General features: G+C 41.8%; 87 protein-coding genes, 2 pseudogenes and 1 CRISPR repeat array (1 of these 90 cut by a window edge). Of the genes and pseudogenes, 49 read left to right on the forward strand and 40 right to left on the reverse strand.

Translation table 11 applies throughout. The annotated features are described in order from the left end of the window. Together V7K97_RS12655 and V7K97_RS12660 are read right to left on the reverse strand one after the other, a co-directional pair. Positions 1–3473, reverse strand: the 5' portion of a protein-coding gene (locus V7K97_RS12655; protein WP_334801335.1) for a trifunctional serine/threonine-protein kinase/ATP-binding protein/sensor histidine kinase. The gene continues 1300 nt to the left of window position 1, outside the view; only the first 3473 of its 4773 coding nucleotides appear in the window; the start codon lies at positions 3471–3473; its stop codon lies off the left edge, out of view. Between the two features lie 20 nt (positions 3474–3493). Then, the gene (locus V7K97_RS12660; RefSeq protein WP_334801336.1) at positions 3494–4474 is read right to left on the reverse strand and encodes an RNA-guided endonuclease InsQ/TnpB family protein; all 981 of its coding nucleotides are present in this window, start codon (positions 4472–4474) and stop codon (positions 3494–3496) included. 21 nt (positions 4475–4495) lie between these two features. On the opposite strand from V7K97_RS12660, the gene V7K97_RS12665 reads away from it, so the two are divergent. From V7K97_RS12665 to V7K97_RS12690, 5 genes are all read left to right on the forward strand, one after another. Further along, on the forward strand, positions 4496–4705 hold the full coding sequence (locus tag V7K97_RS12665) for a hypothetical protein (protein WP_334801337.1): 210 nt from the start codon (positions 4496–4498) through the stop codon (positions 4703–4705). A gap of 1 nt (position 4706) precedes the next feature. Beyond that, positions 4707–5075, forward strand: a complete 369-nt coding sequence (locus V7K97_RS12670; RefSeq protein WP_334801338.1) for a molybdopterin-dependent oxidoreductase — start codon at positions 4707–4709, stop codon at positions 5073–5075. Positions 5076–5311: 236 nt separating this feature from the next. Then, on the forward strand, positions 5312–5887 hold the full coding sequence (locus V7K97_RS12675) for a hypothetical protein (protein WP_334801339.1): 576 nt from the start codon (positions 5312–5314) through the stop codon (positions 5885–5887). A 253-nt stretch (positions 5888–6140) separates the two neighbouring features. Next, the gene (locus V7K97_RS12685; RefSeq protein ID WP_334801340.1) at positions 6141–7319 is read left to right on the forward strand and encodes an RNA-guided endonuclease InsQ/TnpB family protein; all 1179 of its coding nucleotides are present in this window, start codon (positions 6141–6143) and stop codon (positions 7317–7319) included. Positions 7320–7427: 108 nt separating this feature from the next. Then, entirely contained in the window at positions 7428–8129 is a 702-nt protein-coding gene (locus V7K97_RS12690; protein WP_334801458.1) for a molybdopterin-dependent oxidoreductase, read from the forward strand. Positions 8130–8145: 16 nt separating this feature from the next. On the opposite strand, the gene V7K97_RS12695 is transcribed toward V7K97_RS12690, so the two are convergent. Both V7K97_RS12695 and V7K97_RS12700 read right to left on the reverse strand, forming a co-directional pair. Next, on the reverse strand, positions 8146–8622 hold the full coding sequence (locus tag V7K97_RS12695; RefSeq protein WP_334801341.1) for a hypothetical protein: 477 nt from the start codon (positions 8620–8622) through the stop codon (positions 8146–8148). Positions 8623–8743: 121 nt separating this feature from the next. Next, on the reverse strand, positions 8744–9106 hold the full coding sequence (locus V7K97_RS12700) for a hypothetical protein (protein ID WP_334801342.1): 363 nt from the start codon (positions 9104–9106) through the stop codon (positions 8744–8746). Between the two features lie 256 nt (positions 9107–9362). On the opposite strand from V7K97_RS12700, the gene V7K97_RS12705 reads away from it, so the two are divergent. Then, positions 9363–10439, forward strand: a complete 1077-nt coding sequence (locus V7K97_RS12705) for a DMT family transporter (RefSeq protein ID WP_334801343.1) — start codon at positions 9363–9365, stop codon at positions 10437–10439. A 24-nt stretch (positions 10440–10463) separates the two neighbouring features. On the opposite strand, the gene V7K97_RS12710 is transcribed toward V7K97_RS12705, so the two are convergent. Together V7K97_RS12710 and V7K97_RS12715 are read right to left on the reverse strand one after the other, a co-directional pair. Beyond that, the gene (locus V7K97_RS12710; protein WP_334801344.1) at positions 10464–11309 is read right to left on the reverse strand and encodes an alpha/beta hydrolase; all 846 of its coding nucleotides are present in this window, start codon (positions 11307–11309) and stop codon (positions 10464–10466) included. Positions 11310–11317: 8 nt separating this feature from the next. Continuing rightward, a pseudogene (locus V7K97_RS12715) lies at positions 11318–11563 on the reverse strand (IS701 family transposase); the annotation flags it as partial. A gap of 755 nt (positions 11564–12318) precedes the next feature. Here V7K97_RS12715 and V7K97_RS12720 point away from each other — a divergent pair. Together V7K97_RS12720 and acsF are read left to right on the forward strand one after the other, a co-directional pair. After that, on the forward strand, positions 12319–12846 hold the full coding sequence (locus V7K97_RS12720; protein WP_334801346.1) for a DUF2996 domain-containing protein: 528 nt from the start codon (positions 12319–12321) through the stop codon (positions 12844–12846). A 679-nt stretch (positions 12847–13525) separates the two neighbouring features. Then, positions 13526–14602, forward strand: a complete 1077-nt coding sequence (acsF, locus tag V7K97_RS12725) for a magnesium-protoporphyrin IX monomethyl ester (oxidative) cyclase (RefSeq protein WP_334801348.1) — start codon at positions 13526–13528, stop codon at positions 14600–14602. 200 nt (positions 14603–14802) lie between these two features. Here the strand turns inward: acsF and V7K97_RS12730 are convergent, their stop codons facing one another. Further along, positions 14803–16014 carry a type I restriction endonuclease gene (locus V7K97_RS12730; RefSeq protein ID WP_334801350.1) on the reverse strand — a complete coding sequence of 404 codons (1212 nt, stop codon included), beginning with the start codon at positions 16012–16014 and terminating at the stop codon, positions 14803–14805. A gap of 487 nt (positions 16015–16501) precedes the next feature. Between V7K97_RS12730 and V7K97_RS12735 the strand changes: the two genes are divergently transcribed. Further along, the gene (locus V7K97_RS12735) at positions 16502–16771 is read left to right on the forward strand and encodes a hypothetical protein (protein ID WP_334801351.1); all 270 of its coding nucleotides are present in this window, start codon (positions 16502–16504) and stop codon (positions 16769–16771) included. Positions 16772–17811: 1040 nt separating this feature from the next. Continuing rightward, positions 17812–18108, forward strand: coding sequence for a hypothetical protein (locus V7K97_RS12740; protein ID WP_334801353.1), 297 nt, complete (start codon positions 17812–17814; stop codon positions 18106–18108). 191 nt (positions 18109–18299) lie between these two features. Here V7K97_RS12740 and V7K97_RS12745 read toward each other — a convergent pair whose 3' ends face one another. Both V7K97_RS12745 and V7K97_RS12750 read right to left on the reverse strand, forming a co-directional pair. Next, positions 18300–18509, reverse strand: coding sequence for a hypothetical protein (locus V7K97_RS12745; protein WP_334801354.1), 210 nt, complete (start codon positions 18507–18509; stop codon positions 18300–18302). Beyond that, entirely contained in the window at positions 18506–18835 is a 330-nt protein-coding gene (locus tag V7K97_RS12750) for a putative quinol monooxygenase (RefSeq protein ID WP_334801355.1), read from the reverse strand. The genes V7K97_RS12745 and V7K97_RS12750 overlap by 4 nt, the downstream gene beginning before the upstream one ends. A 185-nt stretch (positions 18836–19020) precedes the next feature. Here V7K97_RS12750 and V7K97_RS12755 point away from each other — a divergent pair, with 185 nt between their 5' ends. The 3 genes from V7K97_RS12755 to V7K97_RS12765 all read left to right on the forward strand — a co-directional run bounded on the left by V7K97_RS12755 (position 19021) and on the right by V7K97_RS12765 (position 22847). Then, a complete protein-coding gene (locus V7K97_RS12755) occupies positions 19021–20343 on the forward strand; it encodes a D-alanyl-D-alanine carboxypeptidase (protein ID WP_334801356.1) in 1323 nt (440 codons plus the stop codon). Positions 20344–20420: 77 nt separating this feature from the next. Continuing rightward, positions 20421–21632: an HhoA/HhoB/HtrA family serine endopeptidase gene (locus tag V7K97_RS12760; RefSeq protein ID WP_334801357.1), complete on the forward strand. Its 1212-nt coding sequence runs from the start codon at positions 20421–20423 to the stop codon at positions 21630–21632. Positions 21633–21851: 219 nt separating this feature from the next. Next, entirely contained in the window at positions 21852–22847 is a 996-nt protein-coding gene (locus V7K97_RS12765) for a WD40 repeat domain-containing protein (protein WP_334801359.1), read from the forward strand. Between the two features lie 95 nt (positions 22848–22942). Here V7K97_RS12765 and V7K97_RS12770 read toward each other — a convergent pair whose 3' ends face one another. From V7K97_RS12770 to V7K97_RS12790, 5 genes are all read right to left on the reverse strand, one after another. Next, positions 22943–23914 (reverse strand): MBL fold metallo-hydrolase, encoded by a 972-nt coding sequence (locus V7K97_RS12770; protein WP_334801360.1) that lies wholly within the window; start codon positions 23912–23914, stop codon positions 22943–22945. 11 nt (positions 23915–23925) lie between these two features. After that, positions 23926–24309, reverse strand: coding sequence for an aspartate 1-decarboxylase (gene panD / locus V7K97_RS12775; protein WP_334801361.1), 384 nt, complete (start codon positions 24307–24309; stop codon positions 23926–23928). Positions 24310–24465: 156 nt separating this feature from the next. Next, positions 24466–24978: an inorganic diphosphatase gene (locus V7K97_RS12780; RefSeq protein WP_334801362.1), complete on the reverse strand. Its 513-nt coding sequence runs from the start codon at positions 24976–24978 to the stop codon at positions 24466–24468. Between the two features lie 709 nt (positions 24979–25687). Next, entirely contained in the window at positions 25688–25876 is a 189-nt protein-coding gene (locus V7K97_RS12785) for a hypothetical protein (protein WP_334801363.1), read from the reverse strand. 919 nt (positions 25877–26795) lie between these two features. Further along, the gene (locus V7K97_RS12790) at positions 26796–27986 is read right to left on the reverse strand and encodes a pyridoxal phosphate-dependent aminotransferase (protein ID WP_334801364.1); all 1191 of its coding nucleotides are present in this window, start codon (positions 27984–27986) and stop codon (positions 26796–26798) included. Between the two features lie 278 nt (positions 27987–28264). On the opposite strand from V7K97_RS12790, the gene V7K97_RS12795 reads away from it, so the two are divergent. Beyond that, the gene (locus V7K97_RS12795; protein ID WP_334801365.1) at positions 28265–28864 is read left to right on the forward strand and encodes an MBL fold metallo-hydrolase; all 600 of its coding nucleotides are present in this window, start codon (positions 28265–28267) and stop codon (positions 28862–28864) included. Positions 28865–29239: 375 nt separating this feature from the next. Here the strand turns inward: V7K97_RS12795 and msrB are convergent, their stop codons facing one another. Next, positions 29240–29734, reverse strand: coding sequence for a peptide-methionine (R)-S-oxide reductase MsrB (msrB, locus tag V7K97_RS12800; protein ID WP_334801366.1), 495 nt, complete (start codon positions 29732–29734; stop codon positions 29240–29242). A 515-nt stretch (positions 29735–30249) separates the two neighbouring features. On the opposite strand from msrB, the gene ssuD reads away from it, so the two are divergent. The 3 genes from ssuD to ssuE are packed head-to-tail and all read left to right on the forward strand — an operon-like array spanning position 30250 to position 32639. Beyond that, positions 30250–31410: an FMNH2-dependent alkanesulfonate monooxygenase gene (gene ssuD, locus V7K97_RS12805; protein ID WP_334801367.1), complete on the forward strand. Its 1161-nt coding sequence runs from the start codon at positions 30250–30252 to the stop codon at positions 31408–31410. Positions 31411–31437: 27 nt separating this feature from the next. Then, positions 31438–32076 (forward strand): beta-class carbonic anhydrase, encoded by a 639-nt coding sequence (locus V7K97_RS12810; RefSeq protein WP_334801368.1) that lies wholly within the window; start codon positions 31438–31440, stop codon positions 32074–32076. Continuing rightward, a complete protein-coding gene (gene ssuE, locus V7K97_RS12815; protein ID WP_334801369.1) occupies positions 32073–32639 on the forward strand; it encodes an NADPH-dependent FMN reductase in 567 nt (188 codons plus the stop codon). Before V7K97_RS12810 ends, ssuE begins: the two co-directional genes overlap by 4 nt. A gap of 226 nt (positions 32640–32865) precedes the next feature. Here ssuE and V7K97_RS12820 read toward each other — a convergent pair whose 3' ends face one another. Beyond that, the gene (locus V7K97_RS12820; RefSeq protein WP_334801371.1) at positions 32866–33057 is read right to left on the reverse strand and encodes a hypothetical protein; all 192 of its coding nucleotides are present in this window, start codon (positions 33055–33057) and stop codon (positions 32866–32868) included. Between the two features lie 512 nt (positions 33058–33569). Between V7K97_RS12820 and V7K97_RS12825 the strand changes: the two genes are divergently transcribed. From V7K97_RS12825 to V7K97_RS12860, 8 genes are all read left to right on the forward strand, one after another. Then, the gene (locus V7K97_RS12825; protein WP_334801372.1) at positions 33570–34883 is read left to right on the forward strand and encodes an FAD-binding oxidoreductase; all 1314 of its coding nucleotides are present in this window, start codon (positions 33570–33572) and stop codon (positions 34881–34883) included. A 63-nt stretch (positions 34884–34946) separates the two neighbouring features. Further along, positions 34947–36302 carry a (Fe-S)-binding protein gene (locus V7K97_RS12830; RefSeq protein WP_334801373.1) on the forward strand — a complete coding sequence of 452 codons (1356 nt, stop codon included), beginning with the start codon at positions 34947–34949 and terminating at the stop codon, positions 36300–36302. 249 nt (positions 36303–36551) lie between these two features. Further along, entirely contained in the window at positions 36552–37850 is a 1299-nt protein-coding gene (locus tag V7K97_RS12835) for a P-loop NTPase fold protein (RefSeq protein WP_334801374.1), read from the forward strand. Further along, positions 37847–42754, forward strand: a complete 4908-nt coding sequence (locus tag V7K97_RS12840) for an nSTAND1 domain-containing NTPase (RefSeq protein ID WP_334801376.1) — start codon at positions 37847–37849, stop codon at positions 42752–42754. The genes V7K97_RS12835 and V7K97_RS12840 overlap by 4 nt, the downstream gene beginning before the upstream one ends. 141 nt (positions 42755–42895) lie before the next feature. Continuing rightward, entirely contained in the window at positions 42896–43114 is a 219-nt protein-coding gene (locus tag V7K97_RS12845; RefSeq protein WP_334801377.1) for a ribbon-helix-helix domain-containing protein, read from the forward strand. Between the two features lie 112 nt (positions 43115–43226). Continuing rightward, a complete protein-coding gene (locus tag V7K97_RS12850; protein ID WP_334801378.1) occupies positions 43227–43490 on the forward strand; it encodes a type II toxin-antitoxin system PemK/MazF family toxin in 264 nt (87 codons plus the stop codon). A gap of 172 nt (positions 43491–43662) precedes the next feature. Continuing rightward, positions 43663–44325 carry an HAD family hydrolase gene (locus tag V7K97_RS12855; RefSeq protein ID WP_334801460.1) on the forward strand — a complete coding sequence of 221 codons (663 nt, stop codon included), beginning with the start codon at positions 43663–43665 and terminating at the stop codon, positions 44323–44325. 117 nt (positions 44326–44442) lie between these two features. After that, on the forward strand, positions 44443–44616 hold the full coding sequence (locus V7K97_RS12860; RefSeq protein WP_334801380.1) for a hypothetical protein: 174 nt from the start codon (positions 44443–44445) through the stop codon (positions 44614–44616). A gap of 81 nt (positions 44617–44697) precedes the next feature. Here V7K97_RS12860 and V7K97_RS12865 read toward each other — a convergent pair whose 3' ends face one another. The 3 genes from V7K97_RS12865 to V7K97_RS12875 all read right to left on the reverse strand — a co-directional run bounded on the left by V7K97_RS12865 (position 44698) and on the right by V7K97_RS12875 (position 50940). Continuing rightward, positions 44698–45135, reverse strand: a complete 438-nt coding sequence (locus V7K97_RS12865) for a DUF6918 family protein (protein WP_334801382.1) — start codon at positions 45133–45135, stop codon at positions 44698–44700. 321 nt (positions 45136–45456) lie between these two features. Further along, on the reverse strand, positions 45457–48801 hold the full coding sequence (locus V7K97_RS12870; RefSeq protein WP_334801384.1) for an efflux RND transporter permease subunit: 3345 nt from the start codon (positions 48799–48801) through the stop codon (positions 45457–45459). A 471-nt stretch (positions 48802–49272) separates the two neighbouring features. Then, on the reverse strand, positions 49273–50940 hold the full coding sequence (locus V7K97_RS12875; protein ID WP_334801385.1) for a mechanosensitive ion channel family protein: 1668 nt from the start codon (positions 50938–50940) through the stop codon (positions 49273–49275). A gap of 392 nt (positions 50941–51332) precedes the next feature. Here V7K97_RS12875 and ahcY point away from each other — a divergent pair, with 392 nt between their 5' ends. Then, positions 51333–52610: an adenosylhomocysteinase gene (gene ahcY / locus V7K97_RS12880; RefSeq protein ID WP_334801386.1), complete on the forward strand. Its 1278-nt coding sequence runs from the start codon at positions 51333–51335 to the stop codon at positions 52608–52610. Positions 52611–52680: 70 nt separating this feature from the next. Here ahcY and V7K97_RS12885 read toward each other — a convergent pair whose 3' ends face one another. The 4 genes from V7K97_RS12885 to aroF all read right to left on the reverse strand — a co-directional run bounded on the left by V7K97_RS12885 (position 52681) and on the right by aroF (position 58419). Beyond that, entirely contained in the window at positions 52681–53490 is an 810-nt protein-coding gene (locus V7K97_RS12885) for a hypothetical protein (RefSeq protein WP_334801388.1), read from the reverse strand. Between the two features lie 454 nt (positions 53491–53944). Continuing rightward, the gene (locus V7K97_RS12890) at positions 53945–55441 is read right to left on the reverse strand and encodes a DNA methyltransferase (RefSeq protein WP_334801389.1); all 1497 of its coding nucleotides are present in this window, start codon (positions 55439–55441) and stop codon (positions 53945–53947) included. 411 nt (positions 55442–55852) lie between these two features. Continuing rightward, positions 55853–57121 (reverse strand): bifunctional sterol desaturase/short chain dehydrogenase, encoded by a 1269-nt coding sequence (locus V7K97_RS12895; RefSeq protein ID WP_334801391.1) that lies wholly within the window; start codon positions 57119–57121, stop codon positions 55853–55855. A gap of 428 nt (positions 57122–57549) precedes the next feature. Beyond that, the gene (aroF, locus tag V7K97_RS12900) at positions 57550–58419 is read right to left on the reverse strand and encodes a 3-deoxy-7-phosphoheptulonate synthase (protein WP_334801392.1); all 870 of its coding nucleotides are present in this window, start codon (positions 58417–58419) and stop codon (positions 57550–57552) included. Between the two features lie 628 nt (positions 58420–59047). On the opposite strand from aroF, the gene V7K97_RS12905 reads away from it, so the two are divergent. Both V7K97_RS12905 and V7K97_RS12910 read left to right on the forward strand, forming a co-directional pair. Then, on the forward strand, positions 59048–59542 hold the full coding sequence (locus tag V7K97_RS12905; RefSeq protein WP_334801393.1) for a hypothetical protein: 495 nt from the start codon (positions 59048–59050) through the stop codon (positions 59540–59542). A 158-nt stretch (positions 59543–59700) separates the two neighbouring features. Further along, positions 59701–60348 (forward strand): pentapeptide repeat-containing protein, encoded by a 648-nt coding sequence (locus tag V7K97_RS12910; protein ID WP_334801394.1) that lies wholly within the window; start codon positions 59701–59703, stop codon positions 60346–60348. A gap of 362 nt (positions 60349–60710) precedes the next feature. On the opposite strand, the gene V7K97_RS12915 is transcribed toward V7K97_RS12910, so the two are convergent. The 4 genes from V7K97_RS12915 to V7K97_RS12930 form a co-directional block, all read right to left on the reverse strand. Further along, positions 60711–61016, reverse strand: a complete 306-nt coding sequence (locus V7K97_RS12915; RefSeq protein WP_334801395.1) for a small RNA NsiR4-regulated ssr1528 family protein — start codon at positions 61014–61016, stop codon at positions 60711–60713. A 368-nt stretch (positions 61017–61384) separates the two neighbouring features. Continuing rightward, positions 61385–61639, reverse strand: a complete 255-nt coding sequence (locus V7K97_RS12920; RefSeq protein ID WP_334801397.1) for a hypothetical protein — start codon at positions 61637–61639, stop codon at positions 61385–61387. Positions 61640–61683: 44 nt separating this feature from the next. Then, positions 61684–64773, reverse strand: coding sequence for a phosphoenolpyruvate carboxylase (ppc, locus tag V7K97_RS12925; protein WP_334801399.1), 3090 nt, complete (start codon positions 64771–64773; stop codon positions 61684–61686). A gap of 84 nt (positions 64774–64857) precedes the next feature. Then, positions 64858–65112, reverse strand: a complete 255-nt coding sequence (locus V7K97_RS12930) for a hypothetical protein (protein ID WP_334801400.1) — start codon at positions 65110–65112, stop codon at positions 64858–64860. A gap of 428 nt (positions 65113–65540) precedes the next feature. On the opposite strand from V7K97_RS12930, the gene V7K97_RS12935 reads away from it, so the two are divergent. Both V7K97_RS12935 and V7K97_RS12940 read left to right on the forward strand, forming a co-directional pair. After that, positions 65541–68555 carry a DUF1574 family protein gene (locus tag V7K97_RS12935; RefSeq protein ID WP_334801402.1) on the forward strand — a complete coding sequence of 1005 codons (3015 nt, stop codon included), beginning with the start codon at positions 65541–65543 and terminating at the stop codon, positions 68553–68555. Between the two features lie 120 nt (positions 68556–68675). Then, entirely contained in the window at positions 68676–70175 is a 1500-nt protein-coding gene (locus V7K97_RS12940; RefSeq protein ID WP_334801403.1) for an MBOAT family O-acyltransferase, read from the forward strand. 66 nt (positions 70176–70241) lie between these two features. Here the strand turns inward: V7K97_RS12940 and V7K97_RS12945 are convergent, their stop codons facing one another. Further along, complete coding sequence (locus tag V7K97_RS12945) at positions 70242–71351, reverse strand: HoxN/HupN/NixA family nickel/cobalt transporter (protein ID WP_334801404.1); 1110 nt, start codon at positions 71349–71351, stop codon at positions 70242–70244. Positions 71352–72174: 823 nt separating this feature from the next. Further along, positions 72175–72330 carry a hypothetical protein gene (locus V7K97_RS12950; protein WP_334801405.1) on the reverse strand — a complete coding sequence of 52 codons (156 nt, stop codon included), beginning with the start codon at positions 72328–72330 and terminating at the stop codon, positions 72175–72177. Positions 72331–72794: 464 nt separating this feature from the next. Here V7K97_RS12950 and psbA point away from each other — a divergent pair, with 464 nt between their 5' ends. The 3 genes from psbA (at position 72795) to V7K97_RS12965 (ending at position 76416) form a co-directional block, all read left to right on the forward strand. Next, positions 72795–73877, forward strand: a complete 1083-nt coding sequence (psbA, locus tag V7K97_RS12955) for a photosystem II q(b) protein (protein ID WP_334801406.1) — start codon at positions 72795–72797, stop codon at positions 73875–73877. A 134-nt stretch (positions 73878–74011) separates the two neighbouring features. Further along, on the forward strand, positions 74012–74701 hold the full coding sequence (locus V7K97_RS12960) for a Uma2 family endonuclease (RefSeq protein WP_334801462.1): 690 nt from the start codon (positions 74012–74014) through the stop codon (positions 74699–74701). A 323-nt stretch (positions 74702–75024) separates the two neighbouring features. After that, on the forward strand, positions 75025–76416 hold the full coding sequence (locus V7K97_RS12965) for a malic enzyme-like NAD(P)-binding protein (protein ID WP_334801408.1): 1392 nt from the start codon (positions 75025–75027) through the stop codon (positions 76414–76416). A 305-nt stretch (positions 76417–76721) separates the two neighbouring features. Here the strand turns inward: V7K97_RS12965 and V7K97_RS12970 are convergent, their stop codons facing one another. From V7K97_RS12970 to V7K97_RS12995, 6 genes are read right to left on the reverse strand one after another with little or no spacing between them, the layout of a single operon-like run. Further along, the gene (locus V7K97_RS12970) at positions 76722–78350 is read right to left on the reverse strand and encodes a hypothetical protein (protein WP_334801409.1); all 1629 of its coding nucleotides are present in this window, start codon (positions 78348–78350) and stop codon (positions 76722–76724) included. A 2-nt stretch (positions 78351–78352) separates the two neighbouring features. Beyond that, complete coding sequence (locus V7K97_RS12975; RefSeq protein WP_334801410.1) at positions 78353–79972, reverse strand: hypothetical protein; 1620 nt, start codon at positions 79970–79972, stop codon at positions 78353–78355. Beyond that, positions 79962–80387: a hypothetical protein gene (locus V7K97_RS12980; protein WP_334801411.1), complete on the reverse strand. Its 426-nt coding sequence runs from the start codon at positions 80385–80387 to the stop codon at positions 79962–79964. Before V7K97_RS12980 ends, V7K97_RS12975 begins: the two co-directional genes overlap by 11 nt. Positions 80388–80392: 5 nt before the next feature. Continuing rightward, positions 80393–81244 (reverse strand): type III-B CRISPR module RAMP protein Cmr4, encoded by an 852-nt coding sequence (gene cmr4, locus V7K97_RS12985; RefSeq protein ID WP_334801413.1) that lies wholly within the window; start codon positions 81242–81244, stop codon positions 80393–80395. Between the two features lies 1 nt (position 81245). Beyond that, the gene (locus tag V7K97_RS12990) at positions 81246–82229 is read right to left on the reverse strand and encodes a type III-B CRISPR module-associated Cmr3 family protein (RefSeq protein ID WP_334801414.1); all 984 of its coding nucleotides are present in this window, start codon (positions 82227–82229) and stop codon (positions 81246–81248) included. Beyond that, positions 82214–83812, reverse strand: coding sequence for a Cas10/Cmr2 second palm domain-containing protein (locus V7K97_RS12995; RefSeq protein ID WP_334801415.1), 1599 nt, complete (start codon positions 83810–83812; stop codon positions 82214–82216). Before V7K97_RS12995 ends, V7K97_RS12990 begins: the two co-directional genes overlap by 16 nt. A 941-nt stretch (positions 83813–84753) precedes the next feature. Between V7K97_RS12995 and V7K97_RS13000 the strand changes: the two genes are divergently transcribed. From V7K97_RS13000 to V7K97_RS13040, 9 genes are all read left to right on the forward strand, one after another. After that, a complete protein-coding gene (locus V7K97_RS13000) occupies positions 84754–86808 on the forward strand; it encodes a WYL domain-containing protein (RefSeq protein ID WP_334801416.1) in 2055 nt (684 codons plus the stop codon). Positions 86809–86875: 67 nt separating this feature from the next. Beyond that, a CRISPR array of direct repeats spans positions 86876–87742; the repeat unit is 36 nt; unit sequence GTTTCCATTAATTCCACTTCTCCGAAGAGAAGTGAC. A 285-nt stretch (positions 87743–88027) separates the two neighbouring features. Then, positions 88028–88285: a CRISPR-associated protein Csx18 gene (csx18, locus tag V7K97_RS13005; RefSeq protein WP_334801417.1), complete on the forward strand. Its 258-nt coding sequence runs from the start codon at positions 88028–88030 to the stop codon at positions 88283–88285. Positions 88286–88293: 8 nt separating this feature from the next. Continuing rightward, positions 88294–89286 carry a CRISPR-associated endonuclease Cas1 gene (gene cas1, locus V7K97_RS13010; protein WP_334801418.1) on the forward strand — a complete coding sequence of 331 codons (993 nt, stop codon included), beginning with the start codon at positions 88294–88296 and terminating at the stop codon, positions 89284–89286. After that, entirely contained in the window at positions 89287–89565 is a 279-nt protein-coding gene (gene cas2 / locus V7K97_RS13015) for a CRISPR-associated endonuclease Cas2 (RefSeq protein ID WP_334801419.1), read from the forward strand. It abuts the gene before it with no gap. A gap of 1123 nt (positions 89566–90688) precedes the next feature. Further along, positions 90689–91351, forward strand: a complete 663-nt coding sequence (gene cas6, locus V7K97_RS13020; protein WP_334801421.1) for a type I-MYXAN CRISPR-associated protein Cas6/Cmx6 — start codon at positions 90689–90691, stop codon at positions 91349–91351. Continuing rightward, the gene (gene cas8a1 / locus V7K97_RS13025) at positions 91351–92931 is read left to right on the forward strand and encodes a type I-MYXAN CRISPR-associated Cas8a1/Cmx1 (protein ID WP_334801422.1); all 1581 of its coding nucleotides are present in this window, start codon (positions 91351–91353) and stop codon (positions 92929–92931) included. The genes cas6 and cas8a1 overlap by 1 nt, the downstream gene beginning before the upstream one ends. After that, complete coding sequence (locus tag V7K97_RS13030) at positions 92909–93877, forward strand: CRISPR-associated protein (RefSeq protein WP_334801423.1); 969 nt, start codon at positions 92909–92911, stop codon at positions 93875–93877. The genes cas8a1 and V7K97_RS13030 overlap by 23 nt, the downstream gene beginning before the upstream one ends. Continuing rightward, positions 93874–94512 carry a type I-MYXAN CRISPR-associated protein Cas5/Cmx5/DevS gene (gene cas5 / locus V7K97_RS13035; RefSeq protein WP_334801425.1) on the forward strand — a complete coding sequence of 213 codons (639 nt, stop codon included), beginning with the start codon at positions 93874–93876 and terminating at the stop codon, positions 94510–94512. Before V7K97_RS13030 ends, cas5 begins: the two co-directional genes overlap by 4 nt. A 460-nt stretch (positions 94513–94972) precedes the next feature. Beyond that, a complete protein-coding gene (locus V7K97_RS13040; RefSeq protein WP_442938908.1) occupies positions 94973–95212 on the forward strand; it encodes a hypothetical protein in 240 nt (79 codons plus the stop codon). Between the two features lie 12 nt (positions 95213–95224). On the opposite strand, the gene V7K97_RS13045 is transcribed toward V7K97_RS13040, so the two are convergent. Further along, positions 95225–98437: a type I restriction endonuclease subunit R gene (locus V7K97_RS13045; protein WP_334801428.1), complete on the reverse strand. Its 3213-nt coding sequence runs from the start codon at positions 98435–98437 to the stop codon at positions 95225–95227. A gap of 372 nt (positions 98438–98809) precedes the next feature. Between V7K97_RS13045 and V7K97_RS13050 the strand changes: the two genes are divergently transcribed. The 3 genes from V7K97_RS13050 to V7K97_RS13060 all read left to right on the forward strand — a co-directional run bounded on the left by V7K97_RS13050 (position 98810) and on the right by V7K97_RS13060 (position 100993). Continuing rightward, positions 98810–99595, forward strand: coding sequence for a TIGR04255 family protein (locus tag V7K97_RS13050; protein WP_334801430.1), 786 nt, complete (start codon positions 98810–98812; stop codon positions 99593–99595). Next, the gene (locus tag V7K97_RS13055; RefSeq protein WP_334801432.1) at positions 99585–100271 is read left to right on the forward strand and encodes a hypothetical protein; all 687 of its coding nucleotides are present in this window, start codon (positions 99585–99587) and stop codon (positions 100269–100271) included. The genes V7K97_RS13050 and V7K97_RS13055 overlap by 11 nt, the downstream gene beginning before the upstream one ends. Positions 100272–100429: 158 nt before the next feature. Then, positions 100430–100993 (forward strand): hypothetical protein, encoded by a 564-nt coding sequence (locus tag V7K97_RS13060; protein ID WP_334801434.1) that lies wholly within the window; start codon positions 100430–100432, stop codon positions 100991–100993. A 43-nt stretch (positions 100994–101036) separates the two neighbouring features. On the opposite strand, the gene V7K97_RS13065 is transcribed toward V7K97_RS13060, so the two are convergent. The 3 genes from V7K97_RS13065 to V7K97_RS13075 all read right to left on the reverse strand — a co-directional run bounded on the left by V7K97_RS13065 (position 101037) and on the right by V7K97_RS13075 (position 104875). Beyond that, positions 101037–102251 (reverse strand): restriction endonuclease subunit S, encoded by a 1215-nt coding sequence (locus V7K97_RS13065; protein WP_334801436.1) that lies wholly within the window; start codon positions 102249–102251, stop codon positions 101037–101039. Then, positions 102251–104410, reverse strand: coding sequence for a type I restriction-modification system subunit M (locus V7K97_RS13070; protein ID WP_334801438.1), 2160 nt, complete (start codon positions 104408–104410; stop codon positions 102251–102253). Before V7K97_RS13070 ends, V7K97_RS13065 begins: the two co-directional genes overlap by 1 nt. A gap of 294 nt (positions 104411–104704) precedes the next feature. After that, positions 104705–104875: a ribbon-helix-helix domain-containing protein gene (locus V7K97_RS13075; RefSeq protein WP_094348682.1), complete on the reverse strand. Its 171-nt coding sequence runs from the start codon at positions 104873–104875 to the stop codon at positions 104705–104707. A 172-nt stretch (positions 104876–105047) separates the two neighbouring features. Here V7K97_RS13075 and V7K97_RS13080 point away from each other — a divergent pair, with 172 nt between their 5' ends. The 3 genes from V7K97_RS13080 (at position 105048) to V7K97_RS13090 (ending at position 106208) form a co-directional block, all read left to right on the forward strand. Further along, complete coding sequence (locus V7K97_RS13080; RefSeq protein ID WP_334801441.1) at positions 105048–105605, forward strand: hypothetical protein; 558 nt, start codon at positions 105048–105050, stop codon at positions 105603–105605. Further along, positions 105602–105904, forward strand: coding sequence for a helix-turn-helix domain-containing protein (locus tag V7K97_RS13085; protein WP_334801443.1), 303 nt, complete (start codon positions 105602–105604; stop codon positions 105902–105904). The genes V7K97_RS13080 and V7K97_RS13085 overlap by 4 nt, the downstream gene beginning before the upstream one ends. 103 nt (positions 105905–106007) lie before the next feature. Then, positions 106008–106208: a hypothetical protein gene (locus V7K97_RS13090; protein ID WP_334801445.1), complete on the forward strand. Its 201-nt coding sequence runs from the start codon at positions 106008–106010 to the stop codon at positions 106206–106208. A gap of 93 nt (positions 106209–106301) precedes the next feature. On the opposite strand, the gene V7K97_RS13095 is transcribed toward V7K97_RS13090, so the two are convergent. After that, entirely contained in the window at positions 106302–106460 is a 159-nt protein-coding gene (locus V7K97_RS13095) for a hypothetical protein (protein ID WP_334801447.1), read from the reverse strand. A 197-nt stretch (positions 106461–106657) separates the two neighbouring features. Between V7K97_RS13095 and V7K97_RS13100 the strand changes: the two are divergent. Then, positions 106658–110213, forward strand: a pseudogene (locus tag V7K97_RS13100) (hypothetical protein); the annotation flags it as partial.

The following is a 110213-nucleotide window of genomic DNA, read 5'->3' on the forward strand; positions in this document are numbered from 1 at the left end:
AGTTTTTCACCCGTAGGGGTAGCCCGTCCTAGATATCGGGGATTTGCGTCCCTTACCGCAGTAGGCATCGCCTTTTCGACAGTCGCGTTGCTAGTTCTTTGAGCCGCAATCACCCAGTTATCCTCTTGAAGCAGCAGGAGGACGGATTTTTCAGCCCCGGCATTTTCGATCACGACTTGCATCAGGGTTGTCAACAGCTTTTCTAACTCGATTTCTCCAGCCAGTGCGTGAGAGGCTTTCATCACAGTTGCTAAATCTAAAGCTTCAAACCCACCAGAATTACTATGTCCCGATGCAGTTGTAGTGGCTCGGGTGAGGGTTGAAGAACCAGTTTCTGGCGGCTGTTCGCTCGTAGCCAAGAATTGAGGATATTGATGTTCTAACTGGTTGACTTTGGCGATCGCCCCCCAGTTGAGGTAATTATAATAGGCATTTGCCAGGTAAATTTGAGCGATCGCATCTTTGTTCCATTCTAGGTAAAATCGGGCAGTCAGTTCATTGGCGAGGGCTTCTTCCTGAATGTATCCATTGATTTTTGCCCCAGCGATCGCGCGATCGTAGAAATCCACTGCCTGGGCCATTTGTCCCAAGACTCGGCATTGTTCGGCTTTTACCAATTCAAATTTGTGTAAATAATTCATGGGTGCGTGGTGCGCCCAAGTCTGCATTTTTCCCTGGTTTTCTCTGACTCGTTCCAGCAATCTTTCTCGCTCAGAAGTTGTAGCCGGAGAATACTCTGCTAGAGCCGTCAGGGAATCATAGAAATAAAACATCGGCACACTAGCATAGCCCGTACCTGCAACTAGATATTCTCTGGCTTGAGCAGCTGTTTCCACTGCTTGAGAGAGGTTTTCAAACAGATAGCAGAGAATCAATTTGTGGAGCCAGAAGTAGTGAAGCCCGATCAACTCATTGGCATTCAGCATTTGAGTCACAAATTTTGCTTCATTAAGTACCTCACCTGTTAAAACACAGGGATTTTCAGCCTTGCCGAGCAAGTTCAAAACTGTTTGCCAGAAGACACGGGAGTAGTTGAGCATCGTGTCTTGCCGAAAATTTTCCAAAACATGACAGTAAGCCCGGATGTCTACCTCTAAGGATTTCAATTCTTGGCCCAGGAAATAAGAATACTGACAAATGTCTTTGGTATTGAAGCCCACGTAGTATACATTTCCGGTTTCCAGAGCAATCTTGTAGCCCTCCAGTATCAACTGTAAGGATTTTTGCAGTGGAGACTTCAAATAGGTGATGAAAGCACCCACAACATAAAATACAGTCGGTTTGATGTCGCTAATATTAAATTTATCAGTTAGTGCCAAAGCTAGGTTGCCAACTTGATCGGCTGTTTCAATATCCTGGAGAATTCCGTTTAAAAGAATGCCATAACAGGCATAACAGAAGGCAGAAAATGGAGCATTGCCATACTGAATCGATGCTTTGACTTGGGACAAGATCAGTAGCGGAAACAGATTTGGATCGGCGACGTAAACGGCTGGAGCAACGTTTGCCGCAATTCGGGTAACAGCCAGCTTGTCTTTTGCCCTCATCAGGGGTAAGTCAACCAAGGAAGCAATATCACGTCCGTTAATTAAGGCAGCAGTTTCCTGAAGTGCTTGTTGAGTATCTTGGGGGGTGGGTGTTTCTGGAAAGATCACACCGAACAGACTCATTCCCTGGCGGGCGATCGCGATCGCACCCAGCACATTATTGTTAGCTGTATAGGACTGGATTTTGGTTTCGTAAATGCTGACTTGATCTAGTGGAGTTTTCGTTTGCTCCATCACAGTTTGGGACAATTGCTCCATCTGTTCATAGGCACCACAAAGGTAAGCAGCGTCAGTGGCTAATTCGTGCAGTGCCAGAGCCAAATCATACTGACTTTGCCAACAGTCAGCTCTCAATAAACCAATGCCAGTGGTTAAATACTCAATTGCTACCTGATAAGCCGTGGAAGACTTGGCTTTCCGTCCTGCCAGCAGGTTGAGTTGTGCTAGTTGATCGCGATCGGGCTGGGCTGCGATCAGTTCTATGCCAATATTCAGTTGGTTGGCAATTTCAAAAATCATCTCTTCTCGCTCAGTTTCCGGGGTATTGCTCAACAGCAATTGACCAATCTTTAGGTGAGTTGCTGCTTTCTGATTCGCCGGAATTAGTGAATAAGCGGCTTGTTGAATGCGATCGTGGAGAAATTTATAGGCAATAGTTATTGATTCGTTGCCATTTGTCATTGGCGGATTCTTCTCAACAAATGACAAATCACAGGTGACGGCAGACTCATCCTGAAATAATTTATACTCTTCCCCGCTAGGCAAGATTAATCCATCCTTGAGAACTGGCCACAGATCCCCTGCAATCTCTGCTGGAGATTTTTCACAGACAACCGACAAGGTTTCTAAATCAAACTCATTACCGACACAAGCAGCCAGTTTGAGAACATCCTGAGTCTGCGGTGGTAATTTTTGGAGTTGCAGCGCCACAAACTCCACAATATCTTCTGTAAAAGAAAGTGCCTGGATTTGAGCAATATTACATTGCCAACTGCCTGTTCTGTGACAAAAGGCGATCGCCCCATCTTCATGGAGCGATTTGAGAAACTGGTTAGTGAAAAATGGATTGCCTTTGGTCTTTTGATACACCAGATTAGCGATCGCCAGTGCTTGTTCTGGTGAATATTTCAGGGTATCTGCAATCAGTTGATTGAGGTCGGTCTGAGTCAACACAGAAAGGACAATACTACTAACTGTAATCGCCTCTTGACGCATCTCCTCAATGGTCAACATTAGGGGATGTGCAGAGGAAACCTCATTATCCCGATATGCGCCAATCACTAGCAAATAAGAGTTGCTAGCTTCATTCATCAACAGATGCATCAGCTTTAATGAAGCGGAGTCTGCCCACTGTAAGTCATCGAGGAAAATGACGAGGGGATGCTCTAGGGTTGTGAATACTTGAATGAATTTCTGAAACAGCAAATTGAAGCGGCTTTGGACAGCGCTACCTGATAATTCCGGGACAGAGGGCTGTTTACCAATGATCCGTTCCACTTCTGGAATCACCTCAATAATCACCTGACTACTCTCACCCAATGTAGATAAAATTTGGGTCTTCCACTGCTGAATTTGAGCATCACTCTCTGTCAGCAGTTGTGCCATTAGGTCTCGAAACGCTTGCACCAAGGCAAAAAAGGGAATATTCCGATTAAATTGATCGAATTTGCCCTTGATAAAGTATCCCCGTTGACGGGTGATTGGTTTATGAACTTCGTTGACAATTGCTGTTTTACCAATGCCAGAGGAACCTGCTACAAGCATCAATTCCGAAGTTCCTTGGCGTACCCGCTCAAAGGTTGCTAGCAGCGTTGCGACTTCTACTTCACGTCCATAGAGTTTTTCAGGAATGACAAAGCGATCGCAAACGTCCCTCTGTCCTAGCCCAAACCACATAATATTCCCACTTTCCTGTAATTGATTCAAACAAATTTCCAGATCGTGCTTTAGTGTACATGGTGACACCGCGAACAAGTCTGACTGGTATAGGCAGGTGGGACAAAGACGACTGGCACACCAGCGATATTTGCCTTGTAATCAACAAACATCCGCAATTGGTAGAATGCCCAATTATTAGTTCTCCGGCGTTCAGTTTTGCCAAGGCGTTGTTGATTGAGCGATTGTCTGATATTGGTCAAGTCTTCAAATGCCAAAGCAGAATTACTTTGTTTGGCATCTTGAAGCAACTGCTTCGAGATATTGTGATTCAGCCACTTTTGAAACCTTTGTTCTTTCCCAGAGAGCCTTCTCAACAGTTTTCTAGAACTGCGAGTGCGTTTGGATTGAACATTAGCCCTGACTTGACTGTATCGGTCACGAGTGTTTTGAATCTGTTTACCACTCCAAGAGTCACCATTGGAAGTGGTGGCTATGTCGCGCCGTCCCAAATCGACCCCAATCACCTTGGGTGTTTTACCTGTGGGGCTGGTGGGCAAGTCAACACAGATATTGATGTAGTAGTCGCCGTGTTTCGTTTTGTTGAGAGTAGCAGCCGTTGGGGATTGCCCTTTAAGCAATGCCAACTGGTAGTTACCAATCAACAACTTAAACTTTTTGCGACCACACATCAAAGTAACGCCCACAGTTTGCAATTCCTCCAAGTACTGAAAAGTCCGAGCATCCAAACTCAAAGATGTTGGTCTGAACTTGTGGACTTGTTTAACTGCTTTGGCGTTACTAATCACGCGGCGAATAGCTTGGCAGACATGATTTGCCTTAATGCCCGTAGATGCGCGTACTGGCTTATAAACCAAGTGGTGAAGCTTGGTAGTATTCCAGCATTTTTCACGCAATGCGACCTCCAATATCTGATTGCAAGCATCAGCAAACCCCTGCAAAGTGCGGTCTATTTCAGAGTGCAACTCTACAGGGACTTGAATCTTGCATTTTACCGATATTGTTTGCATTACATTCGTACTAAAACTCATCCAATTATATCAGAAAACGCAATGCACAAACTAGTGGTTAGCTTTGGATTTGCTAATTGCTCAACTGTCCCCATCATTGTTTGTGCTGACGCGCAAATGAGCCAGTGCGGTGGACGGGAACGCCTGCATAAAGCAACTGGCGTTCACTCAGGGGACGTTTTGCAATTAGCCCTCCATTCCTCTCACCACCAAACTGAGTACAGTTTTGGTGGGAGTCTCCTGGAGGCTTGAGATGAATGAGTTTGATAAGACTTTAGAAGACAACAGCATGAGCTACGTGGGAATGATTGCAAAATTCCCACTAGGTGTTCATGATCTCAAGTCTTTTATTACTTCTGAGAAGCATCTGTTCGTTCTCAGCCACATGGGAATCCCAGCTATTGACATCGCTCAATGGAAGTTGAAAATTTCGGGATTAGTAGAGCAGAATTTTGAGTTGTCATATCAGAATTTGCTGAGTCTGGAGTATCGAGAGTTAACAGTTTTCCACCAATGTTCAGGGAATCCGCTTCAACCAAAGGTTCCCACAAGAACCATTAGTAATGTTACATGGGGTGGAGTTTCGCTCAGAGATAAACTAAATGACAGAAAACTTTGCTAAACTTATCTAGAATTAGGTATTGTAGACAAGTTTATGTGGAAGGTTGCAGAATTTGGCGGATTAATCGGTGTTTCTTCATCGACATTAAGGCGGTGGGAGACAGAAGGGAAACTAACGCGCCTAATGGACGCTAGGCAATCAAAGAATTTACACAGAATCACACTTAGCACTGGCTCGAAATCTCAAGTCCGGTAAGTTTCCAACAAGAATAATTATCTATTGCCGTGTTTCATCACATGGACAAAAAGATGATCTACAAAGCCCAAGTTGAATCTATGGATAGGTTTTGTGTTGCACTCGCAGTAGTAGTCACTGACAGAATCGAAGAAATAGGCGGTGGGCTTAACTTTAAGCGTAAAAAGTTTCTGCAAATTATTCAATGGGCAATTCAAGGGGAAATCAAATGCGTGTATGTAGCCCACAAAGACAGACTGTGCCGCTTTGGTTTTGACTTAGTAGAACAAATCATTATCTGGGGAGGGGGAACGGTTGTAGTAGCCAATAGTGAGGCATTGTCACCCCATGAAGAACTGGTTGAAAAAGAGGCAGGGGAGCAGGGAGCAGGGAGCAGGGGAGAAGGAACAGAAAGGGGGATTCGACCCCACCTGAACGAGAACCACTTAATAGAAGTGGGGGACGTAAGAACATGTTCCGCTCCGCAAACTAGGCAGGAGTCAGGGGTCATTCCCCCCCGCTCCCTGCCCCCTGCCCCCTGCCTCTTCGTTGAAAAAGAGGAAAAGGGGCAGGGAGCAGGGAGCAAGGGGGATAGAACAGAAAAGGGATTCGACCCCTCCAATACGAGAACCACTTAGCAGAAGTGGGGGACGTAAGAACATGTTCCGCTCCGCAAACTAGGCAGGAGTCAGGGGTCATTTCCCCCCGCTCCCTGCCCCCTGCCCCCTGCCTCTTCGTTGAAGATTTGTTGTCAATCGTACATTGCTTTTCTAGTCGCTTGTATGGATTACGCAAATACAAGGAAAAGGTAAAGTTAATTGCTCAAGGTGTTGATCCTTGTTCAAAGTAGGGTATACTTGTTCAAGTAAGGAAGTTTGCAAAAGTTTAGCTATGTTTGCTATCAAGCGAGAATTAAAACTAAATAATGTTGAAACCTCCTTGATGCGCGGCAATGCTGGTTTTAAACGGTTTGTTTACAACTATGGATTAGAACTATTAACTGCGTCCTGGAGTTTTGAAGATGTACAAGCTTCGGACTCTAAACGCATCGATGCAATCAAGAAAGTTCTAACTCAAGTCACAATGCAAAGACCTGAATATGCGTGGATGAAGTTATATCCGTCCACAGTTTATCAGTCAGCATTTATCGACTTGAAGAATGCTTTTTCGAGGTGGCGCAAAGGTATATCAGACTTCCCTAAAAAGAAGTTAAAGAAAAAAGGGGACTCATTTACCTTGTACAAAACTGCTGGTATTTATCTTGAAAAAGGTAAGCCAGCGCTGCCATTCACCAATCGAGTTGTCATCAATCCCGGAAAGCTAATAAAGTTACCAGCATTGAAGGAACTTAGGTTAAAAGAGCGAATTGATTTTATGTGTAGTTCTCAAACATTTACTGTATCCAGAACTGCTGATAAATGGTTCGTGTCCTTTACTCTTGATGCCGAAAAGATTCCCCCAATAATTCACCCAATCGAAAAATTGGGTTTAGACCTCGGCGCGAAAACTTTAGCTACTTGTTCTGATGGTACTTTTTACGATATGCCGCTTACCACTAAAAAAGCGAAAATCAAGCTGGGTAAGTTGCAGTGGCGTAATCGCAAAAAGACACTTGGAAACAAAAAGCTAAAAATTAGGGCATCAAGTAACGCTAAAAAATACTACATTCAACTGAGTAGACAACACGCTCACATTGCCAACATCAGGCAAGATACAACCCAGAAAATGACGACTGACATCAGCCGGAAAGCTGCTGTCATTAGGATTGAGGATCTGAATGTATCCGGCATGATTGCCAACCACAAATTAGCCAGTGCTGTGAGCAATAACTGTTTTTACGAGATTCGTAGACAATTTACTTACAAACAATCCCATTATGGGACTAGGGTTGAGTTAGTTGATAGGTGGTTTCCATCATCAAAAATGTGTTCTAAGTGCGGATACATTCAACCTATGGGCAAAAGTTTGCGTGTTTATAACTGTGGTGGGTGTGGTCATGTTCAAGATCGTGATCAGAATGCCTCGATCAACTTGAGGGATGCCCCTCTAGATAAAATACGGTTGGCTTGACCGAAATTTACGCCCGTTGACAAGAAGATGCCGACATCCTTGGTGGACACGGGAAGAAATCTCTATTCTCAGCTTTAGCTAAGTTTAGGTAAGTATTTTCAAGCAGCAATTCTTAATCAATTGCAAGTTAAACCGGAAGCACGTTATGTCTGGTTTGTTGGACTTGACTACGGTGTTTATGAGGGAGTTTCCAGCGATTCCTATATTAAAGATATTCCCATTGAAAAAGCATTGGATCAGGATGTACTTCTGGCATACAATCTTAACGGTGAACCTCTGTCAGCAGAGCGAGGTTTTCCGTTGCGGCTTGTTGTTCCCGGCTACTATGGTACCAACTTGGTGAAATGGCTCTCGCATATTTATGTCACAGATCAGCGATCGCCAGGGCCTTTTACAACAACCTTCTATAACGATCGAGTTGGAGGGGATGGTGGGACTTTAAAACCCGTTTGGGAAGTTGCACCAGAGTCTGTGATTGTTCACCCTTACCAAAATGAGGTGCTAAATCTTCAACCTCAAACACATTGGGGCTGGGCATGGGCATCCAGGGGCATTCGGTCGGTTGATATCAGTACAGATGGTGGCATGACTTGGCACGCGGCTGAAGTTGAAGCACGGTTGCAATATGCATGGCAACGATTTACGTTTCAATGGACTCCATCAACCCCAGGAAAATATAGCTTGATGAGCCGAGCCACTGACTGGGATGGAGCAATTCAACCGATTCAGGAAGAACGCAATGCTGTTTATACGGTAGCTGTTACCGTTAAAGAAGCGACGGTACAAGGCTTACCGTCGCCGAATGATTGAAAAGTGAGGAGATATCTTAGACAGATGTTAGCGATCGCTCTGATTCGTACACTTTAGCAAAGGGTTCTTGATAAGAATGAGTCTTAATATAGACCAAAAACTCATTGACCAAATCTGTAAAATATTCAAACGCCACATCAATCAACTCAAGTGCTTGTTGACGAACCTCTTCTGACACCTCAATCTCTTTCATTATTTGCATAGAAGCGGGAGTATGGAGAGTGTGAGTATTTTCGATATGGTTATGACGTGTACCAAAATAACGGAACTCTGTTTGAGTGATTTGTTGTAGTTGCAGAGCCGCAGACATGGTTGAACGGAAAAAGACATTCGCCGTCACCTCAGATACCTCAATGGCAACCAATCTGATGATCGGATCTGCCCCACGAGTATACCGCTCAAAGATAGGAAACATCGAACGGGAAACCTTGGTATCCTCACTCCACAGGAATCGCACTGCATCACTGAACCGCATAGGATAGTCAATCCCCATCTTCTCCATATCTTCCAGCAACCATTGCCAGTGGAAGAGTTATGGAATAACGAACCGCAGAGGCACGGAGGACACAGAGTAATCAGAGTTTGAGAGATATTTTGCGTAAGTCCTAATGATATTACTTCACTTCACTGGGTTCAAATTTAGTTACCTTGCCTTTCTTAATGGCAACAATCACATCATAGTGAGAACAGTAAGCGAATGTGACATCATTGGCTTTGTTATAAAGGTTAACTACGTGACCTGCACCACCTACCTGGATACCGATTGGTTCCAAGTCACCAAAAAAGAAACGACGCAGCTGATCGCCACTACCAATCTGACCTTTACTCTTAGTGAGCAAGTCTAGTTTCTGTGTTACAGACATTTCTTCGGCTGCTGATGCCTGTACTAATAAGGGATTGATCACCTTTAATGGTGCATCCCAAACTGTGAAAAAACCAACCAAGGCTACACTTGTAAGTAGGGGTGCAAGTTTCATTTGTTACTTCTCTTTTTTGTTTTATCCTGAACATCCAAAGCATCTCAGGTAGGAGTGAGAGCTGATTGAAACTAAGCCACTATTTTCATGAATTTATCCCTTGAGAAAATTTAGTTAATTCTCAGCAATTTCTCAGGCAATCATGGTTTCTCAAAGTCACAGCATATTTTAAGTATTTTCTCAACAAAACCTCATCCTGAACTGCGTGAGCGCAACTTAATATGATGAACAATGCTTTCATTGCAGTGATGCTATTGTGACTAGACTCAGAAGACCACATCGCCTAATCCATAGAATTTCGGGACAAACATATCTCTGGCTAGCAATGCTAATTTTTGCAGCATCTGGTGCAGTTACTAGGAAGTTAACAGAAATTGGCGCTCAACACTTGATTGGCGATGCCTACTCCGGCAACCTACGCAATCCGATTTCTTTGTGTAATGTTTTATTCGTGGGAAATCTTTGCGCCTTGATACTTCTGATCCTAATCTATGGGCGACAGTGGAACAAAGCTACTCTGAAGCAACTTTCAAGGAAGGATTGGGTAAGTCTGACGGCAGTAGCTATTTTATCAGGAGCGTTGGCACCTGGTTTATTTTTCCAAGCACTGGCACTCACAGGACTAAACAATGTCATCTTGATTGGACGCTTGGAACCGCCTCTAACTCTGGCTTTATCAGTTTGGTTATTGAGAGAACGAGTAAATATTTGGCAATTTATCGGAGCGATCGCAGCCTTCATCGGCGTTATCCTAACTATTATCCTTCAACCTCCAGGAGAAGGCATGATGAACGTGGGAGGTTTTGGTTTAGGCATAGGGGAACTTTTGGCAGTAGCAGGATCATTGGCTACATCTGCTTCTACGATTATTGGCAAGAAATACCTTTCCCAGGTTCCCTTGGGAATCTATAGCATCTTTCGGACTGCACTAGGAACCGTCATCTTTTTCTTCATTGCTTTAGCCCTCTATGGCAGCGATCATTTCGCTGGTGTCTTCTCACCGTTTTTGTGGCAGTGGATGTTTTTGTATGGTGGGTTAATTGTGGTGGTAGGCCAGTCTTTTTGGATCAAAGGCTTGAAAACTTCTACTGTATCTATGGCTTCCTTAGTTAGCTCATTTAGCCCAATTGTGGGTATCTTAGCGGCCTATTTAATTTTGAGTGAAGCCCCTACCCAAGCTCAATATATTGGCGGTAGCTTAATTTTAGTAGGCATATTCTTGAGCCAAATTGGTATTTGGTATCAGACTTCTAAGAGAGTTGCGTCTGGCAAGGTGAGTTCTATTCCAGCACAGCAACAGGTAGAAACTGGTATGGGATTCAAAGGGATGTGAGGGGGCATAACCCATTAGTAATTACTAATTACTGGGATGGGGTAATTGCTGATTTGTCTTTACAAGGTTAGTAAACTCCTGCAAAGTTTGACGATACTTTTCTTCAGCTATCTGGAATAAATCATTATGATTTGCCTTTTCTACCCACAAATAAAGTTTTGGCGATATTGCCGCATTAAATAACTTTTCTCCATGAGCAAAAGGAACGATATCATCTGCTTTTCCATGAATCACCAATATCGGACATTTGACTTTTTTGATGTTGTCTAGATTGGAAAATTTATCAAAGGGTAAAATCCGAAAAGGCACTATTACTTGAAAAGCGGAAATAAACGAACTTTCAATAATTAAACCAGCTACTGGTTTCCGCATTGCTAAATTTACCGCAGAACCACCGCCAACCGAACGCCCCAAAACGATAATTTTTTCAGGTGGTATTTTTAAATTTTGGGTCAAATAATTGTAAGCGCTATTGATATCTTCATAAGCATGAGTTTCTGTAGGCTTTCCTTGACTCGTACCATAGCCACGATAATCATAAGCAAAGACACTAAAACCCCATGTGTGTAATTTTTCTAGGATCGGTTTTATATCTCCTAAATCTTCGGAATTACCATGAGAATAAAGAATAGTATATTTAGCTTGATTATTTAATAAGTATATGGCTGAGATATTCGTATTCTCCCCACTTTTTAATTTAAGAATTGTTGCATCATCTTGATAGCTAGAAGGTTGAGACAGAAAAATCATGCTATCTGCCCGAAAATATACAAATGTAGCAAAAAATATATAGATAAAGATAAAAGATTTAAGTAGTCGATGCCAAGTAAAATCACCAACTAGTAGGTTTCTAATTTGCTGTTGATCCATTAGATTGGCTCTATTTCAATAGCGTATCGTTTATCAATTACTGTGTCATCAAAAACCAAGTAGGCGTTATCATTTATTTCTATTAAATCTTTCACGTTATCCCAAAGAATCCGAGGTGTTAATTTTTCGTTCTTTAAATAACGGTTGATTTGATCATGACTGATCTGCTCTAAATGCTCTGCCAAATTTGTCAGCGTATAATTAATCTGGCTACTTAACAAGTACTGGCAATAGTTAAGTTTAGTAAATCTCATAAAGCTACAGGATTTATTTTATGCCTCCTCAGTTAATCTTCTCATGATTTGATGAATACTTAACACAGCCGATTACTGTTACTAATTTCAGCAATGTCCTCTGAGTACACCATCATTTTCTAGTACATAACTACTATAAAAATGCGATCGCACTGTGCCAGTTGCGTAAGTCCTGTCCTGAAACAGTTCAGGGTAATAGAGGTCTGGCTAGGGTACGTGGGGACTCCGCGAAACTTGCTGTTAAACAGCTAAACGCTCAGAAGATATCAGCACGCACTTCTGTGCAAACGTGTTGAGTCTGGGAACCTGTGCAAGCAGGATATTAAGATTGCAAAGTCTTAAGAATCTCCGCACCTTCAGGTCGGAGAGTGTCAAGAACTCAAGCTATATAAGCATGAAGTCACCTGCACTTGTCACGCCTACAGTGGGATAGAAAACGCTTCGCGGGGCTATTCGCCTACGCAACTTAACCACATAAACTAGGCAGATTTGGACGTTTGGGGGATGCTTGTTTTAACCGCAGGCATCTCCTTAATTTTTTATACCTATTCCTATCCACCTCGACCGCGTAGCGATCGCGTGGTTTAGTCTAAACTCCAGTTATTCAGGTAGAGGCAATTTAAGAATTGCACCTACTAGAGATTGAAGCCCTAGAGTGCTGACTACAAACTCCGTTAGTATGTCAAAATGAAAATACCCGATACATCACGGTGAGCGATCGCTCCTAAAGCTAGATTAAAGGATTGACCTGAGCAATGGCAGACCCAACCAATCACAATCAAGCGGGAGAAGTAGCTCCCAGCACTCTTGACAAGCAAGATCCTAGTGCAGACTCACCTGAAACCTCAGCTAAAGCCGCAACAGAAGAAAAACCCGCAGCTAAAGCCGCCAAAAAGGAAAAAGCCCCAGCCGTTGAAGATAAGCCATTTGTAGAGTTTATTGAGCAAGATTACTTGCCAGCTTTGCAAAAAGCGATCGCTCAAAAAGGTGTGCAAGATTTACAGGTGTCTTTTGCCAAGCAGAAGGTGTCAATCACCGGCTTTGAATCCGCCGAAGAATGCTGGCAAATTATCGGCACTTGGTCAGAAATCGGTCGGCGTCAGTTCAACCTGTATTTCCCCGAAGAAGATATTCAAGGGAAAAAGGAATTTTCCTGCAATGAAGGCAAAAAACCTAGCACTCTTGAGTCATTCTTAATCGATGAGCGCAAAACTACCCTCGATTTGTTGGTATATGGCTTAGTTCAGCGTTTGGATGGTCAAAAGTGGCTAGGTAGAAATTAGTTGTTGGGCATTGGGCATTGGGCATTGAAAAGAGGCAGAGGGGCGGGGTGCTGCTCTTGCAGAGGGGAAAACTCATCTCCCTGCTCCCTCATCTCCCAGTCCCCAGTCCCCAATCCCCTTCTATTGTTGCAACTCTTAACGTTTCACTTACTAGTTTATAACCCACACCTTGGTAAACTGAACTTTATAGAAATACTCGGTAAGCATAAAACTCATTCCCTTTAGGGCTGAGATATAAGCGACTCATGGGACTTTAGGAAGAGTCACTCGTGATATAAATAAATATTGTCGGCTGTTGCGCCTTGCCAAAGTATTACCCTTGGCTTTTTGGTGTTATAAATATTCAACGAATTAATGCTCAAAAATGGTAAAATATGTCTAAATATCCAATAGCCATAGACCATTAACTAAGGGGTGAAAAGCCAGCCACTACAAGCTTTCTTGCTTCAGGCATAAGGAGTCAAGCATAGGTACAAGAGCAAGCAATGTTAGTTGATGTGAGGTAATTATCAATGGATAAATGTTGAATAAAACGTAGTCCCTGCGGCACTTAGCTTCGGGATAGAGGGTATTGCAGTTTATCCATTCCGAGTAACACCGGGAAGAGTCGCTTGAGGACATTTGTCCATAAAGTTACTAACTGTACTCAAGATAATAAAGACGAAAGAGCAATCAAGACATGGTAGATTCCCTTAAAAAACCAGGCTTTGAAGAAATCCGGCCAGGAATTAAAGTCCCGGCAAAAGAAACCCTGTTAACACCTCGGTTTTATACTACCGATTTTGATGAAATGGCACGGATGGATATCTCCGTCAACGAAGACGAGTTAAGAGCCATTCTCGAAGAGTTTCGGACTGACTACAACCGTCATCACTTTGTTCGAGATGCCGAGTTTGAACAATCTTGGGATCATATTGACGGGGAAACTCGCCAGTTGTTCGTTGAATTTCTAGAACGTTCTTGTACGGCAGAGTTTTCGGGCTTTTTGCTTTATAAAGAACTTGGCCGTCGCTTGAAAGGCAAAAGCCCCGTCTTGGCAGAGTGTTTTAACCTGATGTCACGGGATGAAGCACGTCACGCTGGCTTTTTGAACAAAGCGATGTCGGACTTTAATCTGTCCTTAGATTTAGGGTTTTTGACTAAGAGCCGCAATTATACCTTCTTTAAGCCAAAATTCATCTTCTACGCCACTTATCTTTCTGAAAAGATTGGTTATTGGCGTTATATCACCATCTTTCGCCATTTAGAAGCACATCCCGAAGACCGGATTTATCCAATCTTCCGGTTCTTTGAAAATTGGTGTCAAGATGAAAACCGTCACGGCGATTTCTTTGATGCAATCATGAAATCTCAGCCCCAAATGCTGAATGATTGGAGAGCAAAGCTATGGAGTCGGTTCTTCCTGTTGTCAGTGTTTGCGACTATGTATCTTAATGACATCCAACGGAAGGACTTTTATGCCACCCTGGGACTGGATGCGCGAGAATACGACATCCATGTAATTAAGAAGACTAACGAAAACGCGGGTAGGGTGTTCCCACTCATGCTGGATGTAGAGAATCCAGATTTTTATCAGCGCTTGGATACTTGTATCAGCAATAATGAAAAGCTGAGTGCGATCGCTAACTCCAACACTCCCAAATTCCTGCAATTCTTCCAAAAACTGCCGCTTTATATTTCCAATGGCTGGCAGTTATTAAAGCTGTACCTGATGAAGCCCATTGATACTGTTTCTGCTCAAGGCGCAGTTCGTTAAGTTATAACAGGTTTGCGAAAGCTTTAGTGGTTCTGCTGATTGCAGAGCCACTTTTTTTTGATCGCTGCTTGGGTGAAATCGATTTACACCGCACATCTGGAGATGAATGGGTACTTCTTTGAGGTTTACAGGTAAATCAATAGTAGTGCGATCGCTAATTTGCTGGTATGGCAAAAATCGGAGATGATAAAGAAATTAAGTTAAGCTGATTTTTCCATTCTGATTACATCTGAGGTGAATACTTGATGCTTGGCTGCTTCTACCTCATAACATCTGAGAATCAGTGATGTCAGCTTCTCGAAATCACTAACAGAAGAAATAATTACTTTTGATGCCGCATCTCCCAGAGAAGCTGTTACTTCTTGCACTTCAAAATTTGGAGCTAGAGACTTTACTTCATCTACACTTAGGCGAGCAATAAAACTTTTTTTCTGCGAAGATAGATACAGCCGCAGAAACCACCAAGTACTCCTGCCAAGATTTATACCAAAGTATGAAGCAGTATCCTTGTATTGGAGTTCAAAATTGTAACTCCTTAAAGTTTGCGTAATTGCTTTAATTTTTTCAAAGGCTTCGATTTCTTCAGCAGTTGTTACTATTTTCGATTCTTGAGATTCTTGTTGTTTTTCCTGTTCTTCAATCTCTTGTTCTACTTCAAGTTCAACAGGCTGAGTTATTTCTTGGCTAAGTGAGCGAGTCATTAACTCTACTAAACTTCCCTGAATCGACTTTTTAACAATTGGTTTGAATTTATCAATAACTCTACCAGTAATTCGACCTTGAATTTCATAACTAGGGGCAACTGTACCGAGTTCAGCCACTAAAAAGCGAACAAATTCTTCAGAAGGAGAACGTAAAAGATTTCCTACAAGCTGAGTCATACCTTTTACATAAACCATTTCTTCAGCATGGTTGGTAATAGCTGTAACCTCAAAATTATCCCGATGAAAAAATTTGAGGTTATCAATATCTTTGGAATCATATTCAAGGATGTTGAAAGTAAAAAATGGCTCCTTGTCCATGACATTTTTATCACGCAAATCTGTAAAGAAACGGTACTCAATCCCATTCGTGACAATAGCTACTTTTGTTGTCAAAAGTGCATTAAAATATTTGCTCAATTGTCCATCATGTGCTTCAGCTTTTTGACCACGGGCTTTTGCCTCTACGAGCATAACTTTAGTACCATTAATAGCTAAGGCGTAATCTACCTTTTCAAACTGTCCTGCTCTTCTAGTAGCAAAATCTGCTACATATTCCGGCATGACTTCGCTAGGATCATAGACATCGTAGCCAAGAGCGCTCAAAAAAGGAACAATCAGTGCCATCTTAGTAGCTTCTTCGCCAATAACTTGGTCAAATCGCTTACGCACTTGTTCAGACAGCTTGACAATATCTTCAGTGAATCCCATCTTGCTTACTCCTGGTAGATTAGTGATTATTGATACATTTTTTTTGAAAAATAGGAGTGATTGCAAGGTGATATATAGGAATCCGAATTGAATCGTGAGAAAATACGGAGATTAAAAGTACGTATTTATAAGCTTTTCAGCCTTTTGTTGTCTCACAAATGATTTAGGATTGCTATAGTACATTTAAATTGAAAGTGTTAGTGCGATCGCCTTCTTTATCACTCCTATAAAAGTATTCCCAAATAAGTACCAGGCTGTAACACTCATGACCTATTCACACTTTTGAGAAAGCAATATGCCTTTTTACTTGTCCAAGTTAAAAATGGGGAGGCAGTCAGCAGCCGGAAAAGCCATCGATGCTTTTATCAAGGCAGGACTTACGCACAGGTAACGGAAAAGCGAACCGCAGAGGACGCAGAGTACACGCAGGAATAGGAGTTTAAGAGGTTTCTTGCGTAAGTCCTACAAGGAATTGGCTAAACTTCCAATGCCCAATACCCAATCCCCAGACCTTGGTAATTTAGCTGTGGGATTGTTGGTTGACTTGGCTCTAGCCGAATGGAGACAGCACAAAACCGAGATGCGGTACTTTGAAGACTTGCGGCGGATCGCTAAACTTTGCGGTTATCAACTTTTCACGACAACCAAAGGCTATGAGGCTAAAGACATTACTAGCAATAAATTCGTTTTTACCACTGGGGAGATAGGAGCCATTGTAGAGTGGTTGCGCCAGATGTCACCCCAAATTAGCCGCTAGCTGCGTTGAAAATTGCAACGCTGAACAATGCAATTTTCAACGCAGCCGGAGCGCTGACTTGTGCGATCGCAACTCCTAACTTCTAACTCCTGACTTCCGACTTCCACGAACTAGCGCCGTGTTGTTGGAAGTTGAAGTCAGAAGTTACTGCAACGCGGTGCGCGTTTCGCCAAAAACGTCAGAGACTTTCGGTAAAAAGAATCTCTCACCGATGTTCCCTGGTTCGACTGCTTGCCCTGCTTACACTGCCTCCACTGCTTGCCCTGCTTACCCTGCTTACACTGCTTCTGCTGTTTATCCGAACCGTATTGCGCTCGCTCCTCACCCTCTGCACACTCCTAGCCCTGCCAAAATCGCCTACAGTGCCCCTCACTCTTCTAACTGAACCCTGAGAGCGCATGGGTCTGTAAGAGGTAGTCGGCGAAAAATGTACTTGATTTTGACGATAATGATAATGATAAAACTTTCTAGAATTTAGCGGAATGTCAGCCCCATTCCCATTCTGCCCTTGTGGCACGCTTGAATGCTGTGTAACGTCAGTATTATTGTTATCGGATGGCTGCTCCTCGCCATTGCCCCCTTGTGGCACGCTTGAATCCTGTGTAACAACCTGCCGCATTTTCCCATCTAGACATTCCTCTTGACCATTGTTCGGATTTACCCAGTAGTTGCTGCAACTACTACTCTGTGCCAGCACTTTGGGTAATGAGAACGAACATATACCAAAAACCGCGATCGCTGATAAGGCTAATTTTTTAAACATAAGAGTGTTAAAACTATACTTCAGTTATACTTACTGAGTAAAAAATATTGCACCTGTATAACTACTAGAACATCCATAAAGACTTGCTAAAGAACAGCGATCGCGCGCCGTGCGTTTTATCTAACAGTATGGTTAAAAGATTGGGCTTTTGACTAACAGAATGGTCAATTTGATAGATTGTCTCGATGCACCCAACGAAGAATCAATACTTTGACCCTTGCATTCCACGTTATGAAGTTTTGGTGTAGAGTACTAGAATGCTTACTCCACAAGGGTTATGAAGGTTAACGGCAACGGACGAGGCAAAATCCTCACCTCTGACGAACTAAGGCGACTATTCAGCGACGGATTCACTTCGGAGCGCGATCGCGCTTTGTTTGGCATCTCCTTGTACACGGGTTGCCGCGTCTCTGAAGCCCTCAAGCTCCAAACTACAGACATCAAAGGGATACACTCACATTCAGGAAGTCTACCACCAAAGGGAAACTCAAAACCCGCGCCGTTGAAATCGAGCCAGGACGGGGTACAGCCGGGATATCTGCAATTTGTAAATTTAATTTTTCAAAACTCTTGATTTACCGTTGTTTCAGCTTCCATCTGAACTTGATTATTCAAATGAAAACATCCCCAAAAAGGGTCTTTTCTGGACAAGTTTGAGAGACTGAATCGCGTGAAGAGTTGGTTTTAGTATGCAGAAATTTGAATGTATCTTTACCATTTTTGGGCAAGTTAGTAAATTACTAAATTAGTTTTTGCAACATTTATTTACAACGTGTCCCATTTTACCCTTATCCCGGCTAGATCCCTGGAGCGATCGCTTGTGACAAAGCAGTACACTAGTACTATGCCGAAATTACCAGAGTGCGATGGCATACCCGCCCGCCAACTCTTGGAGACGCTCTGCGCGTTCGGCATCGCTCCCAAGCCCCGGCGATAAGAATTAAAGAACCAACGCGCTGTCTGCAACCATTTCAAGATTCCACTCCTTGGATAGTAGGTATCGCAGCCAAAATAGAATAACGGCGGATATCTGGTGGCGCAGCTATTAATCCTTGTAGCAAGGCTATTGGTACTTGCAGACGGCGTGACGCTAAATGAGTATCCAGTGCTGCCGCTCCTTCCCACTCTTCTACAAAAGTAAAATCTGTTGGATCTGATTGATTTTGTAAAAGTTCATATTTAATAACACCTGCTTCAAGTCTTGTTGGTTCAATCAGTCCCAATAATATTGCTTTGAGTTCTTCTACTTTATCTGGTAAGGCCACAAAACGAGCTACAACATGAATGGTTTGGTACGTCACTTGGTCAATGGTAATTAGTCAAATGTGCTTAACTGACTTTTGCAAGAGGTCTAATAAATTCTAGACTTGTCTAGTTTTTTATGGCAGAAAAACACCAGTTATGATGACTCATTACTGATTTTTGTAAAAAAGCTTGTATATTAGCACAGTAAACAACCGATCAAATCCTGACAGAGGAATAAAAGATGCTGGAATTATTGGGTTCAGGTTTGGTGTCGCTTTGGCTGGAAATGGCCGGAGTACAAATCAAGCCTTTAGATGCCTTAGATGCTTTGACTTGGCAAAGTAGTCCTGGCTTAGTTCTTGCCCCTGATCCCAATCCAACTGGGGCAACGACGGTGCAAGAATATCTGAAAAAGCTCATAACATCAAAAGTGGTGCCCCAAAATCTGGCTGAGAGTCAGGGAATTTGGATGCAGTCGGGGCCAATGCTGATGGCAAATCACCAAGGTACGACACCTCTGCCGGCTGCCTCTTTAACCAAAATTGCCACTTCACTAGTTGCTTTGAAAACTTGGGGTCCAGACCACCAATTTGATACTTTGGTGAGTATCACTGGGCCAGTGGTAAATGGGGTTGTGCAGGGCGATTTGGTCATTGCTGGCGGTGGCGATCCGATGTTTGTTTGGGAAGAAGCGATCGCTCTTGGTAATACTCTCAATCAAATGGGCATCAAGCAGGTTAAGGGAAATTTGATTATTACTGGCAGTTTTGCCATGAATTTCCAACGTCAGCCGATGCTGGCGGGTATGATGCTCAAGCAAACACTAAATCGTGCGACTTGGGGCCGCCCCGCCATGTACACGTACTCAATCATGCCCAAGGGAACGCCCAAGCCTCAAGTTGTGATTGCGGGTACGGTGAAATTTGAGCCACAACCAAACCCTCAACAAACTTTGTTACTACGTCACCGCTCATTGCCCTTGAAGCAACTGCTGAAGGAAATGAATGTTTACAGTAACAACGATATGGCAGAGATGCTGGCAGAGTCAGTGGGAGGAGCGGCTGTAGTACAATCAACTGCTGCTAGTCTTGCGAGAGTACCACAAGCGGAAATTCAGTTAATCAATGGTTCTGGACTAGGCCCGGAAAATCGCATTTCCCCCAGGGCTGTTTGTGCCATGCTGATGGCTATTCAAATTGAAGCATCTGCCCATCAACTGAATCTGGCTGATTTGTTTGCCATGTCTGGATTTGATCATCGGGGGACAGTACACTCCAGACACCTTCCCCTTGCTACTGTGATCAAAACTGGCACTCTCCGGGATGTAAGCGCTTTGGCGGGAGTGATGCCCACACGCGATCGCGGTTTGGTTTGGTTTGCCATTATCAACCGTGGGACAAATGTCTGGGGTTTCCGTACTGGACAAGACCAACTATTACAAAGTGTTGTCAAACAATTACAGCTACCTCTAGGCATTCCTGCTGCCATCACTCCCCACTCAGCCATTAACTCTTTACCCCAGTTAGGTGCAACCAGTCGCAATGAAATCTTGTTCAAAAGTTAGTTCATCTTGGTAAAAATAACTGTATATAGATTTTTCACCACTAAGCAACAATTAGGCTTATAGGTTAGGTTGTGATTATGCGATTTCCCCAAATATCTCGGTCTCTACGTCAATTTACTACTTATCTGTTAGCGATCGCCCTAGGAGTTGTGCTAATCGTTAGCACATTCCAGGTGTTACCCTCCCAAGCCGAACCAGCAGCTTCTGTAACTGCTGGGGATACTTCAAAATTAATTGCCCAACAATCACCAGCAAATGCTGCCATTGGTAGCAGTAGCTTTGTCACAGCAGCAGTGAATCGTGTTGGTTCCGCAGTTGTCCGCATTGATACTGAGCGCACAATTACTCGTCGCGTTGATCCATTTTTGGAAGACCCTTTCTTCCGCCGATTTTTTGGTGAGAGCTTACCGCAACAGATTCCTTCTGAGCAGTTGCGCGGTTTAGGCTCTGGTTTTATTCTTGACAAGAGCGGGTTAGTTCTGACTAATGCTCATGTGGTCGATAAGGCTGATAAAGTAACAGTCCGACTCAAAGATGGCCGCACCTTTGAAGGGAAAGTTCAAGGTATTGATGAAGTTACAGATTTGGCTGTGGTCAAAATTAACGCTGGTAACGATTTGCCAGTAGCGCCCTTGGGTTCTTCTAGTAATGTGCAGGTAGGAGACTGGGCGATCGCAGTTGGTAATCCTTTGGGATTTGATAACACTGTTACCTTGGGAATTGTCAGTACTCTCAAACGTTCTAGCGCCCAAGTCGGCATTAGTGACAAACGTTTAGATTTTATCCAAACAGATGCCGCCATTAACCCTGGTAATTCTGGCGGGCCACTATTAAATGGTCAAGGTGAAGTGATTGGGATTAACACAGCCATTCGCCCTGACGCGATGGGTATTGGGTTTGCGATTCCCATCGATAAAGCCAAAGCGATCGCCGCCCAACTGCAACGTGATGGCAAAGTTTCCCACCCCTATTTGGGCGTGCAAATGCTAACTTTAACGCCCGATCTTGCCAAGCAAAATAACACCGATCCCAACTCTGCTATTCAAATACCAGAAGTTAATGGTGTTTTTGTAATTCGAGTTGTCCCTAATTCTCCAGCTGCATCTGCGGGTGTGCGGCGCGGGGATGTAATTCTTCAAGTTGATGGTAAAGCAATTACCAGTGCTGAACAATTGCAGAATTTTGTGGAAGACAGTCGCCTTGGTCAAGTATTACAAGTGAAAGTACAACGGGGTAATCAGACACAGCAGCTTTCAGTACGCACAGCTGAGTTGCAAAATGCTTCGTAGAACACATCTGTTATTGGTGTCAAATTAAGCATATTAGACAGTCTAGAAAAGCTTGCTCTCGTTCCCAGCCTCTGGCTGGGAATGCCTTCTGTGAGGCTCCGCCTCGTTTACTAGCGGCAGCAGCCCAATGAGGTAGATTTCCCGATTCTACCTTCTTTTCCACCCAAATATATAATTTAAAAAATTTATTATCGCTGAACTCTTTTCTAGAGTCTGTTTATGTTTCCATGTCTCCATACCTTTGATGAACCTCATTCAGAGTACTTAAACAGCTTGAGCTTAAGCCCAGATGGAATTCTTCTGGTAGGCTGTTTTCACAATCTTGTCAAGGTTTGGGATTTAACCACTGGGAATATCAACCATTCATTTGAACTGCATGGAGATCGGTATGGTCACTTTAATACTTTGGTAAATCCAGACTGGAAAAGCATCATCAGTAATGATAGCTATGGCAATCTCCGAACCTATGACTTTTGGACAGGAGAGGAAGTCTTCTCTTTTCAAGGAGATTCCAGTGCTTTAGCATTTACTCCTGATGGAAAAGTATTATTTTCAGCCACCTGCAAAGCTTCTTATGGTACGAATGCCACGATTGAGATTAATGTTATTGAATCCTCAACGGGACAATTACTCCGCACCTTGCTATTTGCAAATGCATATCTTCCAATTCGCTGTTTACTATCTAGTCCAGATGGTAGTATTTTGGTAGCTCAAGCATTTGATCTTCTAACTCAAGTTTGGGATTGGCAAAATGGGCAAGTTCTCAACATATTTAATGCCCTACCTTTAAATTCTTCCCTTCATTCCCCCAATTATGTTTGTAGGCATTGGCTTGATGCAGTTGCAACTCGCCCAAATGGTCAAATCATTGCTGGTGTGGCACAAAGGGACAAACCTAGTGAAGAAACGACCGTTGCGATTTGGGATATACAAACCACGGAAGTCCTTTATACACTTGGCATCAGCCAGCGCGAACCTGATTCGGGTATGCCTCATAGTGCTATGACAGCTGATGGCTCACTGCTTGCCGTTGGCAATATTAACGAAATTGAAGTTTGGGATCTGGAGAATAGGCAGCAGTTTTGTGTACTGTATGGGCATAAGTCTAGGATTGACCATCTTACAATTAGCCTAGATGGGAAAACCATTGTTAGCTATGCATTTAATGACAGCATCAAAGTTTGGCATAGTAATGGGAGTTGCGGTAATCGTTAGGTTATCAAAGGGTGCGATCGCTCCAGGAATACTGGTCGCTGGTTAAGCACGAGTTTAAATCACTTATAGCGCTTCCTAATCAGATGAGGTACATCTTAAGCCCCCTCCTCGCTCGCGGGGAGGGGGTTGGGGGTGGGGTTGTTGTACCTCACTCGACCGAGAACCGCTATATCAACAGCTAATATTAGACCTTCATGGGCTAGTATGGCTTGAGGAAAAGCAGATTTAACATCAACTTGAACCTGGTCAAGAAAATCATCATGATCATCTGGGTGATGATGAGAAATAGCTAGCTGTTGGACACCAGAATTCAGAGCTGCATTCACCGCAGCTTGCCAAAGTAAATCAGCAGAGTCATGGTTGTGAGAGGTGGGCGGAGTGTAAGTGGCATTGGCAATCAGCAAGTCAGCACCTTTAATAAACTGCAAAATCCGCTCTCGCTCAACTTGATCGGCATTCTGGTGCAAATCCGTGACGTAGGCAACACTATAATCTTGCCAAGTAACTCGGTAGCCAACTGATCGCTGAGTTTGATTGATTAATGCAGTTGTAATGGTGACATCATCTAACTTCACGTCACTTTCTGGAGTCAGATTGTAAAACTGTAATTCCGACTGCATTACCTGTAAAGGGTAAGGAAAGTGTGGCTGGAGCATTTGATCGTACAAACATTGTTTGATTGAGGCTCCATTAGAGGCAGCTGTACCGTAAATGTGAAAGCAATTTTCTCCAATAAATGCGGGAGCAAAAAAGGGAAACCCTTGAATTCGGTTTGATTGGCAGTTAGTAAAAAATAAATGGGCTTCTAGTGGCTGTTGCAGTTCTTGCCAAGTTTTACCCAGTATGCGTAAGCCAGTACCGCCATCAAAAATCAAGCGTTTCCCAGCTACGTGCATTTCTACACAAGCGGTATTACTACCGTAACGATTGGTATTGCTAGTTGGAGTGGGGATCAAACCTCTTACACCCCAGAATTGAACGAGAAAGTCACCTGCTGGACTGCTTGGCATGGTAGCTGAATTTTCAGGTATGTAGCTCTGGGAATCCGACAACTCAAAATTTGACATTTTCCTTGAAATTAGACCTTACTGAGCAGGTCATCGTAGCGCCGCACTTCCAACAGCCTGTTTTTTTCGTCCACAATGACTACCGTAGGAGAGTAATTTTTTAACTCTTCTGGAGTGAACTGCCCGTAAGTCATTATAATCAAGCGATCGCCAATAATGCCTAAACGTGCTGCACCCCCATTTAACTCAATTACTCCTGAATGGGCTGGAGCCGGGATCGCATAAGTAATAAAGCGCTGACCGTTGGCACTATTAACTACTTGCACCTGCTCATAAGGTAAGATCCCAGCTTTTTCCAAAAGGATTTCATCAATGCTGATACTACCCACGTAGTTGATATTCGCCCCTGTGAGGGTACAGTTATGAATTTTGGCCAAAAGGATAGTACGCTGCATTCTGGTTTGGGGTTGGTGGCAGTTTTTGCGATCCGTAACAATAGTGAGGAATGAGGAGTTAGGAGTGAGGAGTTAGAAGTGAGGAATAAAAATTTATAACTCTTAACTCATAACTTTTAACTCTTAATTCTTAACTCCTAACTCCTAACTCTTCTATTATCCTCTATAAGCTTTGACGGATTTTTCAACTATTGCTGCAACCTTGTCTACATCTTGCCAACCGAGAATTTCAGTCACCTTTTTTTCCAAATTTTTATAACTACGGAAAAATTCGGCAATTTCATCCAAACGATGTGGCGCTACATCTTTCAGGGATTTTACCTGAGTGTAGCGCGGATCTTTGTCAGGAACACAAAGGATTTTTTCATCGCGATCGCCACCGTCAATCATCTCCAAGAAGCCAATTGGTCGTGCGGCAATAACACAGCCGGGAAAGGTTGGCTCGTCAATTATGACTATCCCATCTAGGGGATCGCCATCATCAGCCAAAGTATTGGGTACAAAGCCGTAGTCATAAGGGTATTGTACCGACGAATAAAGTACTCGGTCTAGAGCAAAAGCTTCTAGTTCCTTGTCGTATTCGTATTTATTTTTACTTCCGCCAGTAATTTCAATCAGAACGTTGATTAAACCAGGTTTCGGTTGGGCAGGAATACGAGATAAGTCCACAAAAAACTCCTCCGGTAACAGTGAATCATGGGGCATTCAGTCAGCTTCGCTCCCCGTGTAGAATTTTAGGGCAATATGGATCTCTTCCCAAGGTATTTATTCCAGGCAGGGCATTGGGCATTGCTTATGGGCATTGCTTAGAGGATGTTTTAAAAGTCCTTTTGTCGGTAGCAAAACGTTCTAGATCCCCCTAAATCCACGCCACGTGCTTCTCCCAAGGGGAGACGCTGCGCGAACAAGTCTCTTAACCGCAAGGGCGCAGTGGCTCCCCGATAAATTGGGGGACTTTGATTCTGGTTCCACCCTTTTTAAGGCTTGCTCGGGGGGATCATTAAGTGCCTAAAATCACAGCCAAATACTTTTAAAACATCCTCTTATTTCTCCCTCATCCCCCTCCTGACTTTCCCAGGTGCCGTGAAAAGTCAGATCCCCCTCATCTCCCCCTTGAATTAGCTAATAAATGGAAAAAGCGTTGCGAGGAAACTTCGCAACGCTTTTTACAAGAGGGTATTGTGCATATCCTCTGCCCTTGATTGTTGTTGGAGCGATTTTTGCCCCTACTCGTGCCAAGACAACTAAAACCTGGAGTCAGACAATACAGATTCAGCATATTTCTGATGAACTACATCCGAATCTACAGAGATTGTCTCACATCAATTTTCTCTTTTTTGCAGATATCCTGCTGAGGAAATGCTACTGGGAAGCTTGATCAATCGTCACTTTTTTGGAGGTTTTGGATCAGAGGTTTCTGGTTATTTTCAACATTAGTTGAAGAATAGTGAGCGATGACAAATACGGGTAGGGTGAGAGTCAACAGAGCGATCGCAGTTCCCACAATGTCTGCCAAACGTTGGGAATATGTGTCGGCAGAATTGGCAGACTGGCTATTTGAATTCATACAAAATTGAAGTTCTTCGTAACACTGTGTAAGTTTACTCTCTCATTGAGAGTCTTGATGCTATGTTAGCTATTTTTAAACTGTAAAATGTGTAGCATTTTACAATCTAAACCAGTTTTACAACTGTCATAATAGCGATTTTATACATGGAATTCTTAATACCAAGTTACAAGTCAACAAATCATGTTTTATTGTGTGATTAATATTTTCAGATGTTTTCCTGTATGGTGTAACGATTCGCATACCCAAAGCCAACTTTAACAGCATTATAGGTTACATTTTTTCGCTGCTTAAAGATTAATTAGCAAAATGTATGTGTCCGATACTTCATGATTATAACATCCAGCAACGCCTTTGATAAGGTTATCTTACTGGAATTGCTAATTTGTGATACAGGACACCAAACAGCAATTGCACTGAATATCTATCAGTGCTTTTAATTGTTATACAGTAGTTATACATAAAAATATTTGACACCAGAGAAGAAATCGGTAGTTATGACTTTTGCAACTAGTCATAACTACCGAATATATACAGATACATCAACTGTGTTGTGCAGCATAGATTCAGTGATACTACTAAGCAAATATTTTAGAATTTAAATTTTCAAATCTATTTGATATCACAGCAGTTTTGTCAATATATATATAGGTAGAGTAAAAAATATTTTAGGGCGTAAATAATTAAAGATTTGTAGTCTAACCCTTTGGGGATATTGCTACGTGAACACTGAAAACTAATCTCAATATTTTTTACATTACTCCAAGTACCTTGGTTTATTCTCGCCTACTTACTTAGACCTTCAAAATTCGTAATTCATAATGTGATTTATACCCTACTTAAAACAAAATTATCTTTGGACATAGGGGTTACAACCCCTATGTTTAATTACCATGAATCAGAAGAAAATAAATGAATATTAGGATGTTGGTTGTAGAGTTGATTGCAATTTTAGTAAGCGATCGCTCGCTGTTTGTAATGTCTCAGGTCTTTTGCTAAAGCAAAATCTGATCAATGAATGTCCTTTTTCTGGTTGGCTGAAAAAGCTGGAACCGGGAACTACGGCAACACCAATATCTTGAATCAGATGGTAAGTGAATTCAACATCTGTTTTGTACCCAAATTTGGAAATATCTGCAAGTACGTAATAGGCTCCTTTGGGAACAAAATAGGGAATGCCAACTTGATCTAGAATCTGTAGAATCCTGTCTCGCTTCTGGTGATAAAGTTTGGCTAGTTCTTCATAATAGGATGGTGGCAGTTGCATGGCGGCAACTCCGGCTCGTTGCAATGGTGCAGGTGCGCCAACTGTGAGAAAATCATGGACTTTGCGAATTGCTGCTGTCAATTCTGGCTTTGCCAAAATGTAGCCGACTCGCCATCCAGTGACGCTATAAGTTTTGGATAGACCGTTAATAGTAATGGTTCGTTCTTCCATACCGGGAAGAGTTGTTAGGGCAATATGTTCCGTACCATCATAGAGAATATGTTCATAGATTTCATCAGTGAACGCTAACACATCCCACTTTTGACAAAGTTCAGCAATTAGGGTGAGTTCTTCACGAGTAAAGACTTTACCTGTGGGGTTGTGGGGTGTGTTGATAATAATAGCTTTGGTATGAGCATTGAAAGCTTGACGTAGCTGTGCTTCATCAAATGTCCAATGGGGGGGATGGAGTGTGACGTAGCGGGGTATAGCACCAGCTAAAATCGCATCGGGTCCGTAGTTTTCGTAATACGGCTCAAATACAATTACTTCGTCACCAGGATCGACTGTCGCCAGCATCACAGCTGCCATTGCTTCTGTAGAACCGCAGGTAACGGTGATTTGGGTTTCGGGATCAATATCTAAGCCGAGATACCAGCGAACTTTGTTGGCGATCGCCTGACGAAATGAGCGATCGCCCCAAGTAATGGCATACTGGTTCACATCTGTCTCTATTGCCTGATATGCTGCCTGTTTCAACTCCAAGGGACAGGGAAAATCAGGGAATCCCTGCGCCAGATTTACTGCATCGTGTTGCAGTGCCACCCTGGTCATTTCTCGAATCACCGACTCTCTAAACTGTTCTGCCTTCGCTGATATTTTTTGGCGCTGTATCTCACTCACCCCTATACCTCCGTTGATCTCTATTGCGGTTATGCGGGAATTACTGTAACCCAGACTATATTCATAATATCGATAGATTTATCGTAGTATACTCAAATTCCAGATTCAGAGGGAGGGGCAGGGGAGCAGGGACATGAGGAAGCAGGGAGATAAGTTTTCCCCTCTGCCCCCCGCCCCCCGCCCCTTTGCCTCTTTTCAATGCCCAATGCCCTTATTATCTATATACTGAATTATTGAGATTAATAGTCAATTATTGAACGTACCGATCCAGAATCATCATGAAATCTTTGCACCGTCCCGATCTGTATAGCTGGTCTAACTTCAATCCGGCAAGAAATATTGATTTCAATGGGATTGCCTGGATTCGCCCAGATGGAAACATCTTGATTGACCCAGTAGCCCTATCAAACCATGACTGGAATCATCTGAAATCCCTCGGTGGTGTGGTTTGGATTGTGCTAACGAATTCTGAGCATGTCAGGGCAAGTAAAGAAATTGCCGATCAAACTTATGCTAAGATAGCCGGACCTCTGGCAGAAAAAGACGCTTTTCCTATACCTTGCGATCGCTGGCTATCTGATGGTGAAGAATTTGTTCCAGGGCTAGAGGTGATTGAACTCAATGGTTCTAAAACTCCGGGTGAATTGGCTCTGTTACTGGAGGAGACAACTTTAATTACAGGGGATTTAGTACGGGCACGTAAAGCAGGTAGCTTAACCATTTTACCAGATGACAAGCTGCTGAATCGAGAGGAGGCTGTTGCTTCTGTTCGCAGGTTGGCTCAACTTAGTCGGGTAGAAGCAGTGCTAGTGGGGGATGGTTGGCCGGTTTTCCGCAATGGACGCGATCGCCTACAGGAACTTGTCGCGACCCTATAAATGGTTAGGGTAGCACGGTTGAACTATGCTACCCTAAAGGCGATTGTGCTTCAATATAGATCAAAAAAGTTGTCAGAAGAAAATCAAACAACACAGTATCATGGTAGTTAGTAGCATTTATGTCTGATACTTTCTTTTTTGTCTTAAAAGAATATCAGGTAAGCCACCTCCTGATTACCTGACGGCAGTATGTTGAAGCTTTCACTGATTAACCTATTTGGAGAACACTGATGTCTAAAGAAAGAAAAAGTAATAAAGAAGTTAAAAAACCTAAAAAAGATCCCAAAGACAAAAAGCAGAAACAAGAACCAAGCAAATAGGATAATTTAGGTTAGTACCTGCCATATCTACGTCAGCCTACGCCTACGCAGCTGATCAAGCAGGAACAAACTTCAGCGAAACCCCGTTCATGCAGTAGCGCTTGCCAGTGGGTGCAGGACCATCATCAAAAACATGACCCAAATGACCACCACAGCGACTACAATGCACTTCAGTTCGGGTCATAAACAACGACTTATCTACAGTTAAGGCGATCGCACCTTCAATTGGATTAAAAAAGCTGGGCCAGCCAGTACCACTGTTAAATTTGGTATCAGATGTAAACAGTGGTAGTTCACAGGCGGCACAAAAATAAGTGCCTTGGTCGTATTCCTTATCCAGTGAGCTGGTGTAAGGGCGTTCAGTTCCATGTTTACGCAATACACTAAACTGTTCTGGCGTTAAAATTGTGCGCCATTCTGACTCTGGTTTGGTAACTTCAAATCCACTCTTAGAAGTTGTCATTGCTTGTGACTCCCAATTGATATACCTTGATAAAAATGCCGTGCCGACGATTACGGCACTAGCCTGCAAAAAATACCGTTTGTCCATATATCTATTATTTTCTATTTTCCGGTTAACTGGCCAATCAACTCCAGTACGGAATTCCCTACATGAATAGACAAGCATGCAAAAGTCCCCTAACACCCGACCCCCAACCCCTCCCCGTAAGCGGGGAGGGGAGACTTTGACGTAAGTTAAAGGCGGGGTGGGGTTCTTTTTTTTGATTTATGCAAGAAGTCTAATAACTATAATCAGCGATCGCTCTGAATTAGTCCTGATAAACTCATTAAAATTAGCTAAGAAACAACAAATTATTTTTCCAAAAGATACTAGGCGGGAATCGGATCAATTTGACCGGATATTGGACAATAATAACCATACCCTATGGACAATTTTTTCGATCGTCACCTTCTTAAATACGCCGTAATATACATTCTCTTGATAGAGATACCGGAGTTTTCTGAAAATTTCTTGCTTAGTTCCGTAGAATATGTAATACTTTGAACCGAAAGACAAAATACGGTATTTTTATGTAATTACCGTACTTTATAAGGACAGGATTCATGCAGCTACTATGGTTCATCCCAACCCACGGCGACGGACGTTACCTTGGAACAGCTACAGGTGGTCGGGCAGTAAGCTTTCCCTATCTCCGGCAGATAGCCCAAGCGGTGGATGACCTTGGTTATACAGGGGCATTGTTGCCCACGGGTCGTTCTTGCGAAGATGCTTGGATTATTGCGTCAACGCTGGTATCACTGACACGACAGATGCGTTTTTTGGTGGCGATTCGTCCTGGCTTGGTATCGCCTGGAGTGGCAGCGCGGATGGCGGCGACTTTTGATCGCGTCTCTGAAGGACGTTTGCTGATAAATGTCGTGACAGGTGGCGATCCCGTAGAATTAGCGGGAGATGGCTTGCATTTAGATCACGATCAGCGCTATGAATTAACAGATGAATTTTTAACAGTATGGCGAGCGATCGCTAGTGGTGAACAAGCCAATTTCCAAGGCGACTATTTCAACATTCAGGATGGGAAACTACTGTTCCCAGCTGTTCAGAAACCGCATCCGCCCTTGTGGTTTGGCGGTTCCTCTCCTGTTGCTCAAAAAATTGCTGCGAAACATGTAGATGTTTATCTAACTTGGGGCGAACCACCGGCGCAAGTAGCCGAGAAGATTGCATCAGTTCGCAGACTTGCAGAAGCAGAAGGCCGGACTTTGCGGTTTGGGATTCGTCTACATGTGATTGTGCGCGAAACCACAAGTGAAGCTTGGGATGCGGCGAATCAATTGATTAAGTATGTAGATGACGAAGCGATCGCTAAAGCCCAAAAAGCTTATGCGCGGATGGATTCAGTTGGACAAAGCCGGATGACTCAATTACACCACGGTAATCGTGAGGCATTAGAAATCAGCCCGAACCTATGGGCGGGAGTCGGTTTAGTACGGGGTGGTGCGGGAACGGCCTTAGTCGGCGATCCCCAAACTGTAGCAGCCAGAATATTGGAATATGCTGCTTTGGGTGTTGAGTCCTTTATCTTCTCTGGCTATCCCCATCTGGAGGAAGCTTATCGGGTTGCAGAACTTCTATTTCCGCACCTGCCATTAGAGAATCTGCCGACAGTGGAGAAGCAACATGTCTTAAGTCCATTTGGTGAGATTGTGGCGAATGAAGATTTCCCTAAGCAAAAGCCTCAAGAAAGAGCAACGTCCATATCCTAGTAATTAAGAACTAGAAGATTACCAACGATGCTGCACCAACAAATTGACCAAAAAATCTCAGAAAAAGAAGCGTGGGCATTGCGTCGTCAGTTGGGAATACCTAACAACAAACGCTTGTGGGTGCTAGCGTGCATGGATGAACGTTTACCTGTGGAGAAAGCATTAGGAATTGGTGAAGGAGATGCTCATATTTTCCGTAATGCTGGAGGCTTAGTTACAGATGATGCGATTCGGTCAGCCATGTTAACTACGCAGTTTTTTGGCACAAAAGAAATCATCGTCATTAATCATACCGAATGTGGCATGATGACAGCATCAGGAGATTTTCTCAGTGAGGTATTGCGAAATCAAGGTATTGATGTGGATCAAGTTACTATCGATCCTGCGTTGCCAGAATTGAAGCTACCAAAAGGTGTTTTTTCCAAATGGATCAAAACGTTTACCGATGTAGATGAAATCTGCACACAGCAGGTGGAGTTACTGCGTAATTCTCCTTTAATTCCCCAGGATGTAGTTATTCATGGCTACATCTGGGAAGTAGAGAGTATGAGTTTACGCCGTCCCTACAAACGTCTGAGTGATCAGGTCAACACAGCATCAGCTATGCAGACCAAAACCACAAAACATACTCAACCCGTTTTAGAAATTGGGAGTTTAATTGAATGACAAATATTCTCGCGATCGCTGGTAGTCCTACCCATCCATCTAGAACTTACGGTCTTGTCGAATACACAGCCAAGCTTTTACAACAAGAAGGCCTGCATATAGACATTATTTCAGTTCGGGATTTGCCTGCTGAAGATTTAGTTTTTGGACGTTACGACAGCCCTGCTTTAGAACAGCCAAAAGCTTTATTAGCAAAGGCAGATGGTGTGATTATTGCCACCCCAATTTACAAAGCAGCTTATACAGGAGTCCTGAAAACATTTCTAGATTTGCTGCCACAAAAATCATTAACAGGTAAACCAGTGTTACCAATTGCTCTGGGTGGAACCATCGCTCATTTATTGGCAATTGAATATGCCCTGAAACCTGTGTTATCTGAATTAGGAGCGCGGCATATCCTAGCTACAGTTTATGCAGTAGACAAACAAGTTCAACGACAAGCTGATAACAGCGTCCTGTTAGATGAGGAAATTGAGCAAAGACTCAAAGACGTTCTCAAGGAATTTGTGAAAGCTGTAGAATACGATGCCGCAGCGCCTCAAGAATTGGTTCATGCCAATTAAATAATCAAGTTTATACCTCCGTTTGCTTGTAGCAGAGGGGTAATTTCTACCCATCTGTTACTTTTTTTTTAAGTTAGTCAGAGCAACATAAATTTATTCTCAAAAATTACACGTTATGAAAGTGATGTGGACTGAAGATGAGTTTCACTTTCAGGGAAAATTTTATTGCATCAATATCAATTATTCCCCAATAAAATAGGCGCAATACAAGTATTACTAGCCGGAATTATTGCTTTTTTATATAAAATGTTTGATTTTCTTTGATTTTAGTCTCAACACTGACACTAATATTTGTTTTTTCTGCAATTATAAGTTCTGTAGATGAGTCGTTATTTAATTGAATTGTCGAAATAGGTTTTTTGTAAAAGTTACCTTCTGTCGTTTCAATATATATATTTTTTGTTATTGTATCTACCATCAAAAAGCGGTCTATTGTTCTCTTCTTTGACGCTGCGAGATGCCTTCAAAAGACTTTGCTTCTCATTTTAATGCACAAATTTTTGGATAGCTATCGAACTCACGTTATTTTAAACCAGTAGCGATCGCCTGAAAAACAATCCTCAATGAGCGTTAAGGGACTGACAAATAAAAAAATACTCAAAAAACTGGCGAAAAAACTCTCTCCTCCTTATTCCTCTGTGTTGCGCCAGTTGCTTCTCCCAGGGGGAGACGCTACGCGAACAAGTCTCTTAACCGCAAGGGCGCACTGGCAACTCTATTGTCTGGAGTGGTAGCCTGCGGCAAGCCGATGCAGCGTCTACGTTTATTTGGATAATTTATTTCTTGTCAGTCCCTAATTACAAGCTGGCGTTGGTGCAGCCCAACCTAGGCATCGCTCTTGATATTCAAGCCACGCTATATTAATGGCAATGCGCTTTTTTGGTCAGGTTAGCCAGTAAATTAGATGTAGGGTGTAAAAAAATAAACTCAATGAAAGCAATGTCTAATGACAGACCGCAAGCCGTCTGCGCTTCTGATTTTGCATCTATCGTCGGCGAAGAAAATGCTGTTTGTCTTTGGGAAAATATCGAACTCGGTCAGCAAAAACGTATCCAACAGGCTGTAACTTCTGGAAATTCACCCAGTTGTATTGTCTATCCCCGCAGCCAAGAACAGCTAGCCGCAGTCATTGCCAAAGCTCATACAAATAACTGGCGCGTCCTCCCCTGTGGTAGTGGCAATAAACTCAGTTGGGGCGGTTTAGCTAAGGGCATTGATGTTGTAGTTAGTACAGAACGCATCAATCAACTGATAGAACATGCTGTTGGCGATTTGACTGTGACAGTAGAAGCTGGGATGAAGTTCTCTGATCTGCAAGCACTTTTAGCAAAGTCGCGGCAATTTCTCGCCCTTGACCCCACAGCACCAGAGTTGGCAACTATTGGTGGTATTGTTGCCACAGGTGATACAGGTTCTCTGCGGCAACGTTATGGTAGTGTCCGCGACCAGTTACTAGGTATTACTTTTGTACGTGCTGATGGAGAAATTGCCAAGGCTGGGGGAAGGGTAGTCAAAAATGTCGCCGGCTATGACTTGATGAAGTTGCTTACGGGGTCTTATGGCACATTAGGCTTTATTAGTCAACTAACTTTTCGTCTGTATCCGCTACCAGAGGCATCGGGGACAGTGGTACTAACTGGGAAAGCTGAGGCTATATCTCAAGCGGCTGATATCCTTCGGGGTTCGGCGTTAACACCAGTCCAAGCTGATTTGCTATCAACTAAATTAGTGTCTAGTTTAGGGTTGGGTGAAGGACTGGGATTAATTGCCCGCTTTCAAAGTATTAGTGAGAGTGTTAAAGAACAGTCAAACAGAGTTTTGGAAGTAGGGCAAAAGTTGGGCTTAGATGGGGCAATTTTTGCCGATGGTGATGAAGCTAATCTATGGCAGAGATTGCAAGAACGAATACATACTACTGCTACAGAATCAGTAATTACCTGCAAAATAGGAGTGTTACCCACTGCTGCCGTGGAGATTTTGACTCAGGTGGAGTTAGGTTTGATTCATATTAGTAGTGGTTTAGGTTTGTTACAATTAGAGAGTAAAAATCAAGTTTTGAAGATGCGCGATCGCACTCAAGCTCATAGAGGTTTTTTAACAATTTTGTCAGCACCAAGGGCTGTTAAAGAACAAATAGATGTTTGGGGTTATACGGGTAATGCTTTACCGTTGATGCGCTGTATTAAGGAACAGTTTGATAGTAAGAATATTTTAAGTCCGGGTCGGTTTGTGGATGGGATTTAGTTTTAAGAAAACGAACCGCAGAGACACAGAGAACGCTGAGATAGAGAGGGGAAAGATAGAAATATGCAAGTTTCAGAAAATTCTGTTAATGATACGGCTAGTTTAAAGAATTTGAAGGGGTTTGATGTTAATCATCCGCCTGATCCTAAGTTGATTGATAGTTGTGTACATTGTGGTTTTTGTCTTTCGACTTGTCCCAGTTATCGGGTGCTGGGTAAGGAGATGGATTCTCCTAGAGGACGCATCTATTTAATGGATGCAATTAATGAGGGTGAGATTGCTCTAAATACGGCAACAGTAGAACATTTTGATTCTTGTTTGGGGTGTCTTGCTTGTGTGAGTACTTGTCCTTCTGGGGTGCAGTATGACAAATTAATTTCTGCAACTCGTCACCAAATTGAACGGAATTATCCCCGGAGTTTACCAGATCAATTTTTTCGTCAACTGATATTTTCTTTGTTTCCTTATCCTAACCTTTTACGGATTTTACTAGTTCCGTTATTGGTTTATCAAAAGTTGGGGTTTGCTAAATTCTTTCGCGCTACGGGTTTACTCAATAAAATATCGCCCCGTTTGGCAGCAATGGAATCAATTCTGCCAGAAATTACTCTTAAATCTTTTCAAGATAATTTGCCTAGTGTGATTCCCGCCAAAGGTGAGAAGCGTTACCGCGTTGGGGTAATTTTGGGTTGCGTGCAACGGCTCTTTTTCTCACCCGTGAATGAAGCAACAGTACGGGTTTTAACAGCGAATGGTTGTGAAGTTGTGATTCCCAAATCTCAAGGTTGCTGTGCGGCGCTTCCCGAACACCAAGGACAAACAGAACAGGCAAAAGCTTTAGCAAGGCAGATGATTGATAGTTTTGCTAACACTGATGTCGATTTCGTAATTATCAATGCTGCTGGTTGTGGTCATACTTTGAAAGAATACGGTCACATTTTAGAAAGTGACCCAGAATATCGAGAAAAGGCAAAGGATTTTGCAGCTAAAGTAAAAGATGCTCAAGAGTTTTTGGCAACTGTTGGGTTAACAGCAAAACTATCGCCACTGACTGATAAACCCTTGAATTTAGTTTATCAAGATGCTTGTCATTTATTGCATGGACAAAAGATTAGCGTGCAACCGCGTCAGGTGTTGCGGCAAATTCCAGGGGTGAAGTTGAGAGAACCAATAGATGCGGCTTTATGTTGTGGCAGCGCTGGGGTTTATAATATGCTGCAACCAGAAGTTTCTGAAGAATTGGGTCGGCAAAAAGTGCAGAATTTGTTGAATACTGGTGCTGAGTTAATTGCTTCTGCTAATCCGGGGTGTACTTTGCAAATTACGAAGCATTTGCAGTTGCAAAGTAAGAAGATTTCAGTTATTCACCCAATGGAGTTGTTAGATTATTCAATTCGGGGTGAAAAGTTGGAATTGTAGATATTTCTTGTAGAATAGACACTTGTCATTGATTTTAAAGCAAGAGCCAAAGCTACGTTTTTAATCCTAGTTTTTACTCCCCTCCTCGCTTGCGGGGAGGGGTTGGGGGTAGGGTTCATCTGAATTCTGTTTAAGTGAACAGACAAAAAATCACTCAATCTGAAGAAGTTTTTTCCGAAATAGCGGCTTTATCGTCTGTATAATCACTGAAATGGGCAAGAGCGTCACGCTAATGTCGGGTGATTTGTGATGAAACTAGATTTAGTTAGATTTTTTCAAGCTTGCAACCCCAGTAAAACTCTGATTGTGAGCAAACCGGAAGATAGACAGTATTATATTGATTTCTCTAAAGTGCGTGGTGCCAGGATTATTGAGGAACTTGGGCGAACTATCACCCGCCTTGCACCTGAAGAACGTACCTGTCAATTATTTACCGGACATATCGGTTGTGGCAAATCGACTGAATTACTGCGGCTAAAGGCAGAGTTAGAGCAGCAGGGATTTCATGTGGTTTATTTTGAGTCTAGCCAAAGCTTGGATATGGCTGATATTGATGTTACAGATATATTATTGGCAGTTGCTCGTGAGGTGAGTCAAAGTCTTGAAGCAATAAAAATTAATCTCAAGCCAGGATACTTTCAAACTCTGTTTACTGAACTTGGTGAATTTTTGCAAACGCCGATAGAACTTGGGGGAGAGTTATCTGTAGGTATTGCCAAGATTACTGCCAAAACTAAAGATAGTCCCAAACTTCGCTCTCAGTTACGGCAATATTTAGAACCGCGTACCAATGGCATTTTAGAATCAATTAACAAAGAATTGCTCAAGCCTGCTAGAGAAAAACTCAAGCAGCAGGGTAAAAAAGGACTGGTGGTAATTATAGATAATCTCGACAGAGTGGATAATTCTCAGAAACCTTCCGGTCATTACCAGCCAGAATATCTCTTTGTGGAACGGGGTGAACAGTTAAACCAGCTAAATTGTCATGTTGTTTATACCATTCCGTTAGTGTTGATTTTTTCCAACGCTTTAGGAAGGTTAACAAATCGCTTTGGCGTAGACCCCAAGGTTTTGCCGATGGTTCCTGTGCAATTACAAGATGGTTCGCAATTTTCACAAGGAATTACACTACTGCAACAGATGGTCATGGCGAGGGCTTTTCCTGGTGTCAGTTGGGAACAAAGTCGGAATTTAATTACTGAGGTTTTTGATAGTCCTGATACTTTAGAGCGACTTTGCCAAGTTAGCGGTGGTCATTTGCGTAACTTGTTGATGTTATTGTTTCGCTGTCTTCAGCAAGAAGACCCACCTTTGTCGCAAGAGTGCGTAAATAGGGTAATTAAACAACGCCGCAATGAGCTAACTTTGGCAATTACGCCCGATGAATGGGAATTACTACGTGAGGTAGCGCAAGAGAAAAACTTGAGAGGTCATGAAAGATACGAACTTTTACTCCGCAGTATGTTTGTATTTGAATACCGGAATGAGGATGGTTCGTGGTTTGATATCAATCCGATTTTGGCTGAAGCCAAGGAATTCGGGTTATGAGTAATCAGCATGAAACAGAAAATTTAACTGCTGAAAATGAACGTTCATTGGAAACTTTGGTGCGAGCAATTACCCTTTCTCAGGGAGAATTTTCGCTGATTTTGCTGCGCTGTAACTATGCAACTTTCCGTCAGGATATAGTACAACGCCTACATAAACTATCTCCTGTAAAAATCTGTGAAATCACCTTACCTGTGTCAGTCAAAACTCTTTACACGTCTATAGGTGAAAAACTGGGAGATGAACAGCCATCAGCGTTAATGGTTTTTGGTTTGGAGTCTGTTAAAGATATTGATATAGTTCTAACTTCAACTAACCAAGTGCGGGAGGAATTTAGAAAAAATTTCCCCTTCCCTGTGCTGTTATTGGTTAATGACCAAGTTTTGCAAAAGCTGATTAGATTAGCGACAGATTTCGAGAGTTGGGCAACAATAATTCATTTTGCGATCGCAACTGGTGATTTAGTTCAATTCATCAAGCAAACATCTGAAGAAGTTTTCGCCAAAGTTTTAGATGCTGGTGCAGGGAAATTTCTCGATAATTCTGCACTCAATCTGGGAATCGGTTCGCCGCACCGTGTAGAACTTGAGTTAGCACAAGCTGAACTCCAAAAACGGGGTGTGAAGTTAGACGCAGAATTAGAAGCCAGTTTAGAATTTGTCCTGGGTCGAGATGCGGTTTCGATGGAACTGTCACGACAGCATTATGAACGCAGTCTCGCACTTTGGCAGCAGAGTTTTAACTTAGAGCAGGAAGGATGCGTACTGCACAATTTAGGGTTATGGTGGCGTACCTACGCCATTCAGCATTTAGCAGAACAGGAAACCGCTTGCTTACGTGCTAAAGATTATTATCATAAATGTCTAGAAGTCTTTGAACGGGCACATCGTCCCGACTTAGTAGGAAAATTTATCAACACTTTGGGGGAAGTACTGCAAAAGCTTCAGCAGTGGGATGAATTAGAAAAAGTTGGTCAAAAAGCTTTAACTCTATATCAAACTTACCCTGATTGGTTCAGAGAAGCAAGAGCTTATGGATTCCTCGCTGAAGTAGCACTTGCTCATTCTGCTTGGAGTAAAGCTAAACAAGCTGCTGAAAAAGCGCTTTTTATTGTAGCTAGTAATCAATCCACCCAACCCAACGCTAATTTAGAATTGGTGCGTTATTATCATCAAGGTTGGTATTTATTTGCACTAGCCAGAGCGCTACAGCAGCTTAATAAGGTGCAAGATGCTTTAGCTACCCTAGAAGCTGCGAGAAGAGAAACTAAACCTCAATATGATCCAGAGCTTTACATTCAGATTTTGAAGAGGTTGCAAGACATTTATTACCAACAATGTCAATATCTTGCAGCTTTTCAGATTAAACAAGAGCAAATTAAAATTGAACATCAATATGGTTTTCGTGCTTTCATTGGTGCAGCTTATTTAATTCCTCAGCACGAGGTAATTAACCCCGCATTAGTACAAGTAGAAAAGCTTGTAAAAGTTGCTCAAGAAATTGCTGTTTCCGGTCGGCAGCAAGATGTCAACCGACTGATGAAAAGAATGAGTCGTAATGACCATAATTTGACTGTATTTCATGGTCAGTCAGGAACAGGTAAAAGTTCAATTTTGAATGGAGGATTAGTACCTACCCTGCAACTTCAACCAATTGATGCTCGTGATGTATTACCTATTGTCATGCGAGTTTATACAGATTGGACGGGTATATTGGCAAAGCGTTTCGCAGATAATGATACATATAGTAATTCGATAGAATTCATCTGTGAAAATTTGCGGGAAAATGCCGAGCGTAATCGGTTAACGGTTTTAATTTTTGACCAGTTTGAAGAATTTTTCTTTATTTACACAGATCAAAGTAAAAGGCAGCCATTTTATAAGTTCTTGCGGCTTTGTCTAGATATTCCTTTTGTGAAGGTTATTCTCTGTTTGCGAGAAGATTATTTGCATTATTTATTGGAATGCGATCGCCTGTTTAATTTTACAGCAATTAATAACAATATTTTAGATAAGAATATTCGCTATTATTTGGGAAATTTATCTTCAGTAGATGCTAAAGCTGTTGTGCAAAGTCTGACCGAGGAAACCAATTTTTACTTAGAGCCTGCGTTGATTGATCAATTGGTAGAAGATTTAGCAGACGAACTTGGCGAAGTACGCCCGATTGAGTTACAAATTGTCGGAGCGCAACTCCAAACAGATAAAATTAGAACTTTAGATCAATATCATCAGTCGGGAACAAAAGAAAAACTGGTCGAGCGATTTTTAGAAGAAGTTATTAAAGACTGTGGTGCTGAAAACGAACTCTGTGCCAGAGTAGTTTTATATTTACTAACAGACGAAAAAGGCACTCGTCCCTTCAAAACTTCTGACAATTTAGTGGAAGATTTAAAAACAGCAGATATTGTCTCAGAAAAAGAAAAACTAAATCTAGTCTTAGAAATTTTAGTCGGTTCAGGACTGGTGTTAAAAATTCCTGAAGACCCTGCTGACTTATATCAACTGGTTCATGACTATCTAGTATCTTTTATCCGGCAGTCACAACAAGCAAGAGAATTAGAAGAACAGATAAAAGAAAAGGAAAAACGACAACACGCTGAAGCAAAACTCAATCGTGTTCTCAAGCGACAACGAAACTTGGCGATCGCTGGAGGCACTATGATGTCTATTCTGGCGGTTCTAGCAATAGTATTTTGGAGGCAGGAAGAAGCTCAAAAGATACAAGTACAAGAAAAGCGAATAGAAGCCATTAGTAAAACTTCTGAAGCACTTTTTGCCTCGGATCAAAAATTTGATGCTCTCAAAGAAGGCATTAGAGCGGGGATATTTCTAAAACAACTAAAACAAGTGTCTCCTAAAAAAACGGATATTCAACTTGACACCCAAGTTATAGCGGCACTACAACAGCCAGTTTACTGGTTAGTAGAGCGTAATCGTTTGGAAGGACATGAAGGTCTAATCTGGGGCATGAATTTGTCACCTGACGGTGAGATAATTGCCTCAGCTAGTTTGGACCACACCGTAAAGCTGTGGAAGCGTGACGGCACATTAATAAAAACCCTCAAAGGACACAAAGATAAAGTCTTGAGCGTTAGTTTCTCACCTGACAGTCAGATGATTGCTTCAGGCGATTTCGCTGGCAATGTCAGACTTTGGAAGCGCGACGGTACTCTATTGAAAAGCATTGAACCTCATAATACCAAAGATAGCAACGGAGTCTATGGTCTAAGTTTTTCTCCCGACGGTCAGATATTTGCTACGGCTAGTCGGGACAAGACTGTAAAACTTTGGAAAGCTGACGGCACTTTGATAAGAACACTCAAAGGATATAAAGATGGAGTTAATAGCGTCGCTTTCTCACCTAATGGTCAGACTATTGCCACGGGTAGTCGAGACAAGACAGTGAAATTGTGGACACGTAACGGCAGAGAGCTAAACACTTTTACTGCCCATAAAGACTTTGTTTGGGCTGTAACTTGGTCACCGGATGGCAAAACAATTGCCACTGCTGGTCGAGATAACTTAGTAAAAGTTTGGAAGCCAGACGGCACACTCCGAAAAGTTTTTCAGGGGCATAGAGAGAGGGTTATGAACGTCAGTTTTAGTCCTGATGGGAAGATAATTGCTTCTGCTAGCCAAGACAAAACAGTAAAACTTTGGAAGCTTGATGGGACATTGCTGACAACTCTCTCAGGGCATACGAATGGGGTTTATGCTGTCCGTTTCTCGCCTGACTGTAAGACCCTTGTCACCGCAAGTGCTGACACTACAATCAAACTTTGGCAGCTTGATGCTGGAAGTTTTTTAGGCAAAGGCGATCGCCGTCCCTCCACATGTGCTGACAGTACTATTCAAGGTGGTCAGATGGGAAGTGGCGTACTAAGTACTCTCAATTCTCATAGCGATCGGGTTAGTAAGGTGAGTTTCTCACCCAATGGCAAAATAATTGCCTCTGCCAGTTATGACAATACGGTGAAATTTTGGAAACCTGATGGCACCTTAATCAAAACTCTTGAGGGGCATAGCAATCAGGTTAATAGCGTCACTTTCTCACACGATGGCCAAATAATTGCTTCTGCTAGTGCAGATAAAACTGTGAAACTCTGGAAGCAGGATGGTACTTTTATCAAAACCCTTAGTGACTCTAGCGACAAGATATTCGATGTGAGTTTTTCACCTGACGATCAACTACTCGCAGCGAGTAGCGTAGACAACACAGTGAAAATTTGGCAGCGAGATGGCAACGGCAAATTTGAAACCCTACCTTACCAAACTCTCAAAGGTCATCGTGATTGGGTAAGAGGTGTAGCTTGGTCGCCGGATGGTAACTTGATTGCTTCAGCAAGTGATGACAACACAATAAAACTTTGGAAACGTAATGGTAAGGAGTTTAAAATCTACAAGACCCTCACAGAGAATGGGCATAAAAGTTGGGTCTACAGCGTTAGCTTTTCACACGACGGCAAAATGATTGCCACGACTAGTAATGATAAAACGGCGATCATTTGGAAGCAAGACAGTGAGGGTGAGTTTCGCTTCTACAAAAAGTTTAAAGGACATAACGATGAAGTCAAGGGTGTAAGTTTCTCATCTGACGATAAAATCATTGCTACTGCCAGTGATGACAAGACGGTGAAACTCTGGAAGATAGATGGTACTTTGATCAGGACTCTTACTGGTAATAGTACAGAGATACTAAGTGTGAGTTTTTCACCCGATGGCAAGACCCTAGCCTTGGGCAGTGCTGATAACACTGTGATTTTGTGGCATTTGCAGCAGCTAGAATCTCTAGATAATCTAGATAGCTTACTGAGGCGTGGTTGTGATTGGTTACATGATTATCTGAAGAATAACCCGAATGTGAGTAAGATCGATCGCGATCTCTGCGACGATATCAAGTAAAAGCCAAGGTATGTCTGGCGACAAACCGAGTCAGCGTCTACGCACTTTCTGGAATTATCTCAGGCGATCGCACTTTCAACACAACTATACACACTTTAGATGTGTACAATAAAATTGTGGTGCAAGACAAAGCGAAAAATTATGCATCGCCGGATTAACATCACCTTGCCAGATGAGACAATTGAACTAATTGATCGAGTCATTGATAAAGGCGATCGCAGTAGATTCATCAACGAAGCTGTGCAATATTATATTGCTCAGAAAACCTTAGCCAATCTTAGAGAACAGTTAAAAGAGGGAGCCATCCAGCGCGCAGAACGTGATTTGGGTTTAGTAGAAGAGTGGTTTGACTTGGAATAAGAATTGTGGTAGAGAAACGAAAAGTAAATTACCCCAAACGTGGTGAAGTATACTTAGTCAATTTCGATCCAACTATTGGTGCAGAGATAAAAAAATACGCCCAGCTTTAATCTTGCAAAATGATGTTTCTAACGAACATAGTCCAATCACAGTTGTAGCTGCCATCACTTCAAAGTTTGCAGAATCTTTGTATCCCACTGAAGTGCTGATTAGAGTACCAGAAGGCGGTTTAGAGGATGATTCGGTTGTACTTCTCAATCAGATTCGCTCAATTGACAAGCAAAGGCTGATTAAACGTTTGGGAATTCTGCACCCAGAAACGATTGCACAGGTAGATCGAGCAATTCAAATCAGCCTTGGCCTAGTGAAGCTTTGAGGCGATGTCTGGCGAGACGCTGCGCGAATGCGTCTACCCACCTTCTGGAATTATCTCAGGCGATCGCCATCTCTTCTCTTCTGTAACCCTTTTCTCCTCTCATGGGACGATGAAGTAAACTATTTGCCATGCCATCATGAGCAAGGAAACAAAACGTCAGCAGAGGTTTTTCATGGCATTAGAAGGAGTGATTTTAGATATTGATGGAACGCTGGTTTTAAGTAATGATGCTCATGCAAATACCTGGGTAGAGGCATTTGCAGCTTATGACTTGGAAGTGCCATTTGAAACAGTTAGACCACTCATGGGCATGGGTGGAGATCAACTGATTCCCAAAGTAGTGCCAGAATTAAATGGTGAAGAAGGAACTGGCAAAGCGATTGTTGAACTACGCAAAGAACTATTATTTGACAAATATATACCGCAAATCACTGCTGCCAATGGGAGCAGAAACTTAATATTAAAGATGCAAAAATCGGGATTGCATCTAGTTGTTGCTAGTTCCGCCAGTTCTGAAGAACTTGATATCATGCTCAAAATTGCCCAAGTAGATGATTTGCTATCGGAAGTAACTACATCCGATGATGCCGAAGCATCTAAACCTGCTCCTGACATTGTAGAAGCTGCCTTGAACAAAGGGCAAATGACACCTGAAAAAGTAGTGATGCTAGGAGATTCGCCCTACGATATTGAGGCTGCCGGCAAAGCAGGGGTAGGTGTAATTGCTTTGCGCTGCGGTGGCTTTAGCGATGAACAACTGTCGGGAGCGATCGCAATTTACGATGACCCAGAAGATTTGCTACAGAACTATGACTCTTCTATTCTGGGCGCGTAAATTCTTAAATACTAAAAGGGTAAGCGATCGCTATCCCTCTAATCACTGATTAAAGAGGACATTTGTGGAAAACCCATACATATAGCCGTCGTGACGATGAATTGATTTACAGTACTTATGCCGAACTGGACTAACTTTGCCTCTCAATGTCCTCATTTCAAAAACGCCACTTTCCCGGACAGTCAATTCATCAACGAAGCTGTGCAATATTATATTACTCAAAAAGCCTTAATTCAATCTCAGAGAACAGTCTCTGAGAAGCTCACGCTTACCTGTACGGCTGTAGCGTGAGTATGTCACTATCTGCCCCGTATGCCAGCCACCGACGCATCGAACGGCGGCATACGTTTATTTTGATTCTTCCCTTCTCGCTCAGTTCTTAGTGTAATTATTGATTACTTTGGCTAAGTCTGGCACTGCTTCTTCTACGTGCTTTTTGGCGGAACCGCGAAGTTTTTCATAGGTTCCTCGGACAATTTGGCGCTTTGTATTCTTGACTCTCCCATCGGTGACACCCAGTAAGGCATCTGCTGTATCAGAGCGATTTGCACTCAGGTATTCAATTGGATCGCCTTTCTCCACGCCTTCACTCCAGATGGGATCAAGTGCTGTGAAGCATTGCGGTAAAATCTGCTCAACGATATAGGGGATGTATCCTGGCTTAACCCCCTTCAGAGCAGCGAAGGCAGTTTTCAAAGCGATGCCGCTCATGCCTGACTTGGATGCAAGCTGTCCTTCGATCATATTGCAACAGTCCTCTATGACCATCGCCTTTTTGGTCGGGTTCAAAAGTCCGTCGCTAAGTCCCATTTCACTCTTCCTTATCTAAGTACTTAATTTCTATTCGACTAATTTTTTTAGTAAGCAGGAAATTACAGAAAATGGTATCAGAGTTAAGTCAATTGGTGTCAATTTAATAGGACTTACGCAAACAATAGCTGAAACCCTTATTTTCCGGTAGGGGCAATTCATGAATTGCCCCTACCGCGTGTAGTTTTGCGTAAGTCCTATTTAAGTTTGCTGGGTAAGCAAATTCGTAGTAAGGACTTTAGTCCTTATTTTCTAAGCACTAAAGTGCTGACTACAAACCGCCAAAACTAGGCACTTTGCTAGAGAGACTTAAGGCAAAAATTAGGTTATCCCATCCTGCTGAGACCTGAGTTGTGTCTCTGGCTGACTTGAGCCAGTAGGCAGAGTTTCATGTCTAGATCCCGAAGTTCCATTGGGAGAATCTGGAGGTTTTGAGCCTCCCGATCGCTTCCGAGAAAATAGAGCCTGAGCCAAGCTCTTAACCAAAATATACAGAATTGGCACTAAGAACAAACTCAAGAATGTTGAAAGCAACAGCCCCCCAAAGAGCGCTGTTCCTAAAGACCAACGGCTGCTGGCTCCAGCCCCTTGAGAGATCACCAAAGGCAAAAATCCTAACAGCGCTGCAAAGGAAGTCATTAAAATGGGTCGCAGACGTTCTTGCCCCGCTTTCACCGCCGCTCGCGTGTAGCTCATGCCCTGCTCATGCTGCTGATTGGCAAATTCCACGACTAAAATCGCGTTCTTTGCAGCTAGACCAATCAAAGTCACCAAACCTACCTGGCAATAAATATCATCCACCACTTTGGGGAAGAGGCTACCTGCCATGAAAATATTGGAACGCAGCCAAATCGCCGTCATTGCTCCCAAAACTGCTAGGGGAACTGTCAGCAAAATAATGATCGGGTCAACGTAGCTTTCATACTGAGCCGCTAGCACCAGAAAGACAATAACGAAGGCGAAGGCAAAAATCAAGCCCGTAGATCCCCCAGATGTCTTTTCTTGGAGATAAGTCCCTGTCCACTCGTAACCAAACCCTTGAGGTAATATCTCTGCTGCTAGTTTCTCCATCGCTTGAATCGCCTGTCCAGAACTAGCGCCGGGAGCAGGAGCGCCCTGGACTTTGATTGATCTGTACAAGTTATAATGCGAGATGGTTTTCGGCCCCACAAAGGGAGTAACCTTCACCAAATTGCTCAACGGAATCATCGCCCCACTTGCAGAGCGAACATACAGCTTGCCAATATCATCTGGATTAGAGCGGAAAACCCCATCTGCTTGGACATATACTCGATACTGTCGCTGTCCCTGCACAAAGTCATTTACATATTGTGACCCCAAGTAAGTTTGCAGTGCCCCAAAGATGTCGTTGAGTTCGACGTTGAGAGCTTTGGCTTGGTTGCGGTTAACTTGGATGTCAAACTGAGGCGTGTCTGCGGTGAACTGAGTGAAGACTCGTTGTAAAACAGGGTTTTTATTTGCCGCCCCAATGAATTTTTGAGCAGTATCAAGCAGGGTTTGAATCGGCGCACTTCCGGTTTTATCTTGAATGATAAACTCAAAACCACCTGTACTACTTAACCCTCTGACTGGAGGAGCATTGACAGCGATCGCTCTAGCATCTGTAATTGTAGAGAGCTTTTTGTTCATCCTCTGAAGTATTCCATAGACAGACTGAGATTCTTCAGTTCTCACTTTCCAGGGTTTTAGGTTAGCAAAGGCAATGCCTAAATTGGAAGCATTGCCATCGAAACCAAAACCACTGATCATAAAACTAGCTTGAACTTCGGGAAGCGATGTTACTTCCTTAGCAACCCGCTCCATCACAGATTCGGTGTATTTCAAAGAAACCCCATCAGGCCCTTGGACAACTACAAAGAAGTAACCCTGATCTTCCTCTGGAATAAATCCAGTAGGCACTGCTTTGTACATCAAAACCGTTGCTACTAAACCAGTAATGAAAACCCCAATTACAATCGGCTTGACATGGGTAAGGTAGCTAACAAAGCCGACATAGCGACGCGTAAACCAGCTAAATCCCCGATTAAACTGGGTAAAAAACCACCCCAAAGGACCCCGTGGAGTCTGAGCCGGGCGCATGAGGATGGCTGCCATACTCGGAGAGAAAGTTAAAGCATTAAAGGTGGAAATGGCAATAGAGCAAGCAACGGTTAACCCAAATTGTTTGTAGACAATCCCAGTTGTGCCCGGAATGAATGTAACTGGAATAAATACCGCCATGAGTACAAGCGAAGTGGCAATGACTGCCCCAGTCAACTCTTTCATGGCTTCCATCGCCGCCTCTAAGGGCCTCAAGCCCTGCTCCAGTTTGACTGCAACTGCCTCGACCACAATAATGGCATCATCCACAACCAGACCGATCGCCAAGACAAAACCAAATAAGGTCAGTGTATTAATCTGAAATCCTAAAACCAACAGAGCCGCACACGTCCCAATCAGCGAAACGGGGATCGCCACAGTGGGAATGATCGTGGTACGCCAGTCTTGCAAAAAGACAAAAATTACCAAGACCACCAGGATAATCGCTTCAACCAGAGTCTGTAGAACTTCTTCTAAAGAAATTTCTACAAATGGAGTGGTATCAAATGCCACCTGTCCTTTTAGTCCAGGTGGAAAACTCTTCTCTAGTATTTTGATTTGGTCTTCAACAGCATGGGCAACGTCCAGGGCATTACTACCGGGAAGTTGATATATCCCCAAACCCACGGCTGGCTTGGGAGCATTCCCTGGAATGGTGAATTTGGCATCAGCGAGATAGCTTTCTGCTCCCAGTTCAACTCGACCGACATCTTTGACCTTAACTAGGGTGCTATTAGTGCTATTAGTGCTATTAGTGCTGTTATTAGTAGTGCCATTAGTGCCATTAGTGCCACTTTGACTCACCTTCAGCACCATATCCTCAAATTCAGCCGCATCTTTAAATCGACTGGTTGCCCGTAAAGCAAATTCAAAACTTTGATTATCTGGTGCTGGTTCCTTACCAATTGCCCCTGCACCCACCTGAATATTTTGTTCTTGCAGGGCAGCTGTCACATCTTGAGGAGTTAGTTGATGTTGGGCAAGCTTGTTGGGATCAAGCCAAAGACGCATGGCATATTTGCGCTCCCCGAAAATCGTGGCTTGTCCCACACCAGGAAGCCGTTTGATCTCATCGAGAATAAACAGATCGACATAGTTACTAATAAAAAGGTTGTCATACTCATTATTGTCTGAGTAAAACCCATAGACGAGAAGGAGACTGCTTGATGCTGTTTGAACGGTCACACCTGTTCGCTGAACTGCATCTGGCAGTTGAGGTGAAGCAAGTCCCTCTTTATTTTGAACGTTTACTTGAGCAATATCGCTATTGACATCAGTTGGAAAGGAGACTGTTATATTGCTGGAACCATCATTGCCCGTATTAGAAGATATATAGGATACATCTTTAACACCATTAATTTGTCGCTCAATAATGTTGGTGACAGTACTTTCTGTTGTTTGAGCATCCGCACCAGTATTGGTGGAGCTAACGGTGATTTGCACCGGGGCGAGGTCTGGTAGCTGAGAAATCGGCAGGATCGGAATACAGATGCTTCCCAGCAGCAAAATAATGAACGTACAGACCGTCGTCAGTACTGGACGTCTGATGAAGGTATTGACAAACATAAATGAGGAATAAAGGAAAAGTTCAAGACTGGTTAGTGAGGTAGTAGCTTTTTATTAATAATAAGTATTTATTCAAGCTTAGTGTTGGCGATCGCCCAAAATTGGGCATTGGGCACTTGTACTGAGCGTACCCCTCCGGGGATCTTGCTACGCGTAGCGTCTCCAAGAGTTTTCGTTGGCGCAGCCTCTCGTAGAAAAGTATTGGGCATTGGGAAGAGACAAGGAAGAACCTATCCCACTAATAATATTTGTGCTATAAAGCTTAAGCTTATTGAGAACTGAAAACGAAAAATTCAGGTTTTCAAGCACATTTTACGAAAATAAGTAGGGATTTTTAGAATAGTGGGATAGGTTCAAGAAACTTGTCCCCCTCATCCCCCTCATCCCCCTCATCCCCCTGCTCTCTCCTGGGATGAGAGAACCCAGGGTTTGGTCTAATCAACTGAAAAAGGCGGTAATGAATGCAAATTTCTAATGAGCTTTGCCATTACCATTACTCTGAAAATTTAACAAGTGATCGTCATTGACCCAAATTGCTTGTTGAGGCACAGAAATGGAAATTCCAGCTTCGTCTAGGGCAATTTTCAGGCGGCGGCGAAACTCCCGTGCTACATCCCATTGCTTAAGGGGCTGTGTTTTAAACCAGACACGAATAATCAAACCGCGATCGCCAAATTGATCTATTCCCAAAACTTGCGGTGGTTCCAAAATTTGACGCTGCCATTGCATTTCTTGATTCATCTTATCGGCAACAGTTTCAATCAACTTCAAAGCTTTTTCTGTATCGGCTTGATAGGCGATGGGAACTGTTAAATCGGCTCGTGACCAACGACTAGAAAGATTGGCAACAACTTTAATTTCACCATTAGGAATCGTAATCAAGCGCCCTTCAGAATCCCGCACTTGGGTCATCCGCAGATTCAGATTTTCTACTAAGCCTCCCACATCTCCTACACTAATCACATCGCCTAAAGCGTACTGGTCTTCTAAAATAATCAAAAAACCGTTAATCGCATCTTTAATTAAGTTTTGCGAGGCCAGAGACAATGCAACACCAACTAAACTGGCACCTGCTAGCAAGGGAACGATATCTATCCCCAAGGATACCAGCGCTAGCAAGAAGCCTACTCCTACCCAGATACCAGTAGCAATACTTTTAGTCACACCAGAAAATGTGGAAACTCGCAGTTGCAGCCGTTCAGAACTTTCTGGGGTTAGGAAAGCACCACTGCTGATCAGAGTGCTGGTGAAGCGCTCAATTAGGGCGTAGGTCAAACGGATCGCTACATAGGTTCCCAATAACACGACACCTAATCGCAAAGGAAATTGGGCGGCAGTGATAATTCCTACCTGAAACCCTCGTGTATAGGGAAATAGACCCAAAATAAAGAAGCTTCCACCTCCCCAGATTCCGGCTTGGCTTAACTGAAACAATCGTCTTTTGACTTCTTGGAGATGCTGCTTTTGCTGTTGATTCAGTTGTGTTGCAATTGGTTGAGCTGCTGCTACTGCTGGTGAAATTGGGGAGTTTCGGGGACTTATCGGGGGTTGGGAGGCAATGGGGTATAATAAATCCTTTTTGGAACGCTGCTCCCAGCTATATATCCCCCAACTCATAACAATCATTGCCAGTGCGATGCCCGCAGCGATTTTACCTTGGTCGATTAAAAATTGAGTTTGTCTTTCTTGCTTTCCTTGTTGCAAGTCTTCTTGTAACGATTCTTTGACTTGATTTGCCGATGTCCATATATCTACCTCTCGCAGCCCAGCATCTTCAGAAGTGATGGTCATCAGGTATTGGTCGTTGATATAAATTACGGGTAAGTCGTTTACTTTGCGAACTTCTACCTTGACTGCTGTTTTTGCTGTTGATTGAAAGTAATTTTGAGCAATTTTCTCCAACTTCTTTTGAATATCTTCTGAACGCTCAGGGAAGTTGGCTCTTGATGCGGCTATCTGAAATAAACGACGACCATCTAAATAAATCCAGCCCGAAACAACTCGATCATTTGAATCATTACTCACACTGCTGGGAGCTTGCAGCAGTTGTGGTAAAAAAGGAATTTGGGCTGTGGCTTTTGGCACAGACACAACGGCTATGGCCATTGAACTGGCGATCGCCAAAAATTGAAAGCGCACTCAAACACCTCCTTGATTAAAATCAACTAATGACTACTTCTCTAACCATCGTCCACAATTACTTTGGGTAAATGTACCTATCTAAAGTTGAGGTTTTCCCTTTAGATGATAAAAAGCCGATGTTTTTTTGGTTATCTTCTCTCTTGAGAAAGATGACAACATACATAAAATATGTAGATAAGGTTTATCAGAGTCTTACTCTTACTAAAGGTAAAACAAAAAATCAGAACCTGGGGATGAAGTTGACATTCCGCCGATCAAACGTCAAGCTAGTTTTGAGGGCTATTAACTAGTAATTTGCTTTCTTTCAAGCAAAAATTGCCAGTAGTAGAATAACCTAGTATAGTGCGTAAATTTTACGTAGCTTTTTTAACTTTTTGAGGTAACTTTTGATGACCGCAACTTCTCCCCGATTAAAGCACGAGGTTAAAGACCTCGGCCTAGCAGCCTTGGGAAGACAGCGTATTGAATGGGCTGGACGCGAAATGCCAGTTTTGCGGCAGATCCGCGATCGCTTTGCTATTGAAAAGCCCTTCGCTGGTTTACGCCTTGTAGCTTGCGCCCACATTACGACAGAAACAGCACATTTGGCGATCGCTCTGAAAGCCGGTGGTGCAGATGCGCTTTTAATTGCTAGCAATCCCTTATCAACGCAAGATGACGTAGCCGCTAGCCTCGTCCTCGATCATGAAATTCCCGTCTTTGCTCAAAAAGGCGAAGATAACGCAACTTATAACCGCCACGTTCAAATAGCTTTAGATCATCGCCCCAACATTATTGTTGATGACGGTAGCGATGTGGTTGCAACTTTGATACAAGAACGCCAACACCAAATTGCTGATTTGATTGGTAGCACCGAAGAAACCACCACTGGTATCGTGCGGCTACGCGCCATGTTTAGAGAAGGCGTTCTTACCTTCCCCGCAGTCAACGTCAACGATGCCGACACCAAGCACTTCTTTGATAATCGCTATGGTACTGGGCAATCAACCCTAGATGGCATTATCCGCGCCACCAATATTTTGTTGGCTGGTAAAAACATTGTCGTCGTCGGTTATGGCTGGTGTGGTAAAGGTACAGCCCTCCGCGCCCGTGGGATGGGTGCTAATGTCATCGTCACCGAAATCGACCCCATCAAGGCAATTGAAGCCGTAATGGATGGCTTCCGTGTCCTGCCAATGGCTGAAGCTGCATCCCAAGGTGATATTTTTATCACTGTGACTGGTAACAAGCACGTCGTTCGTGGTGAACACTTCGATGTCATGAAAGATGGTGCGATCGTTTGTAACTCCGGCCACTTTGACTTGGAACTTGATTTGAAATACTTGGCTGCACAAGCGAAGGAAATCAAAGAAGTTCGTCCTTTCACCGAAGAGTATAAGTTGAAAAATGGTAAATCAGTTGTCGTTCTCGGACAAGGACGCTTGATTAACCTAGCTGCGGCTGAAGGACACCCTAGCGCGGTAATGGATATGAGTTTTGCGAACCAAGCTTTGGCTTGTGAATACCTGGTGAAGAATAAAGGTAAGTTGCAACCAGGTTTGCACTCAATTCCTGTTGAAGTTGATCAAGAAATTGCTCGGTTGAAGTTGGAGGCTATTGGTATTAAGATTGATAGCCTAACTGCTGATCAAATTGAGTACATCAATTCTTGGACAAGTGGAACTTGATACATTGATTAGTTGATTTTTTTGGGGATAGGCTTTTGGGCTTATCTCTTTTTTTATAATTTATTTAGTGTTACTTTAGTATAAACAAAACATCAGCATAACTTTGGTATTTATTGTTATTAAATGACCAAGTTAATAAGAGTTTATCTTTATTAAAAGAGCGTGTATTTAGATATTCCTCAATTTTCTCTTTTAACAGAGTATAATCTCTTTTGATCTTCCAACTATCTTCTAAAGAATTAGTATCGACAACAATTAAAAATAAGCGATTACTTGCATCAAATCTTTGACTACCTTGTTGCTCATATAGCCAACGTAAAAGCTCATGAGGTTGTTGTACTGTTTCATTTATAATATCTTTTCTGATTTTAACAAAATTATTGTAAAAATCTTGTATATCTTGATTTGAGCTTTCCGTAAAAGCTGTAATCAAATCAATTAATAGATCATTATCATTTCGAGTTTTATCAAAAGGAATACTAAATTTTTTTGCTCCCTCTTTTAAATCAGATATTTCTTTTATTTTTAACTGTCTTGCCCTTCTTTTATTTTCCATGAAACCTTTAGGAAAATAAGTTACTTTTAGGTCAAAAGGTATATTGTCAATAAAAAAATCAACTTGTTTAATTTGCCCCACAGTTGGTAAAATACGGTGATGGTCTTTAAAAATATCCTCGATTATAATTGATGTCCAATTATTATACCAAGAACACAAAACAAAACTTTTCAAACTATGTAAAATTTCATTATCTACTTTTTCTATTAAATTATCATAATTAGTAATCTTTTTTATGTAATTATCAACTAAATACTTATTAATATCATTCTCATGGATACCACCCCAGTCAAAAACTCTTAGCTTATATAATTCTCTTAGCAACTCTTGTTCATTTGCACGACGTTTTCCCCTTTCTGCTTCATATATTTGATTAATAGAATCATGAATAGTTTCTGAAGAGATATTAGAATTAAAAAGGGTTTCAAGATCAGGGTTATTTCATTCTAAAATCTGACATTTTATGTATTTACGAGAATACGTCATTTTAGGCTTCAGGGATTATATCTCACGATGGCTGGAAATACCTAAATTCGTTGGTTAAATCTAGAATGAAATAGCCCTGGTTTCAAGATATTGCTTTACTCCTAAATCATCTTAAGATATTTGTGATTTTTGAAATAAATGTAAGTAATAATCTTTTCGAGCCAAAGAACGTAATTTTAAAAAATATAATCCTTCTGGAGATGATGTTAATTCAAAGAACTTATTCTCATTGTATAAACGAGAAAGTTCAGAAAATGTGTAATTCATTTATTTTGCAGCTTCAATATTATTTTTAGGTAATATTAGGTATTTCTTTAGACCAATTAGGTAAATTTTCTAAAAATTCCAATCTTATCTTATCTTCATTTCCAGGCTTTTGATAGATTAAAACAAAATCATTTTTTAAACCTCCTTTTCTGTTGTCTTGCACTACTGAGTTTGCTGAATAATTCATTGGAAATAATCCTTGAAATTGCAATTTATCTGAAGATGGTATTACTTCTTTTAAAAACTTCCAACTAGCAGCATCTCTAGCATTGAAAAATAGAGCTAATATCCCACTAGGCTTAAGTATACGAGTAGCAGTCTGCATAAATTCCGTCATTTCATGAAGATAAAGTTTTTTATCCTTTAATCTAATACGGGCATTAGAGACTACAATTTCATGAGAAAAATCTGGCTGTTTATCTATTAAAGAATTCCACATTTCACTCAATTCTAAGTATGGAATTCTATCACTATGTGGAGGATCAGTTAATATAAGTGAAATGGTTCCATCAGGGCAATTATTGAGAATTTTTCGATTATCACCTTGAATAATCGCTACTTCAGTTTTCTTATAAATAACATCCTCTAGTCTTTTAGATACCTGATAAACTTTTTCCAATTCATCTTGTTGAATGGATTTTAATAAACTATTTGCACGTTTAATAAAACAATTCCAAACATTAATTTCAAAATGTAGTGTTGGTCTCCAATATCCTATAACCCAACTACCAACTTCTATTTTATTTGTTGGCTGAGATTTTGTTTTACCTCTTCCTGTAATTGCAAAAACCATATTAGACATTTGACCGGAAGCAGATGTTAATGAAAGCAATAATGCAGATTTGATAGTATCTGGTTGTTTATGAATTGCATCAAGTAGTAAATCTATATTATGTAATGCACGTCCGGTGAATAAATCTTTGAGTGTTAAAGAATCACTTGTATTTATTCGACTATTTTGAAAAAACTTAATTGGACGAGGTATCTGAGGTTGATATTCTTCAAATTCTTTCAATAGTTGATAGTCAGAGTTAGTTGGCAACCTTTTATCACCTTCATTTCTTTTTCGTGATAAATGCCAGACTGAATTTAGTTTATTTCCATTCCATAAATAGTGAGTTGCAAATTTTCCATCTTCTAGTAAGTAAGTTCTATAGATTTGTGGTTTAACACTTATTTCTAATTCATAAATTGCTTTTTTTAAAAGGTTTGGGCTTGGTAAATCAATTAGTAAATTCGATAGTTCTACTGCTACAGGATTAATATCAATACCTATAAACCGTCTTTGCCTAATTGCTGCTTCACGAGCTACTAAACCTGATCCTAAAAAAGGATCTAGAACTATGTCACCCTTGTTTGTTAAATTTTCAATTATAAATGCTAGGGGTTCAATTGGTTTCTTCCCCCAATATTTATGAAAAGCAGCTAATCCTTTGTAGCCTTTTGGTAATACTATTGTTTCAGGACTTGTATGAGTCAGTTCTGCTTCAAATAAGTTTAATTGTTTAAAACTAGATTTCATGATTTATGTAATAATTAAAAGTAGGTCGGATTTCAAATATATAACTTAACAAATTTCTATTGTATAAGTTTTTCACAAGATTTAGATTAATTAACTATTATTTGTTAATAAATTTTTACAAAAAATATAATGCAATGGATACCTTAACTAATTATTGCCAAATCATTTAGAAAATATTAACTGAATTTGTAGTTACTTAATTAAGTCTAAAAGCTGCTGCTAAACCTGGAGGGTAAATGAAACAGGCTAGAATAGCCTTTCCATTTTAAAAGTGCATAAATATAGGCTTTTTTCAACATTAAATAATCAGCACTTACTCGGAGCAATAACTGCGGCGGGCTACGCCTACGCAAAACTAAACTCTGTAGGAGCAATTCATGAATTGCCCCTAGCTGAAAATCAGGGTTTTAGCTATTGTTTGCGTAAGTCCTGTTCACTTTTCGCTGTTCGGCTGAAGACTCGATAGTATAGTGACGTACTAGTTTCCTTTAAAGGAAACAGCAGATAGGTGAGAGGATTTATTGCCACAATAATATTTCGGAAGTCGCGCCGTGCCCAAAATAAGATAATACGAGCAACTTGCTGTGCAGACATCACTCCATAGGGATTCAGTTGACTCTTAAAGGGGCCAAGAATTAATTTGCGAATTACACAATCCCCATCCAAACGCTTCAGGGTAACGATATCTCCTAGCGCTCTTTTGCTGAGTTCATAAAGCGGACTCAGCGCTGGAGAAACCTCAGCCTCAGAAGTGTTTACCCAGATTTCCTTAGTTGCTTTTGCTTGTGGCCCTGTTACAGTTGTCAAAAATATATCCATCAACCGCAATGCTGAAAAAGTATTCACTTCATAAGAAGAGTTGATAGCCTCTGGTGTGCGGCTGGCGTAGACATTGATTCCGTGGTTGATAATTAAAATATCTACTTTCTCTAAACTATCCCTCAGTTCGGCTTCATTACCTAACTGCCAGGGAACCACCTTCACCCCAACTTGCTCTACTAATTTTTCTGGATTGGTTGTTAATGCGACAACTTTAGCATTATTCTTGACAAGTTCAGCCGCTAATGCTTGTCCCAACGCTCCTGATGCTCCAGTTAAAGCGATGGTTTTCCCCTTGAGAGACAGTCCTGTACCCAGAATTTTATCCACTAGGGGAAAGACACCACTGTAGTAAGCGTTGACATCATCAAAATGATGCCGCCAATGGTAAGACCGATTCACCCACCAAATGGATGGTATTGTCTCTAAAGGTCCGGGTAGGTGGTTGTAATCTGTATCAATTTTTCCCTGGAAATACCGCACAGATGCACCATATAAGAAGGTGCAAGCATAAGCTACTCCCAACCATAATCCCATTTGTGGGACAATTAAGGCAATTACCACCAATACCACCAGCAGTAGACTCGACTCTAAAATATCGTGATATAGTTGGGATTCTTGATAAGTTTTCAGGGAAACTATTGATAAATCCCGGCGATAGGCTATGTGATGCTTGTTGTGCCATTTAGCAAGCCAATTGACTTGGTGACATAAAGCATGGTAACTGTCTCTCAGCACCTCGGCGAGTAAAAGTGAGAAGAGTCCCCAACTAGCAAACTGTAAGCTGGCATTTACCCAAACCCAATTAATTTGTAATCTTGCCTCAATTCCCATCAAGTTTTCAGCTAGCATTTTTATCATGTTTGTCTATACTCGTTTTTCTTAATCATTCCTCATGATAAAGGTGCGTTAAGGTCGAATCTAAGGCAAATTAAAATCAAAGGGAATGGGGAGTAGGGAATGGGGAATGGGGGATTGTGCATCATCTTAATAAACTCTTGTGACTTTGTTATTTGTGTGTATGGTGCAAAAATTGTTTGAGAACAAATGCAATAGCCTAAGTAATACCATTTCTTTATGAAGATGCGCCTGTACGACTTACCCGAAACCGCGCTGTAGGGGCAATTCATGAATTGCCCCTACCTGAATAAAGCGCAGCTTCACATAGAATTGGTGTAACAACTTGATTTGACGAAGGCGATCGCTGTTTGTGGTTAAGTCAAAATAAATCTTTTGACTCAGACATTCAAGCGATGCCTAGGTTGGTAAACTACGCCCTCAACTGAAATTTAAGTAGCACAAAAAATTGGGGCAGGTTCTAAACCCGCCCCGACATCTGATATAGTGCGCCCAACGGCTGTTGCTACAGGCTTTAAACTATCAACTAAATGCACCATATCTTCTAAAGAGAGTGCTTGACGGGCATCAGAAACAGATTTTTCTGGTTCTGGGTGACATTCAATAATTAATCCATCTGCACCGCAAGCGATCGCAGCCCTAGCTACGGGTGCTACCAACTCCCGTTTACCTACAGCATGGGAAGGATCTACAATCACAGGCAGGTGAGTTATTTGCTTAAGTGCTGCCACTGCTGCTAAATCTAAGACATTGCGGGTGTAATCATCGAAACTGCGGATACCGCGTTCGCACAACACCACATCAGGATTGCCGTGGCTGAGGATATATTCAGCAGCCATGACGAATTCTTCAATTGTCGCTGCCAAACCACGTTTGAGCAGTATTGGTTTACCGGCTTGTCCCAAAGCTTTGAGCAAATCAAAATTCTGCATATTGCGGCTACCAACTTGAAGCATATCAGCATGGGCGGCGACTACTTCAATTTGGGAAATTGACATCACCTCAGTCACAACTGGCATATTGTAATGCGATCGCACCTTTGCCAAAATCTCTAATCCTGACTCTCCCAAACCTTGGAAGGCGTAGGGAGATGTGCGGGGTTTGTAGACACCGCCACGCAAGCCCTGCACCGATGCAGTACATAGCTTTTGGGCGACTATCTCCATTTGTTCTAAGCTTTCAACGGTGCAGGGACCACCGATAATTACCAGTTCTTCGCCCCCGAAAGCGACTTTTTCTGAAAGTTTAACAATTGTCTGGTGATTTGGATGAGATTGTGCAGCAAGTTTGGCATTAATCATGATTTCATTTTCCTTATAGTAAAAAAAAGCCCGGAACCTTTGAAGAGTTCCGGGCGCGTTCTGATTCATCGGCATGACGCTATTTACCCGGAACTTACTCTGAGCCAGAAGTAAAAGCTATAAAACCAGTTAATGAAATAAGTCATGACGATGAAATTCTCCTTAAAACAACAAAAACCGCAGAGTTCACTCTGCGGTTCACCGGGCGGTTTCCATTAGAAAACTCAATTCACTCCCGGTGAACCACCCTAAACCAAAAATAAAAGTAGGAATTTGTGTTAAGCATTTGTGCGGCTTTTGCTGGAAAAATCAAAACCTATATCTAAGTAAGGTAACACTAACAGGAAGATTAGGCGGTGTCAAGACCCCACAAACCATAAAAAAGCGATAGACTCAGTAAAACTGTGGGGATCAAGAATAGTAAAGCTTTGCGAAATTCAAAATCATGCCCTCTTCTTAAGTTAGAAAAGTTTACAGATTTTGTTGTGTCATCACTAATAGGTAGTGTAAATTATCAAAATTCCGAATATGGCCATTTTTTAAATCAGGGTAATCAGAAAGAACTCTAAGCGGTGGCTTCCGTAGTCCTCATAGGCCAGATTAACTTTTTAGGATCATCAGTTTCATTATGCCCAGTTCCAAAATCTTAGCCCAATCTTTCGACTATTATGGAGCTTACCCCTGCCCAGTCTGTCGAATAGGCAAGATTTCTCACATGCCATTGATGGAAGCTATGGCTTGTGACTTTTGCCAAGAGATTTTTACAGTCAACTTAGAACTACAGCAAATCAAGATGCCTTCTAGACAACCACCCTTAACTTGGCGCTGGAATGGGTTTAGTTGGACAGAAGGGCAATTGGAAGGTGTGGAATTGGGTTGGGGTTATGGACTAGCAGCAGCTGTTTTTGTAATTCTTCCCACTACTCTAATTGGCATAGTAGCTTACTATTTTCCTGCTAATCTCAAGGAACCCATTACCTGGATGCCTTATATTTGGACGATATTAACCTTATTATCACATTTATCAATTATTGTTTGGATTTTTATTGAAGTTTATCAGATTCCAGTTGCAGCATATTTGAGAGCGATCGCTCGATGGAGAAATGGAGAAATGGGGAGATGAGGGAGAAATCAATTCAAAATTCAAAATTAAAGAACTTCTGCCTTCTGCCTTCTGCCTCCTCTTTGCCAATGCCCAATACCCAAAATCAATAACAAATGATGCAGCGAATAGATGGCTCCATCACTCATAATTAAGTTGATTGTCCACCAAAATATCGTATGAGCGATCTGGAGCGGTACTATAGAGTTTTAGAATTAGAGCCTGGGGCAACACTTGAGGAAGTGAACCAGGCTTACAAAGATTTAGTCTTTGTTTGGCATCCCGATCGCATTCCTAAAGACAATCTCCGTTTACAGCAGAAAGCACAAGACAAGCTGAAAGCCATAAATGAAGCTCGTGAAAAATTGCGCTCTCTAAAAACCAAACCTCAAACCACACATAACTCACCGCCACCTCAACCAGAAAAACCATCTCAAACAACCCACCAACAACCAAGGCAAAACTCAGACTTGAGTGGCAAAGACTACAGTCGGGCGAATTTGAGCAATAAAGACTTATCTGGCAGAAATTTGAGTTATGCCAATTTGAGTGGTGCTAATCTCAGCGATACTTTTATGCACAAAGTCAACCTCAGAGGGGCAAATTTATCTGAAGCAAATTTATTTCGGGCAAACCTACTTTTAGCGGATCTCAGGGAGGCGAATTTACGCGCGGCTAATTTGATTGGAGCCGATCTCAGTGGGGCTGACTTACGAGGAGCCGACTTAACGGGAGCGCGGATTCGCTCTGGTGAGCGCCTTCTGGTCAAACTAGTTGGTACTAACTTAGCAGGGGCAATTATGCCTGATGGGTCAATTTATCAATAACTTTGTCTTGTTCCCAGTCTCCAACTATTGGTGACAACTTCAGAAAAAGGTAAGTTTGTCAACAGGTACATCAAGTAAAAAAACCAAGACAAATTCAAGAGTCGGAAACTGTTTTTTCACACATTTTATTTGTTAACACTTCTCCCAAAAATCGAGATTTGGGAGTTGTTAAATATCAACCCAAATCTCAACAACGATACATTTTGGACTTATTTCCACAGCCCTTTTTACATTTGGGCGTAGAGGTAATGTCTCAAAGCATTGTTGCTTACCAACTTTTACGTTAAGTTGACACCAATGAGCAACACTGTGTTCAGACAGCATCTTTCAAATAAATCAAAACTGCTGTCAAACATCAAAATTTATTTGCCACTATAGAAAAAGGCAATTTCTTTCTCTTTTAGGGGTGCGAAATCAGCATCTACAAGTAATTGGTCGAGTTCTGCTTGGGGAATGTGCTTTGCGCCAATTCGGACAATGCGCGATCGCATGGTATTAGATACGCCACTGCGCTGTCTATTGCCTTCTAGCGCCATGACTTTACCATAAAGGTCAAGCTTGGCAGGGGGAATGGGAGAACCATCAAAATCAATTCCCTGTGCGATCGCTTCATCAATAGCATCAGCACCCGTGGTAGTTTGATTCCCTGGATTAGTTTCGGTAGGCATGGTGATTTACTCTTCTTCGCTATGGGTAGATTTTACCAGCCTTGCTGACACCAAAGTTAAAACCGTCCCTCTCGGACTCGGAGATATAGCGGTTCTCGTTCACGTGAGGTACACCCGTAGGGGCAATTCATGAATTGCCCCTACACTTTGCAATATAATTTTGTACTGCATCTGAGTGGAAACCGCTATAAACTTGAACTAAAGCTCAAGGCAGGGAGAGGTTTGTCGAACGTTAGGGGACTTCCAAATAAAAAAATACTCAAAAAACTCTCTTCTCCTTATTCCTCTGTGTCTGGAGTGGTAGCCTGCGGCAAGCCGCTATCGCGTCTACGTTTATTTGGATAATTTATTTCTTGGAAGTCCCTAGACTAATCACGAGCTTGTCGCGTCACCAAACCCCCAGCAAATGCCCCTAAGATAGTTCCTGTCCATAGTCCTGTGGTGCTACCTTGCCATATTGCTCCTGGTGTCATCCAAGCGTTGCACATCTCCTTTAAACCCCAAGGTTGGCTTTGGCACTTTTGGCTATGGAGCATTATGGTAATTTGCCCACTGGTGTAAGCACCAAAAAAACCTGATGACAACGCCAAAAAAGTACAAATTAAAATTCTATTTTTTGTCATCAGTTATTAGTCATTTCTCCCTCATTCCCATGCCCAATGCCCAATCAACCTGTATTTCTCATCCCGGCTGCAATCCCATTAATAGTTAACAATGCTCCTCGCAGTAACTCGCCTTTGCTGTAACGAGAATGAATTACGCCAGATGTAGCACTAATATTTTGGGATTGCCGTAAGCGCTTGAGTAGTGAAACTTGGATAAATCCCAAGGGGACAATTGTGCCATTGCGTAACTGCACAGATCGTTGCAATACAGGATCACCATCTAACAGTCGATTGTGATCGGTGATTTTTAACACCAAATCCCTTGTGAGATAGAACTCGCTGGCAATTTGCTCAAAAACTTTGGCAAAACGAAGTTTATCTTCTGGTTTTGACAATTCCTGAACATAGTGCTGTGCCATTTGCATGTCTACTTTTGCCAAGGTCATTTCGGCTTTAGAAATTACCATCTTGAAAAATGGCCACTTAACGTAAAAGTAACGTAGCAATTTCAAATGTTCTTCTGGTTCTTCATTCAAGAATTCTTGTACAGCTGTGCCAACGCCATACCAGGAAGGAAGCAAAATGCGGGTTTGTGTCCAGCTAAACACCCAAGGAATAGCTCGCAGACTACTTAAATCTTTCTTACCAGATGGACGGCGGGCGGGACGGGAACTGATTTGCAGTTGGCTAATTTCTTCAATGGGGGTTACTTCGTGGAAGAAGTCAACAAAATCAGGCTGTTCATAGATTAGGGCACGATAATGTTGACGCGATCGCGCGGCTAATTCTTCCATAATCTCATTCCAGGGTTCAATATCATCAAATCCTGTTCGCAGCAAACTAGCTTGAATTACAGCAGTGGTGATGGTTTCCATGTGGTATAATGCCAAGTCCAACAAGGAGTATTTGGAAGCCAAAACTTCTCCTTGTTCGGTAATCTTGATTCGCCCATTGATACTATGACCCGGTTGAGCCAAAATCGCTTCGTAAGCTGGACCCCCACCCCGCCCCACAGAACCGCCGCGTCCGTGGAAAATCCGCAAACTTATATCATAGTTTTCGGCTATTTGTTGCAGTGATTTTTGGGCTTTATGAATTTCCCAGTTGCTGCTTAAAAAACCAGAGTCTTTGTTGCTGTCAGAATACCCCAGCATTACTTCTTGTAAGTTTGGGGGGAGGGGGGAGGAGTCAGGGGAGCAGGGGAGCAGGGGAGCAGGAGAGGATGAATTTTCATTGGTATCCTCTGCTTTTGTTTGTTCGTAGCCACCTGCTAACAAAGCCCGATATAACGGGAGTTCAAATAGTTTCCGCATGACGCTTCGGGAGCGTTGTAAGTCTTCTACTGTCTCAAATAGGGGGACTACTTGAATAGTTCCCACGGCTATGGCGGGGTCAAAAAGTCTGGCTTCTTTGGCTAACAGCAACACTTCCAGCACGTCGCTGACGTCGCGGCACATACTGATAATGTAAGTTTGGCAGATGTTAAGACCAAATTCTTGTTGCAGCGATCGCACGATGCGAAAAGTCTCAATGACATCGTTGGTTTTTTCGGAAAATGGCAATTCTGCCGGAATTAATGGCCGACGGGTTTGTAGTTCTCCGGTGAGCCAAGCGACTCTTTGCTCCTCAGATAGTTCGTTGTAAGGTTGAGGTAATATTTGCAGGTATTCCAGGATCTCATTGAGTGCATCGGCGTGGCGGGATGATTCTTGACGAATATCTAGCTGTGTCAAGTTAAAGCCAAAGATTTCTACCTGACAGATGAGATTTTCTAATTCTCGACAACTTAAACCTGTTTCTGTCAAGTTGCGCTGAATCATCCGCAGTTCTGCTAAAAAATCGTCTCCCGCAAGATACAGGGGACTATCTTGATTTGTTGGCGTTTCCCGATTGTACAAAGCTAGATTGCGATCGCGAGTATTTTCCAGTCGTTTCAGCACATAAGCCAGTTTCAGCCGATAGGGTTCTTGTCGATAACGCAACGCCAGTGCGTCATATACCTCACTCAACTGGGACTGATCCAATTCTAGAGATTCTAGTAAATCTGGTAAGACATCGCTCCAGTGCATTGATACACTCAACAATTCAATCAGATGTTTCACTGACTGAATATATCTTCCTAGCACCATTTTGCGCTGATAGCAAGCCGTTTTCCAGGTAATTTCCGGTGTGACTGATGGGTTCCCATCTCTATCTGAGCCTACCCAGGAGCCAAAAGAGCAAAAGTTTTTACTCGGTGGTTCTAGCCAAGGAAAGGTATTGGATAGAGTGTGTTTGAAACGCTTATAAAGTTGGGGAATGCCATCAAATAAAACTTCTTGGAAGTAGTGCAGGGCATAATCTACTTCATCTAGCACCGTGGGTTTGAACTGGTGAAGTTCGTCTGTGCGCCACCACAGGCGAATTTCTTCGAGCAATTGTTCCCGCACATCTGCTGCTTCCCAAGGATATGCTCCTGGTGTAGCCCCAGAATGGTTTTCCAAAGCATCCAATTTTTGCAAAAGCTGCACCACCTGTCGCTGCTTATCCCGGATGGTATGACGAACAATTTCCGTCGGGTGCGCTGTGAAAACTAGGCGCACATCCAGATGTGCAATTAGACGTTGAATTTGCTGAGGTGGTACATTCAGTTTGAATAAATAGGGAAACAAGGCAGCGAAAGTACCTTTTGGTTTGACTGGCGCTTTTTCTACATAATTCTTTCTGAGGAAGTCTGCTGCGATTCCCTTGCTAACAGGCGCGTCATCCTCTCTTTGATTGGAGGAATAGTTGACATTGGCTGGTGTTTGCGGCTCTACTTCCTCTGTTTCTGCTTCATAGCGGCTCAACTGCTGCCGTTGTTCGTATTCCTGCTCGATGATGTTAATCAACTGAAAATACAGAGCGAAAGCCCGAGCCGCGCGAATTGCTTCGTTGATATTTAATTGTTCAATTAATTTGACGGCTGAGGATGCTTGGTCATTTGTTGCTTGTCCTTCTGGTGAACATAAATCGCGCAACTGCCGCAACAAATCTACCATATTTTGACCACATTCTTGCCGGAGAACTGACTCCCACAATTCTTCCACTACCTGGAGACGATGGCGCAAAAATAATTCCGACACCGGGTATATATCCGCAGTTTGAGACGAAGAGTATAAAAGGGAACCCATATTCTCTATTCTTGTAAAGCTAATTACTGTTTACGGTTCTAGGTTTTGCACTTAATGCTCACCAGGTTGTTCCTGAGCAAATAATTATTTGGCGTATATCTTCTCATCTTGATTGATTTCATGTTCATCTGGGAAGTCTAGGTTAGGTAGGCGATCGCCTCGAAATAATTCTTCACTGGCTTCCCCCACTGCTTCTAGCGCTCTTGCTGTAGTTTTTCCGGTAATCAGCAGCAGTAATATAGACGCTGTACCTATTTGTAAAAGGAAGAACGGGGGAATGGTAAATAAATCCAGATTGGATGCGGGTTTAGGTGAAGACTGTTGGTTGGTAGGAGGCATTGCTAATTTTTGGTTATGGGAATTATGAGTAGAGACGCGATTAATCGCGTCTGTACAGGAGTTAAGATGACTCCAACGATCAAGGGATGGAGTTTAAATGAGATAAGCATATTGTTTGTTTTACCCATCAGGGGCGTTACGCGAGTCGGGCTTGAATAAACAAGTCATCAGCCAGTGATATAAAATTATTCTGACTGCTGGCTCCTAACTCCTAACTTCTAAATTCTGACTCCCTATTAGTAAAATAAACGCAAAACTCAACATTAGTCAGACTTGCAACCTGTACAAGACTATCTTGGCCGATTTTGTGAGCTACGAAGGTAACAAAATTGTTAAAAAAAACCGTCAGAGTGTGATAGACCTATGGTTCTAGTTTACAAGTGCAGGCACTATCCCCCAACAATCGCTTCCTGTAAATTTAACTTCCCATGAAAACAGTATTACCAGATCGCCAGCAATCCTTAGTGCAATGGGTAAGCCAAGCAACGGGGATCAACAGTTTCGGGGTGAAAGTCCGGTTGCGGGGAAATGATCTTCATATTCTTTGTGAAGGTACGGAATGTCCGCAGCGTTGGCGTACTTTGTCTGACTTGCTGCAAGCACTACAGCAAACAAACTTAGATGTCCTCACAAACAGCGAACAAACCTCAATATATCAAGTATTTGTCTATGGCCGAAGAAAAGGGGAACAGCGCCCCAATTGGTGCCATCGGGTTCACTTGAATCAAATAGATAAACATCTGGATCAGGTGCAACAAGCGCTGCTAGCGGACTCGGAAAAATCAAAACAACCGGGTGGGGCGCTAATTGTTTCTAACGAAAGTTTGGCACGCCAAGGTAACCCAGAGGCGATCGCTAGATATCTCAGCGAAACTCTGAGTACGTTAGGTGTATCGGTACAAGCAAAGATTAAGCCATATAAAGCAAAGAATTCTGAGCCAGAAGAAAATCGCCTGTGGATATTTTGCCAATCGAGCTATAGTCCTGATGCATCATTGCTTGCTGAACCCATAGCACAAAAGTTGCGTTATCTCAAACTTTCCGGCTACCAAGATGCAGTAATTGTTTCTCAAGTGAGGGGCGAAACTGCCCCTGATTGGCTGCTGCGGGTGGATTTGACCCCACCAGAGGTAATGCTGAAGGAGTGGGCGCGTTGGGGAGATGTCCAAGCGATCGCTCGATTATTAACTGAGGTATTGTTAGGCTTAAAAGTTGCTGTCCAAGTTTCCCTGAAAGAATCAACGCTACATATCTTTTGCACCCCAGCTTTTGATCACTTAGGAACTGCCCCAATTCCAGATAAGGGGGTGTGTTTAGAGGCAATTTTACCCCAGTTAGAAGCGATCGCACCTCAAGGCATTCTTGCCGCCACCGTCTACGGACAAAAAGCAGGCGATAAACAACCAACTTGGATCGATTGGGTAGCTTTACCCGCAGCCAAGCATCCCGCCTTTGCCATATCACCGCTAGATTTAGCCAATACTGGCGATGAACCAGCGATCGTCTTTTTACTGGAGCGCTTACTCAATCCTGACTTGGATTGGCGGCTATTAACAGGTGGAATTCGCGTACTGCTACTGAACAAAAATGATTTATTGCACATTATGTGTGATGCACCTGTTTGTCCAGCGCGTCAACAAGTAGCAAGTAAAATTACGCAGTTTATCCGCCAGTTAAAAATTCCCGGTATTATGGGAGTACGTGTCTACGGTCGCCGCGCTGGGAATAAAGAACCTTTTTGGCATTATGGCCTTGATATTGAGCAGCGCCAACGTTTAGTGCCACAAGCAACCCCAGAATTTGCTGCTACTTGTATATACATTAACGATTTAGTAACCCCTGAGACTAGTGAGCCAATTTTGCGCCCAGACTTAACCACAGAAGAAGTCCAAAGTTTTGTAACCGAAGTAGCGCGAGATTGGATGGCAACGGCGAGTTCAACAGCGAAAAAATTCCTGTTGAAAAGCCAGCTATTTACTGAAAGCAACCAATCAGCAGAACATAACCCTGATGTTCAAGGAATTAAGATTGCCCTGGTTTGGGGAACACTGGGATTATTGCTCACCCTGCAAACTGATTGGGTATTGGGTCGAATTATTGCACGTACTACGCTGACTTCGCCAAAAGTCGCTAGTGTCACCCTCCCATCACCTTCTGGGCACAAGGCATCTTTCATCTCTGGGAAAAATCAGAGTGAGAAAACGACATTTTTTCCCAGCACTTCTAAGACAAAATCGCCTCCAAATCAGAGTTCTGTATTTAACGCTTCGGAATTTACCCAAAGTGATAATACTCCCACAGATAATTTAGCAGCCGCACCACTGAAGGAAAAAGCCACCGCAACAGCTATTCTTTTAGCAGCGCGATCGCAGATGCCAAGTTTCAATGTCAGGCAGTTAGATGAGCAATTAGCACTATATAAACAGCGTTTAGCTACAACTGGTAGTCCGCCAGATGTGTTGATTATCGGCTCCTCCCGCGCCCTCAGGGGAGTAGATCCGGCTGCCCTTTCTAAAGCTTTAGCGACTCAGGGCTATCCAAATCTTGACGTGTTTAACTTTGGGATCAACGGTGCTACCGCACAAGTTGTAGACTTTGTGATTCGCCACGTACTGGAACCATCAGAACTACCCAAAATAATTATCTGGGGAGATGGGGCCCGTGCTTTCAACGGTGGACGCGAGGATATTACCTTTAAATCGCTCGCGGCATCAGCTGGTTATAAACAAGCATTTCAAAAAACATCAACAACTGCAAGTAGCAATGATTTGCCGCAAAATACGGTAAATTCGTCAGAAAAAAAGACAACCGAAGAAAAACCGGAGATTAGTACTTATGAAGCTGTCAATCAGTCGTTAAATCAGGCTCTAGCATCTGTTTCTGCTAGCTATAAAAACCGCGACCAAATAAAAAGTTTACTGCAAAAACAATTCCTCATACTTGGCCGGAATCAGACGGTTGCATCAGAAAAACAGCTAACAGACGGTGCTTCAGATGAGAGTACTTCCCAGCAAGCAGTTGACTTTGATGGCTTTCTACCTTTGTCTATTCGCTTCAATCCCGCCAGATACTATCAAAAACATTCTAGAGTTCCCGGAAATTACGACAACGATTATAAATCTTTCCAAGTAGAAGGACAGCAAGATGCTGCCCTTCAAGAAGTGCTTCAGTTTACTCAGTCTCATAAAATTTCCTTAGTGTTTGTCAATATGCCTCTGACGGCAGATTATTTAGATCCAGTGCGTAGACAATATGAGCAACAATTTCAGCAATATATGTTGCGTTTGGCTACTAATCCCAACTTTATTTATCGTGATTTGAGCCAACAGTGGATAAAAACAAATGACTTATTTTCTGATCCTAGCCACCTCAACCGCTTTGGCGCATACGAAGTCTCGAAAAAGCTAGCTACTGATCCGATGATTCCTTGGCCAGTGAAGTAGGGAAGTGGGGAGTGGGGAATGGGGAGTGGGGAGATGAGGGAGATGGGGGAGATGAGGAGAATAACCAATGCCCAATGCTCAATGCCCAATAACTAATAACTAATAACAAATGATTAAAAAATGAACTTTATATCAATTTTCTATGGGCTGTTCTTATTGAGTATTTTAGGAATTTACTGGTCTTTAGGAAAACAGAAATTGCGATTATGGACGCTGCTAATTGCTAGTTTGGTTTTCTACGCATCTTTGCAAACCCAGTACATACCATTAGTATTAGCATTGACGTTTATTAATTTCCGTGTGGGACTGGAGATTGGAAAAAACACATCACCAGGAAAACATTCTCTTGACTGGCAAATTTCTAATGAAGAGTGGCAATTTGCCCAAGGTGATTGGAATCGTCGTCGTCTAAAAGTTTTGTGGCTGGGCATAACTCTAAATGTTTTACTGTTATTAGTTTTTAAGTATTTTACCCCTTTATTTAAGTTTGTTTTTCATGTACAAACAAACTCAGCAGATAGCTCTTTTAAGTTGATTGCACCCTTGGGAATTTCCTTTTTCACCTTTGAATGCATTGCCTATTTAATAGATGTCTATCGTGGTGCCCCTGCTACCGATCAGTTTCTCAAATTTGCCACATACAAATTATTCTTCCCCAAACTGATTTCCGGCCCGATTACGCGCTACCACAACTTAGCAAATCAATTCAATACACTAGAATTACCCAGTAGCGATCGAGTCGCTGAGGCGCTGTGGTTGATTGCTAGGGGCGCAGTCAAAAAAGGTATTTTTGCAGACCACCTGGGAATTTTTGTCGATTTATGTTTTGGTAATTTGCAACGGGCGGGTAGTACCGATCTCTGGTTAGCAACATTCGCCTACGGCTTGCAGTTATATCTAGATTTCAACGGTTATGTAGACATTGCCCGTGGTAGTGCTTTGCTTTTCGGCTTGGTTTTACCTGAGAATTTCGACTTTCCTTATTTCAGCACCAATATTGGAGAATTTTGGCGGCGCTGGCATATCACTCTAGGAGATTGGCTGCGTAACTATGTCTACTTTCCTTTGGGTGGTTCCCGTCAAGGTTTAGTCCGTACCTGCTGGAATTTATTTTTTATCATGTTAATCGCTGGTATCTGGCACGGTGCTGCTTTGGGTTATGTAGTTTGGGGTATATTTCACGGATTAGCCTTGGTGGTTCATCGACTTACAGATGCTTTTAGCGATCGCATTGAAAATCTAGAACAATTCTGGCAAAATCCTCTGGGTATCTTTGTCGCTTGGTTCTTAACCCAACTGATGGTTTTTACCTCTTGGATCTGGTTCCGCCTACCCAATCTCCAAGACTCTTCTTTGGTATTTCGGCATCTTTGGGGTTATCCGGCTGACGCCCAGTTTGCCCAAAAGGTCTATGTGGAAGCCTTAAATATGAGCCAATCCCAACTGACTTGGGTACTTCTAGCGATCGCTGCACTTATGGCTGTAGTCTATGCTTTCAACCGAATCCTGAAGTTGGAGTTTAACTGGCCTCTGAAGCTAGTCTTTGTCCCCCTATGCTTTTACGCTGTTTGGTTATTAGCTCCTGAAGGCAGTTTGCCCTACATTTACTTTGATTTTTAAAGTCAACTTGAATTTGCAAATCAAAGTCGGATACTTGCCCTAGCCCTTGTCCACGCGTAATATTGATCATTTTCTTTGATTTGTATCTATTCCCTTATCCCTTATCTGATTAGGGGTTGTAGTGGTAGTTACCTCCAACTCATCGTACTTTTTAACTTTGTAGATGAAAGTCGAGAGTAACCAACTTAATACAAAGATGCCAATGATCAAGTAGCCAATTGTGCCAAAATTATCACTTAGTTCACTAATAAAATCCCAAAACGAACCTTTCAGTTCTAACTGATTGCCAATGATGCTCAGAGCTTCAATCCCGCCGATGATTACAGCGACCAGTACAGAAACAAAGGTAATGGTCATATTGTAGTAAAGCTTGCGGATTGGTTTGACGTAAGCCCAGCCATAAGCACCAAGCATTAAAATACCGTCAGTAGTGTCAACTAGGGACATCCCTGCTGTGAACAAAGCCGGAAACAATAAGATCGACCAAATCGGCAGACCTTTAGCCGCCTGACTTGCAGAGATCCCAAGCAGTCCTACCTCAGTTGCGGTGTCGAAGCCTAAACCGAAAAGAAACCCCAAAGGGTACATTTTCCAGCTACTATCGATCAGCCGAAACAAAGGACGGAAGAAGCGACCTAATAGCCCACGTTGGTTCAAAAATTCATCTAAGGACTGATCATCGTAGGTTCCTCCCCGCTTTACGCTTTGGAAGGTTTTATAGACATCCCAGAGAACCACCATATTAATCGCTGCAATTGCCAGTAGGAAAAGTGCAGAAACAGTAGTGCCAATTAACCCACCAACCTTTTGAAAACTAGGAAAGTCCTTTTGGATGGTTGAGGCGGTCAAAGCGATCGCAATAGAGGCTAAAACTACAATGGTGGAATGACCCAGTGAGAAAAAGAACCCAACAGCAACAGGTCGTTTGTTCTCCTGCATCAATTTACGAGTAACATTGTCAATGGCTGCAATATGATCGGCATCCACAGCATGACGTAGACCAAAGCTATAAGCTAATACAGCAGTGCCAAGTAGAAGGGGGTAGCTGTGGAATGCAATGAGGGCAACTACCCAAACCAAAATATTCACGCTAATCAGGAATGCATAAATATTGATAACTTTACGTCTAACGTTTTTGGAGCTATCGTTGAAAACACGCGAAAAACCTGATAACATTTATTTCCTCTTTAAAGACAGATTTTTGTTTGGTGAAAACGAATCGGACTGTATTAGCAGAGAAAAACTGAGTCTAACTATTTCCTGTAGACTCGTAAAGATTATTTAAGAGATGTAACTTTTTAATAAAACCTATTGGGATAAAAACTGCAATCCTCTAGGGGGGCATTTTCAGATTTCATGAAGACTTAAAATTTTTCACCCCGGCTGATTGTAAAGAAGTGTGAAGGTAACTAGTACAGTACGGCGGAAATCTACTTACCATCTCAATTAACCAGACAATTGATTAAGCCCCTTCTTATAGCGGTTCCCATTCAGATGCGGTACAACATTATATCGCTAGGTGTAGGGGCACGGCAGTGCCGTGCCCTAAAGGAGTGTACCTAACTAGGTCGAGAAACGCTATAAAGCTAGGCAAACTTCCGCCACAGTGTAGTGCTTTGTCAAGTTAGTTTTGAGGGTTTGTAGTCAGCACTAAAGTCCTGACTACGAACTTGCTTACCGATGAATTTAAACTTGACAAGAAAAAACACGATTTGCTGACAAGCTCAGAGGCTTCAGCCCTGAGTAGAAGCAAACGGCAGTTTTAACTGCCTTGAAAATGGTAGAATGAAGTACATCTAGTAGGAATAACCGCAGCTACGAGGAAACAACCTAGTACGGAGAAATCCCGGCAACGGACATATCCGACTCGATTCGGAATAGTTAAAGGGCAAATAATGGCAGGTTGCGGAGTAGTTATTATTTTTCAATTTTGTGGACTCTGAAAGATAAAGGAAAAGTAAGCACAATGCCAGCATTAAAAAATAGTTGGTTTGAGTGTCTAGGGTGTTTTTGCCAGCACCATTGAAAGTTCAGATTTGGACTCTTCAAGAATCCCTGTCCCTTTAGGGCTGGGAGTGTCAAAGACTACATAGTAGGCGATCGCATCATTGAAAGTTGGAAAAAAAAATTGTAGGTTGGGTGGAGGCTTTGCCAAAGCCAACATCCTGATATATGTTGGGTTGCGCTCCGCTCCACCCAACCTACCTACGTCTAATGCACTATTTTGCGTAGATAGTCCACTACGTGCATTTCAAAAATCAAATACTAGTCCTATAGTAGGCGATCGCATCATTGAAAGTAATAGCTAGTAGTCCGTCAAGTTTAAATTGAGGGGTATTAATTTAGTTCGTAGTTGCGCTTTAGCGCTAAAGCGCAACTACGAACCCCTCAAAACTAGCTTGACAGACTACTAGTTTGGTGTTGAAGTGGCTTATAAAGCTTCAATTTACATTATTTCATAGTAGGAAAACTTTATAGTTCTATCAGCTTGTTAAAAAATTCTGTTACAGAATATTAAGTCACACATCGCATCCAAGTAAATGTCATATAGACTATATTTCAACAGGCAAAATTAATCCGCTTGTTCCATATTTAACAACCCATTGCACTTATAAAACCATGACCACAACCTTACAACGGCGCTCTGGCGCTAACGTATGGGATCGCTTCTGCGAGTGGATCACCAGCACCGAAAACCGTATATACATCGGTTGGTTCGGCGTTTTGATGATTCCTACCCTGCTAGCTGCGACCACCTGCTTCGTAATTGCTTTCATCGCTGCTCCTCCTGTGGACATTGATGGTATCCGCGAACCAGTTGCAGGTTCTTTGATCTACGGAAACAACATCATCTCTGGTGCAGTTGTTCCTTCTTCAAACGCCATCGGCTTGCACTTCTACCCAATCTGGGAAGCTGCTTCTTTAGATGAGTGGTTGTACAATGGCGGACCTTACCAGTTGGTAGTTTTCCACTTCTTGATCGGTTGCGCTTGCTACCTGGGTCGTCAGTGGGAACTTTCTTACCGCTTAGGTATGCGTCCTTGGATCTGCGTAGCTTACAGCGCACCTTTGGCTTCTGCTTGTGCAGTATTCTTGATCTACCCCATCGGTCAAGGTTCTTTCTCTGATGGTATGCCTTTGGGTATCTCTGGAACCTTCAACTTCATGATTGTGTTCCAAGCAGAACATAACATCTTGATGCACCCCTTCCACATGTTAGGTGTGGCTGGTGTATTTGGCGGTAGCTTATTCTCTGCAATGCACGGTTCTCTAGTAACTTCTTCCTTGGTGCGTGAAACCACCGAAACCGAATCACTAAACTACGGTTACAAGTTCGGACAAGAAGAAGAAACCTATAACATCGTTGCAGCCCACGGGTACTTCGGTCGTTTAATTTTCCAATACGCATCATTTCAAAACAGCCGTCAATTGCACTTCTTGCTCGCAGCTTGGCCTGTCATCGGTATCTGGTTTACCGCTTTGGGTATCAGCACAATGGCGTTCAACTTGAACGGTTTCAACTTCAACCAATCAATCATTGACTCCCAAGGTCGTGTCATCAGCACCTGGGCAGATGTAATCAACCGCGCTAACTTGGGCATGGAAGTAATGCACGAGCGTAACGCTCACAACTTCCCCCTCGATTTGGCTGCTGGTGAAATTACACCTGTAGCAATGACTGCTCCTGCTATTAACGGTTAATACTGAAGTTTAGCTAAATAAAAAGCGCCCTCCAGAAATGGGGGGCGTTTTTTCGTGATAATTTTTAGTATGTGAGCGTGTTGCTCGCTTATGTTAAATTCAAGCTACAACTCCTGCGAATGAGGAATCAGGTAATGGCGGCTTCTGTAGAACATGGCTTAAATAATAGCGCTTCCATCCCTCCTTTAGAAAGTGGCGATCGCTTAACCCGCCACGAATTCGAGCATCGTTATACAGCAATGCCCAATAAAAAAGCAGAATTAATCGAAGGAGTAGTCTACGTGGCATCACCTCTGCGTTTTAGAAGTCATGGCCAACCTCATGGACAGTTAATTACCTGGTTGGGAGTTTATCAAGTTTTCACCCCAGGCGTAGCGCTAGGCGATAATGCTACCGTGCGCTTAGATTTAGACAATGAACCACAGCCTGATGTTTTGCTGTTGATAGAAAAACCAGCCAGGGGACAGGCACAAATCAGTGAAGATGATTACATAGAAGGCGCACCGGAATTAGTAGCAGAAGTAGCAGCCAGTAGTGCATCTATTGATTTATACGACAAAAAACGCGCCTACCGTCGCAACGGAGTACAGGAATACATTGTCTGGCAAACTTTGGAAAATAAACTCGACTGGTTCTGTTTGCAAAATGGTGAATATTTGCCACTAGTGGCGGATGCAGATGGAGTAATTAAAAGTAGAATATTTCCAGGTTTGTGGTTAGCTGTCACCTCACTCATTACAGGAGACATGACGACAGTTTTAGCAGTGCTGCAACAAGGGTTAAATTCAAAAGAACACACGGAGTTTGTTCAGGGTTTAGCTTAGTAAGGCTTAATACAAAGTGCTTTGAAAATACAAATATTTACATAGATAAAATTTTTAAAAAATATCTGGTGTATTTGGGTACAATTACTAAATTGTTGCTCATTTATAGCGGTTCTCGGTTGAGTGAGGTACAAGAACCCCACCCCCAACCCCCTCCCCGCTCTTCGAGAGGGGGCTTAAGATGTACCTCACTAGATTGAGAAACGCTATATATTGGCAAACCATTAGTATAAATAGAAAATGTTTCTACTGAGTACAAATCTCAAATTTTAGTTTTTGTCTCAATTCAATATAAAATCTAAAACTTAAAATCTAAAATCAACATGACAAACCTAACTCCTAATTCTAGTTTTAGTTTGACACTGCGCTTGCAGATTCCCAATCGTATAGGGATGTTGGCATCGATAACCCAGGCGATCGCCACCACTGGCGGTAATCTCGGTCAAATTGATTTAATCGAGCAAACCCGCAAAGAGTCTACCCGCGATCTGACTGTGGATGCTGCTAGTACCGAACACGCTGAAACCATTGTGCAAGCAGTCAAAGCATTGCCAGACATCAAATTGCTCAGTGTCTACGATCGCACCTTTAATTTGCATCGTGGTGGCAAAATCAGCATTGTCAGCAGAATACCCCTAAAGAGTGTTTCCGATTTGGCAATGGCTTACACGCCCGGAGTCGGTCGAATCTGTACAGCGATCGCTCAAGATCCAGAGGAAGTTTACAACTTAACCATTAAACAAAACACTGTTGCCATTGTTACCGATGGTAGTGCCGTTTTGGGTTTGGGAAATCTCGGTCCAGCCGCCGCCCTACCAGTCATGGAAGGCAAAGCAATGCTGTTCAAGGAATTTGCAGGGTTAGATGCTTTTCCCATCTGTCTCGCCACCCAAGATACAGAAGAGATTATCCGAACAGTTAAGAATATCGCTCCCGTGTTTGGGGGTGTGAATTTAGAGGATATTGCTGCACCTCGCTGCTTTGAAATTGAAAAGAGATTGCGCGAAGAGTTAGATATCCCCGTTTTTCACGATGATCAGCACGGTACAGCAATTGTCACCTTGGCAGCGTTGTTTAATTCCCTCAAGCTGGTACATAAGTCAATGGCGGAAATTAAAATCGTGATTAACGGTGCTGGGGCGGCGGGAGTAGCGATCGCTCGGTTACTCCGCAAAGCTGGGGCAGAAAAAATCTGGATGTGCGACTCTAAAGGGATTATCTCTAACAGTCGCACCGATTTGACAGCAGAAAAACTCGAATTTGCCGTGAAAGGTCAGGGAACCTTAGCGGGTGCTATGCAAGGGGCAGATGTGTTTATTGGAGTCAGCGCACCGGGAGTTTTGACACCAGAAATGGTGCAATCGATGGCGAAAGATCCAATTGTGTTTGCAATGGCAAATCCCATTCCAGAGATTCAGCCAGAATTAATCAGCAAAGATGTTGCTGTCATCGCCACCGGTCGCAGTGACTACCCAAATCAAATTAATAACGTCCTCGCTTTTCCTGGGGTATTCCGTGGTGCTTTAGATTGTCGGGCACAGACAATTACCATCAAAATGTACCTCGAAGCTGCAAGTGCGATCGCTTCCTTAGTGAAGCCTTCAGACTTGGATCGGGAGCATATTATTCCTTCAGTCTTTGATGAGCGCGTCGTCACTGCGGTTGCTGCGGCTGTGCAACGTGCAGCCCGTGAAGAAGGTATCGCTCGCAATTAATTAAGTGAACTACCTACACCGCCCTGACGGGTCGGTGCAGGCTTCCGGTTTCATCGACAAATGCCTTTCCACCTTGCGGCTTATTGGTCTTACTTCGCCTCGACTCGGCAAGAACGGGGTTCCCTCCGTCCATAAATCTTCATACAGAATTGGTATCAAGACTTGCGGCAGAGCCGCCCAACGCAGTGTATCCCGTTAAAAAGGGTGACTTTAATTCCAGTTCCCCCCTTTTTTAAGGGGGGTTACGGGGGATCAACAAGTGCCTAAAATCACAACCAACTACTTTTCAAATATCTTCTCAGCAATCAAATAAGAGAATCAGCTATTTCTTGAAGTTTTATCTCTAATTTATTCTGGTTTACTTCTTGTCTCCACAGTCCAAAGAGTTTTAAAGCTTTGAGAAAAGGTAATTTGACATCTTGGTAATAAGCTTGATAAGCTTCATTAGTTATTTGTTCAGAATCATTCTTTAACTTATCGAAGTTACCTAAAAACCGTTTGATGGAATCCTGATTATATCCTAATAAATAATCACGTACTTCTTGCTGATTTACACCTAGTAAGTTATGTAATAATTGGTTACGAAGGTCATCTTCTTCTCTCTTGTATCGACATGACCATTCCAAAAGTCCCCATGCTTTAAAATCCTGTCTGAGTTCACATAACCATTGGAACTGCGTACTATTATTTAATTTTAATTTCTTAGATTTATCATTCTGGTATTCTTCCCAGAATCTATAATTAAAATCACCGGGAATAGGATTAGGAAAATTTAATTGTTTTAAAATTTCCAATGGATTTTGCAGATTGAGTAAGTTTTTGATAGTATTTTGAGATTTAATAAATAAACCATACTTGTCCCAACCTACGATATTTGACAATGGTATAGGATGTTCATTAATCTTTTTGGTTTGAGAAATAATAGCAGCTTTTAAAAATGTCTCTTGAGTAGCATTTAGAATAGCTACTCCCTGAATATAATTTTCTTGTTTAAAAAAGATTTCAACTAAATCAAGAGCAGTAACTATTCTATCAATAGACGCTTTAACTTCAAATTCTTGACCTGAGACTAGAAAACTTTTGATATTAAACAAATCAACTATTTGATTTATTTTTTCTATTGTTTCTTGATTAGCGATTCCTGTCAATACTTCCTTAGCCGCAGCAGGTAATCCTTTAATGATTAGCTGCTTTGCTTTTTGAATCTGCATACCACGCTGATAGCGAGAGCTTTGAATACTATCATATTTAGATTTTAGTTGATAATATTCTTCATCAAAGTATTCATTGCTAACTAAAAACTGAACTTTTTTAAATTTCCCTAAAGTTACAAACTGGACAGCAGAAGATATTGCTGGTGTTCCTGCTTGATGACTAACATAAACTTCCTGACGTGCATCAATTTCTAACTCTTGTAATTTTGTTTCTACCAGTGATAAAGTAGCATCCCAATTATCAATACCTGGAGATTTTTGATCGGGGATTAAATATTGAAACTCTGGTTTACAAGTAAATTTTTGATGTTGAAAATACCATTTAAATAGAGGTTCCAGCGTGCAAGTGTCTTTCCAATAGGGCGATTTCTGGTGAAGTCTTTGTTCCTCACTGCTAAATATTTTAGATTGGTCTGTCAGGAGAAGAATTATTTTTTCAATTTTGATATTTTTATCTGTAAAATATTTACAATATGTATCAAGAAGAGGAAACCTTAAATCATCTTCATAGCATTCTTGTAATTGTTTTGCATAAACTATACCTAATATTCTAGATGGTACTGTATATCCAGCTTCTTTATCATCAGGATTTACTCTTGAAGCAGAGCCAAAATCTGAACATTCTAGATGATCGCTTGCTTCTTCGTATAACCTTCCCCAAGTTTTATCATGCTTGAGGATAATATCACTATTACCAGTAGTCACAATCCAAATGCTCATGTTTATTGTCCCCAAAGTTTAGTAAATTCAGTTGTTGGTAAAAAGGTTAAAAAATCTTGTGTTCTCTCATCAGCTTTATCTGGAAAGGTTGTTATTAACTCTACATATTCTCTACCTTTGCGCTTCATCTCATTATTGTTGTTTTTCATATAGTGTGGGTACATTCGATGGTAAATTCTACCAATATTACCCATTTTACCTGTCAGTCTAGAACCTTTAATTGACTGATTTCCTTGATAATTATCATGAAACCATCTCACGGCTAAACTATCATCTTCATCTTGGGCAATGCGTCCCCAAACCTGCACCTTCTGAGGATGAAAAGATTCACGCCATGAATTTACTTGATTACTTGGGGTTTTCCCTTTGAATATCAGCCAATTATTAACTGTTTTCTGAACACCATCAAGAATATTAGTTATATGTTTAAGATTATTGACAGGAAAATAGTAGTTATTTGATGGTTTTTTAAATTCCCAATGACAACCTATCATTGGTTTATTGCCATTTTTTAAATATTCTGGGAAGAATATCCGATGATCAATTCTTCGCCATGATTTACCAAAACCTCCTAAAAGCATAGAAAATTTGAGAATTTGTGTTACTAATGTTCTTAATTCCTTTTTATATTCATCTGCAAAATTACCCATGCAGAGAATATGCAAGGTTCCTGCATTTAATTGATAAACAGGCATGATAACGCTTCTGTTATATCTAAATTCATCCAGTTCTAAATCAACGGGATTAAATGCAATTCCTAAATGCCCAACTATTGCACCATTAGCATCTGCAAAGCCTCCCCAGAGTTCTTTAGTTAATTCCTCTGCTGTATTCTCATCAGTTATAGCGCTAAATAAACGCAGTGTATGACCACGGAAAGCAGCTTTAAACATATTAGGACGAAATTCACCACTTTTATCTATTAATTGTGATGCTAATCCTTGTCCTTCTAAATTAACAGTAATTAGTTTAGTTTCTCGGTGGTTAATAGGTTGACCATAACCCGCACTAACTCTAGAACCAATACCCCTTTCTATAGCTTTATCCCAAATAGTCCAGATAGTTTCCCATTCACTTGAATCTAGTTCAATAGTGCTAGAAATACCAAAAACTAAAGTAGGCTTGTAAAGGGATATTTGCAGAAATGCTGAATGAGATTCACTATTTTTAACTTGCCAATCTTGCTGAGGATGAACTACATCAATTAATGGTTGTTCACACCAACTATCATCTTTAGGATATGCACCATGAAAGCGAAGAATTCCCGGTTGGGTTTCATTGCTAGAAACTTGACTACCGCAGTATCTTTGCGCTTCTTGGGAAGTACAAGCACGTAAAAAAGCACCTTTCATACTTGCACCGGGATAATAGGGAAATCCCTTAGCAGCGATAACTGGCCGAATTATATCGTCATCTTGTCCACTGTTAGAAACAAAGCGCCAGGTAATTTTATACTCTTTGGTTTTTACATTAGCGCTAAATTGAGGAGATTTAGTTGCAGCAGCTTCTACCCATTCATCAACCCATCTTACCGATTTTTCCGGCTGCTGAATATATTGAATTTGTCCCCGCCCGGTGACTGGTGCTTGAAACATTAAGGGAACTTCATTGCTATTCGGCATCACTATCTCCTGATTTCTTATAACGCTGAGTCCACCAAACTAAGCTGTCACAAAATTGTGTAAGTACGGCTAAACATATTCTTTGGTCTTCAATGGGAAATTCCCATAATTTAGCAGCATAGGTTTGTATTTCTTCGGTGTTCTTGCCATTAACATCTTCTTTAGGAAGTTTAATTCCTGCATTATTCATGATTATGACAAAAGTTTTCCAAGTATCGCGCCAATATTCACCTTTTGTACGTTCTTTAACGTCATTTTTACCTAATAATCTTAATTGTTCACCCCAAAAGCGCTCTAAACCATAAGCTACAGTAGTTCTCATTTTGTGTGATTGACCAATTACCCCTTTTTTGTCACGATGTTTGAGGACTAATTTTTGGGCTTCTTGGTCTAAGTTATAAGATTTCCAAGTCATATTATTTACAATCCATTTAAAGTTAATTCACAATGACCTAAACCGATAGATTCTAAGCCACCAAGATAAATATCTGCGCTTTGACTACCATTGAAAGGCTGCCAATCTTTGCCAGTTTTATCATCTCTAATAGCAATAGGAAAAACTAAAGTTGTTCCTTCTGGTAAGGCTTCGGTGTTGAAAAAACCACCACCGTCTACTACTTTTTGCTCTAGTTTTAAACGCACACGACTTTGACGGTATAAAGCCATGTCATGAATCATGCCAATATCACTATCGTCTACTATGATTGCAGGTTGCTCTTTTTTGTCAGGGAACCAAGGGGATAAGTCTACTGTTTTATTGACAGTGACAAAACCTAAGTTAAAGAATAAGGTTTTTGTCCCACCGGGTAATTGTTTTGCTCTTAAGTTTTTTGAACCTGTATAAGGGTCAGGGATATCTATATCTTTGAGGAATTTAGTTTGACCATCAATTTGAACTTGAACTACATCACCAGCAATTCTTTTATAGCGTTGAAGTAAACGGCGACTAGTTACCCAAACTATTGGTTGTCCAGGACAAAAGACAGGAAGCCAAAGAATAGAAGCGTATTCAAATTTAACGATGGATTCGTTATTATTATCTGATTGTTCTGAACCTGCTTCATTACCGTACCAATATTTTGTCGCGTCTTCTCCAGCTATCAGACGCATTTCTGAACGCAGACGACCACGAATAGAACTACCGGGAATGATACCAGTTTGGGTAAATTGGTCTCGGAAAATCAAGTTTAAATTACCGCTTTCTTCTCCGGCTGTTGCACCTACATGCAATGGTGCTAAAGTCTCAATGATGCCATAAGCTTTTTTATACATTTTATGCAACTCCTTTAATTTCTACTGGTAAACACAAACCACAGCCAACTTTTTTCAGGCTGTAACCTTCTTTGGGAAACCATGCTTCGTCCCATGTCCACCAAGGTTTATTTATGGGTTCTTTGAGAACGTAAACACTCCCCGCCGGAACAGCATAACGTCCTCTTCCTAATGTTCCTTGGGAACGATAACGATAAGGAACTGGTTTATCAGTTAACATTTGGGTAGTTTCAGGGAAAGTATCATGTTGAGGTTGACGGTAAGATATCCGGTTAGAACCCCAAATTGCTGGTGTAATTAATGCGAAGGATTTACCAATGGGTTGATTTAAAATATCTACTGTTTTTTGATTAAGTTTGTCACAAGATATTTCAACAATGTGATTTTCACCACCAAAGCGATACCAACCGTTATCAATCGGATAGGTTGATAAATAAACTAAGCTGATATCATCGGGAATCTGCACAGAATTCTCTAGAAATAGTCCGTCGGATTTTTCTACACAACGTTCTGATTTTTGAATTTTAGGATGGAGGAAAGAAACGAATTTCCAAGGATTATCAGCAATTTTATTAGTATTGTTGAGTGATTGTGGTGATTCTTTCCAAGATGTAATAGTTTGCCAACGATAATCTGGTTCTAATTTTTCTATATCCTTTTCTAAGTGCCATTCCCCGTTTTCTATTCTCCATTCTCTTGTACCTTTTTTAGAAATGATTTTATGCCAAGGAATGGGAATATAAAAGTTTTGCTTGTTGTTAATATTTGCCCAAAATGGACCTGTAACATAGAGCTTTTCTCTCAATTCTATTTGAGGAAATTGCTCAGTCGTTTTGTTAATACTAAATATTAAACCGGATAGTGTAGAAGCTTCAGGAGGAAATTTAGCACCAGAACGACCAACTAAGTTTTCCGGTGAAAGAAATGCGCCAGCACTTCCATACATAAATCCTAAAGGATTAATGGTAATTAGGTATTTGAACATAAATGCCAGCCTACTTCAATTAAGTCTGTAATCCAATCAATTGTGGCTTTTGCTCTGTCTATCTCGTCGTCGTTTTCGTTAAAGCCAACAAGATGTTGCACTAATTTATTATTTTTATCTTCTAGTAATTTCTTACCTTCTCCTGGAAAGTAAATATCAAAAAATTCAATTGCTGATTTTTGGACTGTATAGGCTTCGTTTTTATTTTCAATCTTAAATGTCCGTCGAGATTCTAAATGTGCTAGGTCCTGATAAATATGACTCCAGTTAGATTGTTTTTCTCGATCTTGATATTTATTTAATATATGCAAATAATCCCAAGGACACGTCCATTGCACATATTGACCACTATTAAAAACTACTCTAATTGTGACTCGGTTACGTCCTAACGACTTAGCTACTTTCTCAGCTTCTCGACAATGTTGCAATACATCTCGTTGGGGTACGCTACCAGCAACCCAAACAAAGCCAACACTTAAATTAATCGGCTGTTGGTGTCCTTTCCATTGCTCATTTAATGTCATTAACCATTCAAAGGCTTCTAATGGCTTGATAGGCTCAACAGGATTTTCACTGTAAATTATGCCCAGGAAGTCATCACCACCGGCGTAAACTACTCTACCTAAGTTTTTCGGGAAATTTTCACTAAATTGTTCTCCCCAATGACGAATTGCATCACTAAATTGTTTAATTTCTTGATCTGTATTATTTCCATCTGCTAATTTTTTTAGATAGTCGCCAACTTTATCACCATCACCCATGAACCAACCTGTACATTGTCCTGGTGTGGTGTCCGTTTGCTTGCGTTCAATTTCGTGAAATCTCTTTAGTTTTTCTAGGGGTTGATTGTTTGGACTTGCTTTGTTAATTAAATCTACTATTTCAGGTAAGGTAATTAGACGTTTGACTAGTTCAGGAATACTTAACTTTTCGTTAGGTGCAATATATTTACCTTCTGGTTCTTTGTCAGGTGGACAATTATCTAATTTTCTAGCAAGTTTTGTATAAAATTCTTTAATTTCTTCTTGTTCTGAATGATAAATGAGAAATTTAGGATTGCGAGTTGTCGCACCTAATCCCGGAAATGCAATTCCATCTGTACCTGTTAAACTAGAACTCTCTCCAATCCAGTTGACAGCAGTCCACCCACGGGAAAGTTTGCGGGTTTCCAAATTATCCATCGCTGCTTGAATACTGTCGCCTTCTCCCCAAAAAATTTCCCAGGCGTGGTTTCCCCAGTTTGTCCACTCTCTTTCCCAGTGGTATGTATAGTCAGGTAATTTTGCTTCTATCCACCATCGACATTCCTGCAACATCCTTTTCCATGCAGATAACACAGTTTTTTCTACCTCTGGTTTGGAAAATTCTCCTTTAATCAGAATGCGATTTGGCATTCCTTTTTGAAGGTTAGGGATGGCTGGGGAAATTACTGTTGTGGTTTTTTCAGCTTCTTTTACTAGCTGCTGGCTGAGATAGGAGAGAATTAGAGATGCACCATACAAGTCTCGGAGTTTACGGGATTTCTCGATAAACCCCTGCACGGGAGCAAAGGTGATTGCTGTATATTTGGCCACGTTTACCATAGTAGCTGGATGCGGTCTTGTTTAAGTTACAGTAAAAATTTGAACTTTTACTCAGTAGTTATACTTTGTAATAATTATCGATTTTGGCAATTAGGAGTGATATAGCACTGGGGGAATTAGTGTGACTTTTATATCTTGCTAGAAAATTTGAGGATGTAAATACCTTTTCATGCGAATGACGAAATTTTTTTATTGTGTTGAGTGTTTGTGAGATGATTTATCTCATGCAGAGGCGCAGAGAGGATGAGGAGTTTTAGAGCTTGTAAAGTGTTTGGCTGTGATTTGAAGTAGTTTTAGATCCCCCCTAGCAAGCCTTAAAAAGGGCAGCAGGGTGGTTTCATACGAAAAAAGAAAAATAAAGTCTTGATTTCTCATCTAGAACCATAGATTTTGACCCCTCTCCAAACCTCTCCCCGAAGCGGAGAGAGGCTTTGAAACCAAGTTTTAGTTTTTCTCTTGTTGTATGAAATCACCCTACCTAGCCCCGCTTAAAAAGGGGGGAACCGAATCAAAGTCCCCCAATTTATCGGGGGATTTAGGGGGATCTATAATGTTTTGCTACTAAAAATACTGCTTTGGCAATAGAAATCGTCAGGGCTTTCTCAAAATTATTTTCTCATTCGCTTGAAAACCCTAGACAACTAACAAATAACAGCTAAAAGTTAAACTATAGCGGTTCTTCAATGGAAACAATACACTTTGACCTCTCTCCTAAAAGGAGCTACGGTGTACACACAAGTCTTGTAACATTACTTACAGGCTTAATGATCCCCCCAACCCCAATACGGTTCGGTTAAGGCAAGAGACGCGATAAATCGCCGTCTCTACAAAGGACTGATTATTGTAAAGACGGCGATTTATCGCGTCTTTGCGATCTAGGGGGATCTCCAACCATTTTGATTTGGAACCGCTATAGAAAAACTTTTAGCCTGGAACTGCTGATGATTTGTCACTTCCTCATCGGTATCCCCGGTAGCGGGAAAACCACCTTCGCAGTCGAGTTAGCAAAATTGGGGAATTATCGCCTTGTCTCCACTGATGCAATTCGTCAACAACTCTATGGCGATGCAAGTATCCAAGGTGAGTGGAGTCAGATAGAAGAAAAAGTAATTTCTGAGATTGTTGATGCAATTATTCAAGGTAACTCTGTAATCTATGATGCTACCAATGCCAAACGTCTATGGCGAATAGATTTGCTAAAAAAGCTCAATTTATCTCTGACTTCCCCTGTGCTGTGGATGGGTTGGTATTTGCAAACACCCATTGCAACTTGCAAAGCTTGGAACCAACAACGTACTCGCCAAGTTCCAGAGATTGTAATTGAGAGTATGCACAAATCTCTGCAAGACTTTCCGCCAGTAGCAGCAGAGGGATTTGCATCTGTCAAAGAAATCGATGTCACTTCCCCCAAGTTCGACATTCAACAAATTCCAACCCAAATTCAACAGCTTAAGCGTACCCTTACTAACCGCGCTAACCGTAATCGCCACATTACTTTACACGCTTACAGTCAGCTGCTAGACTTTGAGCGCTTGATGCATCTAATTTCCCTGATTATTCGCTATCCAGGAATTGGGAATCTGCAAAGCACTCACCCCAGTTTGTTGGAAAGCGTTTTGGGTAATGTTCCGGTGTTTGCAAGTTCTTTGGAGGAAATTACCGCCTTTATGGATAAATTGTGCGGTAGGATTTATGCTAATGAAAAGGCGATCGCATCTGACTTACACTGGCTACAACAAAATTCTCTCGTTGGAGTCAATAGTATCGCCTCTTTTTCTACTATTAGCGTACCACCCGATGGCTGTATTACCCGATCGACTTTTGTAACTCATGCTTATTCTGACTGCGACAGCTTTCGCAGATTAATCCAAATCATTTACTTGATTCTCCACCACCCATTTTTGCAAGATAGAGGGAAGGGAAGCTTGCAAACTGTCGTGTCTGCACTTAGAGAATATGGGATTATCGATGGCGATCGCTTAGATACTATCCGCAAAGATATTGAAATGGTTCTCAAACCTTATAAAATCTTACCAGAATTTCCCCTCAGAGATGGCTATTTTGCAGGGACAGCGATTTTATCGGCATCGGAGTTAACCAAAGTGTTTGATGTTCTCCAGTCTCAGGCTAAAAGTCTGGATGATCCTGTAGCGTTGGAGATTTATGAGACTTTTGCTACCCGGATGGTAAAAAGTAAGTTGGGGATAAGTAAGGTATATCCGGTACGAGCGATCGCAAATCGCAGTATGATTGACCCAGAGTTTTTACCAACCGATGCTCTTTCTCGAAATTTAGGTCAATTAGAAGAGGCAATAGCTAAAGGACAATTACTAGAATTAAATCGCTTTTCTGGCGGCGGTAAGTTTGTTCTTGACGAAGAAAGTTTTTTTTTAGCGTTTCCCTTGCAAATCGTATTTTGTAACCAAGCGTGGTATTTAGGTTTTGAGTGTGAAGGTGGAAAGTATGCAGGACTATTCCGGTTTGAGCGTTTGGATAGATTGTTTGTAGGTCAATATCAAGGAAGATTCCGTTCTCAAGAAGAACAAGAAAAATCATTACAGAAATTACAGAAACTTTCTGCTGCTAGCGCGGGGATTTTTTTGGGGTATAGTGCGAGTGACCAACGCCAGTTTCTCTCTAACGATAAGCAAGAACTTTCCCAGGTTTGTGTGACAGTAGAACTGTGGTTTAATGATTTTATTTTTCGGTTTATTACGGAAGGAACTAAGAGATTTCCCGCAAAACAAATGAAGATGTCTCCTCCTGTAGAGGGCGGAAGATTAATGTTACCTAAGTCGATTTTCTGCCTGAAGAAAACTACAAATAGACAGTTTCCTAATCGCTTTCGGCTGGTATTGCCTAAATGGTATTTGGGTGATGTGGAGTTTCTACGATGGATTGTTGGTTTTGGCGGTAATGTTAAGGTAGTGCAACCAGAAGAGTTGATTGTTAAGGTTAAGGGAATTGGTGAGGCGATTTTAGCAGTTTATGAATAGCAATAAATAAGCAAATATCTTTCAGAATATTTTAAAAGGTCGGAATATAAACATTCCGACCTTTTTCGTTTTCATTAATTTCACCTCTCCGAAGAGAAGTGACTTATTTACCTACATGAGCAAACAACTCAGACAAGAGGGTGAGTTTCCATTAATTCCACTTCTCCGAAGAGAAGTGACATATTTATGCAAATAGACCACTTTTAAAAGGTTAAGCGACAACGTTTCCATTAATTCCACTTCTCCGAAGAGAAGTGACGTATCAGGAGGACGTTGAGAAAACCCTGAAGAGAGAGAAGTTTCCATTAATTCCACTTCTCCGAAGAGAAGTGACTCCGGTTTGAACCCTGTGGTACTACAACACCACAGGGTTTCCATTAATTCCACTTCTCCGAAGAGAAGTGACATGATTTCTGAAGTAGAAAAAATGATTGTTAACTCTACGTTTCCATTAATTCCACTTCTCCGAAGAGAAGTGACTAAAGGATAACCAATAATAACCTTTGGTTGTGCATAAAGGTTTCCATTAATTCCACTTCTCCGAAGAGAAGTGACGAGCAATTGATGGACTTAGAGGATGAAACAGATGCTGAGTGTTTCCATTAATTCCACTTCTCCGAAGAGAAGTGACTCAAATGTTTGGTTTGATTTAATGTCGATCTCTCTCACGTTTCCATTAATTCCACTTCTCCGAAGAGAAGTGACCTTTTGCTTGTGAGCGATCGCTAGAATACAGCGAAGAAAGTTTCCATTAATTCCACTTCTCCGAAGAGAAGTGACGTTTAGTTATATTAATCAGTGAAGAAACAAACTTTACTAGTTTCCATTAATTCCACTTCTCCGAAGAGAAGTGACATAAGATTAGCTTACTGGGTTTATTGGATGATTAAACAAAAGAGTTTCCATTAATTCCACTTCTCCGAAGAGAAGTGACCCCTCTTATTTAACCCCTTATACAGCCTGATGTCCAGATACCATTTGCGACGGGGTATAAACCTACAGTCAAATCCAACCATATTACATAAACAGAAAAACTCTCAAACCCTTAAACAGCAAGGCATCGGCCGGGTCAACGAGACAATAGGAATTTCCAGCTTTTGCCGACCCCGCCGCAGAAAAATTAGGCAAAGATCAAAAATTCGTCATTCGCATGAAAACACTGGTACAATCCCAGACCATACTCTACCTTAAAACATAGAGCAAATTCACCATTACATATATGTATATATCTTCTCGTGCAGCATTAGTCCGCAACCTTGGTGTAGCCTTACTTAACGGCGCTATCACATTAATCATCCTCTTAATTGCACCATTAGGACTAGCAGCCGTAATTATCAACACAGTCCTTGTCACAGTCGCTAGTTTTGTCAACGCTACAGCCGGCGATGCCGTAGTTAAATTTTTACAGCCATCTCAAATAAAAACATTACTAAACGAAGTCATTTCCCAACAGTCACAACTGACCCATAAAAACTAAAAATTAATATGCGGACACTCTACGTCTCTCGACAAGGTTGTTATATCAGCCTCAAAGCCGAAACCCTAATCATCAAACAAGGAGAAACCATTCACGGCGAAGTCCAATTACCACTGCTAGAACAAATACTCATATTTGGTAAATCTCAAATCACAACCCAGGCGATTCGTACTTGTTTATGGCGAGATATCCCCATCGCCTACCTATCTCGTATGGGATACTGCTATGGTCGGCTGATGCCAATTGAACGGGGATATCGTCAATTATCTCGTTATCAGCAACAATTAACAGCAATTGAACGCTTGTTAGCAGCTAGAAAAATTGTCCAAGCCAAACTAAAAAATAGCCGCACCTTTTTACAGAGACAACAACGACGTAACCCCTCCGAAACGGCTGAAATTGCCATCAAAAGTTTAGAAGTTCTGGGGCAAAAATCAGGAGAAGCTGAAACAATCGAGCGATTGATGGGATTAGAAGGTGCTGGTGCAGCGCAATATTTTTCAGCGTTTGGTGAATGTTTGAATAATCCCGATTTTGTATTTTTAGCGCGTAGCCGCCGTCCCCCAGGAAATCCAGTGAACGCCATGCTGAGTTTTGGCTACCAAATTCTGTGGAATCACCTGTTAACAATAATTGAACTCCAAGGATTAGACCCTTACTACGCTTGCCTACATCAAGGCACAGAACGTCATGCAGCTCTTGCTTCCGATTTAATTGAAGAATTTCGCGCCCCAATTATTGATTCTCTGGTACTTTGGTTAATCAATAGCAAAGTCATGGATACTCAAAAAGATTTTGAATATCATGATGGAGGTTGCTATCTAAATAACTCTGGTCGCCCAAAATATATCAAATATTTCTTACAACGCTTAGAAGAAGAAGTCCAAAATTATCAGGGAGAAAAACAACCTCGTTGGGATTTAATGACACAGCAAATTAAATTTTTTAAAGAATTCGTTTATCAGCCTAGCAAACTCTATAAGCCTTATGAAATTCGTTGAATGCTATTTTATGTAATAGTGTATGACATACCTTGCGACAAAAGACGCAAAAAAATATCTGATTTATTAGAAGGATATGGTCAACGAGTGCAATATTCAGTATTTGAATGTGTTCTCGACCAAAAAAAATATAATGAACTGCGAAAAAGACTCAAAAAACAAGTGAAAGTTTCAGAAGATAGCGTGCGGTTTTATCCCCTCAGCCGCCATACGTTTAATCAAATTGAAACTTGGGGAGAACCAGCAGTTACAGAACTACCAGGTTCAACTATTATCTGATTTCACTAATTATTTATAATCAGTAAAAAGTATTACTAATAATGACTTTTTACTAGGGTGTTCGGAAGCGAAAGTTCTAACGACACACTGAGAACGCCAGTAGCCCTGGTAACGCTCAAGAAGTATTTCAGCTTCTTAGCGCACCAATCCCCATGTATAATCTTTGATTTAGATGGGGTGCGTTCAAAAGTATTTAGGGACTTGCGTGAAAATAAAGTACCAGTAAACCGAGTTTCGACTGCGCTCAACTCTCGACGGCTGAGGGTTGAGCGCAGCGATGCACTGAGCGTAGTCGAAGTGTCGAAACCCGGTTGGTTGGGACACTATAGCGGTTCTCACTTGGATGCAATACAGTTTGACCTCACTTCCATTCCTCTCTCCTAAAAGGAGAGAGGCTTTGAATCTTACTCCCCAACGCTAGTAGGGAAGGGGCTGTTCTTGTTAGGTCTGTATTGCACTCAACTGAGAACCGCTATATTAACCCGCAGATCCCTTAGCTGTGATTTTAGCAACTTCTAGATCCCCCCTAACCCCCCTTAAAAAGGGGGAAGAATCAAAGTCCCCCAATTTATCGGGGTATTTAGGGGGATCTAAAACTTTTTGCTACCAAGAAGAGGACTTTTAAAACATCCTCTTATACCTTGTGGGGAAAAGCTCTTTATTCTTGCCCTTTGTGACTTTACCCATAACTTTGCCGCTACTGGAACCATAACTTTGCCGTCAACAACACTATAACCCTCATTCTAGCGTCAGCTAATTTTGGATGAAATTGACAGTTTGGAATCATAACTTTGCCGCCAGTCCAAATTGGAAGGATAAGCTTGCCGTGAGTCCAATCAAGCATAGAAAGCAGGAAAGCGCCGGATTTTTTTAGAATGAATGGAACAGAAGCGGTTTATGCTGGTATGGGATAGAAACTTTCGGCCATCCATCCTTTCTGAGTAACTACTGGAGTATTAGAAGATCCTCCTAACCACTGAGAACATTGCGAACAATAGCCTAAACTGGATTGCCAGCCTAACCAAAGTAGCTGGCGATGACAATGAGGACAATTTTGCACAAGAGGATGTTGATGTATTAAACAAGCTCTGACATCTTTAAATTTTTCTCAAAATTTCCATCTATGGCAGCCATATTAATTCAAAGTGAGGAATATGTAGACTTAACGTTTAAGCTAAGAGGCGCACCAATTCCTCTTGATAATGGTTATGTTATATACAGTGCTTTGTCCAGTATTTGTCCTAGCCTTCACGAACTAAAGTCTATTGGGATTCATCCGATTGCTGGAATACCGACCAGGAACAATTTGCTTGAACTCACTGCTCAATCTCGTCTAAAAATACGGATTTATCATCAACAAATTCCTTTAATTTATCCTTATTTAGCGGGTCAAGCCTTTCATATAGGTCAAAATCTTTATCAACTAGATATTCCTGACTACAAACCGTTAATTTCTTCAGAAAGTGTCTATTCCAGATTAGTGGTAATTAAAGGGTTTCAAGACTCTACTAACTTTATTGAAGCTGTGCAACGGCAAGTGGATAATTTAGGAATACAAGGAAAAATTGAACTTCTCACTCGACAAGATGGAACACCTCAACGAAGACAATTAACCATCAATAAAGAAGGGAAACAGTTTAAAGTTAGAGGATTTGGCGTAAAAATCAGTGAACTCAATCCTGAAGATTCCCTAACCTTGCAAGAACAGGGCATTGGCGGGAAACGAAAGATGATGTGTGGAATATTTGTCCGAGCGACTCGCAGCAAGGAAGAAGAGGAAACCTGATGATAGTGTCTACCCAACCCAAAATTTCCCTATCTCTCCATGCTGCGGATACGACAATAATGCACCGCGTCGGAATGACCGGACTTTACATGACTTTAAAGCGATTGGAAAAGCAATATCGCTTATCTCGTCAACGGGGAGGACATATATCATGGGTTTTGACTGCTGATACTATTGAATTATTCTGGGAAGGAAGTGATTTCATCGCCTTATCTTGGTTAATTAATGAGTCTTTTCAATTAGATGATACAGGTTTAATTCATTTAGTAGGATTAGACAATGATCGAATAGATTTAAGGCAGAAAATCCATATTCATGAGGGAATATGCGCTGTTTTCCTGCGACTTAATAAGTTTTATCAAGCAAGAGAGATAATTAACACTGAACTAACGTTTGAAGAAAAACAAGTCGAGTATCAATATAAATCCCTAACTTGGTACGCACATCAAACCTTTGCAGAGAAGTTATGCGAGGCAGATACCCAACAACTCAGACATGATTATATTCAAATAACCAGTTGGTTGTATTTAGGGGGAATTGTTCGCCATGCTCGGACGCAGAATACTACAAAACTAGAAGAGAAACCGGAATACGCCTTAGCATTATTATTTGTACCAGTAGTTTGTCATTATTGCTTACTTCATATACCATCAGAAGACTTAAAAGAAAGGAAACCCCATCGCTACTTGGTGGTGATTCCAGAAATAAAGGATTTTGAAGACGCTTCTCAAAGGAGATGGCGATTACAGCAATTAGAAACTAAACAGTTTCATGTTAGTAGCCTTGGGGAAGCAGGATTACTTTATTACAGCTTAGACGATATTCAGCCTGAAGTGGGCTACTATCAAGCTTGTCAAGTTTGGTTATATGAAAAAACAAATAAAGCTTCTCGTCAACGGACATTGATGAGTATAGAAGAAATTAAAATTGATAAGAATATTTTAATCACTTATCAACAGGTGCAAAAATATTTTAAAACTAATTATCAGATAATTAAATATAAGCAAATTTTTATTAAGGTCAATCTGATTCGCTCCCTGATTGCTGATAATTTAGTGAAAGGAATCCATTGGTGGTCTAATTTTTGGGAAAAATTGGTGATAGAGGATTCAAAAGAATATTTATTTAACCAGTTATTTTCCAATCGAGAAGGATTCATCATAATGGCAGAGAATAGTGAAGAAGACAAGCAGTATCTTATTTTTATTAAGGTATTTCAGCAAGCTATGAAGGGTAACTTTGCTAAAATGTATGCCAAAACAGAGGAAGGTAAAGATCCTCCAATTAAGAAGAAAGTTGAACGATTAAGGGCAGAGCTAAACTATTGTTATGATGAATTGTCGTTTAAGGAATATTTGTCTGACTTTTTAGTAAGAGGGGGATTAAATAAGTATTTTAATGAGCATCAGGAAAAGATTGCACTACTAATTAAAAAATCACCTTGGCAAGAAATAAGAATTTGGTCATTGTTAGCGATCGCCAGTTATAAACCCAAAGATAAACCCACAAACATGGATGATAGTTCGTTCCCAAACAATCAAAACCTAGAAGAAGTGAATGATGAGTCAGAAGAAGAATGACAATAATATCCCAAATTATTATCTTTACGGAACAATCCTCACTCGTTATGGTTTAGCGTCCTTAAATCATGACATTAGACGAGGAAATAAGACTATTCTACAAAAAGGCTATTGGAATGGTAAAATTCATTCTTTTGTAGGTTCAAGTGCAATTCGTTGGGCGTTACGTTTTTATCTTCAAAAGCAAGGTTACTTAGTTAATCGAGTTTGGGATGAGGACGAACATATTAATCGGTTAACAAGTGAAGATTTCGATCCAGAACAATTTTATGATGATGATATTTTTGGGTTTGCTTTATTAGAGTCTGCTGAAACAGAGGAGGAGACTTCAACAACAAAGAGAAAAAAGAAACAAACAAAAGCCAGTACTCCTAATCAGCGAATGGGTGCTTTAGGGATGAATATGGCTGTTTCGCTAACGCCTTATGATGGTGCAGTTAAGTTAGGGGCAAAAAGTGGCAGAGAGAAGGATAGTACATCTCTCCATTTTACAGAATATCATGCAACTCGATATCAATATTATTTTGGAATTGATGCCACTCATCTTAAAGATTGTTCCCGGATTTTACCTTTGATAGATGGGATTATGAATCTGCCCAAGGTGGGAGGGAGTAGTAATATTTTTAATTATCCTTTCTGTCCCGATAGTTTGGTATTTCAATGGACAAATCATTTTGCTTCATATATTTCCTATTGCTTTGAATATTGCGATCCTAAGAGTAAGAAAGCAAAATTTACACAAGAGTTTATAGATGAAGTGGAATGCGGACAGATTGACCCTAGTAAATTGTGGATTGGGGGAACAATTGTTAAGGAGTTACAGCAATTGGATAATTTTGAAAGTTCCCCTTTGAAGAAAGCGCATATTTATCGTAATCGAAATGAAATGGTTGAAGCTTTGAAAACAGTCATTAAAAGAGATTTGGGCTTGGAAGAATCAAAATGATTGCACCATTAATTCTCTATTTGGATGTTCCATTTACGACTTTTCGGGAGTCCCATGCAAGGGAAATGGGAAAAACCTATCCTGTCCCTCCTCCAGCGACAGTGTATGGGATGTTGTTGTCTTTGGTAGGGGAAACGAATGTCTATCGCCACTGTGGGGTAGAATTGGCGATCGCTATGTTATCTAGTCCCAAAAAGTCGCAAATTTTACGTCAAATGAGACGGTTTAAGAATGCTGATTTTAGCCATCCAGAGAATGTTATTCCCTGTTATCAAGAAATCTTGTCTAATGTGAAGTGTTTGATTTGGGTTCGTTCTGATAGTGAGAAGATACAACCAAGTTTAAGGGAGCGGATACAGTTAGCGTTTGACCATCCTGAGCTAGTAAGACGGTTTGGTTGTTTATTTTTGGGAGAAAGCGACCAGTTGATTAAAACGATCAAACTTGTCTCGGAAGATTATCTAGAGGGAGTGAGACAGTGGGCAATTAGAGATAATCGAGGCAGGTTAACCTTACCCTATTGGGTTGACCATGTGGGGTCAAGAAATACCCGATTTTTGAGGTATCGGATTGAGGAAATAGATAGATTATCACCTCCTGATTTAGCCTGGACAATGGTTCAATCCCCGATTTGACAAGTACCCCTGCTGGCGAGGAGAATCGAGGTAAAAAATGACGGAAAGGATTACAGGGTTAAGGGATATAGCAATTTAGATAAAGAAAAAGGTGCTTGCAAATCCTTGAAAGAGTTAGGGGGATTGAGTTTTAGAGGTTGAAGAAATACAAGAAATTGATAAGTTTTGTCTTTTTGGGATCTCCGGCTGAGGGGTACTTGTAAAATTGCTAGTGAGCCTTCATCACTCAAGGGTTTTAGCCTTTGCTGTGAATCGTGGCTTTATGCTGTTAGGCGTTGCTCAAGTTGAGCAGGATTCCCGAATTAAAGTAGTGTTCGTGTGAATCGTGGCTTTATGCTGTTAGGCGTTGCTCAACGATTTACCGTCAAGCCGAGTGGTGAGTTGAAATTGTGAATCGTGGCTTTATGCTGTTAGGCGTTGCTCAACCAAAGCGTCGGAGAAATCACAGCGATTTTGCAACGTGAATCGTGGCTTTATGCCGTTAGGCGTTGCTCAATCTTGCAAGATGAAGTGGCTAATGTTATTAGCCACTTCATCGCCTGAACAACCTTTGCAATTGGCAGAGTTTGACAGGCAAGTAGCGCTAGAAGCTCTTTGTCAGGGGCAGACTGTAATTCCTTTTTGGTGCGATGCCTGCGGCGGGCTACGCCAACGCATTCACGAAGTCTTACACCAAAACCTCAAACGCTTTAGGGAGTAATATTAAGTACTATTACGCTGCATAAGGATGTTTATTAGCACTTTTATACTGCTGATAAATATGGAGAAATACTACATTACTCAGGTTGTCTACATCGCTATCATCGTAGGCATCTACAGGTAAACCTGTGTCTTCGCTGTACAAGTAATCATAAATAAAACTCTTTATTGTGGCTCTTGTAGATTCCTTATCCCGCCAGTTTTCTAGTTGCTGTAATTGTGATTTCACGGCTTCAATTAGCGACTGAGCAACCTGTTTGACGCGGTTTCTAATTCTGGTATCTAAATTATCTTTAGATGAGCAAAGCAAGTCAAAAACGGCAAGGTGTTCTTCACTTAAACCTTCGCGGACAGCACGGGTGTCTTCTTCCGAGAGGTCTTTTACAAGTTTCAGCAGTTCCTCAAATGTTTGCTCTATGGCTACTCGGTCAGTTTCGCGGTTATAGTTTTGGATAGCTTGTTGATAGCGCGTGTAGTAGTCAATGCGAGATGGGTTTCGTTGTATCATTCGCTGGAGTTGGCGTTCGACAGCTTCTTTCAGGGTTTGGACTGAGGTATTTTTGGTCTGGGAATTAGCAAATTCTGCTTTTAATAACTCAAAGTCTATATTGCTAATATTGTAATTTTTGCCTGACTCTGCACCTGGAAGACGGGAAGTATCAACGTTGATGAACTCGCTAACGATACCTTGTAAGGAACGGATGACAGCGTTAATATCTAAAGATATTTTGTGTTGTTCGTGTAAGTGTTTGTAAATTTGCTCGATGGCATTATATTTTCCTTGGTAGGGTGCTGTTAATTTCGGTTCAGTAATTAGTGCCTGTTTCTTTTTGAAGACTTCCCTGGCTAATACTTCAAAGCGGGCGCGAGATTCATCGTTTGTACAAACTGCATTAACTGCACTTGCTAAAGCAGCAATTTTATCAAATCCTGCTGTTTCCACTAGTCCTTGCAGGTCAAACCCCAAATTGGCGATGTGGTCAATACAAGTTTGAAGCGCGATCGCATAATCTTCTTGTAATTGGTTCAGGTCGTTGTAAGGTGTTATACTCTCGTCTGTGCTTCCTACTTCTGTACGGGAGTATCTTGCAAGGGCGGCACGGAGACTTGTTAAAATACCGTTGTAATCAATTAACAACCCGTTATTTTTCCCTTCGTAGACGCGGTTTGCACGAGCGATCGCTTGCATGAGAGTATGTCCTTGTAAGGGTTTATCTATATATAATGTGGCAAGGCTGGGGACATCAAAGCCTGTTAACCACATGGCGCAGACAATCGCAAAGCGGAAAGGGTGTTTTTCGTTCTTAAATTCTTCTTCTAGATTGCGACTTTTGATAATTTGGCGATGGGGAACTATATCTAAACCCCAATCTTTGAAAGTTTTAACTTCATTTTGGGCTTCGCTAATCACAACTAAATATTCTGTTGACTCCAACCATTGCAAATATTGCTGGTATTCCACTTCCTCTTGTTCATCACCAGCTTGTTTGACTAATTGTTTCTGTGCTTGTATTGCTTGTTTCCAGTATTTATCGATAAGTCCGTGCATTCGGACGGCGGTAATCTTATCTAGACAAACAAGCATCGCTTTTCCGGTTTGCCAACGTTGGGTATAGTGAGCTACTAAGTCTTGGGCGATTCGGTCTAAACGTTTTTCGGCGGTGAGGATGAGATATTCTCCCCCCAAGCGGCGACGGACGGCTTCTTCTTGTTCTGCGTCGAGGTCAAATTGTTCGATGGCGGTGGCGAGGCGTTTATTTAGTTCTTTGTCAGCTGCAACCTGGCGTTGAGTGCCTTTGTCATCATAATATAATTCTTCGCCTCGATTGTCGTAGTAGAGAGGTACTGTTGCGCCATCTTCTACAGCGCGTTGGAAGTCGTAGGTGGAAACGTAGCCGCCGAAAACTCGACGGGTGAGTTGGTCTTCTTCCGACTCCATTAAAGGTGTACCAGTAAAGCCGATGAAAGATGCGTTGGGTAAACTAAAACGCATATTTTCCGCGAGTTTACCGTATTGGGTGCGGTGCGCTTCGTCGGAGATGACGATAATATCGGGACGGTGGGAGTAAATCTCACCGGGTTTGTTGAATTTGTGAATCAGCGTGAAAACGTAGCGATGGTTGTCTTTGAGTAATTCCGCTAATTGTTCACCACTGGCGGCTTGGGTGTTATTTTCTTTGATAGCACCAACGCCAGCAAAGGTTTGCACGATTTGATTATCTAGTTCTTGGCGGTCTGTGACGATGACAAAGGTAAAATTACCTGGTAATTGGCGGTGGACTTTGCGAGTGAGAAACGCCATTGAGTAAGATTTCCCGCTACCTTGAGTATGCCAGAAAACGCCAAGTTTCCCTTCTCGGACTTGCCGTTGTTGAATGGCGGTAAATGCGCGGTTAACACCAAGAAATTGGTGATTACGAGTCAGAATTTTGATGGTTTTACCGCTACTGTCATCAAAGAGGATGAAGTTTTCGATGATGTCGAGGAAATTGTCTTTGCGGCACATCCCCATTAACATTGTTTGGTAGTCAACTTTGCCGAGTTCCTCTTCTTCTAGACGTTTCCATTCTTGGAAGTGGCCGTAGCGACTGGTGATGCTACCTACTTTCCCCACTATTCCATTACTTAACATGACTATGGCGTTGTGATGGAAAATTTCGGGGATAGTATCTTTGTAGTCGGTGTAGTTGTCTTCGTAAGCCACTCTGACGTTGCGGTGCGTGGCTTTAAGTTCAATAAATAGTAAAGGAATACCATTAACAAAGCCGATAATATCAGGTCGTTTGGAGTAGAGAGAACCTTTAATAGACAACTCCCGCACAACCAGGAAATGGTTATTTTCTGGGTTTTGAAAGTCAATCACTTTCAAGCGGGGATTGATAGTTTCACCGTGTGGGTTTTTGTAGGGTTTCTCTAGGATACCTTCACGGATAAGTTGGTATTTTTTCTGGTTGATGGTGATTAATTGCTCTGAAATATTGGATGTGGTGAATTGGGCGATCGCATCATCGTATACTTGCTGTGGATGACCAGGATTAAATTTCTCTAATGCTTGGCGAAGATAGCGTGTGAGTACAACTTCTCGTTTATCTTTGCGTCCTAGTGTACCGTTAGTGCCGAATGTTTCTTTTTTGTATGCGTAAACTGAGTGCCATTTCAGGGTTCCTTCAAAAAAGTTAGCGGTAGTTTGTTGCACTAGGCGGTCTTCGGAATACTCGGCACTCATGATGATGACAAATTATACAGATATTTATGTTACTTTACCCATAACTACCCGTAAGTTTGCAGTGAGCCGAGAAAAAAGATTCAGAGTACCACGATCCCTTTGTCTGAATCTTGCTCACTTGTGACTTAAAGTTATAAAGTCCTTTGTAAAGAGATTATAAAAGGCTCATCAGAAGTGCGGAAGACAGCAAGGATCTTGTGTCTTACAATTAAGATGATACAAAAGTGAGACAATTAACTTTAGTTTGTCAAGCCCAAAGTTTTTTATTGGGTCTTGTTATTCATTGATAATTTAATTTCCTTAGTAGACCTTTATTCCTGTCCTAGACAGCACCCTGAGTTCTATCGCCAACTAGCCAAGTTCAATAATTGCATGAAGTTCCCCGAATCTACTCGTGTCAGATATTCCCGCAACCCTCTTGTGGAAGTAATCTGTCAGCTTCGGTTCCCGAAAATCTTAAAAATCGAGAAGGAAGCTCCTGTAGACTTTCAGGAAGCGGTGAGATCAGATTATCCGCTCTTCAGCACCCCTCGAACTCTTGAGTTGTCATTATTGGCTAATTCACAACCCAATTCACCACCCGTGTTACTGGGACAAGGTTTGTCCTATGAGTTTGCTGATAAAGCAGGAGAGTGGAAACTTGTTTTATCTAGTGACTTTATAGCTCTTTCTACTTTTAATTACAAAAGCTGGGAGGATTTTAGAAACCGATTATCTGCTGCTATTAATTTACTTATTGAATACTACAAGCCGTCGTACTTTACCAGGATTGGACTAAGATACCAGGATATAATTATGCGTTCCGAGCTTGGCGTAGCGAATCGCCCGTGGCGGGAGTTACTTAAACCCCCGATTTTAGGGATATTCGCAGCCGAGGACTTGCCGGAAGATGACTTTCCTGAAGCCTTCTCGCTTTTCGTGTGCGGTCTGGGTTATGCAGATGCAATAGTGAGTGCTAGGTATGGACTTGCACGAAAAAATGAATCTAATGAACTGGGTTATTTTATAGACGCTGATTTTCACACTGAGAAGATAACGGAGATCGAAGATGCTGATGAACACCTTAACCGATTCAATCGAGAAGCCAGGAACTTTTTCCAATGGTGCATCACGCCCGAATTACACCAAGTCTTGGGGCCAGAACCCATTGAAGAATAGACAAGAAGGAGGTTCTTTAAAGCTATCGATTCTGCTTGATGATGACATTCCAACAAATATTAGGTCAGCAAGTGTGAATCTGGATGCTGTGCGAAATTATCTTCAACATGGCAATGCTGTACTTTCTATTGAAGACTACGCTTGGTTAAATTTATATGAACAGGCTTTATCAGCCAATCCTGATGCGCCAGTTAAAAACACTTTGGATGAATTAATCCTTACCTCTACATTTACTTCTACAGTACCTGTACTAAGATTTGTAGGATTACAAGATTTTCCTACCCAAATTAAAGAGTATCTTCATGCCTTGTACGCAAGTGAACAGGATGAAGATGCTCTATATGAAATTGCAGAAGCAATAGTTGAATGGTTAACAGATAACTCAGATGAATATCAAACAAGGCTAGCTGTGGAATTTAAGAATATGCCTCTAGTAGCTAGTCGTATTCTTATAGTGTCCTTACGTAACGCAGAAACCCACATTAATAGTGAAAATTTACTTTATGCCATTAGTTCCTTCTTGGAATCAACGGATAAACTTTTAGCCCAATCTTCTGCTGCCTGTCTTTTAACTTGTGGTGGTCGCTTAGGTAAAAATATTGTGGAAACTGCACTGTTAGAGAATAATTTGCCACATTCTCGATTAATTCAAGGCATAATAAGACTATTAAATTAAGTCACTTTTAGTTTCCTCATTTCATGAAATTTAACGCAATCCCTTGGTGGCTCAGAAGGCCATGCCAAGGCTCTAAGCGGCCTAAAAATCTAGTTCGTCTTTGTAGGAGCCTGGGAGATTTTGAACTGATTGTAAGTGAGGCGATTGAGTGTACAGATATGTGCTGGCAGCAGGATTTAATCGAAAGAGTTATCCAGCAGGTACTAGGAAATGAAATTTCCGGCGTTTCTACTTATAATGCCGATACAATCGATCCTTTTGATATTGGCCATGCTCTTGGGGTGATTGCAGAAGGCATAAATCAAGGGGATTTTCGTGCTAGCAGAGGCAAGAAACGAAAATCGAGTTGTACTAGAGGCTCTTTAATTATTCCTGTAAGTTGTCTTCCGAAGACCACCCACTATGAATTCACTCCAGGGAATAACCTAAATTTTTATCCAGCTAATCACCGTCATTTTGATTTAAGTATTAGTGATGCTGAAGAGCTAGCAACAGTAATCTTAAATGGCATTCGCAATCAAGCCATAAGATACACATTTATTAAAAATGAACCGAAGAGCCACAAACTAACTTACCATCTTCAAGCTGTCATTGCCTACTCACACTGCCTTCAGGTTTTTGGAAACTTGAATCACTCGGAACCGCCATCTAGTTGGGCTAATGGACAAGACTTGACAGCCAGTGAGCAGCTTGAAACTCTTAAGCACTTGGCACAAGTATAAGTAGAGTAAATTGGCAGTTGTAATTATCAGCAAAATCTATAATTTACACAGCTATGCTTCCATTTATGAGGCGAGGAAGGAGTAAATCGCGGGCTTGGCGAAGACGTTGATTAGTAAATATTAAGCTAGTTATTTGGTTAGTTACTAGACTTGCTAATGTATTAAACTCCTGTAACAATTTTGGAGAAGGAATTAGTATAGGGTACTGTTCCATGACATCCCAATTAGCACGAGGCATTTTTGAGCCTTCTTTAGATGTCTTTGAGGTGTAGTCAACAAACGCAACACTAGAAACAAGTGATAGTGTTAATCCAAATAAATCTTGGTTTATAGGTCGGATTACAATTGCATCAGAAGAACATATCCCATTTACTGGAGCAAAAACAACTTTGTGAAAATAAGGTCTAATTTTACCAAATAGGATATCACCTTTAGTAAATACGAATTTATTGCTATCAACTTCATGACTATACCCCCAAGATGTAAGGGCTATTGATTGTCGTGGGATATGTTCAAGTCCAACGTAAGGTGTGTTTAGTTCAGTGTTTGAAGGATGAATGGATTGTCGAATAGATAATGCAATATCTTTAAGTCTTTTTCTATTCCAACCCTCTGGAATGCCATCAACTACCTTCACTGACTCGTAGCCAGGGAAGCGCGATCGCACAAACCATTCCTTATACAGCAAGTGGATGGACTCTTCCAGCAGTGCTATTCGGCGGTTGTTGTTGTCGATGAGGCGATCGTAATTTGAGAGAATCTCAGCTATGCGTTGTTGAGTTTGGTAATTAGGATATTGAACTTCAAGCGACCTTAATATTCCAGTATTTAGGTTCAGCATTGTTGAACCTACTGCTTTATTTTCAATCCATTTAACAACCTGAGATTGCTTGAGGTAATAAAATAAAAATGATGGGAAAACAGGACTATTAGTTAAGCTGATTTTGACGCATCCAGTACCACATAACCAACCTGATTCTCTTTGACTAATAATTGCTCTCTTATTAAGTTCACCACGACGAGGATAAACAATATCTCCTACTTGGAGAACGTGGCGGGATAGCTTACGCACCATAACATCATCTACGTAAGAAATAGAATCTTCTGTAATTTTATCGTTGACGATATTTTGTGGCATGACAACGGGTGTACCATAACTTTGGTAATCACTTTGATGTAATTGAGAACCAAATGGCCCGGTTTGAATACTTCCTCCAACTTCATCAGCAATTTGGCCAAGAGTTGCTTTACTCCACATTACATTCCCAACTCCTCAAAATTGGCAGCAATACTTGCCGCTAACTCCACCGCTTCCTCATTCAAACTCGCCAACTCTAAATGAATTTCCCGCATTCTCTCCTCAAAATCGTCCTCATCTTCCCCATCCAAAGCAGTTACACCCACATAACGCCCAGGTGTTAAACTACTATCCTGCTGGGTTATTTCATCCCGCGTTACCACTTTACACAACCCTGATACATCCACAAACACCGCTTCAGGAAAGCGAGATTGTAACCAGGTAACTTGTGCTTTCACATACAGCGTAGACTTAATAGCAAAAATAGCTTCATCTCGCACTATATCCAGTGCATCACGTTGTTTTTTAACTTCCTTCCCATCCCAAATATCCTGTTTCCGCGCTTCTAGTTTTTTCTCCGCCAGTTCCACAGCGCGAGTACCGACTTTATGCACTTCGTTGATGTGCTTTTGCAGAGTTTTCAATTGGGGAATAAAAAGTGCAAACCTTGCTGCACAGTCTTTTTGCGCTTCATTAGTAGAAAGTGACTCAGCTTGAGTTGCAAACCATGCAAGATGCACTTGTAGTTCACCAATTAAAACATCTCTCGCCGCAGTAAATTCTTGAATTCCCGCTTCCAACTCAGACAAAGTAGCGCGGAAAGTCTCTATATTCTGATTGGCGATGTCTTCAGCAACTAATCCCTCAACTTCGGGTAAATCCTTTAATAAAGGAAGCGAAGCTCCAAGACGATCGCTAAAAGTATGCAACATCTGCGTCAACTTAGCTAACGGTGACTCCAACTGTGTCAACACACCTTCAATAGTCCCTGCTTCTTGGTGCGTCTTATTTAAATATTCCCCCACCAACCCTAAATAACGTTCCTGCTGACCGCGATACAACCAAGCGATCGCAGTGATATTCTGGAGTTGTTCTTCACTAAAATCGCGGATTTTGCGCGTCACTACCCGGTAAACATTCCGCGCATCAATCATCAACACTTTGTCTTGGCGTTCTGCTGGTTTTCCCTTGTCAAAAAACCACAATGTACAAGGTAGCGATTTTGTGTAAAAAAAGTTCGTCCCAATAGAGATAATCATATCCACCGCTTGAGTGGCGATTAACTCCTCTCGAATCTCCTTTTCCCCATGTCCCGCATCCGATGCGGAACTCGCCATCACAAACCCGGCTCTACCTCGCTCATTTAAATAACTGTAAAAATACTGAATCCAGAGGTAATTTGCATTGCTCACTGCTTTAGTTTTGGCAGCAATTCCCGGTATCTTTTTCTCAGTAAACAGCCGCGAGTCAGTCTTCACCTTCTCTGGACTCACACCATCCACGTTAAACGGCGGGTTAGACATGACAAAATCACATTCACCCAGCAACTCTTCCCAGCGATCGTAAAAAGTATTACCCTGGCGAACAATCCCTTCTAACCCGTGAACCGCTAAATTCATTCGCGCTAAACGGGTGTTAGTATCCGATTTTTCCTGTCCGTAAAAAGTAATCTTTGCAGCTGCATCCTCACCGCGATTTTCCACAAAATGTCCCGTCTGCACAAACATACCCGCACTACCGCAAGCAGGGTCTAAAACATTTCCCCGGTCAGGTTCAATCATATTTACAATCGTGCGTACCAAAGAAGGCGGTGTAAAAAATTCTCCTCCTTCCTGTGCGCCACTCATAGCAAACTTATTCAGAAAATACTCATAAATTCGCCCAAACACATCACCTGTGGCTGTACGCAACTCCTCCCGGTCAAAAATACGTACTAAATTATACAGTAAATCCTGCTCAAAACTGGTGTACTCCTTCGGTAAGACCCCCTCCAACATCTTAGTTTCATCCTCAATGGCTTTCATCGCTGCATTAATTGCCTTGCCAATATCTGCGTTTTCTGCCAAATTCAAGATGCGATCGTACTGAGCCTCAATTGGTAAAAAAATTGCTGACTTTCCTTTAAAGTCATCTATAGTAATCGGGCGTTTTTTTCCACCCCGCGAGGATAAACCCTTTTCAATCTCCGCTTTGACAGCATTGAAGCGATTTGTCGCATGGCGAAGAAAGATTAGCCCCAGTACGGGCATACTGTATTCATTAGCATTGAGTTTGGAGTTAGCACGGAGTTGGTCTGCGGCTTCCCACAGGGAAGATTCAAGTTGACTGATATTGAGCATAGTTTGTTAGCGACTTAGGCGATATGACTGTCTATTTCGCCTAAAAAATTATGAGTTTACATATTAACTGTTTTGACAACCAGGGAATCTGTTATTTTTTCCTCTAGCCCAAACAAATATACTTAGCACGTTTAATTCCGCGATCGGAATTTTTTAACCTAAAATAACGTCCCAACAACGATCAGACGGTTGGAGAGAGACGCGATAAATCGCCGTCTCTACAGCAAATCTATTCGTTAATTATTTCTTGACACACCAGGCGATCGCAACTCAAAACCACTAAGCGTTTACACCTCATTTCCCCTGACTTGGTGGAATTTTGCCCTCAGTCTGAGCTTGTTTAATCGCTCGTTTCACAATTAACACCGCCATTTGAGACAAAGAACGCTCCTCTGCATCAGCCAAAAATTGCAGGGCTTCTTTGTCTTCTTCTTCCATATAAAGAGTTACAGTTACTTTTCCCATATCAGCATCATAAGCGATTTAGTGTATTTTTATCTTAAACGCATTAAAACACACTGTTTAACATAAAAACACTTTATTTTAGCGTATAATTACTGATAAGTCAAAAGCCAGCCATCAACTTTCTCAGGGCGGATGCTGGCTTTTGGCCCCCCTATCACAGGAGACATTTTCCATGTTAAAGCCTGTTAGCTACAAAACAGATCAACACAGAGCTTATCAACAAGCTTTAGATGATTTCGGCATCACAGAATTAGTAACAAAGCTCAACAACTACTCTGATGCTGACTTTGAGAGCGCCTGGATACAGCCCCAGCAGAAAGAAATAGAAAGTCTAGCTGCGATTCTGATTTCTCAATTAACTTACAGCATCAATGGTAAGTTGATTGCCGCTTATCTCAATCTCATCCGGCAGAGTAATCAAGATATAGCCCCAAGCTTGATTAACCTCAAATGCCCAGACGCATCTATTGAGCTTCCCGCTAACTTTCCTGATGTAGCAAAGACACCCAGATTTTTATATGGCGATCGCTTGCGTTGGCTCTCTACTGAAAGCGATACTGACTGGGGTATTGTCATAGGTAGATTTTATAGCTTTGCTAGCGATCGGTGCTGCTGGAGTTGGTGCTACCTGATTTGGTTGAGCAAAAATAGCCCCAGTGCTAGTTGGACTTCTGCTGATATTGCTTGGGAAGAAGATTTAGAACCAATCAGCGAGGAAACAGACTTATGAATCCTCATCCACTCAAGCAGCGAGAGCAAGATTTGATGCAACTCTACAGTTACTGTCAGTTGGGTATGACTCCCAAGCAGTTTTACACCAAGTGGCAGGTGAACTACGAAGAAATTGCTCAGATTTGCGATCGTTCCCTTTCCACCGTTCGACGCTGGTTTGCTAGAGGTAAAAACTACCGCCGTCCCATGTCAGCCGATTTACGCCACCTGGCGCTGATGAACTTTTTGCTCGAACATTTTGAGGATATCCCCGAAGAAGTGTTGCAGAAGCTTTGTTTTCCAGACAAGAGTGAGTAGGAATTGAATCTAATTTCAATATCAATTTGATATTTCTTGCCAGCCACCGTCACAGTAGGCTGGCTTTTGTCTTGGAAATTACAGATTTTACCAGGAGAATTCGATGACCTATCTTGAAAAGCTCAGTCCTTGGTGTATAGTCCGACTTAAACCTAATATGCAGAATCAGATTGTAGCTCGTTTTCGTCGCCGCAGTGATGCAGAAGCTCATCTACAAGTTTTATGCCGACTCATCCCCAGCGTAAGTTTTACACTAATTTTCAATGTGGTGTTAGAGCAACAAAACTTGAATACTGTAAAGTGAGTAGCGATCGCATTTTACTGTTAAGCTGTTCGTCATCTAGTTTTACAAGGCAATATAAGGCTGGAAACGGTTTCAGACGCTAAATTATCAAATTTAAATGCGCGACAGCTTACCTGACATTCTCCCGCAGATGGAAACTTGCTCTGGCACATCCTTGATCGCCAAATCTATAAATGTGATCGCTAAAATTACAATTGCAGTCGCCAAATCTATAGACGTGATCGCCAAATCTATAGACGTGATCGCATCCATCCTCTTTTTACCTGAAACTGGCAGTGGGCGATCACAAAATCAGTATATTGTCTGTTCACAAGTAAACAACACTCATCCACGAGGTTCTTTCATTGTCAGAAACAGATCATTTGTGATGAAATTGTACGTTTTTCTGGAATTTAGGGCGTTGGTGTTGAATTTATCTCATCATAAAATTACTTCTCACGCTCTTACCCATGAACGAACAACGACAGCAAGCCTATTTCAACCTCATTCGCAGCCTGTTAGATTCCTCCAGTGGTGAAGAAGTCGAGATTTTAGCAGCAAACCAAGAATTACTTGATGCTGGCTTTGTGCAAAAGGTAGAAGAAATAGCACAGATGTGTTCCCAACACGGGGATGAGAAGACAGCGAATTGGTTGCGAAATTTGGCAATGCAACTAGGGGAAGCGTTGAATCTAGATAATGAACTAGATTGGGCATCTCTCCGTGAGGAGGAGATACAGGCATATTTCCAATTCTTGATAGAGGTACTACGAGCAACCGCAGACAGCGAAGATAATCCCCAGGTAGTTTACCCCTTATTAGCAAAGAATACAGACAAACTTGATGGAGTGTTTGCAGAAATACTACGTAGTCTAGGGACGACAAATACGCTGGGGGAAGCTAAAGCAAATGAGGCGGAATTTTTAGCAGCAGTTATTGGTTTTAGCAATTTAATAGCGCAATTTCCCTTGGGTGACAAAGCCAGTAATATGGAAATTGCCATCACTGGCTATGAAGTTGCGTTAACTGTCTACACTAAGGAAGCTTTGCCTGTTGAATGGGCAGCAACGCAAAATAATCTCGCCATTGTTTACAGCAAGAGAATCAAAGGAGACAAGGCTAAGAACATCGAAAATGCCATCGCGGCTTATACTGCGGCTTTAACTGTCTATACCCAGTCAGCTTTGCCTCAAGATTGGGCAAGGACGCAATATAATCTCGCAATTGCCTACAGCAAGAAAATCAAAGGAGACAAGGCTGAGAACATTGAAAATGCCATCGCTGCATATACTGCGGCTTTAACTGTCTTCACCAGAGAAGCTTTGCCTGTTGAATGGGCTACAACGCAATATAATCTCGCAATTGCCTACAGCGAGAGAATCAAAGGAGACAAGGCTAAGAACATCGAAAATGCCATCGCTGCTTATACTGCGGCTTTAACTGTCAGAACCAGGGAAGCTTTGCCTGTTGAATGGGCAATGACGCAAAATAATCTCGCAATTGCCTACAGCGAGAGAATCAAAGGAGACAAGGCTGAGAACATCGAAAATGCCATCGCTGCTTATACTGCGGCTTTAACTGTCAAAACCAGGGAAGCTTTGCCTGTTGAATGGGCAATGACGCAAAATAATCTCGCTGCTGCCTACAGCAAGAGAATCAAAGGAGACAAGGCTGAGAATATCGAAAATGCTATCGCGGCTTATACTGCGGCTTTAACTGTCAGAACCAGGGAAACTTTGCCTCAAGATTGGGCTACAACGCAATATAATCTCGCTGCTGCCTACAGCTATAGAATCAAAGGAGACAAGGCTGAGAACATCGAAAATGCCATCGCTGCTTTCACTGCGGCTTTAACTGTCAAAACCAGGGAAGCTTTGCCTATTGAATGGGCAATGACGCAATATAATCTCGCAATTACCTACAGGGAGAGAATCAAAGGAGACAAGGCTGAGAACATCGAAAATGCCATCGCTGCTTTCACTGCGGCTTTAACTGTCAGAACCAGGGAAGCTTTGCCTATTGAATGGGCAACGACGCAAAATAATCTCGCAATTACCTACAGGGAGAGAATCAAAGGAGACAAGGCTGAGAACATCGAAAATGCCATCGCTGCTTTCACTGCGGCTCTAACTATCTACACCAGGGAAGCTTTGCCTCTAGATTGGGCTACAACGCAATATAATCTCGCCATTGCCTACAGGGAGAGAATCAAAGGAGGCAAGGCAGAGAATATCGAAAATGCCATCGAAAATGCCATCGCTGCTTATACTGCTGCTTTAACTGTCTACACCAGGGAAGCTTTGCCTCTAGATTGGGCAATGACGCAAAATAATCTCGCTGCTGCCTACCGTGAAAGAATCAAAGGAGACAAGACTGAGAACATCGAAAATGCCATCGCTGCTTCTACTGCTGCTTTAACTGTCTACACCAGGGAAGCTTTGCCTAAAGATTGGGCAAGGACGCAAGATAATCTCGCAATTGCCTACAGCAAGAGAATCAAAGGAGACAAGGCTGAGAATATCGAATATGCCATCGCTGCTTATACTGCTGCTTTAACGGTCTACACCAGGGAAGCTTTGCCTCTAGATTGGGCAGGTACGCAAAATAATCTAGCTGCTGCCTACAGCTATAGAATCAAAGGAGACAAGGCTGAGAACATCGAAAATGCCATCGCTGCTTTCACTGCGGCTCTAACTGTCAGAACCAGGGAAGCTTTGCCTCTAGATTGGGCAATGACGCAAAATAATCTCGCTGCTACCTACACGGAGAGAATCAAAGGAGACAAGGCTGAGAACATCGAAAATGCCATCGCTGCTTCTACTGCTGCTTTAACGGTCTACACCAGGGAAGCTTTGCCTCAAGATTGGGCAGCTACGCAAAATAATCTCGCAACTGCCTACTATTTTAGAATTAAAGGAGACAAGGCTGAGAATATCGAAAATGCCATCGCTGCTTATACTGCGGCTTTAACTGTCTACACCAGGGAAGCTTTGCCTCTAGATTGGGCAAGGACGCAAGATAATCTCGCAAATGCCTACAGCTATAGAATCAAAGGAGACAAGGCTGAGAACATCGAAAATGCCATCGCTGCTTTCACTGCGGCTTTAACTGTCAGAACCAGGGAAGCTTTGCCTCAAGATTGGGCTAAAACGCAAAATAATCTCGCTGCTACCTATAGGGAGAGAATCAAAGGAGACAAGGCTGAGAATATCGGAAATGCCATCACTGCTTATACTGCGGCTTTAATTGTCTTCACCAGGGAAGCTTTACCTGTTGAATGGGCAGGTACGCAAAATAATCTCGCAAATGCCTACAGGGAGAGAATCAAAGGAGACAAGGCTGAGAACATCGAAAATGCCATCGCTGCTTATACTGCTGCTTTAACTGTCAAAACCAGGGAAGCTTTGCCTTTTGAATGGGCAACGACGCAAAATAATCTCGGACTTGCCTACAGTGGGAGAATCAAAGGAGACAAGGCAGAGAATATCGAATATGCCATCGCGGCTTTAACTGCGGCTTTAACTGTCAAAACCAGGGAAGCTTTGCCTTTTGAATGGGCAACGACGCAAAATAATCTCGCAAATGCCTACAGGGAGAGAATCAAAGGAGACAAGGCAGAGAATATCGAATATGCCATCGCGGCTTTAACTGCTGCTTTAACAGTCTACACCAGGGAAGCTTTGCCTCTAGATTGGGCAGCTACGCAAAATAATCTTGCAAATGCCTACAGGGAGAGAATCAAAGGAGGCAAGGCAGAGAATATCGAAAATGCCATTGCTGCTTCTACTGCTGTTTTAACTGTCTACACCAGGGAAGCTTTGCCTCTAGATTGGGCAGCTACGCAAAATAATCTCGGACTTGCCTACAGGGAGAGAATCAAAGGAGACAAGGCTGAGAATATCGAATATGCCATCGCTGCTTCTACTGCTGCTTTAACTGTCTACACCAGGGAAGCTTTGCCTCTAGATTGGGCAGCTACGCAAAATAATCTCGGACTTGCCTACAGGGAGAGAATCAAAGGAGACA

Source organism: Nostoc sp. (genome assembly GCF_036917815.1).
GTDB lineage: Bacteria > Cyanobacteriota > Cyanobacteriia > Cyanobacteriales > Nostocaceae > Nostoc.

Excerpts from the sequence above, each read along its gene's own strand:
- V7K97_RS13050 (WP_334801430.1), top strand. The coding sequence starts at position 98,810 with ATGAAGTTCCCCGAATCTACTCGTGTCAGATATTCCCGCAACCCTCTT.
- V7K97_RS12795 (WP_334801365.1), top strand. The coding sequence starts at position 28,265 with ATGAAATCTTTGCACCGTCCCGATCTGTATAGCTGGTCTAACTTCAAT.
- ppc (WP_334801399.1), bottom strand. The coding sequence starts at position 64,773 with ATGGGTTCCCTTTTATACTCTTCGTCTCAAACTGCGGATATATACCCG.
- V7K97_RS12905 (WP_334801393.1), top strand. The coding sequence starts at position 59,048 with ATGCCCAGTTCCAAAATCTTAGCCCAATCTTTCGACTATTATGGAGCT.
- V7K97_RS13060 (WP_334801434.1), top strand. The coding sequence starts at position 100,430 with ATGTGCTGGCAGCAGGATTTAATCGAAAGAGTTATCCAGCAGGTACTA.
- V7K97_RS12980 (WP_334801411.1), bottom strand. The coding sequence starts at position 80,387 with ATGACTTGGAAATCTTATAACTTAGACCAAGAAGCCCAAAAATTAGTC.
- V7K97_RS12920 (WP_334801397.1), bottom strand. The coding sequence starts at position 61,639 with ATGACAAAAAATAGAATTTTAATTTGTACTTTTTTGGCGTTGTCATCA.
- acsF (WP_334801348.1), top strand. The coding sequence starts at position 13,526 with ATGGTAGATTCCCTTAAAAAACCAGGCTTTGAAGAAATCCGGCCAGGA.
- V7K97_RS12665 (WP_334801337.1), top strand. The coding sequence starts at position 4,496 with ATGCACAAACTAGTGGTTAGCTTTGGATTTGCTAATTGCTCAACTGTC.
- V7K97_RS13085 (WP_334801443.1), top strand. The coding sequence starts at position 105,602 with ATGAATCCTCATCCACTCAAGCAGCGAGAGCAAGATTTGATGCAACTC.
- V7K97_RS12910 (WP_334801394.1), top strand. The coding sequence starts at position 59,701 with ATGAGCGATCTGGAGCGGTACTATAGAGTTTTAGAATTAGAGCCTGGG.
- V7K97_RS12695 (WP_334801341.1), bottom strand. The coding sequence starts at position 8,622 with ATGGGGATTGACTATCCTATGCGGTTCAGTGATGCAGTGCGATTCCTG.
- csx18 (WP_334801417.1), top strand. The coding sequence starts at position 88,028 with ATGTATATATCTTCTCGTGCAGCATTAGTCCGCAACCTTGGTGTAGCC.
- V7K97_RS12990 (WP_334801414.1), bottom strand. The coding sequence starts at position 82,229 with ATGTTCAAATACCTAATTACCATTAATCCTTTAGGATTTATGTATGGA.
- V7K97_RS12855 (WP_334801460.1), top strand. The coding sequence starts at position 43,663 with ATGGCATTAGAAGGAGTGATTTTAGATATTGATGGAACGCTGGTTTTA.
- V7K97_RS12770 (WP_334801360.1), bottom strand. The coding sequence starts at position 23,914 with ATGTCAAATTTTGAGTTGTCGGATTCCCAGAGCTACATACCTGAAAAT.
- V7K97_RS12810 (WP_334801368.1), top strand. The coding sequence starts at position 31,438 with ATGCTGCACCAACAAATTGACCAAAAAATCTCAGAAAAAGAAGCGTGG.
- V7K97_RS12945 (WP_334801404.1), bottom strand. The coding sequence starts at position 71,351 with ATGTTATCAGGTTTTTCGCGTGTTTTCAACGATAGCTCCAAAAACGTT.
- cas5 (WP_334801425.1), top strand. The coding sequence starts at position 93,874 with ATGATTGCACCATTAATTCTCTATTTGGATGTTCCATTTACGACTTTT.
- V7K97_RS12845 (WP_334801377.1), top strand. The coding sequence starts at position 42,896 with ATGCATCGCCGGATTAACATCACCTTGCCAGATGAGACAATTGAACTA.
- V7K97_RS12995 (WP_334801415.1), bottom strand. The coding sequence starts at position 83,812 with ATGGTAAACGTGGCCAAATATACAGCAATCACCTTTGCTCCCGTGCAG.
- V7K97_RS12700 (WP_334801342.1), bottom strand. The coding sequence starts at position 9,106 with ATGAAACTTGCACCCCTACTTACAAGTGTAGCCTTGGTTGGTTTTTTC.
- ssuD (WP_334801367.1), top strand. The coding sequence starts at position 30,250 with ATGCAGCTACTATGGTTCATCCCAACCCACGGCGACGGACGTTACCTT.
- cas6 (WP_334801421.1), top strand. The coding sequence starts at position 90,689 with ATGGCAGCCATATTAATTCAAAGTGAGGAATATGTAGACTTAACGTTT.
- V7K97_RS12890 (WP_334801389.1), bottom strand. The coding sequence starts at position 55,441 with ATGAAATCTAGTTTTAAACAATTAAACTTATTTGAAGCAGAACTGACT.
- V7K97_RS13090 (WP_334801445.1), top strand. The coding sequence starts at position 106,008 with ATGACCTATCTTGAAAAGCTCAGTCCTTGGTGTATAGTCCGACTTAAA.
- V7K97_RS12860 (WP_334801380.1), top strand. The coding sequence starts at position 44,443 with ATGCCGAACTGGACTAACTTTGCCTCTCAATGTCCTCATTTCAAAAAC.
- V7K97_RS12975 (WP_334801410.1), bottom strand. The coding sequence starts at position 79,972 with ATGCCGAATAGCAATGAAGTTCCCTTAATGTTTCAAGCACCAGTCACC.
- cmr4 (WP_334801413.1), bottom strand. The coding sequence starts at position 81,244 with ATGTATAAAAAAGCTTATGGCATCATTGAGACTTTAGCACCATTGCAT.
- V7K97_RS13045 (WP_334801428.1), bottom strand. The coding sequence starts at position 98,437 with ATGAGTGCCGAGTATTCCGAAGACCGCCTAGTGCAACAAACTACCGCT.
- V7K97_RS12735 (WP_334801351.1), top strand. The coding sequence starts at position 16,502 with ATGCCCAATACCCAATCCCCAGACCTTGGTAATTTAGCTGTGGGATTG.
- V7K97_RS12765 (WP_334801359.1), top strand. The coding sequence starts at position 21,852 with ATGTTTCCATGTCTCCATACCTTTGATGAACCTCATTCAGAGTACTTA.
- V7K97_RS13065 (WP_334801436.1), bottom strand. The coding sequence starts at position 102,251 with ATGTGGAGTAAAGCAACTCTTGGCCAAATTGCTGATGAAGTTGGAGGA.
- msrB (WP_334801366.1), bottom strand. The coding sequence starts at position 29,734 with ATGGACAAACGGTATTTTTTGCAGGCTAGTGCCGTAATCGTCGGCACG.
- V7K97_RS12825 (WP_334801372.1), top strand. The coding sequence starts at position 33,570 with ATGAAAGCAATGTCTAATGACAGACCGCAAGCCGTCTGCGCTTCTGAT.
- ahcY (WP_334801386.1), top strand. The coding sequence starts at position 51,333 with ATGACCGCAACTTCTCCCCGATTAAAGCACGAGGTTAAAGACCTCGGC.
- V7K97_RS12930 (WP_334801400.1), bottom strand. The coding sequence starts at position 65,112 with ATGCCTCCTACCAACCAACAGTCTTCACCTAAACCCGCATCCAATCTG.
- V7K97_RS12740 (WP_334801353.1), top strand. The coding sequence starts at position 17,812 with ATGAAGGTTAACGGCAACGGACGAGGCAAAATCCTCACCTCTGACGAA.
- V7K97_RS12895 (WP_334801391.1), bottom strand. The coding sequence starts at position 57,121 with ATGATAAAAATGCTAGCTGAAAACTTGATGGGAATTGAGGCAAGATTA.
- V7K97_RS12970 (WP_334801409.1), bottom strand. The coding sequence starts at position 78,350 with ATGAGCATTTGGATTGTGACTACTGGTAATAGTGATATTATCCTCAAG.
- V7K97_RS13095 (WP_334801447.1), bottom strand. The coding sequence starts at position 106,460 with ATGGATGCGATCACGTCTATAGATTTGGCGATCACGTCTATAGATTTG.
- V7K97_RS12830 (WP_334801373.1), top strand. The coding sequence starts at position 34,947 with ATGCAAGTTTCAGAAAATTCTGTTAATGATACGGCTAGTTTAAAGAAT.
- V7K97_RS12840 (WP_334801376.1), top strand. The coding sequence starts at position 37,847 with ATGAGTAATCAGCATGAAACAGAAAATTTAACTGCTGAAAATGAACGT.
- V7K97_RS13030 (WP_334801423.1), top strand. The coding sequence starts at position 92,909 with ATGATGAGTCAGAAGAAGAATGACAATAATATCCCAAATTATTATCTT.
- V7K97_RS12670 (WP_334801338.1), top strand. The coding sequence starts at position 4,707 with ATGAATGAGTTTGATAAGACTTTAGAAGACAACAGCATGAGCTACGTG.
- V7K97_RS12760 (WP_334801357.1), top strand. The coding sequence starts at position 20,421 with ATGCGATTTCCCCAAATATCTCGGTCTCTACGTCAATTTACTACTTAT.
- V7K97_RS12730 (WP_334801350.1), bottom strand. The coding sequence starts at position 16,014 with ATGGGATTCACTGAAGATATTGTCAAGCTGTCTGAACAAGTGCGTAAG.
- V7K97_RS12755 (WP_334801356.1), top strand. The coding sequence starts at position 19,021 with ATGCTGGAATTATTGGGTTCAGGTTTGGTGTCGCTTTGGCTGGAAATG.
- V7K97_RS12940 (WP_334801403.1), top strand. The coding sequence starts at position 68,676 with ATGAACTTTATATCAATTTTCTATGGGCTGTTCTTATTGAGTATTTTA.
- V7K97_RS12915 (WP_334801395.1), bottom strand. The coding sequence starts at position 61,016 with ATGCCTACCGAAACTAATCCAGGGAATCAAACTACCACGGGTGCTGAT.
- panD (WP_334801361.1), bottom strand. The coding sequence starts at position 24,309 with ATGCAGCGTACTATCCTTTTGGCCAAAATTCATAACTGTACCCTCACA.
- V7K97_RS12870 (WP_334801384.1), bottom strand. The coding sequence starts at position 48,801 with ATGTTTGTCAATACCTTCATCAGACGTCCAGTACTGACGACGGTCTGT.
- cas1 (WP_334801418.1), top strand. The coding sequence starts at position 88,294 with ATGCGGACACTCTACGTCTCTCGACAAGGTTGTTATATCAGCCTCAAA.
- V7K97_RS12785 (WP_334801363.1), bottom strand. The coding sequence starts at position 25,876 with ATGAATTCAAATAGCCAGTCTGCCAATTCTGCCGACACATATTCCCAA.
- V7K97_RS12835 (WP_334801374.1), top strand. The coding sequence starts at position 36,552 with ATGAAACTAGATTTAGTTAGATTTTTTCAAGCTTGCAACCCCAGTAAA.
- aroF (WP_334801392.1), bottom strand. The coding sequence starts at position 58,419 with ATGATTAATGCCAAACTTGCTGCACAATCTCATCCAAATCACCAGACA.
- psbA (WP_334801406.1), top strand. The coding sequence starts at position 72,795 with ATGACCACAACCTTACAACGGCGCTCTGGCGCTAACGTATGGGATCGC.
- ssuE (WP_334801369.1), top strand. The coding sequence starts at position 32,073 with ATGACAAATATTCTCGCGATCGCTGGTAGTCCTACCCATCCATCTAGA.
- V7K97_RS12710 (WP_334801344.1), bottom strand. The coding sequence starts at position 11,309 with ATGGATCAACAGCAAATTAGAAACCTACTAGTTGGTGATTTTACTTGG.
- V7K97_RS13000 (WP_334801416.1), top strand. The coding sequence starts at position 84,754 with ATGATTTGTCACTTCCTCATCGGTATCCCCGGTAGCGGGAAAACCACC.
- V7K97_RS12935 (WP_334801402.1), top strand. The coding sequence starts at position 65,541 with ATGAAAACAGTATTACCAGATCGCCAGCAATCCTTAGTGCAATGGGTA.
- V7K97_RS12820 (WP_334801371.1), bottom strand. The coding sequence starts at position 33,057 with ATGGTAGATACAATAACAAAAAATATATATATTGAAACGACAGAAGGT.
- V7K97_RS13070 (WP_334801438.1), bottom strand. The coding sequence starts at position 104,410 with ATGCTCAATATCAGTCAACTTGAATCTTCCCTGTGGGAAGCCGCAGAC.
- V7K97_RS12720 (WP_334801346.1), top strand. The coding sequence starts at position 12,319 with ATGGCAGACCCAACCAATCACAATCAAGCGGGAGAAGTAGCTCCCAGC.
- V7K97_RS13075 (WP_094348682.1), bottom strand. The coding sequence starts at position 104,875 with ATGGGAAAAGTAACTGTAACTCTTTATATGGAAGAAGAAGACAAAGAA.
- V7K97_RS12685 (WP_334801340.1), top strand. The coding sequence starts at position 6,141 with ATGTTTGCTATCAAGCGAGAATTAAAACTAAATAATGTTGAAACCTCC.
- V7K97_RS12660 (WP_334801336.1), bottom strand. The coding sequence starts at position 4,474 with ATGAGTTTTAGTACGAATGTAATGCAAACAATATCGGTAAAATGCAAG.
- V7K97_RS12965 (WP_334801408.1), top strand. The coding sequence starts at position 75,025 with ATGACAAACCTAACTCCTAATTCTAGTTTTAGTTTGACACTGCGCTTG.
- cas8a1 (WP_334801422.1), top strand. The coding sequence starts at position 91,351 with ATGATAGTGTCTACCCAACCCAAAATTTCCCTATCTCTCCATGCTGCG.
- V7K97_RS12960 (WP_334801462.1), top strand. The coding sequence starts at position 74,012 with ATGGCGGCTTCTGTAGAACATGGCTTAAATAATAGCGCTTCCATCCCT.
- V7K97_RS12865 (WP_334801382.1), bottom strand. The coding sequence starts at position 45,135 with ATGGGACTTAGCGACGGACTTTTGAACCCGACCAAAAAGGCGATGGTC.
- V7K97_RS12675 (WP_334801339.1), top strand. The coding sequence starts at position 5,312 with ATGGACAAAAAGATGATCTACAAAGCCCAAGTTGAATCTATGGATAGG.
- V7K97_RS13080 (WP_334801441.1), top strand. The coding sequence starts at position 105,048 with ATGTTAAAGCCTGTTAGCTACAAAACAGATCAACACAGAGCTTATCAA.
- cas2 (WP_334801419.1), top strand. The coding sequence starts at position 89,287 with ATGCTATTTTATGTAATAGTGTATGACATACCTTGCGACAAAAGACGC.